This is a genomic window from Gordonia oryzae (assembly GCF_003797185.1).
Taxonomy (GTDB): Bacteria; Actinomycetota; Actinomycetes; order Mycobacteriales; family Mycobacteriaceae; genus Gordonia; species Gordonia oryzae.
In genome coordinates this window covers 172,296-287,638 of sequence record NZ_RKMH01000003.1, presented here as the reverse complement: position 1 = coordinate 287,638, position 115,343 = coordinate 172,296, and the positions used below count along the sequence as shown (strand labels likewise).

General features: G+C 67.1%; 105 protein-coding genes, 1 tRNA gene and 1 pseudogene (1 of these 107 only partly in view). 65 read left to right on the top strand and 42 right to left on the bottom strand.

What is annotated here, in order from left to right; translation table 11 throughout:
- Positions 1–250: 250 nt before the first annotated feature.
- The 3 genes from EF294_RS05525 to EF294_RS05515 form a co-directional block, all read right to left on the bottom strand.
- The gene (locus tag EF294_RS05525; RefSeq protein ID WP_123926463.1) at positions 251–487 is read right to left on the bottom strand and encodes a hypothetical protein; all 237 of its coding nucleotides are present in this window, start codon (positions 485–487) and stop codon (positions 251–253) included.
- 35 nt (positions 488–522) lie between these two features.
- Positions 523–2,046 (bottom strand): phospholipase C, encoded by a 1,524-nt coding sequence (locus EF294_RS05520; RefSeq protein WP_185090951.1) that lies wholly within the window; start codon positions 2,044–2,046, stop codon positions 523–525.
- A 603-nt stretch (positions 2,047–2,649) separates the two neighbouring features.
- Positions 2,650–2,931: a hypothetical protein gene (locus tag EF294_RS05515; protein ID WP_246007694.1), complete on the bottom strand. Its 282-nt coding sequence runs from the start codon at positions 2,929–2,931 to the stop codon at positions 2,650–2,652.
- 189 nt (positions 2,932–3,120) lie between these two features.
- Between EF294_RS05515 and EF294_RS05510 the strand changes: the two genes are divergently transcribed.
- Complete coding sequence (locus EF294_RS05510) at positions 3,121–4,392, top strand: chloride channel protein (RefSeq protein ID WP_123926458.1); 1,272 nt, start codon at positions 3,121–3,123, stop codon at positions 4,390–4,392.
- Positions 4,393–4,504: 112 nt separating this feature from the next.
- Here the strand turns inward: EF294_RS05510 and EF294_RS21930 are convergent.
- From EF294_RS21930 to EF294_RS05500, 3 genes and pseudogenes are all read right to left on the bottom strand, one after another.
- Positions 4,505–4,627 (bottom strand): annotated as a pseudogene (locus tag EF294_RS21930) (cyanase); the annotation flags it as partial.
- Positions 4,628–4,697: 70 nt separating this feature from the next.
- Positions 4,698–4,874 (bottom strand): hypothetical protein, encoded by a 177-nt coding sequence (locus EF294_RS21325; protein ID WP_185090950.1) that lies wholly within the window; start codon positions 4,872–4,874, stop codon positions 4,698–4,700.
- 383 nt (positions 4,875–5,257) lie between these two features.
- Positions 5,258–5,334 (bottom strand) — tRNA-Leu (locus EF294_RS05500).
- 164 nt (positions 5,335–5,498) lie between these two features.
- On the opposite strand from EF294_RS05500, the gene EF294_RS05495 reads away from it, so the two are divergent.
- The 3 genes from EF294_RS05495 to EF294_RS05485 all read left to right on the top strand — a co-directional run bounded on the left by EF294_RS05495 (position 5,499) and on the right by EF294_RS05485 (position 9,467).
- Positions 5,499–7,853 carry an MMPL family transporter gene (locus tag EF294_RS05495; protein ID WP_123926452.1) on the top strand — a complete coding sequence of 785 codons (2,355 nt, stop codon included), beginning with the start codon at positions 5,499–5,501 and terminating at the stop codon, positions 7,851–7,853.
- Positions 7,807–8,487 carry a TetR/AcrR family transcriptional regulator gene (locus EF294_RS05490; RefSeq protein WP_123926449.1) on the top strand — a complete coding sequence of 227 codons (681 nt, stop codon included), beginning with the start codon at positions 7,807–7,809 and terminating at the stop codon, positions 8,485–8,487. The genes EF294_RS05495 and EF294_RS05490 overlap by 47 nt, the downstream gene beginning before the upstream one ends.
- A gap of 122 nt (positions 8,488–8,609) precedes the next feature.
- Positions 8,610–9,467: a Bax inhibitor-1/YccA family protein gene (locus EF294_RS05485; RefSeq protein WP_123926446.1), complete on the top strand. Its 858-nt coding sequence runs from the start codon at positions 8,610–8,612 to the stop codon at positions 9,465–9,467.
- A gap of 67 nt (positions 9,468–9,534) precedes the next feature.
- On the opposite strand, the gene EF294_RS05480 is transcribed toward EF294_RS05485, so the two are convergent.
- Together EF294_RS05480 and EF294_RS05475 are read right to left on the bottom strand one after the other, a co-directional pair.
- Positions 9,535–10,758, bottom strand: coding sequence for an acetyl-CoA C-acetyltransferase (locus EF294_RS05480; protein ID WP_123926442.1), 1,224 nt, complete (start codon positions 10,756–10,758; stop codon positions 9,535–9,537).
- Between the two features lie 58 nt (positions 10,759–10,816).
- A complete protein-coding gene (locus EF294_RS05475; RefSeq protein ID WP_123926438.1) occupies positions 10,817–11,419 on the bottom strand; it encodes a TetR/AcrR family transcriptional regulator in 603 nt (200 codons plus the stop codon).
- 84 nt (positions 11,420–11,503) lie between these two features.
- On the opposite strand from EF294_RS05475, the gene EF294_RS05470 reads away from it, so the two are divergent.
- Positions 11,504–12,916, top strand: coding sequence for an MDR family MFS transporter (locus tag EF294_RS05470; RefSeq protein WP_123926435.1), 1,413 nt, complete (start codon positions 11,504–11,506; stop codon positions 12,914–12,916).
- An 11-nt stretch (positions 12,917–12,927) separates the two neighbouring features.
- Here EF294_RS05470 and EF294_RS05465 read toward each other — a convergent pair whose 3' ends face one another.
- Positions 12,928–13,866 carry an SGNH/GDSL hydrolase family protein gene (locus EF294_RS05465; RefSeq protein ID WP_123926432.1) on the bottom strand — a complete coding sequence of 313 codons (939 nt, stop codon included), beginning with the start codon at positions 13,864–13,866 and terminating at the stop codon, positions 12,928–12,930.
- A 139-nt stretch (positions 13,867–14,005) separates the two neighbouring features.
- Between EF294_RS05465 and EF294_RS05460 the strand changes: the two genes are divergently transcribed.
- From EF294_RS05460 to ilvA, 3 genes are read left to right on the top strand one after another with little or no spacing between them, the layout of a single operon-like run.
- Positions 14,006–15,406: a cystathionine beta-synthase gene (locus EF294_RS05460; protein WP_123926429.1), complete on the top strand. Its 1,401-nt coding sequence runs from the start codon at positions 14,006–14,008 to the stop codon at positions 15,404–15,406.
- Positions 15,407–15,445: 39 nt separating this feature from the next.
- Complete coding sequence (locus tag EF294_RS05455; RefSeq protein ID WP_123926425.1) at positions 15,446–16,600, top strand: cystathionine gamma-synthase; 1,155 nt, start codon at positions 15,446–15,448, stop codon at positions 16,598–16,600.
- A gap of 8 nt (positions 16,601–16,608) precedes the next feature.
- Positions 16,609–17,808, top strand: coding sequence for a threonine ammonia-lyase (ilvA, locus tag EF294_RS05450; protein ID WP_123926422.1), 1,200 nt, complete (start codon positions 16,609–16,611; stop codon positions 17,806–17,808).
- A 39-nt stretch (positions 17,809–17,847) separates the two neighbouring features.
- Here the strand turns inward: ilvA and EF294_RS05445 are convergent, their stop codons facing one another.
- On the bottom strand, positions 17,848–18,366 hold the full coding sequence (locus tag EF294_RS05445) for an SRPBCC family protein (protein WP_123926419.1): 519 nt from the start codon (positions 18,364–18,366) through the stop codon (positions 17,848–17,850).
- A gap of 79 nt (positions 18,367–18,445) precedes the next feature.
- Here EF294_RS05445 and EF294_RS05440 point away from each other — a divergent pair, with 79 nt between their 5' ends.
- Complete coding sequence (locus tag EF294_RS05440) at positions 18,446–21,745, top strand: AfsR/SARP family transcriptional regulator (protein ID WP_123926416.1); 3,300 nt, start codon at positions 18,446–18,448, stop codon at positions 21,743–21,745.
- Here the strand turns inward: EF294_RS05440 and EF294_RS05435 are convergent.
- The 6 genes from EF294_RS05435 to EF294_RS05405 form a co-directional block, all read right to left on the bottom strand.
- Positions 21,727–22,563, bottom strand: a complete 837-nt coding sequence (locus EF294_RS05435; RefSeq protein WP_123926413.1) for an ABC transporter permease — start codon at positions 22,561–22,563, stop codon at positions 21,727–21,729. The two genes, EF294_RS05440 and EF294_RS05435, sit on opposite strands and share 19 nt — an antisense overlap.
- Positions 22,560–23,597 carry an ATP-binding cassette domain-containing protein gene (locus EF294_RS05430; protein WP_123926410.1) on the bottom strand — a complete coding sequence of 346 codons (1,038 nt, stop codon included), beginning with the start codon at positions 23,595–23,597 and terminating at the stop codon, positions 22,560–22,562. The genes EF294_RS05435 and EF294_RS05430 overlap by 4 nt, the downstream gene beginning before the upstream one ends.
- Before the next feature lie 89 nt (positions 23,598–23,686).
- Positions 23,687–23,989 (bottom strand): hypothetical protein, encoded by a 303-nt coding sequence (locus tag EF294_RS05425; RefSeq protein ID WP_123926729.1) that lies wholly within the window; start codon positions 23,987–23,989, stop codon positions 23,687–23,689.
- A gap of 757 nt (positions 23,990–24,746) precedes the next feature.
- The gene (greA, locus tag EF294_RS05415) at positions 24,747–25,241 is read right to left on the bottom strand and encodes a transcription elongation factor GreA (protein WP_006372305.1); all 495 of its coding nucleotides are present in this window, start codon (positions 25,239–25,241) and stop codon (positions 24,747–24,749) included.
- A gap of 138 nt (positions 25,242–25,379) precedes the next feature.
- The gene (locus EF294_RS05410) at positions 25,380–26,132 is read right to left on the bottom strand and encodes a queuosine precursor transporter (RefSeq protein WP_123926407.1); all 753 of its coding nucleotides are present in this window, start codon (positions 26,130–26,132) and stop codon (positions 25,380–25,382) included.
- A complete protein-coding gene (locus EF294_RS05405) occupies positions 26,129–26,617 on the bottom strand; it encodes a DUF4307 domain-containing protein (protein WP_123926404.1) in 489 nt (162 codons plus the stop codon). Before EF294_RS05405 ends, EF294_RS05410 begins: the two co-directional genes overlap by 4 nt.
- 162 nt (positions 26,618–26,779) lie before the next feature.
- On the opposite strand from EF294_RS05405, the gene mca reads away from it, so the two are divergent.
- The 3 genes from mca to EF294_RS05390 are packed head-to-tail and all read left to right on the top strand — an operon-like array spanning position 26,780 to position 30,052.
- Entirely contained in the window at positions 26,780–27,646 is an 867-nt protein-coding gene (gene mca / locus EF294_RS05400) for a mycothiol conjugate amidase Mca (RefSeq protein WP_123926726.1), read from the top strand.
- On the top strand, positions 27,643–27,966 hold the full coding sequence (locus tag EF294_RS05395; protein ID WP_123926401.1) for a hypothetical protein: 324 nt from the start codon (positions 27,643–27,645) through the stop codon (positions 27,964–27,966). Before mca ends, EF294_RS05395 begins: the two co-directional genes overlap by 4 nt.
- Before the next feature lie 49 nt (positions 27,967–28,015).
- Positions 28,016–30,052 (top strand): thioredoxin domain-containing protein, encoded by a 2,037-nt coding sequence (locus EF294_RS05390; RefSeq protein ID WP_123926398.1) that lies wholly within the window; start codon positions 28,016–28,018, stop codon positions 30,050–30,052.
- A 204-nt stretch (positions 30,053–30,256) separates the two neighbouring features.
- Here EF294_RS05390 and EF294_RS05385 read toward each other — a convergent pair whose 3' ends face one another.
- Positions 30,257–30,880, bottom strand: a complete 624-nt coding sequence (locus EF294_RS05385) for a histidine phosphatase family protein (protein ID WP_123926395.1) — start codon at positions 30,878–30,880, stop codon at positions 30,257–30,259.
- A 944-nt stretch (positions 30,881–31,824) separates the two neighbouring features.
- Here EF294_RS05385 and EF294_RS05375 point away from each other — a divergent pair.
- From EF294_RS05375 to EF294_RS05365, 3 genes are all read left to right on the top strand, one after another.
- A complete protein-coding gene (locus EF294_RS05375) occupies positions 31,825–32,859 on the top strand; it encodes an alpha/beta hydrolase (RefSeq protein WP_123926392.1) in 1,035 nt (344 codons plus the stop codon).
- The gene (locus EF294_RS05370; protein ID WP_123926389.1) at positions 32,852–33,364 is read left to right on the top strand and encodes a hypothetical protein; all 513 of its coding nucleotides are present in this window, start codon (positions 32,852–32,854) and stop codon (positions 33,362–33,364) included. The genes EF294_RS05375 and EF294_RS05370 overlap by 8 nt, the downstream gene beginning before the upstream one ends.
- Positions 33,365–33,650: 286 nt before the next feature.
- Complete coding sequence (locus EF294_RS05365) at positions 33,651–34,748, top strand: 3-deoxy-7-phosphoheptulonate synthase (RefSeq protein WP_123926387.1); 1,098 nt, start codon at positions 33,651–33,653, stop codon at positions 34,746–34,748.
- A 591-nt stretch (positions 34,749–35,339) separates the two neighbouring features.
- Here the strand turns inward: EF294_RS05365 and trhA are convergent.
- Positions 35,340–36,002, bottom strand: a complete 663-nt coding sequence (gene trhA / locus EF294_RS05360; RefSeq protein WP_246007693.1) for a PAQR family membrane homeostasis protein TrhA — start codon at positions 36,000–36,002, stop codon at positions 35,340–35,342.
- Between the two features lie 122 nt (positions 36,003–36,124).
- On the opposite strand from trhA, the gene EF294_RS05355 reads away from it, so the two are divergent.
- Positions 36,125–36,931, top strand: a complete 807-nt coding sequence (locus EF294_RS05355; RefSeq protein ID WP_123926381.1) for an isoprenyl transferase — start codon at positions 36,125–36,127, stop codon at positions 36,929–36,931.
- An 18-nt stretch (positions 36,932–36,949) separates the two neighbouring features.
- On the opposite strand, the gene pdxR is transcribed toward EF294_RS05355, so the two are convergent.
- The gene (gene pdxR, locus EF294_RS05350; protein ID WP_123926378.1) at positions 36,950–38,425 is read right to left on the bottom strand and encodes a MocR-like pyridoxine biosynthesis transcription factor PdxR; all 1,476 of its coding nucleotides are present in this window, start codon (positions 38,423–38,425) and stop codon (positions 36,950–36,952) included.
- Positions 38,426–38,509: 84 nt separating this feature from the next.
- Here pdxR and EF294_RS05345 point away from each other — a divergent pair, with 84 nt between their 5' ends.
- Together EF294_RS05345 and EF294_RS05340 are read left to right on the top strand one after the other, a co-directional pair.
- Positions 38,510–39,274, top strand: coding sequence for an SDR family oxidoreductase (locus tag EF294_RS05345; protein WP_123926375.1), 765 nt, complete (start codon positions 38,510–38,512; stop codon positions 39,272–39,274).
- Positions 39,271–39,750 carry a carboxymuconolactone decarboxylase family protein gene (locus EF294_RS05340; RefSeq protein ID WP_123926372.1) on the top strand — a complete coding sequence of 160 codons (480 nt, stop codon included), beginning with the start codon at positions 39,271–39,273 and terminating at the stop codon, positions 39,748–39,750. Before EF294_RS05345 ends, EF294_RS05340 begins: the two co-directional genes overlap by 4 nt.
- A gap of 44 nt (positions 39,751–39,794) precedes the next feature.
- Here the strand turns inward: EF294_RS05340 and EF294_RS05335 are convergent, their stop codons facing one another.
- Both EF294_RS05335 and coaA read right to left on the bottom strand, forming a co-directional pair.
- Positions 39,795–40,154, bottom strand: coding sequence for a MarR family winged helix-turn-helix transcriptional regulator (locus tag EF294_RS05335; protein WP_246007692.1), 360 nt, complete (start codon positions 40,152–40,154; stop codon positions 39,795–39,797).
- 265 nt (positions 40,155–40,419) lie between these two features.
- Positions 40,420–41,361 carry a type I pantothenate kinase gene (gene coaA / locus EF294_RS05325; protein ID WP_123926369.1) on the bottom strand — a complete coding sequence of 314 codons (942 nt, stop codon included), beginning with the start codon at positions 41,359–41,361 and terminating at the stop codon, positions 40,420–40,422.
- A gap of 156 nt (positions 41,362–41,517) precedes the next feature.
- On the opposite strand from coaA, the gene EF294_RS05320 reads away from it, so the two are divergent.
- The 11 genes from EF294_RS05320 (at position 41,518) to EF294_RS05275 (ending at position 52,813) form a co-directional block, all read left to right on the top strand.
- Entirely contained in the window at positions 41,518–42,768 is a 1,251-nt protein-coding gene (locus EF294_RS05320; protein WP_123926366.1) for a DUF885 domain-containing protein, read from the top strand.
- 75 nt (positions 42,769–42,843) lie between these two features.
- Positions 42,844–44,175, top strand: a complete 1,332-nt coding sequence (gene glyA, locus EF294_RS05315; RefSeq protein WP_281275967.1) for a serine hydroxymethyltransferase — start codon at positions 42,844–42,846, stop codon at positions 44,173–44,175.
- An 81-nt stretch (positions 44,176–44,256) separates the two neighbouring features.
- The gene (locus EF294_RS05310; protein ID WP_123926363.1) at positions 44,257–45,129 is read left to right on the top strand and encodes an acyl-ACP desaturase; all 873 of its coding nucleotides are present in this window, start codon (positions 44,257–44,259) and stop codon (positions 45,127–45,129) included.
- Between the two features lie 1,071 nt (positions 45,130–46,200).
- A complete protein-coding gene (gene phoH2, locus EF294_RS05305; RefSeq protein ID WP_123926360.1) occupies positions 46,201–47,508 on the top strand; it encodes an RNA 5'-3' helicase PhoH2 in 1,308 nt (435 codons plus the stop codon).
- Positions 47,509–47,779: 271 nt separating this feature from the next.
- Entirely contained in the window at positions 47,780–47,938 is a 159-nt protein-coding gene (locus EF294_RS21920; protein WP_246007691.1) for a hypothetical protein, read from the top strand.
- Between the two features lie 71 nt (positions 47,939–48,009).
- Positions 48,010–48,522, top strand: a complete 513-nt coding sequence (locus EF294_RS21915; protein ID WP_246007690.1) for an ABC transporter permease subunit — start codon at positions 48,010–48,012, stop codon at positions 48,520–48,522.
- Complete coding sequence (locus tag EF294_RS21910) at positions 48,519–48,740, top strand: hypothetical protein (RefSeq protein ID WP_246007689.1); 222 nt, start codon at positions 48,519–48,521, stop codon at positions 48,738–48,740. Before EF294_RS21915 ends, EF294_RS21910 begins: the two co-directional genes overlap by 4 nt.
- Before the next feature lie 65 nt (positions 48,741–48,805).
- Positions 48,806–49,627 carry an SDR family oxidoreductase gene (locus tag EF294_RS05290; protein WP_123926720.1) on the top strand — a complete coding sequence of 274 codons (822 nt, stop codon included), beginning with the start codon at positions 48,806–48,808 and terminating at the stop codon, positions 49,625–49,627.
- Between the two features lie 57 nt (positions 49,628–49,684).
- Entirely contained in the window at positions 49,685–50,953 is a 1,269-nt protein-coding gene (locus EF294_RS05285) for an acyl-CoA dehydrogenase family protein (RefSeq protein ID WP_123926357.1), read from the top strand.
- 59 nt (positions 50,954–51,012) lie between these two features.
- Positions 51,013–52,071 carry a phosphotransferase family protein gene (locus EF294_RS05280; RefSeq protein WP_123926354.1) on the top strand — a complete coding sequence of 353 codons (1,059 nt, stop codon included), beginning with the start codon at positions 51,013–51,015 and terminating at the stop codon, positions 52,069–52,071.
- Between the two features lie 28 nt (positions 52,072–52,099).
- Positions 52,100–52,813, top strand: a complete 714-nt coding sequence (locus EF294_RS05275; RefSeq protein ID WP_123926351.1) for a TetR/AcrR family transcriptional regulator — start codon at positions 52,100–52,102, stop codon at positions 52,811–52,813.
- Between the two features lie 456 nt (positions 52,814–53,269).
- Here EF294_RS05275 and EF294_RS05265 read toward each other — a convergent pair whose 3' ends face one another.
- A complete protein-coding gene (locus EF294_RS05265; protein ID WP_123926348.1) occupies positions 53,270–54,787 on the bottom strand; it encodes a class I adenylate-forming enzyme family protein in 1,518 nt (505 codons plus the stop codon).
- 10 nt (positions 54,788–54,797) lie between these two features.
- Complete coding sequence (locus EF294_RS05260) at positions 54,798–55,757, bottom strand: phosphotriesterase family protein (RefSeq protein ID WP_123926346.1); 960 nt, start codon at positions 55,755–55,757, stop codon at positions 54,798–54,800.
- A gap of 193 nt (positions 55,758–55,950) precedes the next feature.
- On the opposite strand from EF294_RS05260, the gene EF294_RS05255 reads away from it, so the two are divergent.
- On the top strand, positions 55,951–56,946 hold the full coding sequence (locus EF294_RS05255; RefSeq protein WP_123926717.1) for a L,D-transpeptidase family protein: 996 nt from the start codon (positions 55,951–55,953) through the stop codon (positions 56,944–56,946).
- A gap of 119 nt (positions 56,947–57,065) precedes the next feature.
- Here EF294_RS05255 and EF294_RS05250 read toward each other — a convergent pair whose 3' ends face one another.
- On the bottom strand, positions 57,066–58,466 hold the full coding sequence (locus EF294_RS05250) for a class II fumarate hydratase (RefSeq protein ID WP_123926344.1): 1,401 nt from the start codon (positions 58,464–58,466) through the stop codon (positions 57,066–57,068).
- Between the two features lie 222 nt (positions 58,467–58,688).
- On the opposite strand from EF294_RS05250, the gene EF294_RS05245 reads away from it, so the two are divergent.
- On the top strand, positions 58,689–59,642 hold the full coding sequence (locus EF294_RS05245) for a type IV toxin-antitoxin system AbiEi family antitoxin domain-containing protein (protein ID WP_123926342.1): 954 nt from the start codon (positions 58,689–58,691) through the stop codon (positions 59,640–59,642).
- A gap of 42 nt (positions 59,643–59,684) precedes the next feature.
- Here the strand turns inward: EF294_RS05245 and EF294_RS05240 are convergent, their stop codons facing one another.
- Together EF294_RS05240 and EF294_RS05235 are read right to left on the bottom strand one after the other, a co-directional pair.
- On the bottom strand, positions 59,685–61,385 hold the full coding sequence (locus EF294_RS05240) for a fumarate hydratase (protein ID WP_123926340.1): 1,701 nt from the start codon (positions 61,383–61,385) through the stop codon (positions 59,685–59,687).
- A gap of 22 nt (positions 61,386–61,407) precedes the next feature.
- Complete coding sequence (locus EF294_RS05235) at positions 61,408–62,271, bottom strand: LysR family transcriptional regulator (protein ID WP_123926337.1); 864 nt, start codon at positions 62,269–62,271, stop codon at positions 61,408–61,410.
- Between the two features lie 71 nt (positions 62,272–62,342).
- Between EF294_RS05235 and EF294_RS05230 the strand changes: the two genes are divergently transcribed.
- A complete protein-coding gene (locus tag EF294_RS05230) occupies positions 62,343–62,711 on the top strand; it encodes a nuclear transport factor 2 family protein (protein WP_123926334.1) in 369 nt (122 codons plus the stop codon).
- A 46-nt stretch (positions 62,712–62,757) separates the two neighbouring features.
- Here EF294_RS05230 and EF294_RS21905 read toward each other — a convergent pair whose 3' ends face one another.
- Both EF294_RS21905 and glpX read right to left on the bottom strand, forming a co-directional pair.
- A complete protein-coding gene (locus EF294_RS21905) occupies positions 62,758–63,195 on the bottom strand; it encodes a hypothetical protein (RefSeq protein ID WP_246007688.1) in 438 nt (145 codons plus the stop codon).
- Between the two features lie 30 nt (positions 63,196–63,225).
- The gene (glpX, locus tag EF294_RS05220; protein WP_123926332.1) at positions 63,226–64,221 is read right to left on the bottom strand and encodes a class II fructose-bisphosphatase; all 996 of its coding nucleotides are present in this window, start codon (positions 64,219–64,221) and stop codon (positions 63,226–63,228) included.
- Between the two features lie 167 nt (positions 64,222–64,388).
- On the opposite strand from glpX, the gene EF294_RS05215 reads away from it, so the two are divergent.
- Positions 64,389–64,961 (top strand): DUF4245 domain-containing protein, encoded by a 573-nt coding sequence (locus EF294_RS05215; protein ID WP_123926329.1) that lies wholly within the window; start codon positions 64,389–64,391, stop codon positions 64,959–64,961.
- A 51-nt stretch (positions 64,962–65,012) separates the two neighbouring features.
- Here EF294_RS05215 and EF294_RS05210 read toward each other — a convergent pair whose 3' ends face one another.
- Genes EF294_RS05210 through EF294_RS05200 form a run of 3 tightly spaced genes read right to left on the bottom strand, consistent with a single transcriptional unit; the run spans position 65,013 to position 67,308 of the window.
- Positions 65,013–65,312, bottom strand: coding sequence for an exodeoxyribonuclease VII small subunit (locus EF294_RS05210; RefSeq protein WP_123926326.1), 300 nt, complete (start codon positions 65,310–65,312; stop codon positions 65,013–65,015).
- Positions 65,309–66,604: an exodeoxyribonuclease VII large subunit gene (gene xseA, locus EF294_RS05205; protein WP_123926323.1), complete on the bottom strand. Its 1,296-nt coding sequence runs from the start codon at positions 66,602–66,604 to the stop codon at positions 65,309–65,311. Before xseA ends, EF294_RS05210 begins: the two co-directional genes overlap by 4 nt.
- Entirely contained in the window at positions 66,601–67,308 is a 708-nt protein-coding gene (locus EF294_RS05200; RefSeq protein WP_123926321.1) for a lipid droplet-associated protein, read from the bottom strand. The genes xseA and EF294_RS05200 overlap by 4 nt, the downstream gene beginning before the upstream one ends.
- A 52-nt stretch (positions 67,309–67,360) precedes the next feature.
- On the opposite strand from EF294_RS05200, the gene EF294_RS05195 reads away from it, so the two are divergent.
- A complete protein-coding gene (locus tag EF294_RS05195) occupies positions 67,361–68,314 on the top strand; it encodes a 4-hydroxy-3-methylbut-2-enyl diphosphate reductase (protein WP_123926318.1) in 954 nt (317 codons plus the stop codon).
- A gap of 33 nt (positions 68,315–68,347) precedes the next feature.
- Here EF294_RS05195 and mycP read toward each other — a convergent pair whose 3' ends face one another.
- Complete coding sequence (gene mycP, locus EF294_RS05190; protein WP_246007687.1) at positions 68,348–69,757, bottom strand: type VII secretion-associated serine protease mycosin; 1,410 nt, start codon at positions 69,755–69,757, stop codon at positions 68,348–68,350.
- A 26-nt stretch (positions 69,758–69,783) separates the two neighbouring features.
- Complete coding sequence (gene eccD, locus EF294_RS05185) at positions 69,784–71,316, bottom strand: type VII secretion integral membrane protein EccD (protein WP_246007686.1); 1,533 nt, start codon at positions 71,314–71,316, stop codon at positions 69,784–69,786.
- Between the two features lie 162 nt (positions 71,317–71,478).
- Here eccD and eccCa point away from each other — a divergent pair, with 162 nt between their 5' ends.
- The 18 genes from eccCa to tsaD all read left to right on the top strand — a co-directional run bounded on the left by eccCa (position 71,479) and on the right by tsaD (position 92,236).
- Positions 71,479–75,657 carry a type VII secretion protein EccCa gene (gene eccCa, locus EF294_RS05180; RefSeq protein WP_123926312.1) on the top strand — a complete coding sequence of 1,393 codons (4,179 nt, stop codon included), beginning with the start codon at positions 71,479–71,481 and terminating at the stop codon, positions 75,655–75,657.
- The gene (locus EF294_RS05175; RefSeq protein WP_123926309.1) at positions 75,654–76,988 is read left to right on the top strand and encodes a type VII secretion-associated protein; all 1,335 of its coding nucleotides are present in this window, start codon (positions 75,654–75,656) and stop codon (positions 76,986–76,988) included. Before eccCa ends, EF294_RS05175 begins: the two co-directional genes overlap by 4 nt.
- Before the next feature lie 224 nt (positions 76,989–77,212).
- Positions 77,213–77,656, top strand: coding sequence for a 50S ribosomal protein L13 (gene rplM / locus EF294_RS05170; protein ID WP_123926307.1), 444 nt, complete (start codon positions 77,213–77,215; stop codon positions 77,654–77,656).
- A complete protein-coding gene (gene rpsI, locus EF294_RS05165; protein ID WP_123926304.1) occupies positions 77,653–78,240 on the top strand; it encodes a 30S ribosomal protein S9 in 588 nt (195 codons plus the stop codon). The genes rplM and rpsI overlap by 4 nt, the downstream gene beginning before the upstream one ends.
- Before the next feature lies 1 nt (position 78,241).
- Positions 78,242–79,570 (top strand): phosphoglucosamine mutase, encoded by a 1,329-nt coding sequence (glmM, locus tag EF294_RS05160; protein ID WP_123926301.1) that lies wholly within the window; start codon positions 78,242–78,244, stop codon positions 79,568–79,570.
- 13 nt (positions 79,571–79,583) lie between these two features.
- Entirely contained in the window at positions 79,584–80,279 is a 696-nt protein-coding gene (locus EF294_RS05155; protein WP_123926298.1) for an HAD family hydrolase, read from the top strand.
- Between the two features lie 168 nt (positions 80,280–80,447).
- On the top strand, positions 80,448–80,822 hold the full coding sequence (locus EF294_RS05150) for a hypothetical protein (RefSeq protein WP_123926295.1): 375 nt from the start codon (positions 80,448–80,450) through the stop codon (positions 80,820–80,822).
- Complete coding sequence (locus EF294_RS05145) at positions 80,815–81,876, top strand: hypothetical protein (RefSeq protein ID WP_123926292.1); 1,062 nt, start codon at positions 80,815–80,817, stop codon at positions 81,874–81,876. Before EF294_RS05150 ends, EF294_RS05145 begins: the two co-directional genes overlap by 8 nt.
- Positions 81,873–82,133 carry a hypothetical protein gene (locus tag EF294_RS05140; protein ID WP_123926289.1) on the top strand — a complete coding sequence of 87 codons (261 nt, stop codon included), beginning with the start codon at positions 81,873–81,875 and terminating at the stop codon, positions 82,131–82,133. The genes EF294_RS05145 and EF294_RS05140 overlap by 4 nt, the downstream gene beginning before the upstream one ends.
- 10 nt (positions 82,134–82,143) lie before the next feature.
- Positions 82,144–83,085 (top strand): dienelactone hydrolase family protein, encoded by a 942-nt coding sequence (locus EF294_RS05135; RefSeq protein ID WP_123926286.1) that lies wholly within the window; start codon positions 82,144–82,146, stop codon positions 83,083–83,085.
- A gap of 6 nt (positions 83,086–83,091) precedes the next feature.
- Complete coding sequence (gene glmS, locus EF294_RS05130; RefSeq protein ID WP_123926283.1) at positions 83,092–84,954, top strand: glutamine--fructose-6-phosphate transaminase (isomerizing); 1,863 nt, start codon at positions 83,092–83,094, stop codon at positions 84,952–84,954.
- Between the two features lie 15 nt (positions 84,955–84,969).
- Positions 84,970–86,421: an NAD(P)H-hydrate dehydratase gene (locus EF294_RS05125; protein WP_123926280.1), complete on the top strand. Its 1,452-nt coding sequence runs from the start codon at positions 84,970–84,972 to the stop codon at positions 86,419–86,421.
- Positions 86,422–87,141: 720 nt separating this feature from the next.
- A complete protein-coding gene (gene alr / locus EF294_RS05115; RefSeq protein ID WP_123926277.1) occupies positions 87,142–88,314 on the top strand; it encodes an alanine racemase in 1,173 nt (390 codons plus the stop codon).
- On the top strand, positions 88,308–89,435 hold the full coding sequence (locus tag EF294_RS05110; protein ID WP_123926274.1) for an alpha/beta fold hydrolase: 1,128 nt from the start codon (positions 88,308–88,310) through the stop codon (positions 89,433–89,435). Before alr ends, EF294_RS05110 begins: the two co-directional genes overlap by 7 nt.
- On the top strand, positions 89,432–89,878 hold the full coding sequence (gene tsaE, locus EF294_RS05105) for a tRNA (adenosine(37)-N6)-threonylcarbamoyltransferase complex ATPase subunit type 1 TsaE (RefSeq protein WP_123926271.1): 447 nt from the start codon (positions 89,432–89,434) through the stop codon (positions 89,876–89,878). Before EF294_RS05110 ends, tsaE begins: the two co-directional genes overlap by 4 nt.
- Before the next feature lie 29 nt (positions 89,879–89,907).
- Positions 89,908–90,666, top strand: a complete 759-nt coding sequence (tsaB, locus tag EF294_RS05100; protein ID WP_123926708.1) for a tRNA (adenosine(37)-N6)-threonylcarbamoyltransferase complex dimerization subunit type 1 TsaB — start codon at positions 89,908–89,910, stop codon at positions 90,664–90,666.
- Positions 90,663–91,196 carry a ribosomal protein S18-alanine N-acetyltransferase gene (gene rimI / locus EF294_RS05095; RefSeq protein ID WP_123926268.1) on the top strand — a complete coding sequence of 178 codons (534 nt, stop codon included), beginning with the start codon at positions 90,663–90,665 and terminating at the stop codon, positions 91,194–91,196. The genes tsaB and rimI overlap by 4 nt, the downstream gene beginning before the upstream one ends.
- Entirely contained in the window at positions 91,193–92,236 is a 1,044-nt protein-coding gene (gene tsaD / locus EF294_RS05090; RefSeq protein WP_123926265.1) for a tRNA (adenosine(37)-N6)-threonylcarbamoyltransferase complex transferase subunit TsaD, read from the top strand. Before rimI ends, tsaD begins: the two co-directional genes overlap by 4 nt.
- Before the next feature lie 15 nt (positions 92,237–92,251).
- On the opposite strand, the gene EF294_RS05085 is transcribed toward tsaD, so the two are convergent.
- Positions 92,252–92,713, bottom strand: a complete 462-nt coding sequence (locus EF294_RS05085) for a MarR family winged helix-turn-helix transcriptional regulator (RefSeq protein WP_123926262.1) — start codon at positions 92,711–92,713, stop codon at positions 92,252–92,254.
- Positions 92,714–92,811: 98 nt separating this feature from the next.
- On the opposite strand from EF294_RS05085, the gene EF294_RS05080 reads away from it, so the two are divergent.
- From EF294_RS05080 to groL, 3 genes are all read left to right on the top strand, one after another.
- A complete protein-coding gene (locus EF294_RS05080; RefSeq protein WP_123926259.1) occupies positions 92,812–94,416 on the top strand; it encodes an MFS transporter in 1,605 nt (534 codons plus the stop codon).
- Positions 94,417–94,590: 174 nt separating this feature from the next.
- Positions 94,591–94,890, top strand: a complete 300-nt coding sequence (gene groES, locus EF294_RS05075; RefSeq protein ID WP_006334733.1) for a co-chaperone GroES — start codon at positions 94,591–94,593, stop codon at positions 94,888–94,890.
- 299 nt (positions 94,891–95,189) lie between these two features.
- On the top strand, positions 95,190–96,806 hold the full coding sequence (groL, locus tag EF294_RS05070; RefSeq protein ID WP_123926256.1) for a chaperonin GroEL: 1,617 nt from the start codon (positions 95,190–95,192) through the stop codon (positions 96,804–96,806).
- A 133-nt stretch (positions 96,807–96,939) separates the two neighbouring features.
- Here groL and EF294_RS05065 read toward each other — a convergent pair whose 3' ends face one another.
- Positions 96,940–97,236: a WhiB family transcriptional regulator gene (locus EF294_RS05065; RefSeq protein WP_006367568.1), complete on the bottom strand. Its 297-nt coding sequence runs from the start codon at positions 97,234–97,236 to the stop codon at positions 96,940–96,942.
- Positions 97,237–97,686: 450 nt separating this feature from the next.
- Here EF294_RS05065 and EF294_RS05060 point away from each other — a divergent pair, with 450 nt between their 5' ends.
- From EF294_RS05060 to EF294_RS05050, 3 genes are all read left to right on the top strand, one after another.
- A complete protein-coding gene (locus EF294_RS05060; RefSeq protein WP_246007685.1) occupies positions 97,687–98,559 on the top strand; it encodes a hypothetical protein in 873 nt (290 codons plus the stop codon).
- A gap of 132 nt (positions 98,560–98,691) precedes the next feature.
- Entirely contained in the window at positions 98,692–99,282 is a 591-nt protein-coding gene (locus tag EF294_RS05055) for a sigma-70 family RNA polymerase sigma factor (RefSeq protein WP_123926253.1), read from the top strand.
- Entirely contained in the window at positions 99,254–100,150 is an 897-nt protein-coding gene (locus tag EF294_RS05050) for an anti-sigma-D factor RsdA (protein WP_425459397.1), read from the top strand. Before EF294_RS05055 ends, EF294_RS05050 begins: the two co-directional genes overlap by 29 nt.
- Positions 100,151–100,207: 57 nt before the next feature.
- Here the strand turns inward: EF294_RS05050 and EF294_RS05045 are convergent, their stop codons facing one another.
- Positions 100,208–100,597: a DUF5319 domain-containing protein gene (locus EF294_RS05045; RefSeq protein ID WP_123926250.1), complete on the bottom strand. Its 390-nt coding sequence runs from the start codon at positions 100,595–100,597 to the stop codon at positions 100,208–100,210.
- Between the two features lie 146 nt (positions 100,598–100,743).
- Here EF294_RS05045 and guaB point away from each other — a divergent pair, with 146 nt between their 5' ends.
- From guaB to EF294_RS05030, 3 genes are all read left to right on the top strand, one after another.
- Positions 100,744–102,255 carry an IMP dehydrogenase gene (guaB, locus tag EF294_RS05040; RefSeq protein WP_123926247.1) on the top strand — a complete coding sequence of 504 codons (1,512 nt, stop codon included), beginning with the start codon at positions 100,744–100,746 and terminating at the stop codon, positions 102,253–102,255.
- 116 nt (positions 102,256–102,371) lie between these two features.
- A complete protein-coding gene (locus tag EF294_RS05035) occupies positions 102,372–103,514 on the top strand; it encodes a GuaB3 family IMP dehydrogenase-related protein (protein ID WP_123926244.1) in 1,143 nt (380 codons plus the stop codon).
- Positions 103,515–103,570: 56 nt separating this feature from the next.
- Positions 103,571–105,331 (top strand): GMC family oxidoreductase, encoded by a 1,761-nt coding sequence (locus EF294_RS05030; RefSeq protein ID WP_123926241.1) that lies wholly within the window; start codon positions 103,571–103,573, stop codon positions 105,329–105,331.
- Between the two features lie 83 nt (positions 105,332–105,414).
- Here the strand turns inward: EF294_RS05030 and EF294_RS05025 are convergent, their stop codons facing one another.
- Genes EF294_RS05025 through EF294_RS05015 form a run of 3 tightly spaced genes read right to left on the bottom strand, consistent with a single transcriptional unit; the run spans position 105,415 to position 107,352 of the window.
- Complete coding sequence (locus tag EF294_RS05025) at positions 105,415–106,017, bottom strand: energy-coupling factor transporter transmembrane component T family protein (protein ID WP_123926238.1); 603 nt, start codon at positions 106,015–106,017, stop codon at positions 105,415–105,417.
- Positions 106,014–106,688: an energy-coupling factor ABC transporter ATP-binding protein gene (locus EF294_RS05020; RefSeq protein ID WP_123926234.1), complete on the bottom strand. Its 675-nt coding sequence runs from the start codon at positions 106,686–106,688 to the stop codon at positions 106,014–106,016. The genes EF294_RS05025 and EF294_RS05020 overlap by 4 nt, the downstream gene beginning before the upstream one ends.
- A 19-nt stretch (positions 106,689–106,707) precedes the next feature.
- Complete coding sequence (locus tag EF294_RS05015; RefSeq protein ID WP_123926231.1) at positions 106,708–107,352, bottom strand: biotin transporter BioY; 645 nt, start codon at positions 107,350–107,352, stop codon at positions 106,708–106,710.
- A gap of 98 nt (positions 107,353–107,450) precedes the next feature.
- Between EF294_RS05015 and guaA the strand changes: the two genes are divergently transcribed.
- The gene (gene guaA / locus EF294_RS05010; RefSeq protein WP_123926228.1) at positions 107,451–109,037 is read left to right on the top strand and encodes a glutamine-hydrolyzing GMP synthase; all 1,587 of its coding nucleotides are present in this window, start codon (positions 107,451–107,453) and stop codon (positions 109,035–109,037) included.
- Positions 109,038–109,113: 76 nt separating this feature from the next.
- Here guaA and EF294_RS05005 read toward each other — a convergent pair whose 3' ends face one another.
- Complete coding sequence (locus EF294_RS05005; RefSeq protein ID WP_425459396.1) at positions 109,114–109,407, bottom strand: hypothetical protein; 294 nt, start codon at positions 109,405–109,407, stop codon at positions 109,114–109,116.
- Positions 109,404–110,753: a PspC domain-containing protein gene (locus tag EF294_RS05000; RefSeq protein ID WP_123926225.1), complete on the bottom strand. Its 1,350-nt coding sequence runs from the start codon at positions 110,751–110,753 to the stop codon at positions 109,404–109,406. Before EF294_RS05000 ends, EF294_RS05005 begins: the two co-directional genes overlap by 4 nt.
- A 163-nt stretch (positions 110,754–110,916) precedes the next feature.
- Here EF294_RS05000 and EF294_RS04995 point away from each other — a divergent pair, with 163 nt between their 5' ends.
- Together EF294_RS04995 and EF294_RS04990 are read left to right on the top strand one after the other, a co-directional pair.
- Complete coding sequence (locus tag EF294_RS04995) at positions 110,917–112,323, top strand: ATP-binding protein (protein WP_123926222.1); 1,407 nt, start codon at positions 110,917–110,919, stop codon at positions 112,321–112,323.
- Entirely contained in the window at positions 112,320–113,000 is a 681-nt protein-coding gene (locus EF294_RS04990) for a response regulator (RefSeq protein ID WP_123926219.1), read from the top strand. Before EF294_RS04995 ends, EF294_RS04990 begins: the two co-directional genes overlap by 4 nt.
- Before the next feature lie 51 nt (positions 113,001–113,051).
- On the opposite strand, the gene EF294_RS04985 is transcribed toward EF294_RS04990, so the two are convergent.
- Complete coding sequence (locus EF294_RS04985; RefSeq protein WP_123926216.1) at positions 113,052–114,323, bottom strand: serine/threonine-protein kinase; 1,272 nt, start codon at positions 114,321–114,323, stop codon at positions 113,052–113,054.
- 125 nt (positions 114,324–114,448) lie between these two features.
- Between EF294_RS04985 and EF294_RS04980 the strand changes: the two genes are divergently transcribed.
- Positions 114,449–115,343: the 5' portion of an Rv2578c family radical SAM protein gene (locus tag EF294_RS04980; protein ID WP_123926213.1), read on the top strand. Its footprint extends 143 nt past the window's final position; only the first 895 of its 1,038 coding nucleotides appear in the window; its start codon is at positions 114,449–114,451; the stop codon falls past the right edge of the window.

The window sequence follows — 115,343 nt, the reverse complement described above, 5'->3', positions numbered from 1 at the left end:
GCGCAGGGATCACCCACATCGCGAGATGGATGGCGAACGCGCGGGTCCGCGCATTCGTTCGCCGTATGAAGTGGAGTGATCGAGGCGGTTCTCTCCGACCGGAAGGCCAGTGGGCCCCGGTGGGACCGCCGAAAACAGTCGTTCTACGACGTCTGACTCCGCGCTGGGCGGGTCATTCGTTGAGCAACGCTACACGGTTGCGGCGAGAATGGGCGAATCGTGGCGCGAGTCACCTCCGGTCGCCCGCATCTCAGGCGACGCTGCTCGCGACGGCGATGATCACCCCGGCGACGGTGAGGACACCGACGACGATCGCACACGCGATGGCCACGCGGTGACGGCCCTGACGTGCGGCGCTGATGCCGAGGCCGACGGCGATGAGGATCGCCGCGGCATACACCGAGATGCCGATGGTGAGTCCGGCGACGGCGCCATTACTCATGGCGAGCACCTGCGGAAAGCGGCCCTGATCACGCGCACCGATCATGATCCGAGTACATCACGGTCATCCCGCGGCGCAGGTCACCCGGTCGGTGCCCGCCGAGTTCCCGGTTGTTGGCGCGGCATCGAATTCGGCGGGACCGGGTAGGGCTGGCCACGCCCAGCGGTACCCGCCGCGACGTTGGGACCGCATTGCAGCAGTGCGTTTTGCGCGTCGGGATTGGGATCGCCGAAGTGCGGCCGCGCGGAATTCGGCCGACTACCGAAGTCGAAGGCCGAGGTCATGTCGCCGACGGCCGCACGGCGCCACGCCGTCAGGTTGGGCACGTCGACGCCGAACCGCTTCTCGATCAGCCGCAGCTGCGAGGTGTGGTCGAAGGTCTCCGAGGCCACGAGTCCGCCACGGCTGTAGGGCGAGATCACGAAGCAGGGCACGCGATAGCCAAGTCCGATGGGGCCGCGGATGCCCTTGGCGGCCGGAAACCGGTTGAGGTCGCCGACGCTCACGTATTCGCCGGGGGTGCCCGCAGGCGCGGTCGGCGGGGTGACGTGATCGAAGAAGCCGCCGTTCTCGTCGTAACTGATGATCAGGGCGGTCTTCTCCCACACCGCGGGATTGGAGGTGAGGATGTCGAGGAGTTGCACGATGCCGACGGCGCCGAGGGCGGCGGGCAATGCCGGATGCTCGCATTCCATCACCGGTGGGATCACCCAGGAGACCTTCGGCAGGCGGTTGGCCTTGACGTCGGCGGCGAAGTCGTTGGGATAGGTGGGGGCGATACCGCGCTTGGCGAGTTCGGAATTCGGGTCCTGTGCCTGCTTGAAGCAGCCCATCATGCCGTCGAGGATCACCGACGAGACCGGGCCGAGGTCCTTGTTGTTGTAGATCTTCCAGCTCACCCCGGCCTCTTGGAGGTTTTCCGGCATCGTGCGCCACGAATAGACGAACTTGGGGATGAGAGTGGGGGTTTCGAGAAGCGGACCACCGTGGCGGCCCTCCGGATCCAGGGTTGCACTCATCCAGTACAGGCGATTGGGGTCGGTGGGTCCGAGCACCGAACAGTGGTAGCCGTCGCACAGGGTGAAGGCCTCGGCGAGCGAGCGGTGGACCGGGATGTCCTCACGTTCGTAGTAGCCCATCAGCGCTGGGGCGTTGTCGGGGCCGACGGATTTGACCGACATCGGAAGCCAGCGGTCGTTGCGGCCGCCGTTCCATGCGTGGTGCATGCCGGCCCACGAGTGATCGGGGTCGTTGATGCACTCGCCGTCGAGGTTGGGCCCCGCGGTGGTGTCCAGCCGGAAGGGCATGGTGTAGCCGCTGGGTGTGGGACCCGTGCCCGGCGCCCATCCGTACTGCTTCCACGCCGTGGATGCATCACCGAAACCTTTTACGCCGGAATAGGATCCGAAGTAGTGATCGAATGACCGGTTCTCTTGCATGAAGAGCACGATGTGCTCGATGTCATCGAGTGATCCGGTCCCCCCGGGATCGGCCGAAGCGTAGGCCTTGTCGATGATCGGCGCGGCCCACGAGGTGAGCAATGCGCCGCCGCCGGTTGCGGCGACCCGCCTCAGGAATTCACGTCGACCCAATCCTGTAAACATCGATGAACTCACATCTCCTCGTCGCGAACTCCCCGCGGGGCAGGTTGTGTCCCGCTGTGACTCGCGGACATTCTCCGACCTGCGCGAGCGGTCGGTACATCGTCTGTGATGCCGGCGAATCCCTTCAGTACCCTATCCCCGTAGACGTGCTCGTGGACGTGTGTCGCCGTTATTGCCGGAGTTGTCGAGTTGCGGATCCCGAAGCGCCAAAGGTGGTTAAAGGATGTCCACGAGAGCGACCTACGATGCCGTGGTGATCGGCGGCAGAGCGGCTCGGAGAAATTCGGCCGATGACGCGATCCGCGCAACCGACCGCACCGCCGCCGCGATCATCGTCGACGCATTCGTCGGTGGGGAGTGCTCGTCCCGGGTATGTAAGCCGAGGGAGGCATTGCTCGGGGCGAGATGCCGCCTTGGACGGGCGGTCGGTCTTCCCTATGTTGGTCGGTCCGTGGCGTCGATGAGCCCAGCCCGCGCGCAGCTCGCCTGGCGCGACGCTTCATCTCACGCTCGCGACGACGACTCCCAGGTACAGGCGCACGGTGACCAAGGTCGGCTTCACGATCACCCGCACCCACGAGGTGAGGAACAGCTCCTGGGGCGTCACGGAGTTGGCGGTTTCACGCCGTACCAGGTGCGGGTCAGGCCGAGTACGAGCGCTGCGTCGCTGAGCCAGAATCCCCAACCGATGCCGAACACCGCGTTCTGTGCGGGCGACAATCCCACGGCGGCGACGAGTGCCACCGATCCGACGATGAAGGCCGCGATGCCGATGGTCGCCGGATTGCCCACGGGCACAGTTGGTGCGGTATCGGCGGTGGTGATCACATCGGGTGGGCACGTGCGACGGCGGTCATGGGGGTGTCCTTCGTGCAGAGAGGGCATCCATCGGCGATCCCGATCGTCGGCGTCAACGCGCGTTGTGTCCGGGGCCACCATGATTGATCGACAATCCTATTCCGCGACTGACCGTGAGGTCAGCGGGTCAGTACACCCGTTGGGGAGTACACCGCCGGCCCTTGGCGCGTGGATCGCTGACCGCTATCCCGGCTCGCCGGGTGACGCTGCCGCAGCATGGACAGCCTGATGCGTAGGTTCGGCTGGTTTGTGCTCGGCGTGATCGCTGCGGGTCTGATGGCCGGCGTCGCCGGTGGCGCCACCGCGGTGGTACTCAAGGCAATTCAGCATGTGACGTTCGGTTACTGGTCGGGCACACTTCTCGACGGGATCAGTGCAACGACCGCCTGGCGCCGCGTGGCCGGGCCCGTGGTCGGAGGGGCGCTTGCCGGTGCCGGTTGGTGGTGGCTGCGAGGTCGTCAGCAACTGATCCCGTTGACCGCCACAATCGAGCGAGGGGAGCCGGTGGCGACGGGTCCCCGCGCCGCCGACTCGTCGCTGCAGATCCTGCTGGTCGGGACCGGGGCATCGCTGGGGCGAGAGGGCGCTGCCCGCGAGTTCGCGGCCGTCGCCGCAGACCTCGTACTCCGTCGGATTCCCCTGGCGGAATCCGACATCCGGGTGTTGCTGGCGTCGGCGGCCGGTGCCGGGCTCGGTGCGGTGTACAACGTGCCGTTGGCCGGCGCATTGTTCACCGTCCAACTCCTGCTGCGTTCGTGGCGCCCTCGCGAGGTGCTCACCGCGACGTTGACGTCGGTATTGGCCGTCGTCGCGGCGTCGCCGGTTGTCGGCGACCGACCGACATTCGTCTGGCCTGGCGCCGATCTCACCGCGGAGGTCGCGGTGGTGGCACCGGCCGCCGTGGCAGCGAGCATGGTCCTGGGTGTGGCGTTCGCGCGTCTGATGAGTCATGTTCAGCGACAACCGGTCTCGGGATGGTGGTTGATCCCTGCGCTGACCGGTGCCGGTGCGTTGACCGGTATCAGCGCGCTGTGGTTTCCCGAACTACCCGGCAACGGCAAGTCCATCATCGCCGAATCGCTTGGCGGCGGTGGACCTCTGCTCACGGTGCTGGCCGTGGCGTTGCTCAAACCCGTCCTCACCGCCATCCATCTGCGTGCCGGTGCGGTCGGCGGCTTGATCACCCCGGCGCTGGCCACCGGCGCCGCATTCGGTGCCGCCGTCGCGATCCTGGCCGATCATTGGACCGGCTGGGATATCAATCCCGCTGCGGTCGCTTTGCTCGCTGCCGCGGCGTTTCTGGGCTTCTCCCAACGAGCGCCGCTGTTCGCCGCTGTCTTCGCGTGGGAGCTGGCTCATCCGCCACCGACGTTTCTGTGTGCCCTGGCGCTGATCACGATGGTGGGGTACGCGGTGCAGGCGGGGGTTCCGGTGCTGCGGCGCCATGGCATCTGTGGTCATTTCGCGATTCGCCGGCGTAGCCACTGAGACGTAGCGGTGCTGTCGCCACCCCGGGGTGTACGAATTCTGGGGTGGCGGTGATCCGAAGACCGGCACCGGGGCGCGCATGGCCCCGAGTACGGCTACCAGCGATGACCGAGAACTTCTCGTCGAAGGTCACCACGACGCGGTCGCCGTCGAGATCGGGTCGGCGCGCACAGTCGACCGAATAGTTGATGGCGCTCATGGTTGCGTCGGCGGACTCGTCGTGGACCAGTTCCTTTCAGTGCCGGACCGTCCACGGCCGGCCCCCTCGTGAAAGCGGCAGGTGACACGAGTGCGGTAGCGGTTCATCAGACGCTCTCGCGTCCATTCACGACGAGGATAAATTCGATGCGCCGCTCCACTCTCATTGCTGCCACCGCCACGAGGGCCGCCACGGTCCAATTTTCCGAATGCGGACTGAATTCTGGTTCGTCATCGACGGACGACAGTGGTTTGGCGTCGTTGTCAGAGGCAGCGGGCGCCATGTTGACACTGGATACCGTTCAAGTCGCTGACGCCATAGGTGCAGCAGAAACCTCCCGGGCGAAGTCCGCTGCCATATCGCAGTGGATCGGTCAGTCGATGTTGTCGATCGAATGATCACTGGGCGAAAACTTGCTGCGGAATTCGCCATGTATTCCCTGGGTAGTGGCGGTCAGGCGCATTGATGCTCATGGTGGCCGATATTCCTCTTCCCGACGGGTGTGGCTTTCGCGGAAATTGCTGAAGTGCATTATGGCTGCCGTCTTGATGGCGGCGGAAGCTCGGATATCGGGTCGACTGCGTCATGGGTGGGCGGTGTCATTCGCGACGTCCTTGCTCGGGCTCACCGTCGGGGGAGCAGGCTCGCCCCGTGGTGCCCGCCCCGTGGTGCCCCCACCGGGACTCGAACCCGGAACACGCGGATTTTAAGTCCGCTGCCTCTGCCAATTGGGCTATAGGGGCGCGCCAATAGCATGACACGGACGCCTCGGATCGTCGGCGGCGGATCGCATCTCTGCGGCGGAAGTGACGAAGGATCGTCGTCAGACGATGGATGCGGCCTTGACCCGGTGACTTTCTGCCGATAACTTAACGGGGGTAACTCACCTTCCGCGGCTGGAGTGGCCATGCTGGACCGTTTGACTCGATTCGTGACCGGTCTTCCCAAAACCGTTCTTGCTGTGGCCTTCGTGCTGCTCGTCTGCTGCGGACTGTACGGCGCGTCCGCAGCGGATCATCTGCTCGCCGGCGGCTATGAGGACCCGAACTCCGAGTCGGCGAAGGCGGCCTCGGTCATCGACAAGACCTTCGATCGGGGTGGCCCGCAGTTCGTTCTCAAGCTCGACGGCGCGCCGGGAGTCGACATGGCGACCGACCCGACCGCCAAGACGACGGGTCAACTGATCATCTCGGAACTGGGCTCGAGCGGCCACGTGCAGCAACCGATCCTGTCGGTTTGGACCAATCCCGACCTCGCTCCGGCGCTGCTGAGCAAGGACAGGTCGTCGGCGCTGATCGTCACGACTCTCACCGGCGGTGAGATCGATGCACCGCGCTACGCCGGGGAACTCGCCCAGCGCTACAACGGCACGCGTGAGGGCATCACCATCCGGGCCGGTGGGCAGGCGATGGTGTTCCACGACGTCAACGCACAGACCACCCGCGACCTTGCCGTCGCCGAGGCCATCGCGATCCCCATCAGCTTCCTCGTGCTCATCGTCGTGTTCGGGGGAGTGGTGGCGGCGCTGCTGCCGATCCTCGTCGGCGTCGTCGCGATCGTTGCGACCTTCGCGATGCTGCGTGTCATCGGGTCGATGACCGACGTGTCGATCTTCGCGCTGAATCTCACCACCGCAATGGGTTTGGCGCTGGCGATCGACTACACCCTGCTGCTGGTGACCCGATATCGCGAAGAACTCGCCGCTGGCCGGGATACGCGGTCGGCGATCGCGATGATGATGCACACCGCAGGCCGGACGGTTACCTTCTCCGGCGTCACCGTCGCACTGTCGTTGTGCGCCTTGGCGATCTTCCCGATGTACTTCCTACGGTCGTTCGCCTACGCGGGACTCGGAGTGGTCGTCGTCGCCGTACTCGCCGCACTGCTGCTGACCCCGGCTTTGCTCATGCTGCTCGGTCCGCGTATCGACGCACTCGACGCCCGCCGACCACTGCGCCGGCTCCTTGGGCGGGGCGAGCCCGCACCGGTGCCGATCGAGCAGGGCCGGTGGTATCGATTCGTCAGTGCTGTTCTGCGGCACGCTGTTCCGGTGGGTGCCGGCGTGATCTTGGTGCTGTTGGTCCTGGGAGCCCCGTTCGCATCGATCACCTTCGGCTTCCCCGACGACCGGGTCCTGCCGAAGACGGCCACCGTGCACCAGGTGTCGGAGGAGATGCGCACCGATTTCGCCGAGAACCTCTCGGGCGCGCTGACCGTCGTCATCGACGGTGGTACCGACCGGACGCGCATGGAGTACGCCCAAACGCTCTCGCGTGTCGACGGGATCAGTTCGGTGTCGGGCGCTGCGGGCACCTTCGTCGACGGCAGGCAAGTGGCACCACCGCAGCCCGGTGACCTCCAGCGGGCCGCCGACGGCACCACCGCGCTGCTGTCGGTCAGCGGCAGCGCACGGCCCCTGACCGACGCCGGCGCCGACGAACTCGCAGCCCTGCGTGCAGCGCCCGTCCCGGAGGGTATGACGTCGCAGTTCGCCGGTCTACAAGCCAGAAACACCGACACCGTCGACTCCATCTACGCGCACCTGCCGTGGGTGCTCGGTGTGATCGCCCTTGCCACGTTCGTTCTGCTGTTCCTGTTCACCGGCAGTGTCGTCCTGCCGCTCAAGGCGCTGGTCCTCAACGTGTTGTCGCTGTCGGCGACGTTCGGGGCGATGGTGTGGTTCTTTCAGGAGGGCCACCTGGGCGGACTGGGAACCACCGCAACGGGGTTCCTGGTGGCCACCATGCCGGTGCTGATGTTCTGTATCGCCTTCGGGCTGTCGATGGACTACGAGGTGTTCCTGCTCGGTCGAATTCGTGAGGAGTGGCTGGCCTCGGACCGCACGCGGGCGGCCAATGATCACGCCGTGGCCGTCGGCCTGGCGCGTACCGGTCGCGTCGTCACCGCCGCCGCCCTATTGATGAGCATCGTGTTCGCGGGAATCGCTGCGTCGGAGGTGTCGTTCATGCGTATGTTCGGCGTAGGCCTGACTCTGGCGGTGCTGATGGATGCCACCGTCATTCGCATGTTGCTGGTACCGGCGTTCATGCGGATCGCCGGCCGCGCCAACTGGTGGGCACCGCGTCCGCTGCGGGCGCTGCACGATCGCATCGGACTCACCGAGGCGGGACCGCCCGATCCTCGGATCGCCGACGAACGCACAACGGCACAGGACCCCACCGACCACCAGCCCGCACAAGACCGTCAGGAGACACGTGACCATCCAGAGGCGGCGGACCAGATCCCCCCGCGGATCGGGTGAACTGCTCGCCGACGAGATCATCGACGCCGCCACCGACCTACTCCTCGACGAGGCAGATGCGTCGGCGGTGTCGATCCGTGCGGTCGCCACCCGCGTCGGGGTGACGCCGCCGTCTATCTATTTGCACTTCGCCGACAAGGACGCACTTCTCGACGCCGTGTGCGCCCACTACTTCGAGAAACTCGACGAGAAACTGGCCGACGCCGAGCACGGTGTGGCCGACCCGCTGGAGCGGGCGTTGAGCCTCGGGATGGCCTATATCCGGTTCGCGCTGTCGACCCCGGTGCTGTACCGGCAGGCGTTCTCCCGCGTCACCGCCGACACCCCGACACGGGTCGACGAGGTGCTCGCCACGTCGGCGGTCGTACGGTTCTCCCGCACCGTGAGCGAACTCGCCGAGGCGGGGATGTTCGAGGCCGAGGAGGTTGCCGACATCGTGCTCGAATGGTGGTCGGCCGCTCACGGCATAGCCTCGCTGATGATCTCCAAACCAGGCCTGAACTGGGGCGACGACCTTGAGCGTAGTGAGACGATGCTGCGGTCGATGTGTCTGGGCCGCGCCGTGATGGGTGTGACCGCAGCCCGAGAGCCCGGTGAGGTCCGCAGTCTGATGGCCGAGTTGAGTGCCCGCTGACCGATTTGTCGGACCCAGGGTTCTGACGCGAATGGTCAAGAGAAGGTAAAGTCGGAACTCTGACGGGTGATCGCCCGTTGTTCAGACGAGATACCGACTCACGTTCAGATAGGGAGCGCCAGGTGCGAGATAGCAGCAATCCGGTGATGCGCGGCGTGGTCCGCGACAATCAGACCGCCGGCGGCTATGCGGGCTTCGGCACCGGTGCGGCCGGTGCCGGTCAGGCAGCCATGTACAACCAGTACGGCCAGCAGGTGCCGCCGTACACCCAGCAGCCCACCACCACGACCCGGCAGCTCACCATCGATGACGTCGTCACCAAGACCGCCATCACCCTGGGCGTACTTACCATCTCGGCGATCGCGGCCTATTTCCTGGTCTCGGCGAACAAAGCGCTTGCGATGCCACTCTTCGGCATCGGTGCCATCGGCGGGCTCGTCCTGGTACTGATCGCCTCGTTCGGTCGCAAGCAGGACAATCCGGCGATCGTGCTGGGGTATGCGGTGTTCGAGGGCTTGTTCGTAGGATCGATCTCCTACGTCTTCGCCAACTGGATGGTCAGCGAGACCAGTGCCGGTGCACTGATCGGGCAGGCCGTGCTGGGCACCTTCGGTGTGTTCTTCGGCATGTTGCTGGTCTACAAGGTCGGAGCGATCCGCGTGACCCCCCGGTTCACCCGGATGCTGTTCGCCGGGCTCATCGGCGTCATCGTGCTGATGGTCGGCAACTTGATCATGAGCTTGTTCACCGGCGGTGCCGGGATTCTGCGTGACGGTGGTCCGATCGCGATCATCTTCTCGCTGATCTGCATCGCGCTGGCCGCGTTCAGCTTCCTCGTCGACTTCGATGCCGCCGACCGCCTTATCCGCGCCGGCGCCCCCGACCGCGCTGCCTGGGGTGTGGCCCTGGGCCTGACGGTCACCCTGGTCTGGCTCTACGTCGAGATCCTGCGACTGCTGAGCTACTTCCAGTCGGACTAGTTCTTCGGCATCAAAGAAGAACCCCGCTCCTTCGGCGAAGGAGCGGGGTTTCTTTGTTCTGATCAGCTCAGCTCAGGCGCTCGAGCACCATCGCCATGCCCTGACCGCCACCGACGCACATCGACTCGATGCCGAAGGTCTTGTCGTGGGTCTGCAGGTTGTTCAGCAGAGTGGTGGTGATGCGGGCACCGGTCATACCGAAGGGGTGGCCGAGGGCGATTGCGCCGCCGGACACGTTGAGCTTGTCGTGGTCGATGCCGAGGGCGTCGGCCGAGCCGAGCACCTGTACCGCGAAGGCCTCGTTGATCTCGACCAGGTCGATGTCGGACAGCGACATCCCCGACACCTTCAACACCTTGCGGATCGCCTCGATCGGGCCGAGTCCCATGATCTCCGGCGACAGACCGGTCGCAGCGGTGGCGACCACCCGTGCCAAAGGGGTCAGGCCGAGTGCCTTGGCCTTGGTGTCGCTCATGATCACCAGGGCGGCCGCGCCGTCGTTGAGCGGGCAGGCGTTGCCCGCGGTGATGGTGCCGTCGGGGCGGAACACCGGCTTGAGCTGGCTGACCTTCTCATAGGTGGTACCGGCGCGCGGGCCGTCGTCGGTGCTGACCACGGTGCCGTCGGGCAGGGTGACAGGATCGATCTCGCGCTCGAAGAAGCCGGCCTTGATGGCCTCTTCTGCGAGGTTATGGCTGCGCACTCCCCAACGATCCTGGTCTTCTCGGGAGATTCCGGTGTAGCTCGCGACGTTCTCGGCGGTTTGGCCCATCGCGATGTAGACGTCGGGCAGGATGCCGTCCTCGCGCGGATCGTGCCACGCCGAGGCCCCGCTCTGAGCGGACTTCTCGGTGCGGGCGATCGCGTCGTCGAAGATGGGGTTCTTGGAGTCCGGGGCGCCGTCGGCACCACCGGAGATCCCGAAGCTCGAGACGCTTTCGACGCCGCCGGAGATGAAGACGTCGCCTTCGCCGGAGCGGATGGCGTGCAACGCCATCCGGGTGGTCTGCAACGACGACGAGCAGTAGCGGTTCACCGTGACACCGGGGATGTGGTCGTAGCCGAGTTCGACGGCGAGCAGGCGGCCGATGTTGTAGCCGCCCTGTCCGGCGGGCTGGCCGATGCCCCAGTGGATGTCCTCGATGTCGGCCGGGTCGAGTTCGGGAACCTTCGCCAGAGCGGCGGCGATCATCTGGCGAGAGAGCTCGTCGGGACGGATGTCCTTCAGGGACCCCTTCCCGGCGCGGCCGATCGGGGAGCGGGCATGGGCAACAATCACGGCTTCAGGCATGTGGCCCAGATTACTGGACCGCGCGATGCGGCCGATCGGGTGCCATCGGGTGGGGCGGCTATCCGGGGTCTGGCGTGACCAACGGTAGGAAGACCTCGTCGACGATCTCCTCGAGCGTCTGGTCGGCCACCGGTGCCAGCGTCATCATCACCTCGTGCCGGTAGAGGTCGAACGGCACGGCAACCACTCGCGAGGTGAGCCGGGTCGGGTCGACCTCGCCACGGGCGACAGCTCGGTCGAGGATTGCCTCGACAGCCGAGTATCGTTCGCCGATCAGCACCGCGCGCAAGTCGCGTGGCGTGTCCCCGGTCTCGGCATAGAATTCGCCGAGCGCGGCGCTGAGCATGACGAGGAAGTTCGACCGGTTGTGGTTGGCGTCGCGCAGCGCTGCGAGCAGATCCCCGCGCAGCGTCCCGGTATCGGCGAGGGCGGGGGTAGCCAGCTCGCCGCGGCGTCGGATCACCGCACGCACCAGGTCGGCGCGGTCTGTCCATCGGCGATAGAGCACGGGTCGGCTCGTGCCCGCTCGCTCGGCCACCGCCTCGAACGTCAGGCCGCCGTAACCGCGGTCACACAACTGATCCCACGCGGCGTCGAGGATCGCCGCCTCGAGTTCCGCCCCACGGCGACGGGTCGGTTTCGCCCGCTCCTCAAGAGCCACTTGCGTATCTTATCGCGTCGGTCTACGGTCGGGATATAGATACACATCTGTATCTTAGAACTGCGTGAGGAACGAGGCCCGCTCATGTCCACCACTGTGCGGAACGGCGAAGCGACCAACGGCGAACAGGCGCCGACGCAGGAGGTACCGCGCGAGGTCCGGCGGGTGGCGACCGCGGTCATCGTCGGACTCATCGCGCCCATCCTGGACACCACGATCGTGACCATCGCGCTCGACGCCTTGAGTCGGGATCTGCACGCGACGGTGAGCACCGTGCAATGGGTGAGTACGGGGTATCTTCTCGCACTCGCGGTGGCTGTTCCGTTGGCGGGTTGGGCAGCAACCCGATTCGGCTCCCGCGCAGCATGGACCGCCGGGCTCGTGCTGTTCTTCGCCGGATCGGTGATGTGCGCGGCTTCGTGGAACATCGACTCGCTCATCGCCTTTCGGGTGATCCAGGGATTCGGTGCCGGGCTGATCATGCCGCTGATGACGTCGATACTGGTGGCGGCCTCCGGCGGGGTGGCGCTGGGCCGGCTGGTGGCGATGGTGAGTCTGCCGACTGCGCTCGGGCCGATCGTGGGGCCGGTGGTCGGCGGGATCATCCTGAACTGGCTCGATTGGCGCTGGCTGTTCCTGGTCAACGTGCCCTTATGCATCGCCGCACTGATCCTCGCGAGACGTATCCCCGCCGACCGTAGCTCCGCGGCACCGCTCGACATACTCGGATTGCTCCTACTTGCACCCGGTCTGGCGGCATTGCTGCTCGGTATCTCCAATGCGCACAACGGAATCGGGCAGATGGACGTGATCGTTCCGGTCGCCGCGGGCGTGGTGTTGACCGCCGCCTTCACCTGGCATGCGCTGCGTCGGAATGGAGTCGCCCTGGTCAACGTCGGTGAACTGCGTCGGCGTTCGGTGAGCGTCTCATCGCTTGGATTGTGCTTCTTCGGCATTGCCTCCTTTGGTGCGATGTTCTTGATGCCCTTGTACTTTCAGCAGATCCGGGGTGACTCGGTCCTGCAGGCCGCGCTCGTGCTCATCCCGCAGGGTGTCGGGGCACTGGCCACCCGAAGCGTGGCCGGACGGTTCACCGACACGATCGGCGCACGGTGGGTTGCGGTCACCGGCTTCGCGGTGGTGGCCGTGGCGACGGTTCCGTTCGCGCTCGCCGGTGATCACACCACCACGATCTGGTTGATGGTGGTCCTCCTCGTTCGCGGCTTCGGTCTCGGAACGCTGCTGTCGCCGCTGATGTCGGCCGGCTTCGTCGGATTGCCGGGTTCGGCACGTCACGACGTCAGCATGCTGAACCGGACCTTCCAACAGGTGGGCGGATCGTTCGGCACGGCCCTGCTCGCGGTGGTGTTGACCGCGGGGATGGGTGCGAGCACCGGATTCCACGACGCGTTCTGGTGGGCTGCGGGTCTCGCCGCCGTCGGCGCCGCGGTGTCGCTGCTGCTGCCCGACGGTCGCGCCGCGGCCCGACAGGGATAAAGGGGCGACGCTCAGCGCACCGTACGAGCGATCCGCAGGACCCTTTCGGCGAGTTTGCTGTTGTCCACCGACGGCGACACCTCGGGCGGCTCGGGCAGCGGCTCGGGACCCCACTCGCCGAGCGCCGCGAGCACCTCCGGAAGCAGGATGTCGGCGGCGAGCCCATATCCGTCGGCGGACGGGTGGTAACGGTCGAAGGAGAACATCCGGTCCGGGGCGTCGCGGAAGTCCTCCGCCAGCAGATCGGCCATCGGGACCGCCCGCCCGCCCCCCGAGACGACCGCTGCCTTCTGTCGCGCTGCCAGCCGCAGCCCCCATATCCGCAGCACCGAGCGCAGCGGTTGGGGAATCGCGGTGATCACACCGAAATCGGGGCAGGTGCCGACCACCACCTGGGCGTCGATCGCGCGCAATCTGCGCACCGCCGACCCGAGCCGGCCCGCCGAGGCGCGGACCCCGTTGCGGGCGGTGACGTCGTTGGCGCCCACCAGGATCACCGCGATGTCGGGACGGTCACCGGCGATGAGCATGGCATCGATCTGCGCGGCCAGGCCCTTCGACGTCGCGCCGACGATCGCCTTGTTGCTGTAGCGCACCACGCGCCCGGTCTCGACCGCCACCCGGCGGGCCACCCGTGCGCCCGGGGTCTGCGTGCCGGTGTCGGCGCCGAGACCGGCGGCGGTGGAATCCCCGAACACCGCGAGATGCAGCTCGATCTCGTCACGATTGTCACGGGTGACCCGATGCGGGCCGCTGCCATCGGGCCGATAGATCCCGTCACCGTCGGGAGCGTTGTCGGTGCGGTGTGGGATGACGGTGCGCGCTTTCTGCGCCTGCCACACCAGAAGGTTGTAGCCGCCCCACGTGATGCCTGCGGCGGCGGTCGTCGCGGCCGCGGTGGCCCCGAGATCGCGCAGCAGATGGTGGTCGGTGGGGCGCGGACCGGTCACGGGTGACAGCTTACCGATGCCTCCGTCGGCGACTGGTGACCTGCGGGTCTGCGGGTCGCCCTCGGCACGGCGATCTGCGATGATCCGGGAATCGACGTCGGATGGGAAGGCCGGAGGCGGTTCTGGGACCATGGAGGGCATGCGCATCGCCAATCACGTCGTCGACCTGGTGGGCAACACGCCCCTGGTCAAACTCAATTCGGTGGTCACGCCCGGCTCCGGGCTGGTGGCGGCCAAGGTCGAATACCTCAACCCCGGGGGTAGCAGCAAGGACCGCATCGCACTCCGCATGATCGAGGCCGCCGAGAAATCCGGTGCGCTCAAGCCCGGCGGCACCATCGTCGAGCCGACGTCGGGTAACACCGGGGTCGGTCTGGCGCTCGTCGCACAGCAACGCGGATACCACTGCGTGTTCGTCTGCCCCGACAAGGTCGGCGAGGACAAGCGCAACGTGCTCCGCGCCTACGGCGCCGAGGTCGTCGTCTGCCCCACAGCGGTCGCGCCCGAGCACCCCGACAGCTATTACAACGTCTCCGACCGGCTGGTCCGCGAGATCGACGGAGCGTGGAAGCCCAATCAGTACGCGAATCCCGCTGGGCCGCAGAGCCACTACGAGACAACCGGTCCAGAGATCTGGGCCGACACCGACGGCCGGGTCACCCACTTCGTGGCCGGCGTCGGCACCGGCGGCACCATCACCGGCACCGGGCGCTACCTCAAGGAGGTCTCCGGCGGTGCGGTGAAGGTCGTCGGTGTTGACCCCGAGGGGTCGGTGTACTCCGGCGGCACCGGACGGCCCTACCTGGTGGAGGGTGTCGGCGAGGACTTCTGGCCGGAGGCATATGACTCGAGCGTGCCCGACGAGATCATCGCGGTCTCCGACGCCGACTCCTTCGACATGACGCGACGACTCGCCCGTGAGGAGGGCCTGCTGGTCGGCGGATCGTGCGGGATGGCCGTGGTCGCGGCGCTGCGGGTCGCCGAGCGCGAGGGCCCCGATGCCGTCGTCGTCGTGCTGCTGCCCGACGGGGGCCGCGGCTACATGGCGAAGATCTTCAACGACGAGTGGATGAGCAGCTACGGCTTCCTGCGAACCCCTCTCGACGCCAAGGCCACCGAACCACTCGTCGGCGACGTGCTGCGCGGCAAGACCGGCGCACTGCCCGACCTGGTGCATACCCACCCGTCGGAGACCTTGCGCGACGCCATCGAGATCCTTCGTGAATACGGGGTGTCGCAGATGCCGGTCGTCGGCGCCGAACCGCCGGTGATGGCCGGCGAGGTCGCCGGAGCGGTCACCGAACGGGATTTGCTCAGCGCGGTGTTCGAAGGCCGCGCCAACCTCGCCGACCCGGTGTCGGCGCACATGGGAGAACCGTTCCCGCTCATCGGTTCCGGCGAGCCGGTATCGGCGGCCACCACAGCGCTCTCGGACACCGACGCGCTGATGGTGGTCGAGGACGGCAAGCCGATCGGCGTCATCACCCGCCATGATCTGTTGGCCTTCGTCAGCACCCATCCGACCATCACCGCCGGCTGACGCCGGCGTCCCCGACGTCCACCGACGAGGAGTTATCCCGTGAGTCCCCAGCAGCGTCCCCGCGGTTTCGCCACCGACGCCATCCACGCCGGCTACGAGCCCAACCCGCTCAACGGTGCGGTCAACGTCCCGATCTATGCCAGCTCGACCTTCGCCCAGGACGGTGTCGGGGGCATGCGCGATGGATTCGAATACGCCCGCACCGGCAACCCGACGCGCCGGGTGCTCGAGGCGAACATCGCCGCCATCGAACACGGCACCCACGGAAGGGGTTTCGCCTCCGGGATGGCCGCCACCGACGCGTTGCTCCGCGCGTGCCTGCGCCCGGGGGATCATCTGGTCATCCCGAATGACGCCTACGGCGGCACCTTCCGGCTCATCGACAAGGTCTTCACCCAGTGGGGCATCACCTATTCGGTCGCGCCGGTCACCGACGCCGATGCCCTCCGTGCGGCGATCACCCCGCAGACGAAGCTGGTGTGGGTGGAGACGCCCACCAATCCGCTGCTCAACGTCGGCGACATCGAACAGGCCGCCGCGATCGCCCACGATGCCGGCGCAAAGTTGGTGGTGGACAACACCTTTGCCACACCGTACCTGCAGCAGCCGCTGTCGCTGGGGGCTGACGTCGTGCTGCACTCGACGACGAAGTACCTCGGCGGGCACTCCGACGTGGTCGGCGGCGCCCTGGTCACCGATGATGCCGAACTCGACGACGCGATCGCCTTTCTGCAGAACGGGGCCGGTGCAGTACCCGGGCCCTTCGACGCCTACCTGACCATGCGCGGTATCAAGACCCTGGCAGTTCGGATGGAAAAGCACTGCGATAACGCCGAAGCCGTCGTCGAGTTCTTGTCGAATCACGACCGGATCGACCGTGTGCTCTACCCGGGGCTGCCGACGCACCCGGGTAACGAGGTGGCGAGCAAGCAGATGAAGCGATTCGGCGGGATGGTCTCGGTCCTCGTCGCCGGCGGCATCGAGGACGCCCAGAAGTTCTGCGCTCGCACCGAGGTGTTCACCCTCGCCGAATCCCTGGGCGGGATTGAGTCACTCATCGAGCATCCCGGCGCGATGACTCACGCGTCGACGGCGGGCTCACTGCTCGAGGTGCCCGCCAACCTGGTGCGGCTGTCGGTCGGCATCGAGGACGTCGACGACATCCTCGCCGACCTCGAGCAGGCTCTGCAGTAGCGATGCCGATGCTGATTACCGCGTCCGAGATCGCCGACGCCGTCGCCCAACTGCGTGGCGTCATGCGCCGTACTCCGCTGGTTGCGTCCCGAGTGCTCAGCGAGCGCGCCGACCGTGAGGTCTGGGTCAAGTGCGAGAACCTGCAACGCACCGGCTCGTTCAAACCGCGCGGCGCCTACTACCGCATCAGCCGGCTGAGCCCGGCCGAACGCGAGCGCGGTGTGGTTGCGGCCAGTGCGGGCAACCACGCGCAGGGCGTGGCGTGGTCGGCGAGCAGACTGGGGATCTCCTCGCGGGTATACATGCCGGTCGGTGCGGCCTTGCCGAAGATCGCTGCCACCCGCGCCTACGGCGCCGAGGTGGAGTTCGTCGGTACCACGATCGACGAATCCCTGGTCGCCGCGCGCGAGTTCGCCGAGCGAACCCAGGCAGTACTCATCCACCCGTTCGATCATCGCGACATCGTGATCGGCCAGGCGACCGTCGGTGTGGAGATCTGTGAGCAGATGCCCGACGTCGGCACGATCGTGGTGCCGCTCGGCGGTGGCGGGCTGCTCGCGGGGATCGCGGCCGCGGTCAAGACCGTTCGCCCCGACGTGCGGATCATCGGTGTGCAGGCCGCCGCGGCGGCTGCGTGGCCGCAGTCGTTGGCCGCCGGCTCGCCGACGGCCGCCGCGCGGATGGCGACGATGGCCGACGGTATCGCGGTGGCACTACCGGGGGAGGTTCCGTTCGCCCACGTGACCGAACTCGTCGACGACGTTGTCACCGTCGACGAGGATGCGTTGGCGACCGCGTTACTTCTGATGCTTGAGCGCGCCAAGATCCTCGTCGAACCCGCCGGGGCCGCCGGGGTGGCGGCGGTCATGGAAGGTGTATGTGGGCAGTTGTCGGGGCAGGTCTGCGTGGTGGCCTCCGGCGGCAACATCGATCCGCTCGTGCTCAGCCACGTCACCACGACCGGACTGAGCGCCGCCGGACGGTTCCTCACCGTCACCGCCACCGTGCCCGACCGCCCCGGCGGCCTGATCTCGTTATTGGAAATGCTGCGTGATCAGGGTGCCAGCGTCGTCGACGTGGTCCATTCACGTGTTGCCGAGGGACTCGCGCTCGGGCAGGTGCAGGTGACCGTCAGCGCGGAGACTCGGGGGCCCGATCACCAGGCGACGGTACGTGAGGCGCTGGCACAGGCCGGTTTCCTGCGTTGAGTCGCTGATCTGTCGACGTGCCGAGCCGCCCGGTCGGGGTCAGGCCTGCGGGGTCAGATGTGCGAAGTGGCGCAGGGTGTCCGATTCGATGCTCTTGAATACCGGTACCGAGGCCGGGTTGGAGAACGCGTTCAATGCCCGCGACGACGGGCCGAGTTCGAGGGCGAACGCCCACACCAGGCGGGACCCGACCGCCGCCGGGGTGATCTCGGTGTACTCGCCGAAGCGTCGCATCCCGGGGACATTGACCTTTGCTACGCGAAAAGCGTTGTGGTAGCTCGAGTTCTCGGCATACTCGGTCCAATCGAAGAACACCTCTGAGAGCGTGACGTAGCCCGGGGCGAGCGATGCCTGCCGGGTGGTGCCGACGCCGAACGGGGCCGCCGAGGTGAACTCGATCGACTTGATCGCCTTACACCAGTCCAGGGTGTTCGGCCGGGTCAGTTCAGCCCACGCGCGCTGCGGTGACACCGGGATGTTGATGTCGATGCGGTACGAGATCGGTGCCGAGTCGAAAAAGTCGAGGTCGAACGGTTGGAGGTCATAGGTGCGCGCCATGAGTCGAGGTTAGGGCATCGACTCCCCGTGTACCGCCACGATGCGTCTGTCCGGTCGGGGAGTCCACTACGCTGGCGGGGTGTCTCATGACGGCGAGGTGATCATCGGACTGCTCGGTCCGGTGTCGGTGATCGCTGCGCCGCACCCGGATTCGGACTCCGACGCACCGCAGGTCACGCCGGTGCCCGGTCTTCGTGCCAAGCGCCTGCTGACGTCGCTCGCCTTGGCCGATGGACGGACCCGATCGGCCGAACGACTCATCGACGACGTGTGGGGCGCGGACGCGCCCCGGTCGCCGAACTCGGCGTTGCACACCCAGATCTCCCGGTTGCGGCAGTTGCTCGGCGCCGCCCACCTGCAGGGCTCGGGCAGTGGATACCGGCTCGTCGAGTGCCGCACCGATCTCGACGTCGTCACCGAGATGATCGCTTCCGCCGACGACGCCGAGCGTGCGTCGATCTGGTGGCGCGGAACCCCCGGCGATGATCTCGGTACCGACGAACCGGGCGGGCTGATCGACGAGCTGACCGCCCGCGCCCAGCAGGTCGCCGATCGCTTCGACCGCTCCCGCTACACTGCGGCCATGGCCGCCGGCGACCATGTCACAGCCCGATCCATCGCCGAAAGACGTTGCCTCGCTGATCCTCTCGACGAGTCCGCGCACCTGGATCTGATGCAGTCATTGGCCGCTGCGGGTCGGGTCGCCGACGCCATCGCGGTCTACACCGGACTCCGCCGACGGCTCTCGGCCGAACTCGGGGTGGGCCCGGGTGCCCTGATCAGTGCGCTGCACACCCAATTGCTCAGCGGCACCGACACTTCGGTCGCGGAGCAGGCCGAGGCGCCCCGGAGTATTCGTCGCGGCCGAGGCATCGGATTGCTCGCCGACACCACCGCGCTGATCGGTCGGGACGCCGACGTCGATGCGATTGTGTCAGCCATCGGGACCGGTCGGGTGGTGACCATCCAGGGTCCGGGTGGGGTCGGCAAGACCCGCGTGGCCAACCGCGTCGGTCATCGGCTCGTCGAGACCGGCGCCTCCGTGTTCTATGTTCCCCTGGCGCCGATCCGGGCCGCCGACGACGTGGTCCCGGCGATCGCTGCGGCGCTCGGCGTCGGCGAGTCCGATCTGAGCGGTAACCGCCCGCGCATGAGCGTCGGTGATCTGCACGACCGGCTGCTCGACGCCGTTCGTGGTCGCGACGCGGTGCTCGTCCTCGACAACTGTGAACAGGTCATCGACCGGTGCGCCCAGATCGTCGCCGACCTACTTGCCGCCGACGGCCACATCCGGGTCCTTGTCACCAGCCGCTCACCACTCATGCTGCCCTCCGAGTGCATACACCTGCTACCGACTCTCGACGCGCGGGAGGCCGGACCGGCAGTGCAACTGTTCGTCACCCGTGCCCGCGCGGTACGCCCCGATGCGTTGTTGCCTCCGGACCGAGTCGCCGCGCTGTGCCGTCACCTCGACGGTTTGCCGCTGGCGATCGAGCTGGCCGCCGCCCGAATCCGCACGATGACCGTCGAGGAGATCGCCGATCGCCTCGTTGAACGGTTCGCACTGTTGCGCGGTGCCGATCGCAGCGCGCCCGATCGGCACCGCACTCTCTATGCCGTCATCGACTGGAGCTGGGAACTGCTCGACGAGGACGCACGAATCGCGTTGTGCCGGTTGTGCCGATTCCCCGGGGGATTCACCACCGACGCGGGCGCAACGGTGTTGGGTTACAGCGGATTCCGGCTCGACGATACGCTCGCCGCACTGGTCAATCAGTCCTTGCTCGAGGTCACCGAAAGCGGTGGACGCGTGCGCTACCGAATGTTGGAGACGGTGCGCGAATTCGGTGAGGGCAAGCTCGGTGTCACGTCGGAGGAGTCGGAAGAGGTCGACCACCGGATGTGGCGGTGGGCCCGCGAGTTCTGCGTCGACGCGGCCGCACGCTACGACGAGGGCATTGACGACGTGCTGCTCGGTGCGATGGCCGCCGACGCCGAGAACCTCGTCTGGGTGATGCGCAGTTGCCTCGACCGCCTGAGCGCCGGCGAGCCGTCGTTGCACTCCGACGCCCCGACCGACACCTTCCTGACCGTCATCCGGGTCTTCCCCGTGCTCTCCGGTCTGTGGATGGCGCGGGGGTTGCATGCCGAGGTGTTGAGCTGGGGGACAAGGATTCTCGCGGTGATCCCGACGCCACCGCGCATGGTCGCCGACGATGTGCGGCGAGACTGGGAGGCCTCGTTGCTCGCCGCGCTCGCCCACCAGGTGATGCGCCGTGATCTGCGTGCGCTGGCGAAGGGCCGCTATCACCTGCGCCTGCTCCACCGACCCGATCACGTCTATGACGAACCGACCGATCTGATCGCGGCATGCGCGCTCAGTCGTAGTGCGCTCGCGGCCATGCACCACATCGTCCGCGGCACCCGAGCCCCCGAGGAGCGGGTGGCCACCGCGGCGATGGCCGCGCGGATGAACATCCGCGAGAACATGGGTGATCTCGAGGGTGCGTTGCGCGATGGGGTGGCATTGCAGAAACGAGCCAAGGCCAACGGCGACACGTGGATGTCGGCGATGGTCGAGGTCGGTATCGGCAGCGTCCTGGGTCAACAGATGCTGTGGCGTGATGCGGTGCGTCACTATCGCCGGGGGATCGTCGAACTTGTACGCCTCGGTGCCTACGAGGACGAGATGCAGACCCGAACGTATCTGGTCGTGACACTGATTGCGCTCGGTGAAATGGATTCTGCGGCAATAGAGCTCGACGTCGTCTCGGACGGGTGGACGCCGGATCAGCCCGATCCGCAGGGCAGCCCCGAACTTGGTGCGGCGCTGATGCTGGCCCACGCCGAATACCGATTCGCAAGGGGAGAAACCGATCTCGCCGGCGATCTCTATCGTCGGGCCGGTGAGCAGTTGATGCGCGAGCACCCCCTCGGGATGCAGGATCCGGGAGCCCTCATGATGGTGAGCGTTGCGGTGATCGGATTGATGCGAGCGGGTCTCACGGAGCTGGCGCGCGGCTATCTGCCGATCCTGGGTGACGGTGTGGCGGCGACATTCTCCGCGCTCGGCTGGCACGATTCTCCCCAGGCCGGGGCGATGGCCCTGGCCGCGGGTTATGTCTTGAGCGCCGACCCGCAGACGCGCGGCCGCGGCGCCCAACTCATGGTGCTGTCGCAGCGACTACGGGCCCGTCGGGACTACCCGGGCTTCGTCTACACCGTTGAACACATGGAAGAACTGTCGGGTCTCACTGACGAGGAGTGGGAGGCGCACACCAGTCCGGTCGCCGACCTGCCCCGACGCCAGGCGGCCGCACGGTTGCAGGCCATCCTGGCGTCGATGCGTGCTGACGATGCTCAGGCGTTGCGCATATAGGCGCGCACCGCGAGCGGTGCGAACACCGCGGTGATGAGGGCCGCACCGATCAACGACCACACCACGTGAATCCCGATGTGTCCGTTGGCGGTCAGTTCCCGGACCGCGGTGACGAGATGGCTGATCGGATTGACGTTGACGAAACCCTGCAACCAGCCGGGCATGGTGCTGACCGGGACGAAGGCATTGGACATGAAGGTCAGCGGGAACAGGATCAGCATCGAGATACCCTGCACGGCTGAGGCTTTGCTCATCAAGCAGCCCATGAGTGCGAAGATCCAGGAGATCGCGAAGCTGCACACGATGACCAGCAGGGCGGCGCCGACGGCGCCGAGGGCGTCGGGGCGCCAGCCCATGATGATGCCCATGACGATCGTCAGTGTGGTGGCGATCAGGTAGCGGATCATGTCGGCGAGCAGCGCGCCGGCGAGCGGACTGATCCGCGCGATGGGTAGCGCCCGGAATCTGTCGAAGACGCCCTTGTCCATGTCCTCCCGCAATTGGGTGCCGGTGACGATGGAGGTGGTGATCACCGTCTGCACCATGATGCCCGGAATGATCACCGGCAGATACGAGTGGATGTTGCCGCTGATCGCGCCGCCGAAGATGTAGGTGAACATCAGTGTGAAGATGATCGGCTGAAGTGTCACATCGAACAGCTGCTCGGGGTTGTGCCGGATCTTGAGCACGCCGCGATAGGCCATAGTGAAGGATTGGCGCACTGTTTCAGCAAGGCTCACAGAGGTTTTCACCTTGTCGCGCACCTCCCGCGTGGTGATGGCCGACGTGGCGGACGTGCGATGGAGTGTGGTGGTCATGACTGGGTCTCCTCGGTGGAGTCGTCGGTGGAGGTGTCGGTGTCGGTCTCCGCGGGTTTGCCGGTGAGTGTCATGAACACCTCGTCGAGACTGGGCTTTTGGACGTTGATCTCATCGACGGTGATGTTCTGCTCACGCATGGCGATGAGGATGTCGGGGACGAGGTCGGGGCGGTGCAACGACGCCGAGACCCGGCCGGCCTCGGCCGACAGCGCTGCGGGCTCGCCGAGCATCTGCTCGACGATCTCCGCGACGCGCGGGGCGTCGGCACGGTCGGCGGGCCGTAGCTGCAGGGTGGCCGCGCCGATCGAGTTCTTGAGACCGTCGGCGGTGTCGTCGGCGATGACTCGACCGTGGTCGATAACGGCGATGCGGTCGGCGAGTTGGTCGGCCTCGTCGAGGTACTGCGTGGTCAGCAGCACCGTCGATCCACCGCGGACGAGATTACGGATGGTGTCCCACATCTGGGCGCGGGTACGGGGATCGAGGCCGGTGGTCGGCTCGTCGAGGAACAGCAGCGGCGGGGTGTCGATGAGACTGGCCGCGAGATCCAGGCGGCGACGCATGCCCCCGGAGAAGTTCTTCAGCGGCCGGTCGCCGGCGTCGGTGAGGGTGAACTCATCGAGGAGCTCCTCGGCGCGTGACTTCGCGGCCTTGCGGGAGAAACCGAGGAGCCGGGCGAAGACGACGAGGTTCTGGGTGGCGGTGAGGTCTTCGTCGACCGAGGCGTACTGCCCGGTGACACCGACGAGCGAGCGGACCGCGACCGCGTCGGAGACGACGTCGTATCCGAAGACCGTCGCCGACCCCGCATCGGGTTTCAGGAGGGTGGCCAGCATGCTGACCGTGGTGGTCTTGCCCGCGCCGTTGGGGCCGAGGACGCCGTAGACCGAACCGGTGGGGACGGCCAGGTCCACGCCATCGACAGCGCGGTTGTTTCCGAATGTCTTGACCAGGCCGTGGGCGTCGATGGCGAGGTCGGTGGTCCGAGCCGCGCCACCTGGAGCCGGGCTGGTGTGCAGTGCTGTGGTCATGGACACCACTGTGCCCGGTGTGGCTGTCGTCGCGCTTACGTCGGCTTACGCGTGGTGTCGGCGACTGACGGCGCGACGATCTCTGCAGGTCAGGCGGCCGAGGATACCGAGGTTGCCGGAAGGTCGGTGGCATAGCGGACGACCGCACCGACCGGGCCGAGGCGGCGTTCGACCGTGACGATGGCGCCCGCGAGTTGCTCGGGGTCGTCGACATCGGCGACGAGCGCGACGGTGTGGCCGTTGTTGCCGAGCATGTAGGGAACGACGTCGGAGTAGGCGCTGCTGACGACGGCGAGTGGTATCCCCGCGTCGAACAGCGTGTCGGCGTAAGCGTGGACCGCCTGATCGTCGGTGAGCACGATCATCGGCACCTCGGGTGCGGGCTTATGCATTCTCATGGGTCTCTCCGTTCGCACGTTGTAGTGAATGCGATATAACCACTGTGAACCCGCAGGTTGTCGGCGGTCTGCGACCAACCTGTGGATCGTCTGTGACCCATCGCACTGGTTGTGGACAACGCCGCGGCGAGGGCCGCGACCGTTGATCGAGATGCTGAGTCGAGTCGGAAAGGCGTCGCACAACCACCCCCGTCGGTCTCGTCGAATCCGACGGGGGTGGTGTCGTCGACGAAGCCCACGCCGATCACGGCGGCGGCGCGTCGAATCGCGTCGTTGAATGTTGCCCCACTGTCGTAGGGGTAGGCGACAACACCCGCGGCGACCGGGAGCGCAGGACAGCGCCCGTAGGTGGCCGGCCCGATCCGCAGATGGCTGATCACCGCAACGCGAGCACGTGGTGCCGTGGTTCGCGCCGACCTCATCGCCTTCACCAGCTTCGGAAAGGTCTGTGTCCGAATCTCATTCGCGATGATCTTGCCGTAGGTCAGCGCAGAAGCCGGTCGGCGCAGAAGTCGGTGCGGGGGCGGCGAGTGCAGGCCCGGCGCCCATCACCGCGGCCGTGACGACGGCGGGTGCGATGAGGCCCCCGACTCTGCGTGCGCGTGTGCATGCAGGTTCACGCCAAGAGTTGTCACACTTTCTCGTTCGTTGGGTGGCCAGATCGGCGTATCCGGAGACGACGGCATCCGGAGACGACGATCGCGGCCGTCCGGTGAGGACGGCCGCGATCGCAGATCTCGGGATGAACCGGTCAGCTGTGGTAGGGCTCGGCCTTGACCAGCGTCACCTTGACCGTCGCCCCGCTGGGGACGGTGTATTCGCGGGTTTCGCCGACCTTGGTGTCGATCAGCGCAGCGCCCAGTGGTGAGCTGGGGGAGTAGGTCTCCAACTTTCCGCCCTGAGCGCCTTCCTCGCGGGTGGCGATCAGGAAGGTTTCGGTGTCGTTCTCGTCGCCGTCGTAGTAGACGGTCACGACCGATCCGGGCAGCGCAACACCCGATTGGGTGGGTGCCTCGCCGACCTTGGCGTTGTTCAGGAGTTCCTGCAGCTGGCGGATACGCGCTTCCTGCTGGCCCTGCTCTTCGCGGGCAGCGTGGTAGCCGCCATTCTCCTTGAGGTCACCCTCTTCACGACGCTCGTTGATCTCCGCAGCAATGACCGGACGGTTGGCGATCAGGGAGTCCAGCTCGCCCTTGAGGCGGTCGTAGGACTCCTGGGTCAGCCAGGTCACCTGGGTGTCGGTCATCGGTCACTCCTTTGTGTTGTCCGCGCCCTGTCGCGAAATCTTCACGATGGGTATGTGGACTGCTCTAAATGCAGCAACACGACCCCTTGCGGAGCCGTGTATCCGTCGAGGGTACCAGCGGATGAGATCGAACGCACATCACGTCGGGGTTGCGCGTGCCTCCGCGAGAGCTGCCACATACGAGGGCTCGGCCCTTTTCAGCCACGCGCACACCAGATATGTGACGGGCATGATGATGATTTCAACCAACGTCTTCCACAGGAATCCGACGATCGTATAGTTCCAGAAGTCACCCCAGGTCGAGATGCCCAGCGCCGACGCGGCGACCGAACAGAACACGAGGGTGTCGGCGAATTCGCCAACGATGGTCGAGCCGAGCAGCCGCGCCCACAGTCGTCGTTCTCCGGCTCGTTCCTTCATCTTCACCAGGACAAAGGAATTGAGGAATTCGCCGGCGAGGTATCCGAGTAGTCCGGCCAACAAGAACTGCGGTACCACCCCGGCGACGGCTTTGAACGATTCCTGATTGGAATAGAACGGGGCGGCCGGAAGGTAAATGGTCAGCCAGAAGCATGCGGAGGCGATCAGCAGCACGACGAATCCGGCGAGAATCACCCGACGCATGGTCTTGAAGCCGTACACCTCGCTGATGACGTCGCCGAGCACATAGGCGAGGGGGAACAGATAGAAGGCGCCGTCGGTGACCAAGCCGTTGAGGTGGAACGGGCCCAGATCAAGATGCAACCACTGGTCGAACAGCAGCACACCTTTGGTGCCGGTGATGTTGCTGATGAGCATGACCCCGACGAACAGCGCGGTCAGCATCGGTAGATAGTGGCTCGCCACGGTCGCGAAGACCGCGCGGTTGGGCCGCGTGTCGGACCCGGTCATCGGTCCGCTCCTGCCGACGGCGGAGCGGTGAGATAGGCGGGCACGCTGGTCGAGCAGCCGAACACCTCACCGATCACCGGTGGTTCGGAGGTCTTGACCTCGACGCGGTGTCCTTCCTGCACCTGCCCGGGGCCGATCAGGACCTCGCGGCGTCCGGTCTCCGACCCGTCCTGGGAGCGGGCACGGATGACACAGGCGACCGGCTGTGACGGGTCGGCCCGGTTCACGGTGAACTGCACCGCCACGGTCGACGGGTTGAGGATGTCGTATCCGGTGGCCTGACCGGAGACATCGGGGTCGGCGAACTTGTGGTAGCCGATGACCGCGAGAACGACCCCGACGATTGCGACGAGCACCGAGAGTGCGATGAACCACAATCGACGGCTCGACGCCGATTGTGCGACGGGATATGTAGCCCGCGGGCCGCTCTGCGGACGATCCTGCAGGTCGGAGCCCGATGGCGTGCCCCCGTCTGAACTGTTCACGGGTCAATACCTACCATGAGAGAAGTACCGACCCGAAGGCGAGGAACCGTGCGCGAGACCCACACCGCCGAATCCCACCCGTCGACACCGTCGACCCCGTGGGGCGGCTCGTCGACGACGGCCGGGGTTGTCCCGACTTCGCCGCAAGGTGGATTCCGGCTGATGGCGGTGCACGCCCATCCCGACGACGAATCCAGCAAGGGCGCGGCGACATCGGCGAAATACGCCGCGGAGGGCAACGACGTTCTGATTGTCACGCTGACCGGCGGCGAGCGCGGTGACATCCTCAACCCGGCGATGGATCGCCCGGGCATCAAGGAGCGGATGAGTGAGGTCCGCAAGGATGAGATGGCCAAGGCCGCCGCGGCACTCGGTGTGCAGCAGAAGTGGCTCGGTTTCGTTGACTCCGGGTTACCCGAGGGCGATCCGCCGCCGCCGTTGCCGGAGGGGGCGTTCGCCACCCTGCCTCTTGAGGTGCCCACCGAAGCGCTCGTGAAGCTCGTCCGCGAGTTCCGGCCGCACGTCATGATCACCTACGACGAGCGTGGCGGATACCCCCATCCCGATCACATCATGTGCCACAAGGTGTCGGTCGCCGCGTTCGAGTCGGCAGGCGACCCCGAGGCCTATCCTGGAGCCGGTGAACCGTGGACCGTCTCGAAGCTCTACTACACCCACGGCTTCATCCGGGACCGGATGATCCTGTTCTCCGACGAGTTCGAACGCCACGGGCAGGAGAGCCCGTTCAAGGAATGGCTGAGCAAGTGGGATTCCAGCCGAGGCGACCTGATGGCGCGGGTGACCACCCAGGTTGAGTGCGGCGAGTACTTTTCCCAGCGTGACGACGCGTTGCGTGCGCACGCCACCCAGATCGACCCGAACGGGATGTTCTTCGCCGTCCCGCTCGAGTGGCAGCAGCGTCTGTGGCCGACCGAGGAGTTCGAGCTGGCGCAGACCCGAGTGACCACCTCGATTCCCGAAAGCGATCTGTTCGCCGGGGTCGAGGCGAACAGCGAGATAACCCGATGACGTCGGTGTCGATCGTCGCCGGGGGGGTGCACAGCGTGCTCCTGGCCGCCGACCAGCAGCCCCAGGGGCCGGAGTTCGGCAAGGCGTCTCCGCTGGGTCTGCTGATCATCATCCTGCTGCTGATCTGCACGGCCCTGCTCATCTGGTCGATGAACCGGCAACTGCGCAAACTGCCCAAGACGTTCGACACCGAGCACCCCGAAGCCGATCAGGCCTTTGACGAGGGCACCGATTCGGTGGGTCCCGGGACCCCGCAGTCGCTGGGCGGCGCCAACGTCATCGGTGACGCGGCTACGGCGAGGAAGCCGGCCGACACCTGACCCGGCAGGTGGATCGTCGGACACCCGAGCGTCGGATGCGAGGACACCGATGACCAGTGAGTCCAGCCAAGCGCGCAATGAGCTCGGCGCGGCGACCAGCCCATATCTCCGCCAGCACGCCGACAATCCGGTGTATTGGCGGGAGTGGGGTGACGGCCCGCTCGCCGAGGCTGCCCGTCGGGACGTCCCGGTCCTGCTCTCGATCGGGTATGCCGCCTGCCATTGGTGTCACGTGATGGCACACGAATCGTTCGAGGACGAGGCGACGGCTGCACAGATGAACGCCGAGTTCGTGTGTATCAAGGTCGACCGTGAAGAGCGGCCGGACATCGATGCGATCTACATGAACGCCACCGTCGCGATGACCGGGCAGGGTGGTTGGCCGATGACCTGCTTTCTCACGCCCGGCGGAGAGCCGTTCTACTGCGGCACCTACTTTCCGGACTCGCCGCGCAACGGCATGCCATCGTTTCGGCAACTCCTCACCGCCATCACAGTGGCGTGGACGCAGCGGCGCGATGAGGTCTGGGGTGTCGGGCGTAAGGTCCGAGATCATCTGCAGACCAACGCCGCGGCGTTACCAGCCGGGGCGCTCGAGGTCGACGACCGGCTCCTCGCGCACGCGGTGAACACGGTCCTCGGTGACGAGGACCGCGAGTCCGGCGGATTCGGCGGAGCGCCGAAGTTCCCGCCGGCGGCGTTGCTCGAAGCGTTGCTGCGGCACACCGAATACACCGGAACGACCGAGGCTCTCGAGGCGGCTCGCCGCACGTGTGATGCGATGGCGCGCGGCGGCATTCACGACCAGCTCGCCGGCGGTTTCGCCCGCTACGCGGTCGACAACGACTGGGTGGTCCCGCACTTCGAGAAGATGCTCTACGACAACGCGCAGCTGTTGCGGGTGTACGCGCATCTGGCCCGGATCACCGGCGATCGGCTGGCCACCCGCGTCACTGCAGAGATCGTGGAGTTCCTACGACGGGACCTGCTGGTGCCTGGTGGCTTCGCGTCCGCGCTCGACGCCGACGCCGCCGGCGTCGAAGGATCGACCTACGTGTGGACGCCGACACAACTGACCGAGGTGCTCGGTGATGCCGACGGCCAGTGGGCTGCAGAACTTTTCGGTGTGACCGAATCGGGGACCTTCGAGCACGGAACGTCAACCCTGCGGTTGCGGCTCGACCCCGATGGATTCGATACCCCAGCCGTCCGAGAGCGATTCGACGACGTGCGACGACGGTTGCTGGCCGTGCGCGCCGATCGGCCACAACCCGCCCGGGATGACAAGGTGGTCACCGGCTGGAACGCGATCGCCGTCACCGCCCTGGCGGAGGCGGGCGCGGGGCTCGGTCATCCGGAGTGGATCGACCTCGCGCGCGAGGTTGCCGCGACACTGTGCGCCGAGCACGTCCGAGATGGTCGACTGCGCCGGTCCTCCCTCGGTGGTGTGGTCGGCGATCCTGTTGCCGCACTTGATGATCACGCAGCGCTGGTCACCGCGCTGCTGACCCTTCATCAGGTGACCGGTGAGATCTCCCTTCGTGATCAGGCCCTGGAACTGTTGGACACCACGATCGAGATCTTCGCCGATGCCGACGAGCCGGGAAGCTGGTACGACGCCGCGGGCATCGACCTCATCGCACGACCCCGCGATCCGATCGACGGCGCCACTCCTGCAGGTGCCTCGCTGCTGGCCGAGGCGCTACTCGCCGCATCGGCACTGGCCGACACCACTTCCGCCATGCGCTACAGCGAGCTCCTCGACGCCACCCTCGGCCGCGGAGCAGTACTGTTGGCCAAACTTCCGCGCTCGGCCGGCCAATGGCTTGCGGTGACACAGGCGCGCATCGCCGGGCCATTACAGATCGCTGTGTCCCAGACAGCGTGCAGCACGGGTGCGCTCGCCGGCCTCGCGTGGACGGTTGCGCCCGGCGGATCGATCATCGTTGCCGGTCAACGAGATTCGATGCCGTTACTGGAAGCCCGCGGTCCCGTCGGGGATGTCGATGCCGCCTATGTGTGCAGGGGTATGGTGTGCGATCTCCCGGTCACCGACGAACAGGGGTTGCGGGCCGCGCTGCGGTGACCTGGCTGCACGATGCGAGTGGCATCTTCACACCGAAGATGACCACTCCGACGACGTGAGCACGAGGATGCCGTCATCGAAACCGGAAACCGCTGCCACGCCGCGGATGCGGGATCCAGGGCGGTTCGTTCCGACTCCGGCGGCCGAACGTTTCCGAGGGCTGTGGTCGCCATCGCCGGCTACCTCTGGGAACCGACGGGCTCGTCAGATTGATGTGGGATCGGCCCATTCACCCACGGGTCCAAGCAATTCGGACAGTCGGCGATCGCCGCCTGCCTCGGCGAGCAGGGCCGAACCCGCGGGCCGCAGGTCGATGTCGGCGCCTCGGCTGATGGGCCAGCGCAGGAATCGGCAGATGAACGACCGCGAGAAGTGCCCATGCGACACGACCACCACATCGCTCGAACCGAGCTGACTTTCGACGCGATCGACGGCGGCGTCGACTCGTCTGCTCATGTCTGAGACCGATTCGCCACCGGGTGCGCCGTGGGTCCAGATTGCCCACGTCGGATCGTGATCCGCCTGGATCTGCACCCGGGTCAATCCCTCGTAGTCGCCGTAGTCCCACTCCGCAAACAACTCGTTGGTCTCATCGACGGTGAGGCCGGCGAGTTCGGCGGTCCGCTGGGCGCGCCGTCGGGGGGAGGCGAACACGAACGGCTGGTGTAGACCGATGCGTTCGGTGATGCCCTTCAGTGCCGCGGCCTCCTGCGCACCTTTCGCGGTCAAGTCGATGTCGGTGCGACCGGTGTGCCGATCGGACAGCGACCATTCGGTCTGCCCATGGCGGACGAGTAGGACGCGGCGACGGGTGCGATCGGTGGACACGCGATTCAGCGTAGTCGTCACCTGCCGGTGTATGACGCGATCGCCGTCGGCCGGTCGAGAACTTTTCGACGGGTGCCCAAGCGTGGTGGACACCCGTCCGGTTCGTCGCATCCAACCGTGCGATCGACCTCGCGATGCTCGAGGGGTCGGGGGCCGGACTGGCATCTCGATCGTATCGACGGGCTCGACACCCACCATCTGTGGTATGCAGCCCGCGCCGAATGGGTCGACAAGCTCGATCCGCGAGAGGTGTCCGCCGAATCTGCTTCTCGGGCGGTGGAGGTCGTATGTAACCCGGCGGAGCAACGGTCCTCAGCGCGGCGACCGGAGCAGATGTGGCGGCTCGAGCGGTGATCAACCATGCAGTGCGAATTGTTCTTTCATCCAGTCGATCTCGTCGTGGGTGATCACCAGCGGCGGCGCGAACCGGATCGTCGAGAAGTGGGAGTTCTTGGCGGGCACACCTCACCGCGCGAGCCGTAGGCAGAACTCCTTACCGGTCCTCCGGGGTAACATCCGCCGGGGAGCCTCAAGGAGTCGTGGGAACCCATCGAGCAGGTCGTCAGCGCGGTCACCATCACCGGCCGGCCGACGCGATCCTGCCGAACGTGGCCCACGACGTGCATCACCCTGAGCAGGACCGAACGAATCCGGAGCCGGTGGCGTCGATCGCAGCGGATCGATCGTCGTGCCCAGGCATCTCATCGATCGCGATCATCCCTGACCGAGATGTCCGGAAGCAGCCGATGGTCATATCTGGGGCATACCCATAGTGACCCGTCGGCGGTGTAGGTTGACTCAGACGGCGACAAGTGTTGCGCCACTGGGAAGTTCGTCCGATTTGTCGCGATGGCTGGTACGTGAGATCGGTAACGGGGCCGGTGTACTCATCGATAGTCGTCATGAGTTGTGGCAGATGAACTGCTGTCGACGGGAGTGGGTAGATGGTGAGAGGTGTTCGTGTGGGCGCGAAGTGGCGTCGCCGATCGGTCCGGTCGGTGAGCGCCAGGGCGCTCGCCGTGGCGCTGGCCGCGGTGAGTGTCGGGGTGTTGTCGGTCATCGGTCAGGGCGTCGCGCAGGCGGCGCTTGCGGCACAGACCTGGTGGGTCAATTCGTGTGGCATGCCGACGCAAAGCCCTGGCGGACCGCCTCATTCGGTCAAAGTGCGCGCATGGACGCGCCCGCAGAACACCAAGACCGTCGTCTTGCTCGACGGTCTTCGAGCCACCAACGATCTCAGCGGGTGGGAACACAACACGCACATCCAGGATCTCGCCGACCGCGGCGTCAATGTCGTTGAGCCGGTGGGGGGTTACGAGAGCTTCTACACGAACTGGGACAGACCGGACAATTTCAGCCGACAAGGTTATACCTACGAGTGGGGATGTGTAATCAGTCGGAGCCTGGTCGCCGCGATGGACCTGCACGGGTTGCGTGGGCCATCGGGCCACTACGCGATCATGGGGCTCTCGATGAGCGGTAGCTCGGCGTTGATCACCGCCGCTGACGATCACCGCGACTTCGACGCGGCCGGATCGCTGTCGGGTCTGCTCAACACCACCGCACCCGGCGTGCGCGAAGCGATCCGGGTCGCGATGATCTTTCCCGCGATCGACGGGGGCACCCCGGCGATGAACGCCGACGCCATGTGGGGCCCGCCGTGGTCGACTCGCTGGCTCGACAACGATCCGCTGGTGCAGATCGGAAAAATGCGCGGACTGCGACTGTTCCTCTACACCGGCAGCGGTATCCCGGGCTACACCGCGACCGCGGGCGCAGTCCTGACCGATCCGGCGCTGATCATCGAAGGGGTGCCGCTGGAGGTGCTCTCCTCGGCGCTCACACACACCTTCGACGTGCAGGCGATGATCAACGGCGTGCCCGTCATGACCGACTTCCCGGTCTCGGGGATGCACGACTGGCCCTACTGGCAGGATGCGGTCAACAACGCCTTCGCGAGAGGGTTCTTTCATGCGTGACCCCGACGGCGCGAATCGTCGATACCAGTCGACTCCGTGGACCCTGGTCGGGGTGGGATGTTTCGGACTGGTGTTGTTCGTCGCCGGTTGCACCCAGTCCGACGGGGGCACCAGCGCTGACCCATCGTGGACGCCGGCTCCGGTGAGTTCGGCGACGGCGACGAGTCCGTTCTCAGCCGCGGTGGGGTCGCGCCCGACCGCTGTATCGACGCAGGCGCCGCCGCCGACTCCGGTGACCCTGCCCAGCGCGGGGACCGCCGAAACAGTGGCGCCCCCGCCGACGTCCGCGCGCACCGCCTTCCTGAACTCGCTGCGTGCCAAAGGGGTCGACATGGACGCCGACACCGCGGTGTCGCTCGGGTCCTCGGTCTGCCGGGTTCGCCAGACCGGCGGTGAGGACGCAGCGCGCACGTTCGCGGCTCCGGTGATGAAGCAGGCCATGGGTGCCGAGCCCTCCGACGCGCAGATCGCGGCGTTGGTCGATTCCTCGGACGGGCTTTGCTGACCGTGCGGGTATCCGATCGGATGCCTCGCAGGCGGTCGTTGGGTCCCGAAGGCGGCCCGTGGTAGCCTCGCTCTCGTGATCAGCACCGTGCGCGCCTATTGGCGTTTCTTTATCGAGGCTCCGGGTGAGCCTGCGATGAAGCGCTGATCGCGCCGCACGCCACATCCCGGAGCCCCGAGCAGTGACCCCAGGTCACTGCTCTTGTCATGTCAGGGCTTTCCGGCGACCACGACGCGGGCGGGCCCAGGCGACAACCAGGGCCCACAACCCCGCGAAAGGCATACCAATGACCACCCTCGGAGATCTCTCACGAAGTCCCGCCGACCGCTCTCTTTCGGCCGAATCGACCTCGGATCGCCGGATCCGCTCGTTCCGGTCGATCCCATCACCGGACACCATTCGCACCGAATTGCCGTTGACCGCCCGGCGGGCGCTTGCGGTCCAACGCGACCGCGACGAGATCGCGGCCATCCTCGCCGGCGCAGACGATCGGCTTCTCGTCGTCGTCGGCCCGTGCTCGGTGCACGACCCGATCGCCGCACTCGACTACGCGCGCCGGTTGGCGTTGCTGGCCCAGCAGTTCTCCGAACGACTCAAGATCGTGATGCGCGTGTACTTCGAGAAGCCCCGTACCATCGTCGGATGGAAGGGCCTGATCAACGACCCCGGTATGGATGAGACCTTCGATGTTGAGCGCGGTCTGCGGACGGCGCGGTCGTTGCTGCTCGACATCATCGACCTCGGGCTGCCGGTGGGATGTGAGTTCCTCGAACCGACCAGCCCGCAATACATCGCCGACGCGGTCGCTTGGGGAGCGATCGGAGCTCGCACCACTGAATCCCAGGTGCACCGCCAACTCGCCTCGGGACTGTCCATGCCGATCGGCTTCAAGAATGGCACCGACGGCAACGTGCAGGTGGCGATCGACGGCGTGAAAGCCGCTGCGGCATCACATGTCTTCTTCGGCGTCGACGACTTCGGGCACGGCGCGCTGGTGGAGTCGGCGGGCAACTCCGACTGTCACATCATCTTGCGCGGTGGCACCGCCGGACCCAACTACGACGACGAATCCGTCGCCGACGCCGTTGCGGCACTGCAATGTTCGGGTCTGACATCGCGGGTGATGATCGACGCCAGCCACGCCAACTCCGGGAAGGACCACCTCCGCCAGGCGGAGGTCGCCACACAAATCGCGGCATCAATCCGCGCGCGTCGGCAATCCGGCGACCCGGTGCAGGTGAGCGGCGTCATGCTCGAGAGCTTCCTCGAGGCCGGTGCGCAGTCTCCCGATGCCGATCCGCTCGTCTACGGTAAGTCGGTGACCGACAACTGCATGGATTGGGCGGTCAGTGCCGCGGTGCTCGCCGAATTGGCGCGTGGCTGAACCCATTTCGTTGTGGCACTGGTGATCTGCCGCTACGGTGCTGCTCACAGCAGAAGGTGTCGGGCATTGCTCGGGTGCCATCGAAGGATCGACCCTACGATCGAGCTGAGGTCCACGGCCGAGACCGCCGGAGTCCGGTCGTCCGGCGACGATCCGTGTCGCGTTGATGATGGCCAGCATCGCCGCTGCCGAGCCCGACTGCGTGTTCATCGGATGAAACCACGGATTCGGGGAAGGCTACGGGGAGTGACCCGCACGGGATCGGCACCATCGGTGCGATCCCGTACCAGCTGACCGAGCCGTGTCGGCAGGCCGGTGGTACCGGGGTGGGATCATGCGGCCCCTCGATGCGTCCTACGCCGACATGAGCAGTCTCGGTGAGACCTTCGGCGTGCGCCCTCATGCCGGTGACCCTGTGACGCAGTGAAAGTCGCAGGCGCTGAGGTCGGGCACGGTTCGGTACGCCGTACTCGTCGACGGCCTGCGTAATCCCACGACCACTGCGGCGCCGGCGGAACATCTACGGTCGGTGATCGCCCGGGGCTGACGGACTCGGGAAGTGGTTGGTGGTGACCCACACGGTGGGGCGTGTCAAGCCAGCACCAACCACACTGCGATGTAGTGCAGCAGCGCCGCGATCGCGGTGCACACGTGGAAGACCTCGTGGTGACCGAAGGTCGCCGGCCACGGGTTGGGGCGTCGTAGCGCGTAAAGGATTCCGCCGACGGTGTAGAAGACCCCACCGAGGGCGAGGAGCACCATGACGGTGACCCCCGCGCGGGTCGCCAGGCTCGGGGCGACCGCGACGATCACCCAACCGAGCAGCACGTAGAGCGACACACTGAGCCAACGTGGTGCCGCGGGCCAGACGATCGTGAGCGCCACCCCGGCGACGGCACCGGCCCACACGACTCCGAGCACCCACCAGCGCAGTGGGGACGGCAGGGCGAGCCCGCAGAACGGTGTGTACGTGCCGGCGATGAACAGGAAGATCATCGAATGGTCGGCGCGCTTCATACTGATCTGGGCGCGGTCGGTCTTCCAGTGCACGCGGTGATAAGTCGCCGACACGCCGAAGAGACCGACGATGGTGATCGCGTAGATCGCACACGCCGTCGATGCGGCGGCGCCGCGCAAGAGTGCGGCGCCGGTCACCACGGCAATACCGCAGGCCGCGGCCACGAAGGCCGCGTACTGATGGATCACGCCCCGCAACCTCGGCCGATCGTCCACGGGCGTTGTCAGCACGGTCATCACAGAAACCTACGGTACCGTAACTTACGCGGTCTGCGGGATGATGTGTCGATCACCTCCCGTCTGTCGGGAGACCAACGACCGCACACACCCGCGACCGGGCGCGGCTAATCTGGGTCGCGATGAAACTGCTTCCCGATGGCCTGCGCGGCCCGATGCTCACCGTGTACGAGCGACGACTGGTCCAGCTGATGGACACCACCCGCCTGCCGTGCCACGTCGCGATCATCTGCGACGGAAACCGGCGTTGGGCCCGCGAAGCCGGTTTCGAGGACGTCAGCCACGGCCATCGGGTCGGGGCCCGCCGGATCGCCGACATGCTCGGATGGTGTGCCGAGCTGGGGATCGAGACGGTCACCATCTACCTGCTGTCGACAGAGAACCTGCAGCGCGAATCCGAGGAACTCGACGCGCTGATGGAGATCGTGCCCGACATCGTCGACGAGATCTCCAGGCCCGCCGCCGCCGACCCCGAGGCACCGGCCGGCGACTGGCAGGTACGCATCGTCGGCACGCTCGATCAGCTGCCGGAGGCGGTGGCGCAAAGGCTGCGCAGTGCCGCCGAACGCACCCGGGGCCGCGACGGCATGAACGTGAACGTCGCTGTTGGCTACGGCGGCCGCCAGGAGATCGTCGACGCCGTGCGGGCGCTGCTCGCCGAGTGCAAAGCCGACGGCGGGACGCCCGAGCAGATGATCGACGCGGTCACGGTGGAGGCCATCGACCGCAATCTCTACACCAAGGGACAGCCCGATCCGGATCTGGTCATCCGTACCTCCGGAGAGCAGCGGCTCTCGGGATTTCTGCTGTGGCAGAGCGCATATTCGGAGATCTGGTTCACCGACGCGTACTGGCCGGAGTTCCGGCGGGTGGACTTCCTGCGCGCGCTACGCGACTACGCGGCCCGGAATCGACGATTCGGTAAGTAGCTCCGGGCCCTTCGTCGGTCAGCGGTACTCGGTGATCAGCGTGGCGAGTGCGTCGACGTCGCGGGCGAAGGTCGAGTTGGCCGGACTCGCGAATCCGACGACCAGCCCGCCCTGAGCGACGCCGTTCTCGTCGACGGGTGGATCGGCGTCGGGGTGGCGCATGGCGTCGAGGCCGCCGAAGGCGAAACCGCGTGCATGGCACTCCCGCAGGAGTCGGTGCTCGATGTCGACCGGCAGCGGGATCACCGCGTGCAGACCGGCCGCGATCCCGGATACCTCGATTCCATCGGCGGCGAGTCGGGCGATGAGGTGATCGCGCCGCGCGCGATAGAACTGACGGCTGCGCCGGATGTGGGTGTCGTATGTGCCGGCCGCGATCATGTCGGCGAGCACGAGCTGATCGACGATCGAGGCGTCCGGCTCGCGAACCCCCTTGGCCCACATGACCGACGACACCAGTCGCGGCGGGAGGACGAGCCAGCCGATCCGCACCGCGGGCGAGAGACTCTTGCTCACCGATCCGGTGTGGATCACCGAATCGGGCGCGAGACCCTGCAGCGCTCCCACCGGGTCACGGTCGTAGCGCAACTCGCCGTCGTAGTCGTCTTCGACGATCACCGCGTCGGTACGCGCGGCCCACTCGACGACCTCGGCGCGGCGATCCGGTGCCAGTGCCACGCCGAACGGATACTGATGACTCGGTGTCAGCACGACGGCGTCGACGCCGGCTTCGGCCAGACGCGACACGTCGGCACCCCGGGCATCGACGGGTAGCGGCGAGGTGGTGACACCGCGCCGGGCGATGACCGCCCGATGGAACGGCAGTCCGTGGCTTTCGACCGCCACTCTTCTCCCGAACACGGTGCGCGACAACAGGTCCAGCGATCCACTGACCGAGGTGGTCAACACGATGCAGTCCGGGCTGGTCCGGACGCCGCGGGCGCGGGCGAGGTAGGCGGCCAGTTCGGTGCGCAGCGCCACGCTGCCGTTGGGTGCCGACGGCGCAAAGACGGAATCGACGGCGCCGCTCAACGCACGTCGTGTCGAGGCGGCCCATGCCGACCGCGGAAACAGTGACGGATTCGGTTGCCCGAGGGCGAAATCGTGGTCCACAGTGGGCAGGGTGACCGTTGGTGGCGGCAGACTGGCCGGCTGTGGATGTATCCCGCAGGCCACTCGTGTGCCCGAGCCCTGGCGCGCGGTGAGGCGGCCTTCGGCAACGAGTTCGGCGTACACCGCGGCCACCGTGCCGCGGGCGAGTCCGAGATCGGCGGCCAGCGACCGGTACGGAGGCACCATGGTGCCCGGGGGTAGCCGGCCATCGGAGATGGCGTCGCGCAGGGTGTCGGCGAGAGCGCGGCGCCGCATCGCTCCGCGTCCTCGTGCCGTCGTCGACGGGTCCGGCTGGAGATCGAGGAACAGGTCGGCGCCCAAGCGTGCAGCCACACGCTCCCACGGGTCGCCTTCGGTCGAATTGACCTTCTTTTCGGCCATCGGATTGGACCTCTTTTCCGGTGCAATTATTCCCTACCGTAGGTGACACGACACTCAAGATGAGACAACCGGAGGAGGCAAGGGATGCGAACAGTCGTGTTCGGGGCGAGCGGTGAGATCGGACGCTGCCTGGGCGAAACGTTGCAGAACAGAGGGATCGAGGTGGTCGCTGCGCAGAGGTCGGCCGGTGTCGATGTGTACACCGGCACCGGCGTGGCCCGGGTGTGCGCCGGTGCCGACGTCGTCGTCGACTGCGTCAATGTCACGACCACTCGTGCCAAGGTCGCTGTCGACTTCTTCGGTACGGCCGCACGACGGATCGCCGAGGGTGCGGTCACCGCCGACGTGGGCCGGGTGGTCTGCCTGTCGATCATCAATGCCGCCGATCCGGCGGTCAACGCGAAGTTCGGCTACTACCAGGGCAAGGGTGAGCAGGAGCGGGTCTACCGCGAGTTGCTCGGGCCCGACGTGCTGAGGGTGGTGCACTCGGCGCAATGGTTCGAACTCGCCGAGCAACTGCTCCGGCGCACGAGTCTGGGGCCGGTGGCAGTGGTACCGCGCATGAGGTGTCGGCCCTTGGCGGCCACCGATGCCGCCGACGCCGTGGCCGACGCTGCGCTCGAACCCGCGCGCGGCGATGTCGAGGTGGCCGGGCCGGAGGTGATCGATCTCGCCGATCTGGCGAAAGATGTTGCTCGTCAGGACGGTTCCCCACGATGGGTGATTCCGGTGCGGATCGGGGGTAAGGCGCTTCGGGCGGATGGGTTGCTGCCGCGCGGTGAGTTCGTGCAGACCGAGACAACCGTTGAGGCCTGGCTCGCCCGGCGCGGTGAGCGGGTGTCACGATGAGCGCGGCGGCGCCCGATGGGGTGCGCTATTGGTTACCAACGGCCAACCCCGGTGTCTATAAGGCGCTCGTCGCCCTTCAGCGCGCCTCGGCAGATGGGCTCGATCGAGAGCTGGTGGAACTCATCAAGATCCGCGCTTCGCAACTCAACGGGTGCGCATACTGCCTACACATGCATCTGTCCGATGCGCTCGGTCTCGGCATGGAGCCGATTACCCTCGGGATGGTTGGGGTGTGGCGTGAATGTCTTTCGATGTTCGACGAGAAGTCCAGAGCGGCATTGGAGTTGACCGAATACGTCACACGGATCGGTGACGACGGGGTGCCCGAGGAGGTCTACGAGCGGGTGCGTTCGGTATTCGGCGACGAGGCATTCGGTCAGGTGCTCGCATCGATCGTCATGATCAATGTCTGGAATCGGATTGCCCTCACCGGGTGCTATCCCGCCGGTCTCGATGAGCGCACGCTGCGTTCCTGAGTTCTCGCCGACACGTCTCACCACAGAGTGGCGTCCGCGCCGAGTCACTGCAATGCGCCGATGACCGTCGCCATCGCGTCGTGCCCGATGTCGCGCTCGAGGTCGGCGGCGACGTCGGCGGCGCTCCGCGCGGCCAGCCGGGTCACCGCCCGACCGCGTCCGGTGAGTTGGACCAGCCGCGCACGCCGATCGGTCGGACGCGGTCCGCGTGTGACATAGCCCTGATTCTCCAGCGTTTCCACGATCGCGGCGGCCGATTGCTTGGTGACCCCGAGGTGCGCGGCGATCTCGTTGACTGTCGCCCCGGCGGAGGCGGTCCGCGCGAACACCAGACCGTGCACCGGACGTAGGCCCGAGTGTCCGTTGTGCGTGGCGAACGGTTCTGGAACCGGAGCAGTTCGCAACGGCGCATAGGGTGGACCGTGAGGAGATCTCTGCCGTGCTGACCGGGGAGCCGGAGTGCGAGCTCGATGGTCGGCGGCACACCTTGACGGCGGGGGGTGGTCGTCCATGTACCGGCTGGGTCGCGGGTGCGGCTGGACAACCCGGGATCGGCGGAGGCGACGGTGTGGGTAACCGCACCGGCCGGCCTGACCGCGGTCACCGACTCCGGGGAGATGATCACTCCGCCCTGGGCTCGCTAGGGGCGTGTCTCCCCACACCGCGGGTTCACAACTTGCGCAGACGAACCCGATTGATCGAGTGGTTGGTGTCCTTGCGCAGTACCAGGCTCGCTCGGGGGCGGGTCGGCAAGATGTTCTCGCGCAGGTTGGGCAGGTTGATCGAGGTCCAGATATCCCGCGCGGCGATCATTGCCTGATCGTCGGTCAACGACGCGTAGTGGTGGAAGTGCGAATTGGGGTCGGCGAACGATGTGGACCGCATCTGTAGAAACCGGGAGACATACCATTTCTCGATGTCGTCGGTCTTGGCATCGACGTAGATCGAGAAGTCGAATAGGTCCGACACCATCAGTGTGCGTCCGGTCTGTAAGACGTTGAGCCCCTCCAGGATCAGAATGTCGGGCTGGCGGATGTAGTGGCGGACATCGGGAACGATGTCGTAGGTGAGGTGTGAATAGACCGGCGCGGTGACCTCCCGGGCGCCCGATTTCACCTCGGTGACAAAGCGCAACAGTGCCCGACGGTCATATGACTCGGGAAAGCCCTTGCGGTGCATGATTGTCCGACGTTCTAACTCCGCGGTCGGTAGCAAGAAGCCGTCGGTGGTGACGAGATCGACCTTGGGGTGCGACTCCCAACGGGCGAGTAGGGCGGCGAGCACACGTGCGGTCGTCGACTTGCCGACCGCGACACTGCCCGCGATGCCGATCACGAACGGCACCTGCTTTTCTCCGCGGCGGTCGCCGAGGAAGGTCGAGGTCGCGGCGAACAGTCGTTGCCGCGCGGCCACCTGTAGATGGATGAGTCGTGACAACGGCAGATAGACCTCGGCGACCTCGGTCAGGTCGATCTGCTCGCCGAGGCCGACGAGCTTGTCGAGTTCGTCGGAGGTCAACACCATCGGCATCGATTCACGCAGTTCGCGCCACTGTTTGCGGTCGAGCTCCATGTACAGACTCGGATCACGATCACTGGAGTGGCGTGCCATCAGCGCAGCACCGGACCCGTGACGGTCGCTGCAGGGGTGCTCGACATGCCACCCACCCTATAAGCTCCGCCGAACCGGTCGCGTCGGTGCCCTATCAGTACGAACGCGACATGATGGCGTGGCCGATGCGCGAGGTGGTGGGTAGCGTGTCCGACTATGTCTTCTGTCCCGGCCAGCGACTCGCCGTCCGACCTTGTCACCGCGTACCTCCGTCTCGGGTTGGCCTTCGATCGTCTCGAGGAGGGGTTCGTCGATGCCTACATCGGCGACCCGAACCTGCGTGCCGCGGTGAGCAATGCATCGGCACCGCAACCCGCGGAGCTCGCCGACGTCGCACGGGGACTGCTCGCCGATCTACCCGGTGACCTCGATCCGGACCGCGCCGCCTTCATCGGCGCCCACCTGCGCGCGCTGGAGTGTTCGGCCCGCAAGTTCGCCGGTGACGACATCGGTTTCGTCGACGAGGTGCGCGCCTACTTCGACGTCGACATCGAGCTGGAGGATCCGGCGATCTACCGGGCCGCTCACGTTGAACTCGCTGCGGCGCTCGGTGTTCCGGGAAGTTCGGGAGAGGCGCTGGCGGCAGCTTATGCCCGCCATCGGCGTGCGGACGAGATTCCGCCGGAACGGGTCGATGAGTGCGTACGTACCTTCAGTGGCGCACTGCGTGAGCGGGTGCGGGCCACCTATCCGCTGCCCGACTCCGAGATTGTCGAATTCGAGGTGGTTACCGACAAGCCGTGGTCGGGATTCAACTACTACCTCGGCGACTATCGCTCCCGGGTGGCGATCAACGTCGATCTGACACAACACATGTCGAACTTGCCGCACCTGATCGCCCACGAAGCTTATCCGGGTCATCACACCGAACACTGTCGCAAACAGCAGCGACTCGTCGGCGGGGGACAGCAGGAGCAGACGATCTTTCTCGTGAACACCCCGCAATGCCTCATGGCCGAGGGTTTGGCCGACCACGCCCTGCACGCGATCGTCGGGCCCGAGTGGGGTGTATGGGCGCAGGAAATCTATGCCGATCTCGGCCTGCGGTTCGACGGGCAGCACGCACAACAGGTGGGTCGGGCGACCGCCGGGCTGCTCGGCGTACGCCAGGACGCCGCCCTGATGCTGCACGATCAGCACCGCGATGCCGACAGTGTCGCCGAATTCTTGCAGCGCTGGCTGCTCGCGCCGCCCGAACGGGCGCGGCAGATGCTGCGCTTTCTCACCTCGCCGTTGTGGCGCGCCTACATCTCCACCTACGTCGAGGGCTATCGCCTGCTGCAGAGGTGGCTCGACACCGACGCCCCCGGTGTCGGCGGCGCCGATCGCGCGGCCCGCTTCGGGCGGCTGCTCGACGAGCCGTTGATCCCGGCGTCGTTGCGGGCCGAACTCGGCGAGACCGCCTGACCTCGCCCCGGAGGTCCGCTGAGGATGGCCTGGGGTGATTCGATCAGCCGGCACCTGGCCCATAGACTTGCGGGCATGACCGAGAATGCCTCGTCCGCACAGTCCGTGAACTCGACGTCGGTGAACGCGATGTCGCTGGTCGACATCGACCCTGACGTCGCCGCCGCGATGAACGGTGAGCTGAGCCGGCAGCGCGACACCCTGGAGATGATCGCGTCGGAGAACTTCGTCCCGCGCGCGGTGCTGCAGGCACAGGGTAGCGTCCTGACCAACAAGTACGCCGAGGGATATCCGGGGCGCCGCTACTACGGCGGCTGTGAGTACGTCGACGTCGTCGAGGACATCGCGCGCGACCGGGCCAAGGCGCTCTTCGGCGCCGATTTCGCCAATGTGCAGCCGCATTCGGGCGCGCAGGCCAACGCCGCGGTGTTGATGGCGTTGATGAATCCGGGTGAGACGATGCTCGGTCTCGACCTCGCGCACGGCGGGCACCTGACCCACGGGATGCGACTGAACTTCTCCGGCAAGCTCTACGAGAACGCCTTTTACGGCGTGAGCAAAGAGGACTTCCGCATCGACATGGACGAGGTGCGCAAGATCGCCCTCGACACCCGCCCGAAGGTGATCGTCGCCGGGTGGTCGGCGTATCCGCGCACCCTCGACTTCGACGCATTCCGCTCGATCGCCGACGAAGTGGGCGCCTACCTGTGGACCGACATGGCGCATTTCGCCGGCCTGGTTGCCGCTGGGCTGCACCCCAACCCGGTACCCGCCTCCGACGTTGTGTCCTCGACGGTCCACAAGACCCTTGGCGGACCGCGGTCGGGCATCATCCTGGCCAAGCAGGAATGGGCCAAGAAGCTCAACTCGACGGTGTTTCCCGGCCAGCAGGGAGGACCGCTCATGCACGTCATCGCCGGTAAGGCGGTCGCACTGAAGATCGCCGGCACCGAAGAGTTCGCCGAGCGGCAGCGTCGCACACTGTCCGGCGCGAAGATTCTCGCCGACCGGCTCACCGGCGCCGACGTCGCCAAGGCAGGCGTCTCGGTGCTCACCGGCGGCACCGACGTGCACCTTGTGCTCGTCGATCTGCGCAACAGCCCGCTCGACGGCCAGCAGGCCGAGGATCTGCTGCACGAGGTCGGCATCACCGTGAACCGCAACGCGGTGCCGTTCGATCCGCGCCCGCCGATGGTGACTTCCGGACTGCGGATCGGAACGCCTGCGCTGGCCACCCGCGGGTTCGGTGAGGAGCAGTTCACCGAGGTCGCCGATATCATCGCGACCGCGCTGGCCGCCGGGACCGGCGCCGACACCTCGGCGTTGCGGGCACGCGTGTCGCGTCTCGCGCTGGACTTCCCCCTCTACGACGGGCTTGAGTCGTGGGGGCTGATGAGCCGTATCTGATCGGCCGTCCCGGCAGCGGCGCGCCACGCCGGCGATGTCCGGATTGCCCCCGATGGTTACGCATCCGTATCCTCTTACGCGATGAACGCACTCACCGAAGACGACCTGATCATTGCGCTCGAGAAGGCGCTTCCGGAGATCGCCGAGGATCACGCCGCGGCGGCCACGCCCTGGAACCCGCACGACTGGGTGCCGTGGGACGACGGCCGCAACTTCGCCTTCCTCGGCGGTGACGACTGGGATCCCTCGCAGGCAACGCTGTCCGACGAGGCGCGCGCCGGTACGCTCGCACTGCTGCTCACCAAGGACAACCTGCCGTCCTACCACCGTGTGCTCGCCAAACACTTCCCGGCGTTCTCCGACTGGCGTCAGCTCGTCGGGGTGTGGACCGCCGAGGACAACCGGCACGCCATCGTGTTGCGCGACTACCTGGTGGTGCGTCGCGCGATCGACCCGGTCGATGCCGAGGAGCGCCGTCGGGAGCATGTCACCACGGGTTACCGTCAGCGTCCCGAGCTCGTCCGGGATCTCGGCCCACTCGACGTCCTGGCACTGATGGCGGTGCACGAGTATCAGTGCGTGCACTACGTCAAGCGACTGGCGGCTGCGGTGACCGACGACGTCTACCAGACGATCCTCGCCAAGATCGCCGGTGATGACGAACTGCAGGCGAGGACTTTCACCAACTTCCTCGGTGCCGGACTCGTCGCCGATCAGGACGCCACCGTGATCGCCGTCGACAAGGCACTGGCCCGGCTGACCACCGAGCCCATCGGAGTCGACATCGACGACTTCGACGTGGAGCGCGCGCTGATCGCCGACTACGAGAGCGGCGAGACGCACACAGCGATCGCCGTCGCCATCGCCGACGGACTCAAGCTCGAGAGCTTGCAGGAACTCGGCGACGACGCGCAGGCCGCACGGCAGCGGATCCAGGCGCTCGCCGGCCGATAGGCCCTGGTCGTATTCCATTCCCGGCACCCCCGCGCGCGTGGGTGCCGGGAGATGTGCGCGTTGCCCTGCTGGGATGGCATGTCGAAGGCCGCGCTGAGTTTGTCCGCGGAATCGGTTGTCCACTCGTCGAGCGTTCCCCGTGACGCTCTCCCCCACGCCCGTCGATGTCTGGGTGACGGTGAACTCAACCGGGTCGATCGCAGCACGTCGGATCGGCTGGTCGGTCCGATCGGACACGACGGTCGGCCACCCGGCCGTCGCGGGTGATGACGAGATCGTCCACATGGACTCCGAACGCTTGTGACTTCCGAAGAGACGGGCCTGCCGACATCGTCGCGACGTCGGGAGTGAACCGTTGGATGGCGATCTCGAAGCGCTGCCGCGGCGCGGCGGTGAGCGCTGGAGTCGCTGAGGTATCAGGTCCTGTGTCGGCGGGGACAACGCGCCGGAGGTCGTCGATCGTCGGGGTAGTTCGACGCCGCCGTCGGCTGCGCTGGAGTCGGCGGCCGGAGGACACCAGTAGGTAGAAGTGAGGGTAATCGCATTCGGCCGTGCCGACGGACTGACGTGAGTGCGCAACTGTAGAGGGCCATACCAGTCCCGCGGGAGGTGTGCTGGTTGGCCGTCGATCACACACGGCACGTCCCGTACCCGCGCATCTGGTCCGCGAGGCGCGGGTCGGCTCACTCGGGGAGATCGTGAGCCTCGGTCATCGATGATCTCTGCGCTCGCGTAAAGACGCTGAGACCCGCATCAATACCGCAATCGAGCACGGCTTTTCTCCCGGTGGCGACGCCATCGTCACTTCGCTCACACGATACGTGCGTTTACGCGAAATTCACGCCGACACACCTTTTCCGGCGCGCCGTGACGCGCCACACCGCGTACGTTGGCCAGTGACGGGCCGCGGGGAAGCGGTTCGTCCGGGAGGTTCTCATTCGTGGTTTGCAAGCGCAGCGCGAGGGGGCCGGCCCCGGTCCCCGTCCACTTCGGCTACGGCGAAGTGGACCGAGACCCAGCCGGTCGACTTGAACTGGTTTGTGCGGGCGCCGCACAAATGTAGGAGCCCACGTGACCACACGCACCTACGTCCTCGACACCTCCGTCCTGCTCTCAGATCCCTGGGCGGTCACCCGTTTCGCCGAACACCATGTGGTTCTTCCGCTGGTGGTCATCGGCGAACTCGAGGGCAAACGTCACCACCACGAGCTCGGCTGGTTCGCACGTGAGGCCTTGCGGCTCCTCGACGATCTGCGGCTGGAGTTCGGTCGACTCGACGTGCCGTTGCCCATCGGAGACGTGGGCGGCACGTTGCAGGTGGAACTCAATCACACCGATCCGGCCGTATTGCCGGCCGGATTCCGCACGGAGACAAACGATTCACGGATTCTCGCGTGTGCACTCAACCTGCGGGCCGAGGGTAAGAACGTCACTCTGGTCTCCAAGGACACGCCGCTGCGGGTGAAGGCCGGTGCGGTGGGTCTGGCCGCCGACGAGTACCACGCCCAGGATGTCGTGATCTCCGGATGGTCGGGGATGACCGAACTCGACGTCGACCAGCCCGCCATCGACACCCTGTTCGCCGACGGCGTCGTGGACATCGACGCCGCACGAGAGCTGCCGTGCCACACCGGGGTTCGGCTGATCGGGCAAGGCTCGTCGAGTGCTCTCGGCCGGGTGAACGACGCCAAGCAAGTGCAGTTGGTGCGCGGCGATCGTGAGGCTTTCGGTCTGCACGGGCGCTCCGCGGAACAGCGTGTGGCGCTCGATCTGCTGCTCGACGACAGTGTCGGCATCGTGTCGCTGGGCGGCAAGGCCGGAACCGGCAAGTCCGCGTTGGCCTTGTGCGCAGGACTGGAGGCCGTCCTCGAACGGCGGACCCAGCGCAAGGTGGTCGTCTTCCGGCCGCTCTACGCGGTCGGCGGACAGCAGCTCGGATACCTACCCGGCGGCGCCGACGAGAAGATGGGCCCGTGGGCGCAGGCGGTGTTCGACACGCTGGAAGGCCTTGCCTCGCAAGAAGTCATCGAAGAGGTGCTGGCACGCGGCATGCTCGAGGTGTTGCCGCTCACCCACATTCGTGGCCGGTCATTGCATGACTCGTTCGTGATCGTCGACGAGGCGCAGTCACTGGAGCGCAACGTATTGCTGACCGTGCTCTCGCGCCTGGGGTCGGGGTCGCGGGTGGTGCTGACCCACGATGTCGCGCAGCGCGACAACCTGCGCGTCGGACGACACGACGGGGTGGCGGCAGTCATCGAAAAGCTCAAGGGACACCCCCTTTTCGCGCACATCACGTTGACCCGCAGCGAACGGTCGCCGATCGCCGCGCTCGTGACCGAAGTGCTCGAGGAATTCGCGCCAGGCGCGGCGTACTGATCGCCGGCGGAAGTAGAGACATCGAAATCTACTTCGTCGCAACGGGTGTCGAGGTTCGGGACCGACCCGGGTGTCGAGGTTCGGGACCGACCTGGCACCCGGTCGGCATCTGTGCGATGACCTTCGCCTGTGTCGGGTCATTGGCCAGTTCACGTCGATCGGCCGTGCGGTAAGCGACGTACATCGTCGCTACACCGTGCCAATGAAGCGGTTCTGGCTCCCGATTGCGGGTGCGGTGTCCGACCCACGGTAGATCGGTGAGATTCTTCTGGTGTTCACACCGTTGATGGGCGACTGCGTGACACCGTCGGTGCTCGGCGGTGCCACGGGCACGATGGCCATGCAGATGATCGCCGCGCGGTTCCAGACAGCCCAGAACTGGGTGCTCGGCGGTGCGATGCGTCGTCAAAGATGTTGCGGTGGTGCGTGATCGGCGGATCGTCTTGGTGACGCTGCCGACCGCCGGCCAGGCCGATCCCGGCGGCCCTGCCTCCTCTGGTGATGGCGCCGCTGCGCACCTGGCGGGAGGGGTACTGGATCTGCCGGACGACGTGGGCGGTCGCGGGCTATGCCTTCCTGTTCCTGCCGATCGTGGTGATCCACGCCTACCCGTTCAACACCGGGCGTGTGCTCGCGTCGTTGAAGGGAGTGGGGTTCAGCGCGCGACGCGCTCACCGGCGACCCGATTCTGCACAGTGTGCGCATTTCCCTGGAGTGGGCCTGCTGTCGGCGCTGCCGGCTGCGCTCCTGGGATCGTTGGCCGGCGTTGCGATCGCGACGTCGCAGTGCCCGCGCTGGTCGTCGGCGAGGCTGTCCGCCCTGCTGACGGTCGCCCTGGTGACACCCGACATCGCCGATGCGGTGGCCTTCGTGCCCTGGCACGTCACGCTCGGCATCGACTGGAATCTGTTGCCGGTCACCAACGGTCTGGTGCGGTTGGTCATCTCGAACGCAGTGGTGCCGATGGTTGTGGTGACGTTCATCGTGCGAGCCCGGGCATTGTCGCCGGGATGATGCTTGCCATCACGTTCGGTCTCGACGACGTCGTGGTCTCGACCTTCGTCCAGCAGCCGGGCCACCCGCCGTGGCCGGTTCACCTATTCTCCACCCTGCTGCGTATCGCCCTGCGGCCGGCGGTGGCCGCGATGTCGACGCTGATGCTGGTCCTGACGCTGGTGTTGTCGGCTCTCGTGCTGCGCAGGTCGGGGAGGATGGCACCTCGATGGGCATGATGATCGGCGGAGGCATCACCGCCCCGAACCTTGAAGGTGAAACCGGGTTCAAGTACGGTCGGGGCATGGAGATCCGGAATGCAGTTGCCGTGGTCACGGGTGCGGGCGGCGGCATCGGTGGTGCGATTGCCCGCGCGTTGAGCGCTGCCGGCGTCCGGGTGGTGCTGACCGACCTTGATTCCGACGCCGTCGCGCGTACCGCCGAGGCGATCACCGAGGCCGGCGGCCAGGCGATTGCGCTGGCCGGCGACGCCTCGGACAACGCGCACATCGACGACGTGCTTTCCACGGCCGGTGAGCAGTTCGGCCCCGTCGATCTGTATTTCGCCAACGCCGGGATCGGCGGTGCGGCTGGTCTGGATGCCACCGACGACGACTGGGACACCGTCATCGACGTGAACCTGATGGCGCACGTACGCGCCGCGCGTCGGCTCGTGCCCGAGTGGACCGAACGCGGCCGCGGATACTTCATCAGTACTGCGTCGGCGGCGGGTTTGCTCACCCAACTGGGCTCGGCGACCTACTCGGTGACCAAGCACGCGGCGGTCGGGTTCGCCGAGTGGCTCAGCGCCACCTACGGCGACGCAGGAATACGTGTCAGTTGCCTGTGTCCGATGGGCGTCGACACCAAGCTGCTACGTCCTGACCATGCACCGGATACCGACGGCGGGCGCCTGATGCAACGGGCGGTCGAGACCGCCGGCGCGGTGATCACCCCCGAGGAGGTCGCCGACCTCGTGTTGGCGGCGATAGCTGATGAGCGGTTCCTGGTCCTGCCGCATCCGGAGGTGCTCGAGATGTACCGACAGAAGGGTGCCGACTACAACAGGTGGTTGCGCGGGATGCGGCGGTATCAGGCCGCGCTGCTCGCACCGCAGGACGCCTGAAGCGCCGACGGCGGCGAATCCGTCGAGACCGCAATCGCTCTCATCGAGGAGGCAACCATGACACTGTTCGAGCCGTCTGCGCGCGCCGAGGAATACCGGCAGAAACTGCTGGCCTTCATGGACACCTACATCTATCCCAACGAGGCCGTCTACGACCAACAGATGCGGGAGTCGGCCAATCCCCACGCCACCCCGGACATTCTGATCGATCTCAAGGCCAAGGCCAAGGCCAAAGGACTGTGGAATCTGTTCCATCCCTACGCCGAATGGGGGCCGGGACTGTCGAATGTGGAGTACGCGCACCTCGCCGAGATCATGGGACGGGTCGGTTGGGCGCCGGAGGTGTTCAATTGCAATGCCCCCGACACCGGGAACATCGAGGTACTGACCCTCTTCGGCACCGACGAACACAAGCGGCGCTACCTCACGCCGCTGCTCGACGGTGAGATCGCCTCGGCATTCGCGATGACCGAGCCCGCGGTCGCCAGTTCCGACGCGACCACCATCGAGTTGCGGATGGTCCGCGACGGGGACGAGTATGTGCTCAACGGACGAAAGTGGTTCGCCTCCAACGCGGTGCGGCCCGACTGCAAGGTGCTCATCGTGATGGGCAAGACCGATCCCACGGCCCCGACCCACCGGCAGCAGTCGATGATGGTGGTGCCTACGGATGCCGAAGGCCTCACCATCCTGCGCAACCTGCCCGTCTTCGGTTACGTCGACCGGGAGAGCCACGGCGAGTTGGTGTTCGAGAACGTCCGGGTGCCTGCGACCGACGTCCTCAAAGGCGAGGGTGAGGGATTCGCGATCGCCCAGGCGCGGTTGGGGCCGGGCCGCATCCATCACTGCATGCGTACCATCGGAATGGCCGAGCGGGCGCTGGAACTCATGTGTCGCCGAGCGGCCGCGCGCTCGACCTTCGGACAGCCACTCGCCGATCGCGCCAACATTCAGGACTGGATCGCAGAGGCGCGCATCGATATCGAGATGGTGCGGCTGCTGACCCTCAAGGCTGCCTACATGATGGATACCGTCGGCAACAAGGCCGCGGCGACCGAGATTGCCGCTATCAAGGTGGCGGCGCCCAACATGGCGCTCAAGATCATCGACCGCGCCATCCAGGTCCACGGAGGTGCCGGTGTGACCGACGACTTCCCACTGGCCATGGCCTACGCGCACCTGCGCACGCTACGTCTGGCCGACGGTCCCGACGAGGTACACAAGCGCGCGATCGCTCGCCGCGAGTTGCGCCGCTACCGGGAAGCCGCCACGGTACCGGAGACGGTGGCCGGGGTGTCCGACGACGCGCTCTCGGCCCGATACTGATCGGAGCCGGAAAGTCGTTGTGGTGTAAGAGGGTCCGGTGATCGAGTGGGGAGTGGGCGATGAGTGAGACCGGTGTGGCGGGGGCCCTGGCGGAGATCGTCGAGGTCGATCCCGTCGCCCTGCTTGCCTGGCTGCGCGAAGCGGGTATCAAGTGGACCGGCACGGTGCGGTGCACACGCGTCGGTCTCGGTCAGTCGAATCTGACCTATCTCCTCACCGACGACGCCGACGGCCGCTGGGTGGTGCGTCGCCCGCCGGTCGGTAGTCTGCTGGCATCGGCGCATGACGTGGTGCGCGAGGCGCGCATCCTCACTGCGTTGGCCCCGACCGACGTTGCCGTTCCGGCAGTCCTCGGTGTGTGCCTCAACGAGTCGGTCAGTCCTGTTCCGCTGGTGGTGATGGAGTTCGTGGACGGTGTGGTCCTGGACCGGCTCCCGGCGGCGCGAGCGCTCTCGCCCGCGATACGGCGGGCGGTGGGTGAGTCGATGATCGACACCCTCGCTCGTATCCACGACGTGGACATCGAGCAGGTCGGCCTGGCTGACTTGGCGAGCCACAAGCCCTACGCGGCACGCCAACTCAAGAGGTGGAGCGGGCAGTGGGAGAAGTCGAAGACCCGCGAGATCCCGGCGCTGGACGAGTTGACCCGCCGACTGTCGGCAAGTGCCCCCGAACAACGGGAGACCCGACTGGTGCATGGGGACTTCCACATCCGCAACGTCATGATCGATCCGGACGAGGGAAGGGCACGGGCGGCTCTGGACTGGGAGTTGTCGACCCTGGGTGATCCGCTCGCCGACATCGGTAGCACCTTGGCGTACTGGCCAGCGGCCGGTGAACCGCCACTCAGTGCGGCACCGGTGGAGCTGCTCGAGGGGTTCCCGACCCGCGACGAGCTGGCCGAGATGTACCTCGACCGTACCGGCCGCGATGCGAGAGCCCTGCAGTTTTGGCACGCACTCGGACTGTGGAAGGTCGCGATCATCGCCGAGGGCGTGCTCCGTCGTGCACGGGACAATCCGGCGAACCGAGCTGCCGCCGGTGTCCCCACCAACGAGGTGATCGACAGTCTGGTCGCGCGGGCCGTCGCCGTCGCCGACGCGGCCGGACTCGGATGACAACGCCGACGGGTGAGAAGATGTCGGCATGACTGCACGTGATTCGCGCGCGGTGGGGACACGGCCGGCGGGGGAGCAGCCACTGCCTCCGCTGGCGGTGACCGATGGCGACAAGGCCCCGCCAGTGACCGCGCGCGGCGAGCGCACCCGCGCCACCCTGATCGCCGCCGCGCGACGGATCTTCGAGCGCGACGGCTTCTCCGACGCGCGACTCACCGACATCACGGCCGAGGCGAAATGTTCGACGGGCACCTTTTACACCTATTTCGACAGCAAGGAAGAGGTCCTCGATGCCGTCCTCGCGCTCGCCCACGAGGACATGTTGCATCCCGGGCTCCCACACGTCGAGACCGATCCGCATGAAGATCCGTATGCGGTGCTCGAGGCCGCCAATCGGGCGTACTTCGAGGCGTACAAGCGCAACGCCGGATTGCGGCTCGTTCTTGAGCAGGTGACGGCCAACATCCCGGAGTTCCGCGAGAAGCGTCGTCGGCGTGGGCTCGTGTTCGCCACCCGAAATGCCAGGCACATCAAGGATCTCCAGGACCGCGGGCTCGCTGATCCAGAACTCGACCCGCTGGCGGCGGCGAGCGCGCTCTCGGGAATGGTCTCGCGGATGGCCTACCAGGCCTTCGCGCTCGGCGCTGACGCCGATCTGGACCAGATGGTGTTCACTGCAACCCGGTTGTGGGCCAACGCCATCGGCTTACGGAGTGGTGATCGCCGACCGCCTCTGCGGTGATCGCCCTCTGGCCGGTGGGACGCACATCAGCGCGGTCGGTTGCCGGGCCGGCAGGGCCAGATCGAGGTAGTCGGGTCTTACTTGGGTGTCGAATCCCGTGGCCGCGGTGTGTTCGGATTGGCGTAGACGGTTCGTCTGGCACTGCCGACGCCCGTGGAATTGCCTAGCGGAGCAGTGTGTCCGGCGCCGGTGTTGGATCGGGAAGTCGTCGTAACGGATATCGAAATCCGGGTTTGCCCGTTTCCTCTCGTCGATGATGCGGGCGGTGCCCCCGTATCCCTGAGTACATGCCGCTGGGGTGTTCGTCGATCACGGTGCGCGGGTCGTCGAGCGGTATCGATTGCGCCAGTCGCACGGTGGAGGCCGCCACCTCGTCGAGAGGCGGTGTCGCCGAGGACCTCGCGATCGTGGACCGTCGTGTAGGGCCGACGACATGGCGCAGTGGTGGATCCTTGGTCAGTTCGGAACCGAGGCAAACGGTGCGCGGTCGATGGCCCGCTTGAGGATCTTGCCGGTTGCCCCTTTGGGGAGTTCGTCGACGACGTGCACGATGCGCGGTACCTTGTAAGCCGACAGACGTTCTTTTGCCCACTCGCGCAACGCATCCTGCTCGATTGTGGTACCCGGACGCGCCGCGATGACCGCGGCGATCTCCTCGCCGTAATGGTCGTCGGGTACGCCGATGACAGCGACCTCGACGATGTCGGGGTGGGTGTAGAGGACCTCCTCGACCTCACGGGGATACACGTTGTAGCCGCCGCGGATGATGAGGTCCTTGGCGCGATCGACGATCCGGATGTCGCCGTCGGCGTCCATCGAGCCCAGATCGCCGGTGCGCAGCCATCCGTCGACGAGTTCGGCCGCGGTGGCGTCGGGCCGATTCCAGTAGCCGGTCATCACTGTCGGGCCGGTGATGACGATCTCGCCGACCTCGCCGGCGGGCAGGACGGTGCCGTCCGGGTCGCGGATCTCGATCCGGAATCCCGGCAGCGCTGTCCCGACGGTCCCCACCTTGGGCGGGCCGTCGAGATTGCGGAAGGTGGCGGTGCCCGCGGTCTCGGTGAGGCCGTAGCCCTCCAGGATGGAGCAGCCGAACCGCTCCTCGAAGACGCGGATCACCTCACCGGGAAGAGAGGCGCCGCCCGAGCAGGCCAGTCGCAGGTCGGCGAAATCGCCTGGGGTGTAACCCCCGGTGATCTGCAGCATGGCGTTCCACATGGTGGGCACCCCGCAGGCAATCGTGATGTGCTCGTCGCGCAGGCGATCCATGAACTCGGTCGGCGTGAAGGGGCTCATCAGCGACAACGTCCCCGCCCAGGTGAGTGCGCCGTGCATCACGACCACTTGGCCGAAACAGTGGAACAGCGGTAATGCGGTGGCCCATCGCTCGGTGTCGTGCAGGCGCAATGCTTCGCGAAACGCCTGTGGTGCGGCGTTGACGTTCGCGATGCTCAGCTGCGCGCCCTTGGGTTTGCCGGTGGTGCCGGAGGTGTAGAGGATCACCGCGGTCTCGTGCTCGGCGCGCTCGACATACGTGGTCACACCCTCGATCTCGGTGGGATCTTCCTCGAAGGGCCGGATCTCGGTGAAGGGCAACCCACGCTGCTCGGCGACCGCGCAGGCATTGGTCGCACAGTCCCGCCAGGCGACGATCAGCATCGTGCCCGAATCCTCGACGACGTACTGGATCTCAGGAACCGTCGACATCACGTTCATGGTGATGACGGTGGCGCCGAGGGTGTGCAGACCGTAGTAGACGATCGGGAATTCGGGGATGGTCGGTGCGATGAGCAGAACGCGATCCCCGGGGCCCACCCCGGCGGCAGCGAACCGTGCCGCGGCGCGGGCGATTCGGGCCCGAAGGTCGGCGTAGGTCAGCGTACGCGGCCCGCTGCGCACCGCGATGCGATCGGGGTGCTGCTCAGAGTTTTTCCACAGGGCAGCAACAGGATTGGCTGCGGCAGGAGTGTTCATGAGGTAGCTCTCACTCGAAGTAGCGGCGGGGGACCTCGACGAGCATCGTGGTGATCTGCTCGTCGGAGACTCCGCGTTCACGCAGGGTCGGTAGGACGTCCTCGCTGATATGGCGGTAATTCCACTTGGGCACGGTCTGCTTCTTGGCCTCGGGATCGAACCAGTCGATGAAGCACGCGGCGTCGTGCGCGAGCCCGATGCGGTCGGCGTATCCGCGCTTGCACAGTTCGACAATGGTGTTGATGCGATCGTCGAAGGGCAACAAGACATCCAGCCCGAACCGATCCATGCCCAGGATGGACCCGGCATCGGCGATCTTCATCAGGTAGTCGAGGTCGGTGCTGTCTCCGGAATGTCCGATGACGACTTTGCTCAGATCAACGCCCTCCTCGGTGAGCACACGCTGGGCAACGAGCCCGGATTCGGTGTGCGGATTGGTGTGCACGGTGATGGGCGCGCCGGTGGCGACACTGGCCTGCCCGACCGCGCGCATCACCCGCTCGACTCCCGGGGTGAGTCCCTGTTCCTCGATGGCGCACTTCAAGAACGCCGCTCGCACGCCGGTGCCGGCGATGCCCTCGGTGAGATCGCGCACGAAATAGGTGACGAGCGGTTCGTCGACGTCGAAGAGCAGGCCCGGGCCGGTGTAGTGGAATTGGAAGGGGATTTCGTTGTAGGTGTAGAGCCCGGTCGCGACGACGATGTTCAGGTCGATCTGCTCGGCGATCTTCTGAATGCGGGGGATGTATCGACCGAGACCGAGGACTGTCGGGTCGAGGATCGTGTCGATGCCCAGGGACTTGAGTTCGTTGAGGTCGCGGACGGCCTCGGCGATCTGGCGCTCTTCGTCCCAGTCGCCCTGATAGTTGATCCGATACTCCTCGCCGACAACGAAGACGTGTTCGTGGATGAGGGTGTGACCGAGTTGGTCCGAGGAGATCGGACCGGTGACGGTGGTGACGGTGGACATGCGCTTCCCTTCGATGCGAGTGAGATCCGTAGTGCACTGTGGTCTACATCACTGAAAGGACCCTAATTGAGGGTGAGTTCAGATTCAAGGTGGGCGCGGTGATCGGATCCATGCCGCACCGTGATCATCGCGAGACTCATCTCCTCTTGCCTTTTGCCACACTGGTGTGGTGCTGAAGTTACTGATGAGGCGAATGAGGTTTCTGGGACTGATGGTGATTGCGGTGTTGGCGGCTTTCGCCGGTGGTGCCGGCATCGCTACTGCCGCCCCATCGACCACGCCGACGACCCCGGCCACTCCCGGTGCGACGCTGCCCGGTGGCATCAGCATTCCGCAGACCGGTATCCCCGAACTCGACAAGGTCCTCGACACACTCTCCGGGACCGGCTCGTCCGGCGGCGGGACGCAGACGAGTCAGACGAGTCAACTGATCGTCGTGACCGCACCCAAGGCCAGCGACCAGAAGGCGACGCTCACCGCGTTCGAGCGCGACTCCACCAGTGGTAGCTGGAGGCCGGTGTTCGGGCCGACCCAGGCATTCCTGGGCGAAGTGGGAATGGGTGAGCCCGCCGACAACGTCTACCGCACCCCGCAGGGCACCTTCGCCCTCGACCAGGCCTTCGGGCGGCTGGCCAATCCCGGTACCAAGATGCCGTACTTCCAGGTGACACGCCAGGATTGGTGGGATTCGGACATGAAGTCGCCGACCTACAACACACACGTGCACCAGACACAGAGCCCCGGTGGGGACAGCGAGAACCTCTACGACGCCGGACCCGCGTACGACTACGCGGTGAACATCGCGTCCAATCCGCAGCGCATTCCCGGCAAGGCGTCGGCGATCTTCCTTCACGCCAGCACCGGCGAACCGACGATGGGATGCGTGGCGATCGACAAGGATGTGCTACGCAACATCTTGACCTGGCTCGATCCCGCCAAGAGCCCGAAGATCACCATCGGCGTCAATCAGGTTGCGCCCACGGGTAATGCGCCGGCGCTGACGACACCGCAGTCCACGGCGCCGCAGTCCACGGGACCGCAATCAACGCCCCAGTCGGGAACCCCCCAGTCGGGAACCACGATGTCCACGCCGGGTGCCACGAGTGGACTCCTCGACGACAATGGCCTGACCCAGTTGCTCAACCAACTGGTCGGCATCCTGCCGTCCATGCTGGGAGTCGGTGGCTGACAACCATATCCGTGAGGTGACGAGGCGACGCCGTCGATCCGTGTGGGATCGGCGGCGTAGCCGTGTCGGTGGTCGGGGTGCAGCGTCCGGGATCTTCGTGGCGGGTCGGGATTCGCCGATCAGCGTTCGCGGTCGAGATTCGCCATCTTCAGCACGTCGAGCCGCTTGTCGAGCTCGGCCTCGCTGAGCTTGTCGCCGATGAGGCCGCGATCGATGACGCTCTGCCGAATCGTCGTGCCCTCCTTGAGGGCTTGTTTGGCGACCGCGGCCGCCTCCTCGTATCCGATCGCCGAGTTGAGCGGGGTGACGATCGACGGAGAACTCTCGGCAAGCGTCTTGAGACGCTCCTCGTGGGCGACGAGGCCGGAGATGCAGCGGTCGGCGAACAGCCGGGACACGTTGGCCAGCAACTTGAGCGACTCCAGCACGTTGCGCGCCATCATCGGGATGTACACATTCAGCTCGAAGGCGCCGTTGCCGCCACCCCAGGTGACCGCGGCGTCGTTGCCGACGACCTGCGCGGCGACCTGGGTGACCGCTTCGGGCAGAACGGGATTGACCTTGCCGGGCATGATCGAGCTGCCGGGCTGCAGGTCGGGCAGTTGGATCTCGCCGAGGCCGGTGAGCGGGCCCGACCCCATCCAACGAACGTCATTGGCGATCTTGGTCAGCGACACCGCGACCGTCTTCAGCTGCCCCGACAGTTCGACCAGCCCGTCCCGGGCGGCCTGGGCCTCGAAGTTGTCCTTGGCGAGCGAGAGGGCGTCGACGTCGGTGAGCTTGCGCAGTTCGGCGACGACCTTGGTGCCGAAGCCGGCCGGCGCGTTGAGACCGGTGCCGACGGCGGTTCCGCCGATCGGCAGTTCGCCGACCCGGGGAAGTGTTGAGGTGATGCGCTCGATACCGGCCTCGACCTGGCGGGCATAGCCACCGAACTCCTGGCCCAGGGTCACCGGTACGGCATCCATCAGGTGGGTGCGACCGCTCTTGACGACCTCACGCCACTCGTTCGACTTCTCCAACAATGCCAACCGGAGATGGTCGAGCGCCGGGATCAGATCGCTGACCGCGGCCTCGGTGGCCGCGACGTGGGTGGCGGTCGGGAAGGTGTCGTTGGACGACTGCGACATGTTGACGTGGTCGTTGGGATGGACCTCGACGCCGGTCGCCTTGGCGATCGAGGCGATGACCTCGTTGGCGTTCATGTTGGAGCTGGTGCCCGAGCCGGTCTGGAACACGTCGATGGGGAACTGGTCGTCATGCTTACCGTCGGCGATCTCCTTGGCCGCGGCGATGATGGCGTCGGCCTTCGCCGCATCGAGGAGCCCGAGATCCTTGTTGACCTGCGCGCACGCCGCCTTGAGCAGTCCCATCGCCCGGATCTGGGTGCGTTCGAGCGGGCGGTGGCTGATCGGGAAGTTCTCGACGGCGCGCTGGGTCTGGGCCCGCCACAGCGCGTCGACGGGGACTTTGACCTCGCCCATGGTGTCGTACTCGATGCGGTACTGCTGCTCGGTCATGGTGCTGCGTCCTCCGATGGTCGACGGCGAGTTAGGACTACCTCAATTCACGCTACTCGTCACCGTCGGAGCCCGGCGCGCAGGCCCGTCGACAGCTCTGTGCCGTAGATCGGTGTCACTGGGCGACACGAAAGTACGGCACAAGTGGTGGTCTCGACCGAGTTGTCCACAGATCCTCCTCGCGGGCGACCGACGGCGCCGTCGGCGGTCACACTGTGCGCCATGACCGTTGCTCCGCCCGACACGGCTCGTCTCGACTACCTGCTCGCGTCGCAGGACGGTGTCGTCACCCGCGGGCAGGTGATCGACTGTGGATTCTCCGCAGCTTTCGTCCGCCGCATGGTGCGACGCCGGGAATGGGCGACGGTGTTCCCCGGCGTCTATGTCGATCACACCGGGCCACTGACTGCACGACAGCGCCAGTGGAGTGCGTTACTCGACGCGTTTCCGGCGGCCCTGAGCCACTCATCGGCGATACTCGACGGCGACGTGGCGCCGACCCAGCCGGTGCACATCGTCGTCGACCGACAACGCCGGGTGACCAGACGCCGGGGTGTGGTCGTCCACTACGGGTCTCGGCTGGACGACAGGGTGCTCTGGCATGCGCGTCCACCGCGCGTGCGTATCGAGGAGGCCGTGCTCGATGTCGTCGATGCGTCGTCGTCGGCGGCGCGCGTCATCGCCTGCCTGGCAGATGCGGTGCAGGCTCGCCGAACCACCGCAGACCGCCTGCTCGCGGCGCTGCGCCGCCGGCCACGGATCGCGCACCGACGGTTCGTCGAGGGCGTTCTCCGTGATATTCGGGACGGCACGTGTTCGGTTCTCGAGCACGGATACCTGACGAAAGTCGAACGGGCCCATGGTCTTCCTGCGCCGATCCGGCAGGCGCCGACCACCGTGGGGCGTCGGGGCCTGCGCGATGTGGAGTACGTCGACTTCGGTCTCGTCGTCGAACTCGACGGCCGACTCGGTCACGACGGTCCGGTGGCACGCGACCGCGACCTCGAACGTGACCTCGACGCCGCGGTTCACGGCGATCGGCTGACGCTTCGTCTGGGATGGGGACAGGTGTACGAACGTCCGTGTGCCACAGCGACGAAGATCGCCTGCGCACTGCACGCCCGCGGATGGCGGGGAACCGTCGCCGGATGCCCGGCATGTCCGTCATCGCCGTAGATCGGTGTCACATGGTGGCATCGATCTACGGCGTAAGCCCGCTCAGCGCTCCTTCGACCGGATGCGCACCCCGCCCAGCGGGACGGTCACCGCGCCGCCCGGATCGGTGAAGAAGTCGTTGCCCTTGTCGTCGACGACGATGAACGCCGGGAAGTTCTCCACCTCGATCTTCCAGACGGCTTCCATGCCGAGCTCGGGGTATTCGATGACCTCCTGGCTCCTGATGCAATCGAGCGCCAGCCGTGCGGCCGGGCCGCCGATCGAGCCGAGGTAGAAACCACCGTGTGCCGCACAGGCATTGGTGACCTGCTTGGAGCGGTTGCCTTTGGCCAGCATCACCATCGAGCCGCCCGCCGCCTGGAATTTCTCGACGTAGGAGTCCATGCGGCCGGCCGTGGTCGGTCCGAACGAGCCCGAGGCCATACCCTCCGGGGTCTTCGCCGGTCCGGCGTAGTAGACAGGGTGATCGCGGAGGTACTGCGGCATGGGTTCGCCCGCGTCGAGGCGCTCGGCGATCTTGGCATGCGCGATGTCTCGGGCGACGACGAGCGGGCCGGTGAGCGAAAGCCGGGTCTTGACAGGGTAGTTGGACAGCTCCGCGAGGATCTCACTCATCGGGCGGTTCAGATCGATGTCGACGACCGCGCCCCCCTCGATGTCCTCGGCGACGCCGGCGTCCGGCATGTACTGCGCGGGATCGGTTTCGAGCTGCTCGAGGAACACGCCGTCGGCGGTGATCTTGCCCAATGCCTGGCGGTCAGCCGAACACGACACCGCGATCGCGACCGGACAGGAGGCGCCGTGGCGCGGCAGCCGGACGACGCGGACGTCGTGGCAGAAGTACTTGCCGCCGAATTGTGCTCCGATGCCGAAGGATTGGGTGAGCTTGAACACCTCCTCCTCCAATTCCACGTCCCGGAAGCCGTGGGCGGCCATCGATCCCTCGGTGGGCAGGGTGTCGAGGTAGTGCGCCGAGGCGTATTTCGCCGTTTTCAGGGCGAACTCGGCGGAGGTTCCGCCGATGACCACCGCGAGGTGATATGGCGGGCAGGCTGCGGTGCCGAGGGAGCGGATCTTCTCGTCCAGGAACTCCAGCAGCCGCTTGGGATTGAGGATGGCCTTGGTCTCCTGGAACAGGAACGACTTGTTGGCGCTACCGCCACCCTTGGCCATGAACAGGAACTTGTATTCGGGGCCCTTCGGTCCCTGCTCGGTGGAGTAGATCTCCACCTGCGCAGGCAGATTGGTGCCCGTGTTCTTCTCGTCGTAAGTGGTCAGGGGAGCCAGCTGCGAATACCGCAGATTGAGCTTGGTGTAGGCGTCGTAGACGCCGCGCGAGATCCACTCACCGTCGGTGACCCCGGTGAGCACCCCCTCGGACTTCTTGCCCATGACGATCGCGGTACCGGTGTCCTGGCACATGGGTAGCACGCCGCCCGCGGAGATGTTGACGTTCTTGAGCAGGTCGAGCGCGACGAAGCGGTCGTTGCCCGAGGCCTCCGGATCGTCGATGATCTTGCGCAACTGCGCGAGGTGCGCGGGCCGCAGATAGTGGCTGATGTCGTGCATCGCCTCGGCGGTCAGTCGCTGCAAGGCCTCGGGGGCGACCTTGAGGAAGGTCTGACCATCGGCGGTGAAGGTCGAGACCCCCTCGGTGGTGATCAGTCGATACGGGGTGTCATCGGCGCCGGAGGGCAGCAAATCGGCATAGCGGAACTCCGGAGCAAGGGCTGGTTTGCTCACGCGGAAATCCTAGCGCGGCACCTCAGAGCCCGAGCAGGGAGCGGAACGCCTGCGCGGCCGCCGACGGTTCGCGACGCGAGACGACCCCGAGACTCGAGCGGGCTGCCGTGTCGGCCAGGGGTACCGCGACGACGCCGTCGAAGCCGGCGGCGGTGTTCTCGCTGAGCGCACCGACGCCGATGCCGCGACGGGCCAGCAGGCTCACCTGGGCGGGCGTCGTCACCTCCCACCGTGGGGTCGCGGTCATCCCGATGCGAGCAGCTGCGGCATCGAGAGCGCCGCGTGCCCCGGTACCGACCGGCAGGGAGATCAGGTCGGCGGTCAACAGTCGCGCGGTGTCCAGGGTCGTCGACGACGCCCACGGATGATCGGGGGCGAGGACCGCGCACAACGCATCCTCGACGATGACGCGGGTGAGCAGGTCGGCCGGCGCCGCGCCCGCCCATCCGGCAACGGCGACGTCGAGCCCGCCGTCACGCACCGCGCGTATCAGATCGTCGGAGAGACCCTCGATCAGCCGGACGTCGATCCCCGGGTGACTGTCGTGCATCACCGCAAGGGCGTCGACGAGCGGATCCCAGGTCAGTCCGGTGACGGCCCCGACACGCAGTGATCCGGTCATCACACCGCGGATCGCGTTGGCCGTGTCGGTGACGGCGTCGAGGCCGCTCAGTGCCTGGCGGATCGCCGGCAGCAGGCTGCGCCCCTCCTCGGTGAGCGATACCCGCCGAGAGGTGCGATCGAAAAGCGTCACGCCCAGTTCGCGTTCGAGCTTCGCGATCTGGGTGGACACCCCGGACTGGCTGACACGCACGGTCTGCGCGCCGGCGGTGAAGGTGCCGGCGTCGACGACCGCGATCACGTACCGCAGCTGATGCAGTTCCATTGCTGGAAATGATAGGTGCTATCCGAAAGATCTGTTGGACGGATGGAACCCTCGGACTCCACCCTGGAGTCATGACAGAGATGATCTCCACCACCGAGACCACCCGCACCGTCGCCGAGACCTACTTCGATGCTTGGCGCACAAGAGATTTCGATCGGTTGCGGTCTGTGCTCGCCCCCGACGTGAGCTTCGTCGGCGTCATGGGTGTCGCCGACGGCGCCGACGCTTGCCTCGCAGGACTTCGGGGCATGGCCGAATCGATCATGGACGACCTGGTCCTGCACGCCCGAGTGGCCGACGGTGATGACGTCATCACCTGGTTCGACCTGGTGACCAAGGACGGCGCCACGTTGCCGACTGCCAACTGGAGCCACGTCGAAGACGGACTGATGACCCGCATCCGGGTCACCTTCGATCCGCGCCCACTCGGAAACGGTTGAGCCTCAGGGGTAGTGGCGCACCGGACCGAACTCGGCCCGGTGCGCTTCAGAAGCGGTGCTCGATGTCGGCGTAGTCGCCGATCTCAGCAGCGAGAAGCTCGGCGATGCGGTGTCCCTCGGCTCGCCAGCGTGCTTCGATGACCGCGTCCGGGTCGCGGTCGAGCGCCGAGAGTGCCTGTTCCCAGACGTCGTGCCAGGCCCGGACTCGCTGCGTCAACTCCGCCGACAGCCCGTAGTCGTTCGGCGTCGTCGCGTAGCCGACGTTCCAGGTCTCGGTGGAGTTCTCCCACAGCGGCCAGTCACGACCGTAGTCGGGAAACAGTCGCACCGTCCGTCTCGCCGGCGGTTTGCCGCCCCACGTGCCCTGCAGCGGTGGGGGCGGGTTGTGCCGAATGGCGTCCTGTTCCTCCGGGGTCACCGCCGTCCAGGCCAGCAGGGCCGGCTCACCGTCAGCGGACGCCGGCTCGGTGGCATATAGAACCACGCGTGTCGTCCGTGTACGACTCGCGAGGGCTCAGATGCTCAGGCGTGCGTACTCGCGGAGCTTGGCGGTCTTGTGGACGGCCTCGATCCGGCGAATGGTGCCTGACTTGGAACGCATGACCAGCGAACGTGTGGTGGCGCCGCCGGGTCGATAGGTGACGCCGCGCAGCATGTCGCCGTTGGTGACGCCGGTCGCGCAGAAGAACGAGTTCTCACCACTGACCAGGTCGTTGGTGCCGAGCACACGGTCGAGATCATGTCCGGCGTCGAGTGCCTTCCTGCGCTCTTCCTCGTTGCGCGGCCAAAGCTTGCCCTGGATCTCGCCGCCCATGCACTTCATCGCGACAGCGGTGATGATGCCCTCGGGGGTACCGCCGATACCCATCAGCATGTCGACGGTGCTGTAGTCGCCCGCAGCCGCGATCGACCCCGCGACGTCGCCGTCGGAGATGAGTCGGATCTTGGCGCCGGCCTGTCGGATCTCGCCGATCAGATCGGCGTGGCGGGGCCGGTCGAGGACGACGACGGTCAGGTCGGCGACGTCGATGCCCTTGGCCTTGGCGACCGAGTGGATGTTCCACTCCACCGATTCGTCGATGTTGATGGCGCCCTTGGCCTCCGGCCCCACGGCGATCTTGTCCATGTAGAACACCGCTGAGGGGTCGTACATGGTGCCGCGCTCGGACACCGCGATCACCGCGATCGAGTTGGGGCGGCCCTCGGCCATCAGGGTGGTGCCGTCGATGGGATCGACCGCGACGTCGCAGTCGGGTCCGCTGCCGTCGCCGACCTCTTCGCCGTTGAACAGCATCGGGGCCTCGTCCTTCTCGCCCTCACCGATCACCACGACGCCGCGCATCGACACCGTCGAGAGCAACTCGCGCATCGCATCGACGGCGGCGCCGTCGCCGCCCTTCTTGTCGCCACGTCCCACCCAGCGACCGGCGGCCAACGCGGCTGCCTCGGTAACTCGCACCAACTCCATCGCGAGGTTGCGGTCAGGGGCCTGGGGGGTGGCTTCGGTCATGTCTTGGACTCCTCGGCGTGCGGCGGTGCGACTACCCTCCATCCTCGCATGTCAGCTCGATGCCCTGGTCACCGCCCGGCGTGATCGATCCGGGCGGCTGCGTGCGGTCGGTCAACCGCGGATGGGCGATTTGCCGAACGGACTATGTCGGCTGGAATACTGAGCCCATGGCCCAGAAACCGCGCCATCTCGTCAACGGTAAGGACATGATCTGGTCGATCATTCCGCTGCTGGCGATCTGCGCGCTCGTCGCGATCGCCTCGGGGAACTGCTCGGTGGGGCTCACCGGAAGTGCCTCCGACGACCGGCGCAGCCCGTTCGACGTACAGGGCGCATTGCTCTCGGACTCGCAGACGCTGCCCTTCCCGATTCGCCAGCCACCGGATCCCGCCGGCTGGAAACCGAGTTCGGGTAGCCGCGAGAACGTGTCCGGCCACGTGGTCAGCAACGTCGGCTGGATCACCAACAGCGGTAGCTACGTGCAGCTCACCCAGACCGACGCGTCCGAGGACGAACTCGTCGACCATCTCGCCGGCGGTTCGACCGTGGCGTCGGGTACCGGGACCCGCGAGATAGGCGGGCAGCATTGGGTCACCTACAGCACCCACGACGGCAACAAATTCTGGATCACCGACCTGGGATCGGTCCGAATCGCGGTCATGTCCACCGGCTCCGACAGCGGGATGGCCACGATGGCCGAATCGGTGATCGGGCAGCAGCCGCTGCCGGGTAGGGGTTGACGCGGCAGATCTCCGCTGACTCAAGACCACAAGCGAGGTGATCGCTTGTGCTTAGTTGTCCTCCTCCGACGCGTCCTCACCGTCGAGTTCCGCACCGTCGTTGAGTACGGCCTCGATGCGTTCGCGTGCGCCGGTGAGGTGGGCCTCGCAGCGATCGGCGAGTGCCTCGCCGCGTTCCCACAGCACGAGCGAGGCGTCGAGGTCGAGGCCTCCACGCTCCAGGGTCGCGACCACGTCGGTGAGTTCGTCGCGGGCTTGTTCGTATCCGAGTTCATCGACTGGGGGGCGTCCGCCGTCGGAGGCGTCGGTCCTCTGCGAAGCCGAATTCTTGGCTGCCCGTTGGGGGCTCACTGTTCCTCCTGCGCATGGTCGTCGCTGTGGTCGTGCTGGTGAAGAGGGGAGTACGCGGCCGGTTCGATCGAGGTGACGTCGGCGTGAATCGAGCCGTCGCCCACCCGGATTCGTAGCCGCGCCGACGCCGGTAGACCGTCCACGGAGTCGAGCACGTGCGGCGGGTCGGTGTCGACGCGCTGCACGACGGCGTACCCGCGGGCCAGCGTCTGAGCCGGTCCCAGCGTCGCGAGCCGGGCCGCGAGATGTTCGGTACGGCGGTCCTCGGTGTCGAGGCGGCCGACGAGGGTGCGACGCAGATCCGCTCGAAGCCGGTCGACGCGTTCGTTGTGTCGGTCGAGCACCGTGAACGGATCGGCGAGCACCGGGCGGGCACGAAGGCCGGCGATCACCCGGTCCTCGCGATGCACCCAGTTGCGTAGGGCATGCGCGCTGCGACGGCGCAGGGCGGCGATCCCGGCGAGTTCGGCCTCCACGTCGGGGACCACGCGTTTGGCCGCGTCGGTGGGGGTGGCGGCGCGGATGTCGGCGACGTAGTCCAAGAGTGGATTGTCGGGTTCGTGGCCGATCGCGCTGATCACCGGTGTCGAGCACGCGGCGACCGCCCGCAACAGCGCCTCGTCGGAGAACGGCAACAGGTCCTCGACGCTGCCACCGCCGCGGGCGATGATGATGACGTCGATGTCGGCGTGCGCATCGAGCTCGCGAAGGTGGCCGATGATCCGCGGCACCGCCGTCGGGCCCTGCACCGGTGCATCACGGACATCGAAGCGCACCGCGGACCACCGCGCCGAGGCCACCGACACCACGTCGCGTTGCGCGGCACTGGCGCGGCCGGAGATGAGGCCGATGGTGCGCGGCAGGAACGGGATCGGACGTTTGAGACGTGCGTCGAAGAGTCCCTCGGCGGCCAGCAACTGCCGCAGCCGCTCGATGCGCAACAGCAGCTGACCCACGCCGATGGGTCGAATATCGCTGACGCGCAACGAGATCGTGCCGCGGCCGGTGTAGTAGCTGGGGCGACCGAGCATCACGACGTGGGCCCCGTCGGTGATCGGCACCTCGGAGCGGGCGAGCAGGTCGGGGCTGCACGTGACCGAAATGGAGATGTCGGCGGCGGGATCGCGCAGCGTCAGAAACGATGTGCGCGTTCCGGGGCGGCGGCTGATCTGGGTGACCTGGCCCTCCACCCAGATCTGGCCGAGCCGGTGAATCCAGTCGGCGATCTTGGTGTTGACGGTGCGCACCGGCCACGGGTTGTCGGCCGAATTCGCCGAACCGCCACCGCTCACGTCGATGGCGAGCGCTTGTTCTCGGCCGCGGTGATCCGATTGTCGATCATGGTGATGAACGGAGCGCGGTTGCGGTTGGCCTTCTCATAGGCGAGCAACTCGGAGAGTTCGTCGACACCGACCGACCTCAGCTTGGCGCGCAGCTGGGCCAGGGTGAGGTTGTCGTACTCGGTGTACTCGACGACCTCGGGCACCGGACCGGTGGGCGCCGGGGTGTCACTGCCGGGGCCGGTGGTCGAGGAGGTGATGACTTCTTCGGGGGCCGACGAGTACAGCGCGAATCGCCCGGCGTCGGCGCGCGGGGCCGGCGGCTCTGCGGAGGATGTCACGGCGCGTTTGGGCTCGGACGGCGCGGGCTCGGTGTCGTCGTCCGAGGCGGTGTCGTGCTCGTCATCGGTGGTGTCGGTGAGGATGGCGCGCCCGGACTCGATCGGCACGACGGTATCGGCGACCTCGGTGTCATCCTCATCGAAACGCGCCCACGCGGGCTCTTCGCTGGGGCGATCGAAGATCATTTCCAGTGCGGTGTCGCCTTTGATGGCCAACTCGGCGATGCCCTGCTGGGCGCGCATCGCCAACTGCAGCGTCTCGCTGACCGCGGTCACCGGCAGGGTGAACAGCAGAGTCGGCAACTTGCGCGTCTCTTCGACGGCCGTGACGACGAGACCTGCGGCGATACGGGCCGGATAAGGAGCACGAACCATGTGTTCACTCTGCCATCTCGCGGCGAGTGGTCCAACACGTACCCTTGGGGACATGACTGAATCCAAGCGCATCCTGCTCGCCGAACCGCGGGGATATTGCGCCGGCGTGGATCGCGCCGTGGAGACCGTCGAGCGGGCACTCGACAAGCACGGTGCGCCCGTCTACGTCCGCAAGGAGATCGTGCACAACCGACACGTCGTCGATACCCTCGCCGAGCGTGGCGCGATCTTCGTCGGCGAGACCGACGAGGTACCCGAAGGCGCCATCGTCGTGTTCTCCGCCCACGGTGTCTCCCCGGAGGTGCATCGCACCGCCGCGCAACGCAACCTCAAGACCATCGACGCCACGTGCCCGCTGGTCACCAAGGTGCATCAAGAGGCCAAGCGCTTCGCTCGCGACGACTACGACATCCTGCTCATCGGTCATGAGGGGCACGAGGAGGTCGAGGGCACCGCGGGGGAGGCGCCGGAGCACATCCAGCTCGTGGATGGTCCCGACGCCGTCGACACCGTGCGTGTGCGTGACGAATCGAAGGTCATCTGGCTCTCCCAGACCACGCTGTCGGTGGACGAGACGATGGAGACCGTGCGCCGCCTGCGTGAGCGATTCCCCGAGCTCAACGACCCGCCGAGCGACGACATCTGTTACGCGACCCAGAATCGTCAGGTCGCCGTCAAGGCGATGGCCCCGCAGTGTGACCTGGTGATCGTCGTCGGCTCGAAGAACTCGTCGAACTCGGTGCGGCTCGTTGAGGTGGCACTGCAGAACGGTGCGTCGGCCTCCTACCTGGTTGACTATGCGCGCGAGATCGACCCGGCGTGGCTCGACGGCGTCGAGACCGTCGGCATCACCTCGGGTGCGTCGGTGCCGGAGGTCCTGGTCCGTGGGGTCATCGACTTCCTCTCCGAGTACGGCTTCGATTCGGTCGAAAAGGTCACCACCGCAGAGGAAACGTTGACCTTCGCCCTGCCGCGTGAACTGCGGCCGGCGCGGACGGCCAAGTAACCCAACACCGGATCCGTCGTACCCGGATTCCGGTCAGTACTGGTCAGGGTTGAGTCGACGGACCCGACGATGAGGTCGCGAGAGCGCCAGGACCGTAACCACCACGGCCACCGCGAGCCCCACGCCCACCAGGGCGACGTTGCGCTGGGTGTGATCCGGTGTCGGCGCGACCTCGGGAGCCGCGATCGGGGTAGGCATCTCGGGATCGGCGAGCGGTCCATCGGGCAGTTCGGCGGTCAATGCCGCGAGCGTATCGATGACCCCGTGACCGATCCTCTGATCGTGGCCCGGTCCCGGCGCGTGCGCGGTGCGGACGATACGGTCCATCACCTCACCCGCCGACAACTCCGGGTACCGTGCGCGGACCAAGGCCACCGTCCCGGCGACGAACGGCGTGGAGAAGCTGGTACCGAGCAACGGCTGCGGACCCGAGTTGCTCCGCTGCGCATTGACCAGCGACGAACTACCGGGAGCGCTGTCGAGACTGATGATTCCGGTACCCGGTGCCGCCACATCGACCCACGGCCCGTGCAGGCTGAACGAACTCGGAGCTCCGGTACCGGCATCGACCGAGCCCACCGCAAGAACATACGGCGAGAACCACGCGGGACTGGCCACGGTCTGGACCGAACCCCATCCGTCGGGATCGCCGGAGCGCGGTGGCGGATTCTGGTCGGCGCACGCCGACCCCTGCGACAGGTTGCCCGCCGCGACCACCACGACCACGTTGCGGTCGAAGGCATAGCGGACCGCGGCGCCCAGCGAACGGTCGGCGGGCCGGGTACCCGCCGCCGAACACGCCACCTCGGAGATGTTGATGACCGTGGCACCGAGGTCGACGGCACGGACCACCGCGTTGGCGAGGGTGGTCACCGACCCGTATCCGCCGCCGACCGCCGGGTCCGCGTCGGCGCGTCGCCGGTCTTTGGCGTCGAAGGCGCTGCTGGACTGACGAATCGAGATGATCGAGGCATCCGGAGCCACCCCGGAGAACGCGTCGTGGGGCGACGGGGCGGCCGCGATGAGCCCGGCCACCAGCGTGCCGTGCGCATCACAGTCGGCGAGTCCGTCGCCAGCGGAGACGTAGTCGCCGCCGCCGCGCAATCGTGGCAGCCGGGGATGCGGAGTGACACCGGTGTCGATCACGGCGACTCGTTGGCCCGCGCCGCGGGAAAAGCGCCAGGCCCCTTCCAGATTCATCATCTGTTGGGCAGCAGAGGGCTGGCTCGCGGCGGTGACGGCGACGGGGCGCGCGCAGAGCGTGCGTTGTTCGGTGGGTTCCGGCGGCGCCACCGGCGCCGACCGGTTCAACGCGCCCGGGTCGACCTGAGGAGGATTCAGCGCGAAGGCGGGCCCACCACCGGAGACGGTGACAAGGGTGACGACGGCCAGTGCCACGGCGAGGCCGGTCGGAAAACGACGACGAGCGATAGAACCGGACACCGGTCGCCCAGCTCCGCGACCGATCACTAGATGTCCCGAACCGTCTGGTAGAGATCGAGAATCCAGACCAGTAGCGGCACGATCACCACGATCAGGGCGTACTCGCCGAGCTCGGCGAGGCGGCGCATCACCGGCGAGAACTCGTGTCCGGGTGCGAGCACTCCGAGGACCAGTGCGACAACGAGAGCTGTTGCCGCGACCACGAATCCGACGAACGGCCACCACCCGTCGACCGCGGCCAACGAACCGACGAGCGCAGCGAGGGTCAGCACGCCACCGGCGATCAGGACACACGCCTGCACGAGGTCGCTGTGCGAGCGCCCGCGCAGACACACCACGGCGGCCAGGATGACCGCCAATGACATCGACTTGGCGTCGACGCCGTTCCACGGGGTCGCGGTGATGACCGCGGCGGGGCCGATCACCGCGGTGGCACCGGCCACGATGCCCGTGAGATAGGCGTTCGCCAGATATGAACGACGTTCGAGTGCATCGGCTTTCGGCAGTGCCATCGCTCCGATCGCGCCGATGCCCTCGATGGTCGGGACGGGTTGGGCGTCGTCCGGATCGAGGGGGACACCGGCCGTCGGCACCGGCGGCAGCGGTAGTTTCGCCAACACGATCGTCAGCCGGGGTGCCATAGCGACGACGAGTAACGCCGCGGCTGCGCCGACGGCGGCGACATTGCGCGTCGAGACGTCGATGAGCAGAGCGGCCAGTGAGATCGCACCACCGATCACGGAGGTGGTCAGCAGGGCGGCGTGTACCACCGCGCCGACCGCGCTCAGGCGATAGGACACCACGCAGAAGAGCGCCACCACCGCGAACCCCAGCGAAAGGTGCGCGCAGCCGTAGCGTCCGGGAACGGTGAGCATGCCGGCCACGAACGCTGTCGGAGCGGCCGCGGCGGCCAGGACCGTCGCCGTGGTGTCGTCGCGATATCGATGGGCGACGATGGCCGATGCGGTGACCAACGCCAGCGTCGTCGTCGCCGCAGGGATCGCCGGCCACCAGGCATCGGCATGCCAGCGCATCCCGGCCAGGGCGACCGCACCGACGATCCCCGCCAGGATCGTCGCAGCGAATCCGATCACCCGGGCTCCCTGCGCCGACCAGTTGGCGAAGCGCGACTCGTTCAGGCGCGCAACGGCATCGACGACGTCGTCGAACAGTGCCGGCGAGTCGTCGGTGCGCACCGAGGTGACCATCAGCAGGTCGCCGTCACGCACCCCGGAGTCGGCGAGCGAACGGTTCACCGGCAGCGGTGGCTGCCCGATGTGCGACAGGGTCCATCGTGATCGCCGATCGAGCACGTTGTCGCCGCTCGGATCCGGCTCGGTGTCGTCGGGGTCGCGCCGGCGCGGGCTGCGCGACTCGATCTGGGTGACGAGATCGCCGAGGAGCGCAGCCACCGGGATCGCAGCCGGAAGTGCGACGTCGAGCTGGGTGTTGCCGCCGAGTACCGACACCCGTACCAACGGGGGTTCGATCGACGGCGCCGACGTCCGCGGCCCACCGTTCTCGGCGGGTGCCGCTGGTCGTGTATCCACAGATGACATCTCGACGTTCCTCCCCCTTGATTCGCAGTTACCATAACCAGACGTTCGGCTTTGGGTGAGATGTCCTATTCGTTCCGGTGGATAACAGGGCGTCCAGGACGTCCCGGTGAGTCGACGGGGGACAACGCGCGAGGGGCGAGGTAGAGGGGACGAGGGGGACAGGTGAGCACAACCGACGGTTTTGTGCGGCGGCCACGGATCACTCCACCACGCGCGCCCGGTGGTGAACTGAACATCCAGCCGCCCCCAGATGTGCCGCGGGTGGTGCCGGGCGGGATCTTGCTGAAGTTGCTGCCGGTGATCATGGTGGTCGCGGTCATCGGCATGTTGGCGATGATGTTTGCGACCGGGGGTCGCAACATCCTGACCAATCCGCTGTTCATGATGTTCCCCCTGATGATGCTGATGTCGATGTTCGGCATGTTCGCTGCGGGAGGTCGTGGGGGCGGCAAGAAGGCCGCCGAACTCAACGAGGAACGCAAGGACTACTTCCGCTATCTCGCCGGCCTGCGCACGCAGGTCGGCGACACCAGTGGTGCGCAGCGTGCGGCGTTGACCTGGAGTCATCCCGATCCGCGCAGCATTCCCGATCTGATCGGGACGCGCCGGATGTGGGAGCGGCGCCCGGCTGACATCGATTTCGCACATGTGCGGGTAGGTCTGGGTACGCAGAGGTTGGCCACCCGCCTGGTGCCGCCGGAGACCGGGCCGCTGGAGGATCTCGAGCCGGTGTCGATGGTCGCACTGCGACGATTCGTCCGGACGCACTCGGTGGTGCACCGACTGCCGACTGCGGTGTCGCTGCGGGGCTTTCCGGCCATCAACATCGAGGGTGTGCGTCAAGAGACCCGAGAACTGCTGCGCGCCATGGTCGTCGAGTTGTGCGCCTTCCACGGACCGGATCATCTGCGGGTGGCCGTGGTGACCGCCGACCCGGTCGCTGAGGCCTGGGACTGGGCAAAGTGGCTGCCACACGTCGGACATCCCTCGCTGGCCGATGCCGTCGGACCGATGCGGATGATCTTCCCGGCATTGGCGGATCTGGAGACCGCGCTGGCCGCCGAACTTGCCGACCGCGGCCGGTTCTCCCGGTCGGCGCCGCCGACTCCCGGTCGGGTGCACCTGGTGGTGGTCATCGACGACGGCAGGGTGACCGGAGCCGAGCGGCTCGTCAACGACGCCGGGATGGAGGGCGTCACCGTACTCGATCTGACCGCACCACCCGACGGGCTCGCCGCCAGACGCGGACTGCAGCTGGTGGTCACCGACGGCACGGTCTCGGCGAGAAGTGCCTATGGCACCGAGGATTTCGCGACGATGGACGCGTTGGGTATCGCCGAATGCGAGGCCGTGGCCCGACGGCTGGCTCGCTATCGGTTGGCGACGGCGGCCTCCCTGGCCAGTCTCGATTCCGAGGCCACCGCCCTCGACCCCGGATTACCGGCGCTGCTGGGCATCGACGACGTGTCCCGCTTCGACACGGCGGTGCACTGGCGAGGGCGCACCGGGCGTGAGCGCCTGCGCGTTCCAATCGGCTACACGCCATCGGGTGGGACGGTCGAACTCGACATCAAGGAGAGTGCGCACGGCGGTACCGGTCCGCACGGGTTGTGCATCGGCGCAACGGGTTCGGGAAAGTCGGAGTTCCTGCGTACACTCGTGGTGGCGATGCTGGCGACACACTCGCCCGCCGAACTCAATCTGGTCCTCGTCGACTTCAAGGGCGGCGCCACCTTCCTCGGGCTCGAACGTAGCCCCCACGTGGCGGCTCTGATCACCAACCTCGAGCAGGAACTGGCGATGGTCGACCGGATGAAGGATGCGCTGTCGGGGGAATTGAATCGTCGTCAAGAGGTATTGCGCGCGGCGGGGAACTTCGCCAACGTCACCGAATACGAACAGGCGCGCGCCGCCGGTGCTCCGTTGCAACCTCTGCCGGCATTGTTCATCGTCGTCGATGAGTTCTCCGAATTGCTGGCCCAGAAACCGGATTTCGCCGAACTATTCGTCGCGATCGGACGGCTGGGGCGGTCGCTGCACATTCATCTGCTGCTCGCTTCCCAACGACTCGAGGAAGGCAAGTTGCGGGGGCTCGACAGTCATCTGTCGTACCGGATAGGGCTGAAAACTTTCTCGGCGAACGAGTCCCGATCCGTGCTCGGAGTGCCCGACGCCTACCACCTGCCCAGTGTGCCCGGTTCGGGATACCTCAAATGCGATGCGGGCGAGCCGATCAGATTCAACACCTGCTACGTCTCGGGCCCGTATCACCCGCCCGCCGACGTGCGAGACACCGTGACCGGAGTCGGTGACGCGCTGGGGTTCCGGGGTGCGATGAAGATGTTCACCGCCCTGCCCGTCCCGTTCGACGCCGCCGACGACGTCTCGGGCCTGGACACGACGGGGACGAATCGGGTGCCGCCGGCCGGTGCCGGTGGCTCTGTGCTCGACCAGGCGGCGGCACTGCTGTCGGCGGTCCCGCCCGATGCGTCCGCCGCACTTGCCTCCACCGCCAACTCCGACACCTCACCAGAGCCGGCGGGCGTGACCGCCGGACCCATGAGCGTTCCGTCCCTGCTGCAGACCCTCGTCGGACGGATCGCCGCAGCCGGGCCCAGCGCCCACGAGGTCTGGCTGCCGCCGCTCGACGAGTCGCCGACCGTGGACGGGTTGATCGGCGACCGCGACTTCTCGACACCGTCGGCTCCCGGCGATCTGCGGGTACCGGTCGGCATCATCGATCGCCCCTTCGATCAGCGGCGTGACCAGCACGTCCTGGACCTGTCCGGCGCGGCAGGCAACGTCGCGGTCGTCGGCGGCCCCCAGACCGGCAAGTCGACCGCGGTCCGCACGCTGATCGTCGCCGCGGCCGCCACCCACACCCCCGAACAGGTGCAGTTCTACTGTCTGGACTTCGGCGGCGGTTCCCTCGCCGGTATCGCGGGCCTGCCCCACGTGGGGTCGGTGGCGACCCGCGGCGATATGGACGCGGTGCGCCGCACGGTCGCCGAGGTGACCGCGGTGGTGCGGGCGCGGGAGTTGCGATTCGCCCGTCTCGGTATCGAGTCGATGTCCGATTACCGTGCGCGGCGCCGGGACTGGATGCGCACCGGGCGCACCGGGCCCGACGATCCGCTCGCCGACGACCCGCACGGCGATGTGTTCCTGGTTCTCGACGGGGTCGGCGTGTTGCGCGGGGAGATGGAGTTCCTGGAAGAGCAGATCGGGATCATCGTCTCCCAGGGGCTTTCCTTCGGCGTCCATCTGATCGTGACGGCCACCCGCTGGGCCGAGGTCCGCCCGGCGATGCGGGACCTGATCGGCAGTCGACTCGAACTACGCCTCGGTGACGCCATGGACTCCGAACTCGGACGCAAAGCGGCCTCGCAGGTGCCGCACAACCGACCGGGGCGTGGGCTCAGCCCCGACGGTATGCACCTGCTGGTGGCATTGCCGCGCGTCGACGGCGACCCCTCGCCGGCGACCCTGCCGATGGGTGGACAACTCGCCCTCGACGCGATCTCGCTGGCCTACCCCGACCGGCGCGCACTACCGGTGCGCAAGCTCGGTACCGAGATTTCCGCGGCACGCGTCGCCGAACTCGTCGCCGACGCCGAGATCGTCCTCGGCCCCCATCAGGTGGCGATCGGAGTGGGGGAGCGCGAACTAGCCCCGGTCATCCTGGATTTCGGTGTGCAGCCCCACTTCATGGCCTTCGCCGACGTCGAGCACGGCAAGAGCACACTCCTGACAACGATCGTCTCCGGTTTGGTCGGCGGGGCCACGCCGGATGAGGTGAAGATCGTCCTGGTCGATTACCGTCGCACGATGCTCGGCATCATCGCCGGTGATCACCTCGCCGGATACGCCAGTTCGGGTGAGAACGCGACGAAGATGATGCACCAGCTCGCCGCGTACTTCAGCAAACGACTGCCACCCGACGACCTGACCGTCGATGCGCTCAAGGCACGCAGCTGGTGGTCGGGACCTGAGGTGTACATCGTCGTCGACGACTACGACATGGTCGCCACCTCGTCGGGGAACCCGTTGCTGCCCTTGATCGATCTGGCATCACACGCCCGAGACATCGGTATGCACATCGTGTTGGCGCGTCGCTCCGGCGGACTCGGGCGGGCGCTGTTCGACCCGGTGATCGGGCGACTCAAGGATCTCTCGTCGGACATGCTGCTGATGAGCGGTGACCGCGACGAGGGATACATCACCGGACGAACTCGCATGCAGCGGTTGGTGCCCGGCCGCGGTGAACTCATCTCCCGCACCCGCACGCAGGAGATGATCCAGGTCGCCACGACCGACCCGACCCGTCCGGACAATCCATGACGGACACGGCGGCCACCGACCGGGGCCTTCCGCGCGCCGCGACGACGACCTCGACGAGACCGCTCGTGATCGATCTCGCCTACGGGCACACCAGGGTCGGTGCCGTCGACGGCCCGGACCTCACCGACCTCCTCGAGGACATCGACGCCGACGTCATCGTCGCGGGCGGGGTCCGGATCGGCACCGAGCAACGCTGGCGTGAGGTGTTCATGCAGATGATCGGTGGATACCGCGGGCCGGTGCTCGTCGGTCACCCCAGTACCTGGGGTGCGGTACGCCGAGGGGTGCTCGCCGGGGCCGCCGGCTCGCTGCGCCCGGACATCACGCTGGTGCCGCGGGCGATCCTCGTCGCCCGCAGTCATGCCGATGTGACGGTCAGCAGGTGCGCCGTCGTCGAGACGACTCACCGGCCCACGCACCACCGCGCACCGGCGCCGCCGCGCTGGGACGTACAGCGTCTGCGACGAGGGGCCGTCGGCTGGGAGGCCGAGGAGTCCGCGGTGCTCTGCCCGGCCGGCTCGACGGACGCTGTTGCCGCAGCGGTCGAAGAGGCGATCGATGACGGCGTCGAGGCGGTCTACGTCGACGGTGACGATCCGGCGGAGGTGGACCAGGCCGTCGACCTGATCCTCGACCACGCTGTCGCAGGTCGGGTTGTGTCGGTCGATCACCGACTGATCGCCCGCTGGGGTTCTCGCGTCGCTCACATCGAGCCGCTGGATTTCGGCGACCTCGATGCGCAGGTGGCCGCATCGTCTGGGCGCCGGGGTGTGGAGCTGACGCGATGGCGTGTGCTCGGCGGAGTCCTGGCGGTTGTGGTGCTCATCGTCGGCGTCGTCGCCGCGGTCGCGTTGATCCGACCCGATCGGTCACCTGCGCCCGCCGACCACCTCGTCACCCAGGGACGGACGAGTCTGCTGATCCCGACCGACTGGCAGCAGACCGAGCAGAGCGCGCCGAGTGGTGCGACGTCCTCCTCGGTGCAGTTGCGCGTCGTGTTCGTTGCCCCCGACGACGGCAGCCGCATCCTGCTGATCCAGAGCACCGTGCGGGCGGGATCGACGCCATCGTCGGTGGCGTTGAGCCTGCGCAATCGGATCGCCCAGCGCGGCGACGACGTGGTCAGCGAGTTTTCCGCATCGACCCGCTTCGCCGGGCGGGATGTGATCAGTTACCGCGAGGCCCCGGCATCGGGTGCTCCGATTCGCTGGTATGTGCTGGTGGAGCAGAACCTGCAGGTGAGTGTCGGATGCCAGGCGGGCACCGGTGGCGACTCCGTCGACGAGCCCTGTGCCCAGGCGGTGGCCTCGGCGCGTATCGCCCCGGGCTGACCTGTCGGTGCCGACTGGTCTCCCGGCGTCGCGTGTGAGGCTGAGCGTTTTGACCCTGACCTGGGCTCTCGCGTAGCCTGGATCGCTGGTGCGTGGCATCTTCTCGTCGTGCTCATCGGGCGCGGTGCGGGAAGGTAGTCGAGGCCCGGGTCCCCACTGGTCGCCGGAACATACTCTGCCGCCGTACCTGACCAGCATCCATGACAAGAGTTGAAGGACCAACTGTGCCTACCTACACCCCGAAGGCCGGTGACATCACCCACGCGTGGCATGTCATCGACGCCACCGACGTGGTGCTCGGCCGGCTGGCCGTGCAGAGCGCGAACCTGCTCCGCGGCAAGCACAAGCCGACCTACGCCCCGCATGTCGACGGTGGCGATTTCGTCATCATCATCAACGCCGAGAAGGTCGTGCTGACCAGCAACAAAGCCGAGCGCAAGTTGAACTACCGGCACTCCGGGCATCCCGGTGGCCTCAAGGTCCAGACGACCGCCGAGCTGCTCGAGAGCCACCCCGAGCGTGTGCTCGAGAAGGCGATCACCGGCATGCTGCCGCACACCAAGCTCGGCCGCGCCATGGCCTCGAAGCTGAAGGTCTACGCCGGACCGAATCATCCCCACGCGGCCCAGCGCCCCGTCCCCTTCGAGATCAAGCAGGTGGCCCAGTGAGCAACGAGAACATTTCCGACGAGGCCGCCGTGGACAACGCTGCTGAGGTCCAGGCTGCCGTCGGTGACGACGCCGCAGCTACCGGGGGTTCCGTCGAAGCCGCGGTTGAGGCCGTCGAGTCGGTCGAGCAGGCTGCCGACGACTACGACGCCGATGCAGTCGCCGAGCACGACTTCGATCGTGCTCCGATCGTCATCGACCGTCCGATCCAGACTGTCGGTCGCCGCAAGGAGGCCGTGGTCCGCGTTCGCCTGGTGCCCGGCTCCGGTCAGTTCCACCTCAACGGCCGCACCATCGAGGAGTATTTCCCGAACAAGGTGCACCAACAGCTGATCAAGGCTCCACTGGTCACCGTCGAGCGCACCGAGTCATTCGACATCTACGCCAAGCTCGTCGGTGGCGGCCCCTCGGGCCAGGCCGGCGCGCTGCGTCTGGCGATCGCCCGTGCCCTCATCGAGGTCACCCCGGAGGATCGTCCGGCCCTGAAGAAGGCCGGCTTCCTCACGCGCGACCCGCGTGCGGTCGAGCGCAAGAAGTACGGCCTGAAGAAGGCCCGCAAGGCGTCGCAGTACTCCAAGCGCTGACTTGGCACGCCTGTTCGGAACCGACGGCGTCCGAGGCCTGGCCAACGCCGAGCTCACCACCGAGCTCGCGTTGCGCCTGGCCTCGGCCGCCGCGTTCGTTCTCGGTACCGCCTCCCGACCCCGTGCGGTGGTCGGCCGGGATCCGCGTGCCTCGGGCGAAATGCTGGAGGCCGCGGTCTGCGCCGGGCTCGCTGCCTCGGGTGTCGATGCCATCCGCGTGGGTGTCCTGCCCACCCCGGCCATCGCCTTTCTCACCGCCGACTACGGCGCAGCATTCGGCGTGATGATCTCGGCGTCGCACAATGCGATGCCCGACAACGGGATCAAGTTCTTCGGCGCCGGTGGCCACAAGCTCGACGACGAGATCGAGGATCGTATCGCCGCGGCGATGGACACCGAGTTGCCCCGCCCCACCGGTGCCGGTGTCGGCCGGCTCTCCGATGCGCCCGATGCGTCACAGCGTTATGCCCGGCATCTGGCCGAGGCGGTCGACGCGCGACTCGACTCGCTGACCGTGGTGGTCGACTGCGCCAACGGCGCGGCATCACTCATCGGCCCACAGGTTTACGCTGCTGCGGGGGCCACGGTCGTCCCCATTCACGCCGACCCCGACGGCATCAACATCAACGAGGACTGCGGCTCGACCCACATGGGGAAGTTGCAGGCCGCGGTACTCGAACACGGCGCCGACCTCGGGTTGGCCCATGACGGTGACGCCGATCGCTGTCTCGCGGTCGATTCCACCGGACAGATCGTCGATGGTGACCACATCATGGCGATTCTCGCTGCCGCGCTACACCGCCACGGATGCCTGCACGAGGGCGTGCTCGTCGCCACGGTGATGAGCAACCTCGGCCTACACATCGCGATGCGGGAAGCGGGAATCACGTTGCGTACCACCGCCGTCGGTGATCGCTACGTCCTCGAGGAACTCCGCCGCGGTGGGTTCTCGCTCGGCGGCGAACAATCCGGGCACATCGTCGTCCCGGCATCGGGCACCACCGGCGACGGCATCCTCACCGGTCTGCTGCTGATGGCGGAGATGGTCGAGAGCTCCTCGCGGCTGGCCGATCTCGCGGCCGTCATGACGGTGTTGCCGCAGGAACTGATCAACGTGCGCGTCACCGACAAGCACGCGGTCGCCACTGCGGCGGCGGTCACCGAGGCGGTCTCGGCCGCTGCGGCCGAGCTTGGTGATCGAGGTCGAATCCTGTTGCGCCCGTCCGGAACCGAGCAGTTGGTTCGCGTGATGGTGGAGGCGCCGACCCCGGATCTGGCACACACGATCGCCGCGCGCGTCGCCGACGTCGTCGAGACCGCCGGCGCGTGACGCACACACGGTCATGAGCGGTGTCCCGAAGGCGGTCCTGTTCGATTTCTCGGGCACGCTCTTCCGCTTCGAGGCACGTGACGAGTGGTTCGCCGGCCTCCACGATCAGCAGGGCCGGCCGCTGCACGTCGACGCGCAAGCCGAGTTGGTGCGCCGCATGACCCAGCCGGTCGGATTGCCCGCCGACATCCTCGACGATGACCGGATCGCCTGGGAGCGGCGAGATCTCGACCCCGTCCAACATCGGCGCGCCTATCTGGCGATGCTGCGCACCTCGGGGCTGACCGTGCCCGGCCATGCGGAATCGCTGTACGAGCGGGTACTCGACCCGCACTCGTGGGTACCCTTTCCCGACACCGCTACGGTCTTGACCGCGCTGTCGGCCCGGCGGATTCCCGTGGGCGTCGTCAGCAACATCGCCTTCGACCTCCGAAAAGTGTTGTCGCTGCACGACCTCGCCGATACCGTCGGCGCGTACGCACTGTCCTACGAGGTCGGTGCGATCAAACCCAATCCCCGGATCTTCCATGCCGCGCTCGATGTGCTCGGCGTCGCGGGCTACGACTGCCTGATGGTCGGCGACAGCGAGGAGGCCGACGGCGGGGCGCGGCGGATCGGTGCCGCCTTCGAACTCGTGCACGACCTCCCACCGCAGCAGCGGCCCACCGCGCTCGGTGACGCCGTCCGCGCGCACGGTATCGACCTCTGACGGTGCGACCGGTCCGGAGGCGAAAAGCCGCGCGTGTCGGCGCCCGATACGTGAGACTTGGGTGAGATGGGTGAAATCGGCGTGAGGGGAACCATGGGGACGTCGCGTGCGTCCAACCTCACGGTGGAGATCTCGATACGAGTGTGATCGGCAGGGGAGGGAGTCGGTGTGGAGCACGAGAGTGTCTCGGCCGAGGAGGCGACCGGGGTGACGTCGCGGGCCGGGGTGTCGGTCGACATCGACGAGGTGATCGCCGTCGCCGACTTCTATCGCAAGACCTCGCAGGTACTCGCGGTGGCCGCCGGCGACCTCGACGAGCATCGGTTCGGGACCTGGGCCGCCGACGATGAGGACCATGCCGAGCTCGCCGGTCGCTTCACCGAGATCAGCCGGGTGCTGACCGAACGGCTGCGTGATCAGTCGGAGTCGGCCACGGCGCTCTCGGCGCTCCTGACGCGCGGACTCGCCGCGATCGATGCCGCCGACGACGAGGCGGCGCGAGGTGTGTCCGCCGCGGCTGCGGGAGCTGATTCGGATGGCTGATCCGTCGGAAACACTTGTGGCACTTCGTGATCGGGCGATCGCGGGTGTCGAGGACCTGATCTCGGTGCTCGGTGCCGGTCGCGTCGTCGGGTTGGCCGTTCCCCCCGACGACGAACTCCGGGCAGTGCTGGCGCGGACCGGACGGCTCGACATCCCCGGATTGGCCGCCGACGCACGCCGGCTGGCTGCCGTGCACCGGGTGGTCGCCGACCAGATGCACCGGCTGCCCGAGCAGCAGGTACGTCTCGACCATGGCTGGTCGTCGGGTGCCGGAGCCGTTGCCGTCGATCTGGTGATCGAACACCAACGCCGCGCCGAGGCCGATCTGACGGTGGTGCGCTCGGTGGCAGAGGCGACGAGTGCCGCGGCAGCGGGCATCGATCAGATCTTGCGTACCTGGTATCGCACGGTGGCTCGGCTGTCGTCGCCGCTGGTCGCAGGCGTGCCGTTGTCCGAGCTCCCCGTGGCGGTGCTGACCGGTCGCGTCCCGCCCGCCGTGGTCGCCGCCGACATCGCCTCCCGGATCGCGCTGCTGACCACGACCGCACAAGCCACCCAGAGCGGTGTGCGGGCGATTCTGTCGATCCTTGCCCGATCCGCCGACGAGTGGGACCTGACGCAGCGCACCGAGGCACCGGCGCGGGTGCGAGTACCGGACGGCGACGGCGGTCCACCCGCCGAGAGGCGCGATGTCCCCGTCGAGGACAAGGCGCCGACGCCCGACGCCGCGCGACCCGTGCCCGCCGGACACTCCGCGCACGTCTCGGTGACCGATGGATCGCCCGCCCTCGAACCGAAGTCGAGTCCGGCCCCGGACGGCCCCGACGTACCGTTCACGCTCACCGCCGAGGAGGCCGATACAGGTCGGACCGGGCCGAGTACCCAGCCGGCGCCGTCACCGGACTCGGCCCCGTCGCCGCAAACCGACCCGTCATCGCAAGCCGCCTCGTCACCCCCAGCTGCCCCGTCACCCCCAGCTGCCCCGACACCTGCCCCGAATCCGGGGGGCCGGCGGGCCCCGGCGTCCGATCTGGCCCTGGCAGGTGATCAGTGAACGCGGCCGAGCAGATCGAACACCTCACCCGATCGACCATCGGGCGCCTGACCGCCGCCTCCCGCGAGTTCAGCGAGACCCAGCAGGCGCTGGTGGCCCGACTCGACGACCACCAACTCGCGCACCGCACCGAGGTGTCGCAACTGCGCACCGACCTGCAGACCGCTGCAGATGCCGCCGACAACGCCACGCCACGGATCATGCTGCCCGCCGACATCGCCGAGGCCAGTCCCCACGGCGCGGGCGCAACCGAATAGGCTGTTTCCCGTGTCCGGCAAGAAGCGATCCAGCAAGCCGTCCAAGCCACCTGCCAAGCAGTTCACGGCGCTGACGAGGCGCGGTCCGCACCGCGTGCTCGCGGGCAATCTGGGCATCGTCGGAATCGAGGGGCGAGTGTTCACGCCCGCCGAGGGCACCCGGTTACCGGCCATCGCGTTCGGCCACACCTGGCTGTCGGGCGGCAACCGATACCGGGATCTGGCCTACCATCTGGCCTCGTGGGGCTTCGTCGTCGCACTCCCGCAGGGGCAGCGCGGACTCATGCCCTCGGATGTGGGACTCGCCGCCGAGATGCGTTCGGCACTCGGTGTGGTCTGCAATGCGCCCCTCGGCGACGGCGGGATCACCGTCGACCCAGCGAAGGTCGGGTTCGCCGGACACGGCTTCGGCGCCGCGGCCGCGGTGCTCGCCGCCTCCGACGAGCTGTTGCTGGGTCAGGGACCGGTGCCGACGTCGGGTGTGGTGGCGATCTTCCCGGCCCCGACGACCGCAGTCCTGCCGGCCGCCGCGCCACGTGTCACTGCGCCCGGGCTGATCCTGGCGGCCGGAACCGAACTCGACACCTTCGACGCCAATGCCCGTCCGCTGGCGCGCGCATACGGCGGTGATGTGGTGTTGCGCACTCTGCCCGCCGCAACCAGCCGCGGGCTTCTCGAACGCCGCACCTGGAAGACGATCCTCGGTGCAAACGGGGCCGACAAGACCACACATCGGCAGGTCCGCGCACTGATGACGGGATTCCTCCTGCACACGGTTGCCGGCGACACCGACTATGCCGGGTTCGGTGACCCGCAGGCCGTCATCGGCAAGAGTGTGGTCATCGACCACACCGACGAGCCCGAACACGAGTTGGATCACATCTCTCGTCTGCTCGGCGCCAAGCCCCGCGAACAGCGTGGCCGGATCGCCCGCAGAATCCCGGTACCCTGACCTTCTATGTGTGGAATCGTCGGATATGTGGGAGGGCGTGACGCCCTTGACATCGTGGTCGAAGCGCTGCGGCGGATGGAGTATCGCGGCTACGACTCGGCGGGTGTGGCCATTCTCGATGGCCACGGGCACACCTCGATCGAAAAGAAGGCCGGGCGTCTGGAGAACCTGGACAAGGTAATCGCCGGCGTCGGGCGGGAGAAGCTGACGGGCACCACCGGGATGGGCCACACCAGGTGGGCCACTCATGGTCAGCCGACCGACCGCAACGCCCACCCGCACGCGAGCACCGACGGCAAGCTGGCCGTGGTGCACAACGGCATCATCGAGAACTACGCGCCGCTGCGTGACGAGCTCGAGGCCGACGGTATCGAGTTTGCCTCCGACACCGACACCGAGACCGCGGTCCATCTCGTCGAACGCGAGTATGTGCATGGCCCCGACGCAGGTGACTTCGTGGCGAGTGCCTACCGCGCATTGTGTCGTCTCGAAGGTGCGTTCACGCTGGTGTTCACCCATTCCGATCATCCGGGCACGATCGTGGCGGCACGCCGCTCGACCCCGCTCGTGGTGGGTGTGGGTATCGGGGAGATGTTCGTCGCGTCCGATGTGACGGCGTTCATCGAGCACACCCGCGAAGCGGTCGAGCTCGGCCAGGACGAGGTCGTGGTGATCACCGCCGACAGCTACGCCATCACCGACTTTGACCAGAATCCGCGGGCGGGTAAACCGTTCCACATCGACTGGGACCTCGCTGCCGCCGAGAAGGGCGGCTACGACTTCTTCATGCTCAAGGAGATCGCCGAGCAGCCCGCCGCGCTGGCCGATACCCTCCTCGGCCATCTCGAGGAGGGTCGCATAGTCCTCGACGAGCAACGCCTCACCGATCAGGACCTGCGCGACGTCGACAAGGTTTTCGTCGTGGCCTGCGGTACGGCCTATCACGCCGGAATGCTCGCCAAGTACGCGATCGAGCACTGGACGCGCCTGCCCGTCGAGGTCGAGCTGGCGAGCGAGTTCCGTTATCGGGACCCGGTTCTGGATCGCTCGACGCTGGTCGTGGCGATCTCGCAGTCCGGAGAGACCGCCGATACCCTCGAGGCCGTCCGGCACGCCAAGGACCAGAAGGCGCGGGTGTTGGCGATTTGCAACACCAACGGCGCGCAGATCCCGCGCGAATCCGACGCCGTGCTCTACACCCACGCCGGACCCGAGATCGGGGTGGCCTCCACCAAGTGTTTTCTCGCCCAGATCGCGGCGGCCTACATGGTCGGTCTGGCTCTGGCACAGGCTCGCGGGACGAAGTACGCCGACGAGGTCGCCCGCGAGTTCGCAGCGATGGAGCACATGATCGAGGCGGTCCGCGACGTCCTGGGCACGATGGAACCGGTGCGCGAGCTCGCTCACTCGCTGGCCCATCACAACACCGTGCTGTTCATCGGCCGTCACGTCGGGTTTCCGGTGGCGCTGGAAGGCGCGCTGAAACTCAAGGAGCTCGCGTACATGCACGCGGAGGGATTTGCAGCCGGCGAGCTGAAACACGGACCGATCGCGCTCATCGAGGACGGCGTGCCGGTGATCGTCGTGATGCCCTCACCGGACGGTCGTGCGGTGTTGCATTCGAAGATGGTTTCCAACATCCGGGAGATCCAGGCACGCGGGGCAGTCACCATCGTGATCGCCGAGGACGACGACGCATCGGCGAAATCCGTTGCTGATCACTTCATCCCGATCCCCAAGACGCCGACGCTGTTGCAGCCGCTGGTGTCGACGGTGCCGTTGCAGGTGTTTGCCGCCAGTGTCGCGCAGGCCCGTGGCTACGACGTCGACAAGCCTCGCAACCTGGCCAAGTCGGTCACGGTCGAGTAGGTCCGGGACGCGCCGATGGCGGTCAGTCACTTCACCGCCGAGGAGGTCCGGGCCGCCGAGCGCGCCACCGGGCACCTGCTGACCGACGGCACCTTGATGCGCCGCGCCGCGCATGGAGTCGCGCAGGTGGTTATCAGTGAATTCGCCCGTACGGGTGGATGTTACGGACGCCGGGCGGGCCTGGTGGTGGGTGCCGGAGATAACGGTGGCGACGCCTTGTTCGCCGGGGCGGAGCTTGCCCGCCGTGGTGTCGACGTGACCGCCGTGCTCCTTGCCCCCGGCAGGGCGCATCCGGCCGGGTTGGCCGCGCTACGGCGTCGCGGTGGGCGTATCGTTGCGGCACTGCCCACCGATCTTGACGTCGTCATCGACGGTGTGGTGGGCATCGGTGGGCGGGGACCGTTGCGCGACAACGCTGCCGAGGTGTTCGCGGCGCTCGGCCCGGGCGTGACCGTCGTCGCGGTCGACCTGCCCTCCGGCGTGGACGCCGACACCGGCGAGGTCCATCACCCCGCGGTGCGCGCTGATGTCACGGTCACCTTCGGCGTGCTGCGCAACGCGCACCTGCTCGCCGGACCGCAGTGCGGGCGCATCCATGTGGTGGACATCGGGCTGTCGCGAACGATTGGCCGGCAGGGCGGACCCTTACTGTTCTCGTTGTCGGACAACGAAATTGCTGAGGCGTGGCCGATTCCGGGCGTCCACGACGACAAATACACCCAGGGTGTCGTCGGCGTGATCGCCGGCTCGCGCCGCTATCCCGGCGCGGCCATCCTCGCCTCGGGCGCCGCCGTCGCCGCCACGTCGGGCATGACCCGCTACGTCGGTGCCGCGTTCGCCGAGGTCGTCGGGCATTTCCCGGAAGTGGTTGCGGTGCCGGATCTCTCCGATGCGGGCCGGGTACAGGCCTGGGTGATCGGGCCCGGCGTGGGCACCGACGCCGCCGCACTCGAGGCACTGCGCACCGTGCTGGAAACCGAGCTGCCCGTGCTCGTCGACGCCGACGCGCTCACCCTCGTCGCCGACCACAACGATCTCGTCGTCGGCCGTGATGCGCCGACACTGCTCACCCCGCACGCCGGCGAATTCGCCCGTCTCACCGGCGAACCGGTCGGCCCGGACCGGCTAACCGTGGTCTCGTCGCTGGCCCGGCGGTGGGGGGTGACCGTACTCCTCAAGGGACGTATCACTCTCGTCGCCGACTCCGACGGCGTTGTCCACGGCAACGACGCCGGATCGTCGTGGGCGGCCACCGCCGGCGCGGGAGACGTGCTCTCGGGGATCGCCGGAGCACTGCTCGCGGCCGGGCTCCCGCCGATCTGGGCCGGTGCCGCCGCCGCCCGGGTCCACGCCCACGCCGCCGCGCTGGCGGCGCGTGGTGCCCCCATCGGCGCGTCGGCACTCCTCGGCGCACTCCGACCGGCGATCCGAGAGTTGCTCGCCGGCTCTCGACCGAAAGGCTTGTGACCGAGAGGGCGCCGATCGTCGGTCGTGCGGTTCGCAGCAGTGTTGGCAGCCGCCCACCCCGGTATCGGCACGGGCAGAGTGACCACACCATTCGCGATCGCCGCGCCGACGAATTCGGTCGGTGGTCATCGGCCCGGTCGGGTCGAGGCGGGCCGTTCCATCCGGTGTCGCCGGGGGCCGCGAGATGAAGGTTGTGGCCACCAGCACCATTGCTGTCCGCGCGCCGAGGGTCGGCTGCACCCCGTGGACGGCCACCATGACCAGGACCGGCTGACACCACCGGCCACCGAGACCGGGGATCTCGGCGTGGAGGCCGCCACCCACGTCGCCGATCATGAACAGGACGTGTCACCGACGAGGTAGCCGACCCCGCCGCGTCACAGGCGATTCCTGCGCCGCGCGGCACCCTCTCGCGGGCGGTTGGCCCGGACTGTGACGGGCCGGATTCCCGACCGCTGACGTGGCCGGTGCCACGGCTGTGTGCACGGCGTCGAATCGGCAGACGTGCAAGCGCACGGAATTGCGAACGACGGGATTTTCCCCAGTCAAGTGCCCAGAGGGGCCGATGGCATGAGCGAATCTCCGCGGATGCCGACAGATCGCCGACTGTGGACACGGGGCTGCGCTGCGATCCACGGTGCGCCATGTGCGCGCCCGGTGGGGGCTACGCCGGCACACCGGACCTCGGCGGCCGACACAAATCTGGGACAATGGGCGGCGATGATCAACTCACCGCCGCCCGGCTCCGGGCATCACGGCTCGGCCCTGGCCGCCGTCGTCGACCTCGATGCCATCGCCCACAACGTGGGTGTGGTGCGCGAGGCAGCACGTGCGGGCGTGATCGCTGTGGTCAAGGCCGACGGATATGGGCACGGTGCGGTACGGGTGGCACGTGCGGCACTGGACGCCGGCGCGGCCGAACTGGGCGTGGCGGTGATCGGCGAGGGACTCGCGCTTCGTGCCGCGGGGATCACCGAACACATCACGTGCTGGCTGCACACCAACAGCGCGGACTTCTCCGCCGCCATCGACACCGACCTCGACCTCGCACTCTCGTCCCGTCGTCAACTAGCGGCCGTCCTGGAGGCGGCCCGAGATCGGGGCACCGCGGCCACGGTCACCGTCAAACTCGACACGGGTCTTGGGCGCAGCGGGGTAGCGCCGGAGGAATGGGCGGATTTCGCCGACGATCTCGCGAAGGCCGTCGCCGAGGACGCCGTCCGGGTACGAGCGCTGATGTGCCACCTCGCCCGAGGCGACGAACCCGAGCACCCGTTGAACTCGCTGCAGGCCGAGCGCCTCGACGAGGCGCGCGCCGACCTGGTTCGTCTCGGCGCGCCGCCGGAGGTGATGCACATCGCGAACTCTCCAGCGGCACTGACTCGTCCGGACCTCGCGCGTGATCTGGTGCGGCCCGGAATCGCCCTCTACGGTGGGTTGCCGATACTGGGACGTGAATTCGGATTGATCCCGGCGATGAGCTTGCGCGCCGAGGTGGCGTTGGTGAAGAGAATCCCTGCTGGACAGGGGGTTTCCTATAGTCACGTCTGGACCACCGAGCGCGACACCACGATCGCGGTGATCCCGGCCGGATACGCCGATGGAGTGCCACGACTCGCGTCGGGACGGTTGCGGGTCCGAATCGGCGATCGTGTCTTCGGTCAGGTGGGCCGGGTGTGCATGGATCAGTTCGTGATCGACCTCGGCCCCGACGGTGGCGGTGTGCGCGAGGGTGATACCGCCGAGTTGTTCGGCACCGGCGTCGGCGGCGGACCCACCGCGGCGGAGTGGGCCGAGACGATCGGCACCATCGACTATGAGATCCTCACGCGGATCGGCGGGCGAGCGCGCCGCGAGTACGTCTGTTCCCGGCGGCAGGAGGCGACGTGGTGAACTCCACCGAGCGTGTCGGCCTGGCAGCCGGACTCGCCGGGGTGGCGACCCTCGGCGGGCTGGCCGCCGCGGGAGCGGCACGCAGCGCCACTCGGCGTCGGATTCGACGGGGCCAGGACCCCTATCACGGCGTCGATTTCACCACGATGTACCAGGATCGGGCATCGACGGTGACCGCGGCCGACGGCGTGGAACTGGCGGTACGCACCGTCGACCTCGGCGGCCTCGAGCCGGACGAGACCCCGGAATTGACAGTGATCTTCGTGCACGGGTTCAGCCTGCGGTTGGCGAGCTGGCACTTCCAGCGCCATGCCCTGGCGCAGCTGTGGGCTGATCGCCGAATTCGCATGGTGTTCTACGACAATCGCGGTCATGGTCGCAGTGGCGAGGCCCCCGCGGACACGTGCACGATGCAGCAACTCGCCGACGACGCCGTCGTCATCCTGGATAGAACCGCTGCCAAGGGTCGGGTGGTGCTGGTCGGGCATTCGATGGGCGGGATGACATTGATGGCGCTGGCGCGCCGGTATCCGCAGCTCTTCGCCGCCGACGGCCGGATCGCGGGAGTGGCGCTCGTGGCGACCGCGGCCAGCGGTCTGACCGAGGCCGGACTCGGTCGGGGACTGCGTAATCCACTGCTCGACGGGTTCGCGGTCGCCGCCCGCAACACTCCGCGGGTCATCGAGGCCGGCCGCGACCTGACCCGGCTACTTCTCGAGCCGGTGCTCGTCGCTGCCAGCTTCGGCCCGGATTTCCACAGCCCGGCTGCCGGACGGGCGGTGGAGAAGATGATTCAGAACACGCCCATCGTGACCGTGGTCAACTTCCTCAACGCGCTGGAGCGTCATGACGAGTGGATGGGTGTTCCGGTTATCGCCCAGGTGCCCTCGGTGGTCGTATGCGGCGACGAAGACCGGATGACGCCATTGCGCAATTCTCTGCAGCTCTACGGCGAACTCGGCACCGACTCGCGGATGGAGGTGGTCGACGGCGCCGGGCACATGGTGCAGATGGAGGCACCCGACCGCGTCACCGACGCGATCGCCGACCTCGTCGAGCGCGCGCGTCCGGCCCCCCCGGCTCCGCGCCGTCGCTGGTGGCAGCGGAGGCCGCGCGCATGAGTGGACCGCAGACCCGCGATCTCCCCGAAGTCACCGACACCGAAATGTTCGGAGAAGAACTCGCGCAAGAACTTTCGTCTGGTGACCTGGTGATCCTGGACGGGCCACTGGGTGCGGGCAAAACCGCACTCGCGCGCGGCATTGGGCGAGGGCTGCACGTCGCCGGTCCGGTCTCCTCACCGACGTTCATCATCGCGCGCGAACACCGGCCGACTTCGGCGGGTCGGCCCGCGATGATTCACGTCGACGCCTATCGGCTCGGTGGGCTCGAGGAACTCGACGCACTCGACCTCGACACCGACCTCGCCGACGCCGTCGTGGTGGTCGAGTGGGGCGAGGGGGTGGCCGAACGTCTGGCCGAGCGACATCTGCTGATACGTCTGGTCCGCGACCCCGACACCGACGTACGCCACGCGAGTTGGGAATGGGTGAATCACCGATGAGCACACCGGAATCGACACCGTCAGCGCAGATGGCCACCGGCGCCCTGGCAGGTGAGAGCTCTCCACCCGGGCGCACCCGAACCGTGCTCGTGATCGACACCGCCACCGACACCGTCGTCACCGGGATCGGCCGCATCACGACGACGGACGGGGCTCCCGAGTGCCGTGTGTCCGCCACCCGCGTGGTGGCCGACGGGCGTCGCCACGCGGAGATCCTGACCTCGCTCATCGCCGAGGTACTCGAGGAATCAGGCGTCGGCCGCGATGGCATCGACGCGGTGGTCGTCGGAACCGGGCCCGGGCCGTTCACCGGCCTGCGGGTGGGCATGGCAACCGGCGCCGGATTCGGTGACGCCCTGGATATTCCGGTGTTCGGCGTCTGTTCGCTCGATGCCATCGCACACGATGTGGGTCGCGTGAGCGCGCCGGGCGCCACGGTGCTCGCGCTCACCGACGCGCGCCGCCGTGAGGTGTACTGGGCGCTCTATCGCGACGGCGGGCACACCCGCACGCGCGGACCTGAGGTGAGCGCTCCCGGCGTCGTCGCCGAAGTTCTCTCCGACTCGGGTGTCGACGCGGTCGGCGGGTCGGCTGCCCATCTACGCCAGAGTGGTTGGGGTGGTGATGATCCGGCGATCACCGTACCCTCGGTCGCCGGACTGCTCGGTGCGGCTGCGATCGCGGTGACCGGTGGGCAGAGTGTGCCGCCACTCCTTCCGCTCTATCTGCGCCGACCCGATGCGGTGGAACGAAAAGACCAGCAACACAAGAAGGTCGGCGCGTCGTGACCACCGTTGTGCCGATCATCGATGCTCTCGGCCACCGCGACATCCCTCGTTGCGCCGCCCTGGAGAAGGAGATGTTTGCCGGCGATTCACCCTGGCCGGCAACGGCTTTCCGGGCAGAGCTGAACGCGCCGTACAACCGCTACTTTGCGATCCGGGACGAGCCCGGTGGTGCGGTGGCCGGCTACGCGGGTATTTCCACCCTCGGATCCGAGGGCAGCTTCGACTGCGAGATCCACACGATCGCCGTCGCGCCGACCCACCGCGGACGCGGTTATGGCAGGGCATTGCTCGATGCGCTGCTCGAGGTCGCCGACTCCGTCGACGCACCGGTCTTCCTCGAGGTGCGCGTCGACAACGTCACCGCGATCGCGCTCTACGAGCGCAACGGCTTTGTGAGGTCGGGCGTGCGGCGCGGCTACTACCAGCCGTCGGGTGCCGACGCCTACACGATGATCCGTCCGTCGGCCTCCGGTCGGGCCGGCGTCGACGAGTCACTGGATTCGGCAGGCAAGGGTGGGCAGCACGCATGATCGTGATGGGTATCGAGAGCTCCTGCGACGAAACGGGAGTCGGGATTGTGCGCTGGGAGCCGGGCACCGACGAGCCGGGTCGGGCAGTCCTGCTTGCCGACGAGGTGGCCTCCAGCGTCGACGAGCATGCCCGATTCGGGGGAGTGGTCCCCGAGATCGCCTCCCGCGCACACCTCGAGGCAATCGTGCCCACCATGCGGCGGGCTCGCGCGGCGGCCGGGATCGATCGGCCCGATGCCATCGCGGTCACCATCGGCCCGGGTCTGGCCGGGGCCCTGCTGGTGGGGGTGGCGGCAGCGAAATCCTATGCGCTGGCCTGGGATGTCCCGCTGTATGCGATGAATCACCTCGGCGGACATGTCGCGGTCGACACCCTGGAGCACGGACCGATGCCCGAATGCGTGGCCCTGCTGGTCTCCGGCGGGCACACGCACCTGCTGCACGTCACCGACCTCGCCGAGCCGATCGTCGAACTCGGTACCACCCTCGACGATGCCGCCGGTGAGGCGTTCGACAAGGTCGCCCGCCTGCTCGACCTCGGTTTCCCGGGTGGACCGGCGCTGGACGAGGCTGCGGCGCGCGGGGACCGGGAAGCGATCGCCTTTCCTCGGGGAATGACCGGGCCCCGCGACGCGCGCTATGACTTCTCGTTCAGCGGGGTCAAGACGGCGGTGGCCCGCTATGTGGAGAAGTGTCGACGAGACGGCGTCGAGGTGTCGATCGCCGACGTCGCGGCATCTTTTCAGGAGGCGGTCGCCGACGTGTTGACGTTCAAGGCCGTACGTGCGTGCGGTGATCTCGGCGTCGACACTCTCGTGCTTGGTGGCGGGGCGACGGCCAACTCGCGTATCCGCTCTCTGGCGCAAGAGCGTTGTGCGGCAGCGGATATCACGCTCCGGGTACCCACGCCGCGTCGATGCACCGACAACGGGGTGATGATCGCGACGCTGGGGGCCCACGTCATCGCCGGCGGTGCACAGCCCTCACCCTTGACGGTGGCGACCGATCCGGGGATGAGTGTGCAAGTCCCGCAGTTGTGACAACGGGGTGCTGCTTCAGGTGGTGGTGAACGAGCCGCCGGATACTTCGGGGCACGTCACACACTGCTCGGCGAGGATTCGACGTTGTGTCGGCCGGGCATCGGTGTACCGTCGCGCTCCCTCGTCGGTGAGAGCAGCGACGACCGACCGTCGGTCCGTGGCGCACATCGTGCGCTCGACGAATCCGTCCTTGTCGAGTCGGGCGACCACTCGCGACAGTGCGCTCTGCGTCAGATGCACCTGCCCGGCCAGATCGCTCATTCGTAGGCTGTGATCGGCTGCGCCCCAGAGGAGTTCGAGGACCTCGAATTCACTGGAGGATAGGTGGTGCAACGACTGGAGTTCGCGGTCGAGGGTGCACTGGATGCGGTGGAAGCGGACCGAGAGATCGTGCCATGCGGCGGCGAGTTCGTCGGTGCGGTCGTCGTTGACGGGCACGGCTTCGTTCGTCGCGTCGCCTTCCGCCGCCGTGCTCATGGCGGCACTATATCACTGACGCTACATTTTATGCGAGCAAAAATAATGTGACAACAAATAATGCGGCCACATTAGATGCACCTGCATATAGTGTCGGCATGGCATTCACAGATCGCAAGGCGGGTTCCCCGGTCGTGCCGGGACGCAGGGAGGCGCCACGCGCGCCGCACGACGAGTCGCCGCTCGACCGGGCCAAGCATGTCGCGGCCGGCCATGTCACGAGTAGTGCGGGCTGGCCTGCGCGGACCTGGATTCTGCTCGTCGTGCTCGCGGGAGCGTTGTTCCTCGACGGGCTCGACGTGTCGATGGTCGGCGTCGCACTTCCCTCGATCGGCTCCGATCTTGGCATGGGGCAGGGCGAACTCCAATGGATCGTCAGTGGATATGTCCTGGGTTATGGCGGTCTGCTCCTGCTCGGCGGCCGGGTGAGCGACCTCCTCGGACGGCGCCGCGTCTTTCTCGTCGCGCTCGGCGTCTTCGCGGTCGCGTCGGTGGCCAGCGCCGTCGTCGATATCGACATGCTGATCGTGGCACTGCGATTCATCAAGGGCGTGGCGGCGGCGTTCACCGTGCCGGCCGGGTTGTCGATCATCACGACCACCTTCGCCGAGGGGCCGGCGCGCAACCGCGCGCTGAGCATCTACACCGTCTGCGGAGCCAGCGGCTTCTCGCTCGGTCTGGTCTTCGGTGGACTGCTCACCGAGTGGTCCTGGCGGGCCACCCTGATGTTCCCGGGACCGGTCGCGATCGGACTGTTCGTCGCGGGACTGCGGGTCGTCCCGCGCGGTGAGCGGGTCGCGTTCGGCTGGGCGCAGTTCGACGTCCTCGGCGCGGCGACGAGCACGAGTGCGCTGCTGCTGCTCGTGTTCGCGGTGGTCCGGGCTCCCGAGATCGGGTGGGCGTCGACGGCCACCATCGGTACCTTCGTTGCCGCGGCCGTGCTGGCCGTCGCGTTCCTGGTCATCGAGATCCGGCACCGACATCCGCTCGTGCGACTGGGCATCTTGCGGTCGTACCTGCTGGTACACGCCAACATCTCCGGTGCGCTGATGTTCGGCGGGTATGTCGCCTTCCAGTTCGTCGTCACCCTCTACCTGCAGGACTCGCTCGGCTGGACCCCGCTGGCCATGGCCCTGGGCTTCCTGCCGGCCGGGTTGATCGTCGCGGCCAGTGCGACCCGGATGGACCGGGTACTCGACCGCGTGCCCACCCCGTTGCTGATCGCGGTCGGATTCGCGGCCTTCCTCGGCGGATACCTCTGGTTCGCACGAGCCCGGCCCGGCATGGGCTACGTGGATTTCCTGTTGCCGACCATCGTGCTCCTCGGCATCGGTTTCGCTCTCACGTTCCCGTCGGTGACCTCTCAGGGGACCGCGGGCGTCGACGACGACGAGCAGGGGCTCGCGTCCGGGTTGGTCAACACCAGCGTGCAGATCGGCGGAGCGGTGATGCTCGCCGTGGTGACCGCCGTGCTCTCCAGCTCGGGGGAGCACAATCGACCCGGTGAGTTGCTCGGCGGGATGACTACGGCGATCTGGCTGGTCAGCACGCTGTCGGTGATCGGCTTTGTCGGCGCGGTGGCGGTGAGTTGGTTTGGTCGACGCGACGCAGTCGCGGGTGGAGGGCGGCCGGACGAGCCTGCAGCGCCGTCGGCCGCAGCGGTGCCGGAGGTGTCCGTTCCGCAGCCGTGTGCCCACTGCTGAGAATTTTGCACCCGCCGCCCTTGAGTGCTGGCACTCGCATGTATAGAGTGCCAATAGGCACTGTGTTGTGAACCTCGGCACCCGCGACGACGAGGTTTGTGGCAGAGCCCCCAATGCAGGTCAACTGCAACAAGTACATCCACTTCTCGAACGAGAAAGTTGAGGACTGACATCGTGGCGAGCGTGAACATCAAGCCGCTTGAGGACAAGATCCTGGTGCAGGCCGTCGAGGCCGAGACGACCACCGCGTCGGGTCTGGTCATCCCGGACACCGCCAAGGAGAAGCCGCAGGAAGGCACCGTCATCGCAGTCGGTGAGGGACGGGTGACCGAGCAGGGCAACCGTGTCCCGGTCGACGTCAAGGAAGGCGACACCGTCATCTACAGCAAGTACGGCGGCACCGAGATCAAGTACGCCGGCGAGGAGTACCTGATCTTGTCGGCGCGCGACGTGCTCGCGGTCATCGGCAAGTAAGAGCGCAACGCGTTAGAGCGACACGAGAATTCGTGAACCTCTCTCCGCCCCGGTGCCCTTTGGGCCACCGGGGCGGAGTTGCCTGACCGCATCGGTCACCGCAGAACCTCTCATTCCCGACCCCGCGTTTCATCCCGACCCCGCGTTCGTATCGCTGCCTGACCTGTCGTGTGTGCGCCGCCCCGCGATGCAGGAGAAGGCGGCGAGGAGCGCAGCGACAATGCCGCCGCCGACGAAGAGCGGGGACAAGAGGCGCACACCCGCGACTCGCGGAGCGATCGCAGAAAGTACAGAAACCCATGTCCAAGCAGATCGAATTCGATGAAAAGGCGCGCCGCGCGCTCGAACGCGGCATCAATCAACTCGCCGACACGGTGAAGGTCACGTTGGGGCCTCGTGGCCGCCACGTGGTGCTCGCCAAGGCTTTCGGCGGGCCGAGCGTCACCAACGACGGTGTCACGATCGCGCGTGACGTCGATCTCGAAGATCCCTTCGAGAATCTGGGCGCGCAGCTGGTCAAGTCGGTTGCCACCAAGACCAACGACGTGGCCGGGGACGGCACCACCACGGCGACGGTTCTGGCGCAGGCAATCGTCTCGGCGGGTCTGCGCAATGTCGCTGCCGGTGCGGGTCCGATCGCGCTCGGTGCAGGCATCGGCAAGGCGGCCGACGCGCTGAGCGCCGAATTGTTGCGGACGGCGACACCGGTCGAGGGGCAGAAGGCGGTCTCGCAGGTGGCCACCGTGTCCTCGCGCGACGCCGAGATCGGCGAGATGGTCGGTAAGGCGATGGAGACCGTCGGCGTCGACGGTGTCGTCACCGTGGAGGAGGGTTCGGGCCTGAGTACCGAACTCGACGTCACCGAGGGTGTCCAGTTCGACAAGGGTTATCTGTCGCCGTACTTCGTGACCGACGCCGATGCACAGGAAGCCGTCCTCGAGGACGCGCTGGTGTTGTTGTACCGCGACAAGATCAGCTCGCTGCCGGACTTCCTGCCGCTGCTGGAGAAGATCGTCAACGCGGGTAAGTCGGTGCTGATCGTCGCCGAGGACGTCGAGGGCGAGCCGCTGTCGACCCTCGTGGTCAACTCGATCCGCAAGACGATCAAGGCCGTCGCGGTGAAGGCCCCGTTCTTCGGTGACCGTCGCAAGGCGTTCCTCGAGGATCTCGCCGTGGTCACCGGCGGGACCGTCATTTCCTCCGACATCGGGCTGAGCCTGGCGACCGCCGAGCTGGATCTGCTGGGTTCGGCGCGGCGCGTGGTGGTCACCAAGGACACCACGACGATCGTCGAGGGTGCCGGGACCGCTGAGGCGATTGCCGATCGCGCCGCCCAGTTGCGTCGCGAGATCGAGAACAGTGATTCCGACTGGGATCGTGAGAAGCTCGCCGAGCGGCTCGCGAAGCTGTCCGGTGGCATCGCGGTCATCCGGGTCGGAGCGGCCACCGAAACCGCGCTCAAGGAGCGCAAGCACCGCGTCGAAGATGCGGTGGCCGCGGCCAAGGCTGCGGTCGAGGAAGGCATCATCGCCGGTGGCGGTTCGGCCATCGTGCAGGCCGCCAAGGTGCTCGACGCTCTCGCCGACTCGCTGCCCGGCGACGAAGCGCTCGGCGTGCGGGTTGTTCGCGAAGCGGTCAAGGCGCCGCTGTTCTGGATTGCCACCAACGCCGGTGTCGACGGAGCGGTCGTGGTGAACCGGGTCGCCGAGTCCGGTGCGGGGGAGGGCTACAACGCCGCCACTCTGACCTATGGCGATCTGATCGCCGAGGGCATCATCGACCCGGTCAAGGTCACCCGCTCGGCGGTCGTCAACGCGGCTTCGGTGGCCCGGATGGTTCTCACCACCGAGACCGCGGTCACCGACAAGCCTGAGCAGGCTGCCGAGGCCGGTCACGGTCACGGACACGCGCACTGACGGTCGGTCTTCTTTACGACGGTTCTTCACGACGATGCCGGGGTGGTCACCATCTGGGTGACCACCCCGGCATCGTCATGTCACTCCGATGGAGTTGGGGAGGCTGTCGCGCCTGGCCGTGGCTGGTGCGCTCTCAGCTCGCGATGCGGCGTCCGACCCCGCGCTTCATCAGCATGCTGCGTTCGGATTCCGACAGTCCGCCCCAGATACCGTACGGCTCGGCCACCGCGAGTGCGTGCTCGCGGCACTGGGCGATCACCGGACACTGATGGCACATCTCCTTGGCGCGCCGTTCACGCTGAGCCCGGGCCCGGCCGCGTTCGCCGTCGGGATGAAAGAACATCGACGATTCGACACCACGGCACAGGCCGTGCATCTGCCAATCCCAGACGTCGGCGTTCGGGCCGGGAAGGTGGTTCGGTGCAGGCATGGCAGCATCTCCTTCTGCAAGGGCGTGGACTCGCGTAGACCTTGTGGGCGTCGAGTCGCTACGTGATCCGACGGTGGGCGCCGGTCTGGAGTTCATGACGGTCGTTGTCGTTTCCGGCGGCGCAAGAGAACAGTAAGCGGGCCCGAGAAACAACGTCAATACCGTCAATCAGTGGGAAATGATCGAAAAGATTCCGCCATTGTTAACGCAGTGTTAGTGAGACTCTCGGTGCTAGCACAGCCGTGTCGACCGGTGTTGCGCGGGTGTCCTTGGCCTGCGTAGATGCGGTGTGAGCAGTACGTATTGACGTGTCTTGGAGGAAATGAGAGGACGTGGAGAAATGGTGTGCTGCGGCCGGCCAAGATATTCGATTAACCCGACGGAAACCGTCACGTCATCGACCGTTGATGCCGTCGAGATTTTTAACAATTGTGTCGCCGGGTTAAATTCATGCTAACTGGAACGCCGGACGGTGATGCAGGACACGTCGTCGCGCGTGATGAGCGCGTGCAGAGGTGGTGTACGGCAGTCGAGACCGGAGGGCTCGGGTACGGTGCGGCGGCGTTGACCGCGCTGGCGGAGTTGGTGGCCGACGCCCGGCGTGCCGGCGACGCCCCGATGGCGGCACTCGCCACTGGTACCGCGGCGTCTCTGTACCGACAGGCGGGTCGTCACCGCGACGCCCGTTCCCTGGATTCGCGCGCGCTGGCATACGTCGATGCCGCCGGCGCGTCGCCGTCGCACGGTACCTCGCGGTGGACTCGCGCCGCCCTGGTCGACACCCTCGTCAATCTCGCCGCCGACAATCTGGGGTTATCGCGGTTCGGGGTGTCGCATCGACTCCTCGAACGGGCCGATGTGGTCCTCGGACGGCCGCAGGACCTGGGCGAGGGTCCATGGTTGTCCGACGCGCGGTGCCGGCTCCGACTGCTCTGGGTGCGTGCGGAGTGGGCTCTGTACACCGGAGACGCGAAGCGCGCGGTCGAGGTTGCCGAGCGAGCGCAGGCACGGCTCACCGACCGCGTGGAACAGGGAAGCGCGCGACATCGGATCAAGACCGGGCTGGTTCTCGCGGCCGCGCGCGCCGGCGCCGGGCAGACCGAGCACGCACGAGAGGACGCCTCGAAGGTATGTGAACGGGCTGCCGAGGCGGGTCTGCTTCCACTGTGCTGGGCGGCGTCATTGCTGCTGCAAGGACTCGGCGACGCACCGTATTCGGGACCCGGCGGTCAGGTGCATTCGACCGGCGCCTCCGTCGACGATCTGCATCGACTGCTGGTCGAGCGCGGCATGCCGTTCGTGACGTCGGCGAACGATCGCTAAGGTGTTTGGGGTTCGCCGCGCCCGCATCGCAGTTCCCGAGCAGGGCGGCGCCGCTGTTCAGGCCGTCATGGCACCACATCGGACCAGGTGAGGTCCGCCGCACACTATGTAACACGGGAATCTCGACTGACGATGAAACTGACGAGTGATGAGCTGGACGCCGCCGTCCGCGCCGCGAGGCAGGGCGATCGCGTGGCTCTCACGTCAGTTCTCGAGAGTGTGCACGAACCCATCTTGCGCTACTGCCGAGGGCGAATCGGAGTCGGAGATCGCCACTTGTTCTCCGCGGATGACATTGCGCAGGAGGCGTTGATGGCGGTGATGACCGCGCTGCCCCGATATGAGGATCAGGGCAAACCGTTCATGGCCTTCGTCTATGGCATCGCATCCCACAAGGTCGCCGACGCGATGCGGGTTGCCGGTCGGGTCAAGGCCGATCCGGTGGAGGCGGTTCCCGATGTCACCACGGTCCTCGGCGGACCCGAGGAGGCGGCATTGGACTCCGATGCCAGCCGGCGGATGCGACAACTGCTCTCGGTGTTACCCGACAAGCAGCGCGAAATCCTCGTATTGCGTTTGGTGGTCGGGATGTCCGCTGAGGAGACCGCCGACGCGGTCGGCAGTACGCCGGGAGCGGTGCGCGTCGCCCAACATCGAGCGCTGGCAAAACTGAAAGACGAGCTGAGGAAGGCAGGTGGACGACGCAATGAACGACGAGCATGACCGGCGTCGAGCTATGTCGGGCCGGCAGCCGTCGCACGACGTTGCGGGCGCAGGTGTCGGACCATACGGCGGTTTCGGTGTACCCGATGAGGGCGACCGGCGAACGGACTTCGATCTGCGGCAGGTGCACTTCGACGACGCGTTTATCGACGCGCTCTCCCATGACGTGCCCACACCCACCCGTGATGACACCGAGTATCAGTTGGCCGCGCTGCTGTCGGGCTGGCGCCACGAGGTTCTCTCCGAGCCCGCACCGCAGATCCCCGACGTCGTCGAAGTCGAGCGCGCGATGGCTGTGCGCTCGGGTGCACGGCGTGGTGGCAGGGTGGTGCGCTCGCTGCGTGTCGTCGCCGGTGCGGCTGCGATTGCGGTGGTCGCCGCGGCCGGTCTGACCGTGGTGAGCGAGGGGGCCCAGCCGGGCGATTCACTGTGGGGTGTCAAGAAGGTCGTGTTCGCGCAGGCTGCGTCGGAGACACAGGCCGCCTATGACGTGCGTGCAGATCTCGAGCAGGCCGAGGCGGCGCTTGCCTCGGGTGATGTCGCCCAGGCGCAGCAGCTCATTGCGCGGGCGCAGACCAAGATGGGCCCGGTGCGCGACGTGCAAACCCGGGATCAGATGAATCAATGGATCACCCGCCTGCAATCCGACGAGTCGGCCGCGCCCACAGTGCCGACGTCGCCGCGCCCGGGCGTCACGGCTCCTGATGTCAGTGGCGTCGAAACCGGTACTCCGCAGCCCTCGGATCAGACCACGGCTCCCTTGGAGACATCGTCGACGCCGAGCACCGCACCCACGACCCGACCGACCACGACCACGACAGCCGGTTCACCACCCTCGACGACGGCGCCGACCACGCCGGCCGGCTGATCGACGCCGATGGGGATACCGGCGATGCCACCCGACCGTGACCCGTGACCGATCAGCTCAGCGTTTGTTGCTGAGGTGGTTGTATGCGTCGGCGTACCCGCGGCAGTAGTCCCACGTGACGTAGTCGTCGGGGCGGGGGTCGACGGCGGGCTCGTGCGGGCGCACGGTACCGTCGATGAGAAGCTGTAAAAGGTTGGCGCGCAACATATCCCAGTCGTGGTAATGATCCTCGTGGCAGTCTTCGCACACGACGACGAGGCCACGGACCCCGCGGTGGGCCAGGAGTGCCTCGTAGACGGCCAGATCGGCGAGATCCTCTTCGACCGCGACCCGCTCGTTCTGGTCGAGGGGGACGCCGGGCTCCATCGAATCCAGCGCCGACGCGGGATCGCTGGGGTCGTCGGCGAACGGGTCTGGAGGAAGTCCGGGTGGCAAGTGATCACGCACACCCCTACCGTAACCGATATTGCGTGACCTGCGCCGCATCGGTTCCACAGTCCGACCGGCGGGTCCGAGCGTGCCCTACAAGGGTCACCGGTGGGCTCCCATCGCCGCATTGGGTTGTGGCTCCGGTTGCCCGATACCATGGTCCAATGACCCACGTTCGCACCGGTGGAGACGATCCCGGCAAGGTCGCAATGCTCGGCCTCACCTTCGACGACGTCCTGTTGCTTCCCGCGGCATCGGAGGTGATCCCCAGCGAGGCCGATACGTCCTCGCGGGTGACCAAGAACATCTCGCTGCGGGTGCCGCTGGTGAGCTCGGCGATGGACACCGTCACCGAATCCCGGATGGCGATCGCGATGGCCCGGGCCGGTGGCATGGGCGTATTGCACCGCAATCTGTCGATCGCCGACCAGGCCGCCCAGGTCGAGACGGTCAAGCGCTCTGAGGCCGGCATGGTCACCGACCCGGTCACCTGTTCACCGCACAACACCCTCGCCGAGGTCGATGCGATGTGTGCGCGCTATCGCATCTCCGGGCTGCCTGTGGTCGACGAGAAGGGTGAGCTCGTCGGCATCATCACCAACCGCGATATGCGTTTCGAGGTGGATCAGGACCGGCCGGTCGCCGAGGTGATGACCAAGGCCCCGTTGATCACCGCCCAGGAGGGGGTCTCCGCCGAGGCCGCCCTGGGGCTGTTGCGGCGCAACAAGGTCGAGAAGCTGCCGATCGTCGACGGCAACGGCAAGCTGACCGGGTTGATCACCGTCAAGGACTTCGTCAAGACCGAACAACACCCGTTCGCCACCAAAGACTCCGACGGCCGGCTGCTCGTCGGCGCGGCCGTGGGTACCGGCGATGCGCAGTGGGATAGGGCCATGGCACTCGCCGACGCGGGTGTCGACGTGATCATCGTCGATACCGCCCACGCCCACAATCGGCTGGTCCTCGACATGGTGTCCAAGGTGAAGTCCGAGGTCGGCGACCGCGTCGACGTGGTCGGCGGCAACGTCGCCACCCGAGAGGCTGCGCAGGCCCTCGTCGATGCCGGTGCCGATGCGGTGAAAGTCGGTATCGGCCCGGGTTCGATCTGCACCACCCGCGTCGTCGCCGGGGTGGGTGCCCCGCAGATCACCGCGATCCTCGAGGCGGTGACGGTGTGTCAGGCGGCCGGTGTGCCGGTGATCGCCGACGGGGGACTTCAGTACTCCGGCGACATCGCCAAGGCGCTGGCCGCTGGCGCGTCGACAGCGATGCTCGGGTCGTTGCTCGCCGGTACCGCCGAGGCGCCGGGCGATCTGATCCTGGTCAACGGCAAGCAGTTCAAGAGCTACCGCGGCATGGGATCGCTCGGTGCCATGCAGGGACGCGGGCAGGGTAAGTCCTACTCCAAGGACCGCTATTTCCAGGACGACGTCCTCAAGGAGGAAAAGCTCGTCCCGGAGGGCATCGAGGGCCGGGTTCCGTTCCGCGGTCCGCTGAACCAGGTGATCCACCAGCTCGTGGGCGGCCTGCGTGCCGCGATGGGCTACACCGGTGCCACCACCATCCCGGAACTGCAGAAGGCGCGCTTCGTGCAGATCACCGCGGCCGGACTCAAGGAATCCCATCCGCACGACATCACCCTGACCGCCGAGGCGCCCAACTACTATTCTCGCTGAGTTCGCCTCGACGACTCCTCACCGCAAGTTCACCGGTCCGCATGTGAGGCGGGCCCAGAAGACCCTCGTGGCGCGCGTGGCAAGATGACCGTGCGCCGGACAGAAAGGCGCAACCGGTGCGTGACCTCGTGGACCTCGGCATGGGCCGGACGGCGCGGCAGACCTTCGAACTCGATGACATCAGCATCGTTCCGTCGCGTCGGACCCGGTCGTCCAAGGATGTTTCGACGGCTTGGCAGATCGACGCCTACCGTTTCGAGGCGCCGATCCTGAGTCACCCAACCGACGCCCTGGTGTCGCCTGCGGTGGCCATCGAACTCGGACGACTGGGCGCTCTCGGCGTCATCAACGGTGAAGGACTTTGGGCCCGTCATCGCGACGTCGAGGACACGATCGCCGAGTTGGTCGACGTGGCCGCCACCGATCCCGATCCGCAGGCCGCGGTGCGGCGCCTGCAGCAACTGCATGCGGCACCGCTGGATCCCGATCTGCTCGGTGCGGCCGTGGCCACCATCCGCGAGGCCGGGGTGACCACCGCGGTGCGTGTCAGCCCCCAGCACGCACCCGAGCTGACCCCGGCCCTGGTGGCCGGTGGTGTGGAGGTGCTGGTGGTGCACGGCACGATCATCTCCGCCGAGCATGTCGCGCAGGGCGCCGAGCATCCGCTCAACCTCAAGACGTTCATCGCCGAGCTCGATATCCCTGTCATCGCCGGCGGGGTGCACGATCATCGCACCGCACTGCACCTGATGCGCACCGGTGCTGCGGGCGTCATCGTCGGTTACGGTTCCACCGCAGGTGCGACCACCACCGGCGAGGTGCTGGGTATCGGGGTGCCGATGGCCACCGCGATCGCCGACGCCGCCGCCGCCCGCCGGGACTACCTCGATGAGACCGGCGGACGGTACGTGCACGTCATCGCCGACGGCGACATCCACAACTCCGGCGATCTCGCCAAGGCGATCGCCTGTGGAGCCGACGCGGCCGTGCTCGGCACTCCGCTGGCTGCTGCGGCGCAGGCCCCGGGGCAGGGCTGGTACTGGCCATCGGCGGCCGCGCATCCCGACACCCCACGTGGGGCGATGTTGCAGGTGGCCACGCCCGAGGGCCGGCCGACCCTCGAAGAGATACTCACCGGCCCGTCCGCTGACCCCTTTGGGGAGTTGAATCTTGTTGGTGCACTGCGTCGTTCGATGGCCAAAGCAGGGTACTCCGATCTCAAGGAGTTCCAGAAGGTCGGACTGACCATCCACCGCTGAGGATGGACACCCGACCCCCATCACTTAATGTGACAATCGGCGTTAGAATGATCCACATGGCAGCCCACCATGATTCACCCGACTTTGACGTACTCATCATCGGTTCCGGCTTCGGCGGCAGTGTCAGTGCGTTGCGCCTGGTCGAGAAGGGGTATCGCGTCGGCGTCGTCGAAGCGGGTCGCCGCTTCGACGATGAGGACTTCGCGAAGACGAGTTGGCGGCTCAACAAGTGGCTCTGGGCGCCCAAGCTCGGCCTGTACGGAATCCAGCGCATACACGCACTCAAGGACGTGATGATTCTCGCGGGTGCGGGCGTGGGCGGAGGGTCGCTCAATTACGCGAACACCTTGTACAAGCCGCCCACCCCGTTCTTCACCGATCCGCAGTGGAATCACATCACCGATTGGGAAGACGAACTGTCGCCGTACTACGACCAGGCGCGGCGGATGCTCGGGGTGGTCAGCAATCCAACGTTCACCGAATCGGACCGCATCATGCGTGAGGTCGCCGACGACATGGGTGTCGGCGACACCTTCACCTTGACCCCGGTCGGTGTGTTCTTCGGGGAGAAGGTCGGTCTGGCCGGCCGCCCCGGACAGACCGTCCCCGACCCGTACTTCGGCGGGGCGGGACCCGAGCGCACCGCGTGCACCGAATGCGGCGCCTGCATGACCGGGTGCCGGGTCGGCGCCAAGAACACTCTGATGAAGAACTACCTGGGGCTGGCCGAACGCCACGGGGCGACGATCATCGACCGCACCACCGTCGACGGACTGTCGCGACGCGCCGACGGTACCTGGGCGGTGAGCACGCATGGGTCGTCGTCGTGGGGCCCTCTGGGCCGACGCAGCCGCACCTACACCGCGTCGCAGGTGATCGTCGCGGCGGGCACCTTCAACACTCAACATCTGCTCCACCACGCCAAGCAGCGCACCCTGCCCGCGATCTCGGATGCCATGGGGCGATTGACCCGCACCAACTCCGAATCCATCCTCGGCGCCAATTCGGCGAAATACGATCCCCGGCACGACTATTCGCACGGTGTTGCGATCACCTCGTCGTTCCACCCGGAGCCGAACACGCACATCGAGCCCGTCCGGTACGGCAAGGGCTCCAACGCCATCGCCTATCTTCAGACACTGCTCACCGACGGCGGCGCCCCGGCCCGACGATTCGGACAGTTCCTGCGCGCGGTGGCCCGCAACCCATTCCTGCTCGCCCGGCTTCTGGTGGTGCGCAAGTGGAGTCAGCGCACCGTGATCGCGCTGGTGATGCAGAACAACAACAATTCGCTGACAACCTTCGTCCGCAAACGCGGACCCCTGCGCTACATCACCAGCAGGCAGGGGATCGGTGAGCCCAATCCGACCTGGATTCCCAAAGGCAACGAGGCCACTCGTCGGATCGCCGACAAACTCCCGGGCGGGATGGCCGGCGGCACGTGGGGCGACATCGTCAACATGCCGCTGACCGCCCACTATCTCGGTGGATGCGCGATCTCCGACGATCCGGCGAACGGTGTCATCGACCCCTATCACCGCGTCTGGAACTACCCCACGCTGCACATCACCGACGGCGCGTCGATCTCGGCCAATCTCGGTGTGAATCCGTCGTTGTCGATCTGCGCCCAGGCTGAGCGCGCAATGGCGTTCTGGCCCAACAAGGGTGACATCGACACCAGGCCGGAACAGGGCGCGGGATACACGCGTCTGCAACCGGTGGAACCTGTCGCGCCGGTGGTGCCCGCGGATGCGCCGGGGGCGTTGCGGTTGCCGATCACCCCGGTTGAGCAGCGCGTCTCGGCGCCGGGAGCGTAGCGAGCGGGCCGGGTGGGTTCGGCGCCGGGAGCGTAGCGAGCGGGCCGGGTGGGTTCGGCGCCGGGAGCGTAGCGAGCGGGCGGTCAGTCCAGGCCGCGTGCCGAGAGGCTTTCGGCAAATCCATCGGCGGTACGCAGGGCGCTGAGCACGATGGGCGCCACCAGGATTCGCGGTCCGGGGCGAAGGCCGCGAGCCCGTCGGGCCTCGTCGACCTGACCGGCGATCTCGACCATCAGGGGGATCGTGCGGATCGTGAGTGCCAGGGCGATCGCGATGAGGTCGGTACGAACCCCGAAGCGCCGCAAGGGCTGCAGTCCGCGCGTCACAGAGTCGAGCATGTCGGTGGTCCGGGTGGTCAGGGTGACCACCGCCGCCAGCAGCACCGACAGTGCCAGGATTGCGCACACGAGCACGGCGCGCCGGGCGTCGGTGACGATCGACTGGAAAGCGAAGATGAACACCAGGATCCACAGGGTGGGCCGGAACTGTCGCCAGGCGATGACCGGGCCGATCCCGGCCAGTGCGTAGAGCGCCGCCACGGCGAGTGCGGCAATGCCCAGCGCGGACAGTGAGCGTACGGCCAGCGAGATCGCCAGGATCGCCGCAGCGAGTCCGGTCAGCTTGATTCCCGGCGAGAGCCGGTGCAGCGGTGAGTGTCCCGGATGGTAGGTGCCCGGCGGATTCACGTCATCATCTTCCGGTAGTGACGCAGCGCCGGTGTGGGCTCGTCGTCGGCGACGATGCGTCCGTCGTCCATCACCAGTACGCGGTCGAAGTCGGCGACGAGATCGAGATCGTGACTGACGACGATGAGTTGCTCGGTCAGTCCGGCGAACACCGTGCGCAACATGCGGGCGTTGCGCAGATCCAGCAAGGTGGTCGGTTCGTCGGCGACGATCACCGCAGGTTGGGTGACGAACACCGATGCCAGGGCGAGGAGTTGTTTCTGGCCGCCGGAGAGCCGTCCGGCGGGGGAGTTGGCGTGGTCGGCCAATCCGAACCGGTCGAGCACCGTCCGGGTGCGTTCGGCGCGTTCGGTTCTGCTCAGATCGGTGCGGGTGAGGGAGAGTTCGATGTCCTCGGCGACGGTCGGCATGATGATCTGCCGGTCGGGGTCGGAGAAGATGAAGCCGACCTCACGTCGGACGCGCCGCTTGTGGTGTCGTGCGTCGATCCCGTTCACGGTCACGCTGCCGTGGTCGGGGATGACCAGCGCGTTGATCATTCGCACCAGGGTCGATTTGCCGCTTCCGTTGGCGCCGACGATCCCGATTCGGTGTTCCGGCAGGGTCAGTGACACCTCGCGCAACACTGTGCGGGCACCGAAGGCGTGGGTGATGTCGCAGAACTCGATCACGATGGCGGTCCGGTCGCGGTCAGTTCGACGGGGAGGCCTCGCGGGTCGGTCGCCGCAGCGGGCCGATCAGACCCGGCCATCCGCGGTGGACCTGCGCGGCGACCACAGCGGTGACGACGGCCTTGATCGTGTCGCCGAGGATGAACCAGCCGTTCGCGGCGATCGCCGCCCATAGCGTCATGTCGGCGCGGATCATCAGGCCGATGGTGCCGCAGATGTACACCACGAGGATGCCGCCGATGATGTTGATCACGATGCCGGGCAACACCCGATACCGCGGCACCGCCTGCGATCGGGTGCGCGTCCACATCATCAGCGCGGTCAGTACGCCGATGACGATCACTCCCGGACCGAAGCCGACGAAGAAGCCCGCGGTGGGGGAGCTCAACGCCGTCAAGCCGTTACGGCCACCGGAGAGGATCGGCAGACCGGCGATCGCGAGCACCATGAAGATGACTACCGACAGCGTGCCCTTCTTGGGGCCGAGGATCGCCCCGGCGAGCATCACGCCGAGCGTCTGGAAGGTGATCGGCACGCCGGCGGTGCCCACGGTGATAGTGCCGGGCAGGCCGAGTGCGGCGATCAGCGCGGCGAACACCGCCGCCTGGGTGATGTCGGCGATGGTCAGTGACCAGGCACTGGGACGGGTATCAGAAGTAGTCATTGCGAATGATGAGTATTCCACGACGATCGGGGCGTGCGATCCGCCAGGGCGCGCAGGGTGAACCGCTCGCTGTCCGGCGGTGCCACTAGACTCGCCCCGTGACCGATTCGCAGGGATTCATCGACGGCCCGCGCCCGGTGCTCGTCGTCGACTTCGGTGCCCAGTACGCGCAGTTGATCGCGCGCCGTGTCCGGGAGGCACGGATCTACTCCGAGGTGATCGCGCACGACGCGGGTATCGAGGCGTTCAAGGCCAAGGATCCGGTGGCGCTGATCCTCTCCGGTGGGCCCGCGTCGGTGTACGCCGAGGACGCACCGCGACTCGATCCGGCGATCCTTGACCTCGACATCCCGGTCTTCGGCATCTGTTACGGATTCCAGACCATGGCCGCCGCACTGGGCGGCCGGGTGGCCAACACCGGTGGGCGCGAATTCGGCCGCACCACACTGACTCTCACCGACGAGGGGCTCCTGCACCAGGGCCTGTCCAGCACTTCGCCGGTGTGGATGAGCCACAACGACGCCGTGCAGGAGGCGCCGGAGGGGTTCACCGTCACCGGCTCGACGCCCGGTGCGCCGGTTGCCGCTTTCGAGAATGTCGGGCGCCGGATGGCCGGGGTGCAATACCACCCGGAGGTGCTCCACACCCCGCACGGCCAGCAGATCCTCACACGCTTCCTCTACGAGATCGCCGGGCTTGCGGCCGACTGGACCGCCGCCAACATCGCCGACGCCCTCATCGACCAGGTCTCTGACCAGATCGGCGACGGTCTGGCCATCTGTGGTCTGTCCGGCGGGGTGGATTCCGCGGTCGCCGCGGCCCTGGTGCAGCGTGCGATCGGTGATCGGCTGACGTGTGTGTTCGTCGATCACGGGTTGTTGCGCGCGGGCGAGCGTGAGCAGGTGCAACACGACTTCGTCGGTGCCACCGGCGCGAAACTGGTCACCGTCGACGCCGCCGACACCTTCTTGCGTGAGCTATCCGGGGTCAGCGATCCGGAACGGAAACGCAAGATCATCGGCCGCGAGTTCATCCGCTCCTTCGAGGGCGCGGTGAGTGAGGTGCTGGGCGATCACGCCGAGGGCGGACAGCAGGTCGACTACCTGGTGCAGGGCACTCTGTATCCGGATGTCGTCGAGTCCGGCGGTGGGAGTGGTACGGCCAACATCAAGAGCCACCACAACGTCGGCGGGCTGCCCGAGGATCTCGAGTTCAGTCTCGTCGAGCCGCTACGCCTGCTGTTCAAGGACGAGGTGCGCGCCGTTGGTCGTGAGCTCGGTCTGCCCGAGGAGATCGTTGCGCGTCAGCCTTTCCCGGGCCCGGGTCTGGCGATCCGCATCGTCGGGGAGGTCACCGCGGAGCGGCTGGCCATGTTGCGCAAGGCCGATCTCATCGCGCGCGAGGAATTGAGCGCAGCGGGGCTCGACTCGCAGATCTGGCAGTGTCCGGTGGTGCTGCTCGCCGATGTGCGCAGCGTCGGCGTGCAGGGCGACGGCCGCACCTACGGTCATCCGATCGTCCTGCGTCCGGTTTCCAGTGAGGACGCAATGACCGCCGACTGGACCCGCGTGCCCTATGAGGTCCTCGAGATCATCTCCACCCGCATCACCAACGAGGTCCCCGACGTGAACCGTGTCGTCCTCGACCTCACCAGCAAGCCGCCGGGCACGATCGAGTGGGAGTAGGCGCGCCGTACCGCGTCGATGAGCGCCGTCGGGTGGTGAGTACCGCGCTGCGGTGAAACCCGTATCACGCCGACCTTCAGCGCGACCGGGCCGACCGCGCTCCGGTCGCGATGAGCAGGGTGCCGACGGCGACGGCGATCCCGACGAGGGCCCAACCGATGGTCGCCGGGTCGGGCAGCGTTGGCCCGTCGGCGAGTCCCCAGCCGGCCACCAGCAGGGTAGCGAGCCCGATCACCGCCACCACGGGGGCCCGACGCTGTGGTGTATGGACGGTGTCGCCGTGGTCGGTATCACTGGGGTCGCCATTGCCGAATGATGGTGTCGCGCTTTTCATATCGACTCCTGTCCAGGGGTTGCCGGAGGTGTTCATCGCTGCACCTTCACACTGCCGACATTGGTGTGGGCGTCGATGGTGAGCACGGGGCCGGAGGTGCCGTCGCTGCCGCCGTCGAGTCCCTCGGGGCAGGAATAGTCGCCGACGCCTGCTGTGCATTCGGCCCGGACGTTCATCCCGGCGGGCACCTCGACGACGATCTCGCCGACTCCGTCGCGCAGGTGTACGGTCTTCTCGGTCGTCAGGTCGACGGCTCGGAGATCGAGCGTCATGCTGCCCATGGTCAGTGTGTACTCGTCGCGGATGGCGCTCTCGCTCATCGGTTTCCAGTACCGTTTGCCGACACCGCCGCTGGGCATACCGAGCCGGTGGTCACCGGAGGCGACGCCGGCGAGCAACGTGGTCACGATCACCGCGGCACAGAGTCCGGTCGCGAGTGGTATCAACGCCCCTGGGTGCGAGTGTGTGGATTGCCGACGCAGCCCGTTGACCAGCACGCCCGCTCCGATCACGGCCAACGCCAGGGACAGCACGTGTGGCAGGGTGAACCAGTCGGCGCCGAGTCCGTGGGCGGCGATCCCGCCTGCGACCACCAGGACCGCAATGCCGACCACGATGAATGAGAGCGCAGATCGGCGGTGTGCGGCAGGCGGCCTCGGTGGCCCAGCCGGTGCGGTGGGTTCGGGGAGATCCCAGGCGAATCGGGCGGCCCCGAGCGGATCCCAGGACGGGGGTGTGGCCTCGATGACATCGGTCGGTGCGGCCGGAGTCGGGGCTGTGGTGCTCGTCGGTGATGCGGTGACCCTCCCCGTGGGCTTGGCCAGATCGACCGCACCCGGTGCGCCGGGTACCGACGCCGATGCCGTGGTTGCCGTGGTTGTCACACCGGTTCGTACCGCGCGCGGGGCCCAGCGGACGAATCGTTGCGGCGGTTCCGGCGCCGAGACGGTCGACACGCTGGTATCTGTCGGTTCGGGCGTGCGTAGGAACAGCAACCACCATCCGATGAGCATCAGGATTCCGCCGACGATTCCGCCCGAACCCCAAGGGCCACGCGAGAACACCGACGACACGACGATCACGACAACCACCCACAGGATCACCGTCGGATTGTTGTGCCACCCGTGGGAGGCGCCGCCGATGGCGTCTGTGCGTGCGTGGGGGGTGGACGGAAACGCGATCCATGCCGCGAGGTACAGGAGCACCCCGCTGCCGCCGAAGACGGCTGCCACCACGAACGCCACCTTCACCAGCGTCGGGTCGACACGGTAGCGCTCGCCGATGCCCGTGCACACACCGGCGATTCTGCGCGGAGAAGCCGGCCTGGTGGGCCGTGTGGTCCAGAGCCGTTCGAGCTGCGTCCGAAGCTGCGTGGTGTCCATGGCACTCATCGTGCTCGGTTGGGCGCGACCACACATCGGGGACCGACCCTGAGATCCGCCCGGGTCGACGCGTCGCCGACGTCGGCCGACGTCGCGGTCTTCGGGGTCGGTACCGGGGTGAACCCTGATGCCCGGTACCGACGATCATGGAAATATCGACGCCATGGCAACCGAGGTCGAGCGTGCGCAGCGGCTGATGCGCCGCAGCGGTGGTCGCGTGATCGGCGGCGTCGCCGGCGGCGTCGCCGATCACCTCGGCGTCGACGCATTCCGGGTCCGTGTCGTCTTCGTCGTACTGACCGCGATGGCCGGGGCGGGCGCGCTCGCCTACGCACTGTTGTGGTTCTTCTGCCCGCCGGGCGAGGACGTCGCTGCTCCCGGCCCGGCCGAGCGCAGGCAGGCGTGGGGACTCGCGCTCATTGGGCTGGTCGCGATGAGCGTGGTGGGTTTCGCCGCATCCGGTACGCCCGCCACCTATCTCGTGCCCCTGGTGTTCGTGGCAGTCGGAGCGAGCCTGGTCTGGCGTGAATTCGACACCTCCGCGCGTACTCCCCCGCACGGTCCGCTCCTGACCTGGACACGACTGGCCGGTGGCGCGGTACTGGTGATCGGGGGCTTGGTCGTCATCGTGTTTGCCGGCACCCGAAACTTCGGCGGACTGAGCACGACGCTCCTCGCGGTCGGAGCGACGTTGCTGGGCGTGCTGTTGCTAACGGTACCGCTCTGGATGCGAATGTGGCGCGCCCTCAATGAAGAACGGGCCGCGCGCATCCGCAATGCCGAACGCGAGGAGATCGCCGCACACCTGCACGACTCGGTGCTGCAGACTCTGGCCCTCATCCAGAAGCAGGCCGCCAAGCCCGAGGAGGTCGCACGACTGGCCCGCGGCCAGGAACGAGAATTGCGAGCGTGGCTCTTCGGTGACCCGGCGCAGCGCGGTGGGTCCCTGGTTGCCGCAGTGACCAGCGTGGCCGGCGAGATCGAAGACCATTACGGCATCGAGGTCGAGGTGGTGACGGTCGGCGATCTGCGGCCCGACGAGGAGACCGACAAGTCGATCGCGAAACGGTGGCCCGCGCTGATCGGGGTGACCCGGGAGGCACTGATCAACGCGGCCAAGCACTCCGGTGAACGCAAGATCGATGTCTACCTCGAGGTCGGCGACGACGAGGTCGAGGTGTACGTGCGCGATCGCGGCGTCGGTTTCGATCCCGACCGGGTCGACGGCGATCGTCAGGGCATCGCACGGTCGATCCGGGCCCGCGCCGAGCGCGTCGGCGGGCAGGTGTCGATCCGCTCGGCGCCCGAGCGTGGCACCAATGTGCGGGTCACCATGCCCCGTGGGGGCTCCGTCCCGCACGAGGACGAGAAGGCTGGGGCCGATCTCGAAAAGGATTCGGATACCTCCATTTCCGGTGAGGGTCCCTCGATTGTTGGCACTCCTGGCCGGCGCGGCGTGGGGCACCCGGGTTCCGACCGCACCGGCCCCGACCACTCCGGCACCGACCATCACGCCACCGACCATCACGCCACCGACGATCCGAGTACCGACCACGGAGAGGCATCATGACCATCGAAGCGCCGCAGAACGGGCACTACCGGGTGTTCCTCGTCGATGATCACGGCGTGTTCCGGTCGGGGGTACGGGCCGAACTCGCCGGCGAGGACGGTCTGACGGTCGCCGGCGAGGCGGGCACGGTCGCCGAGGCGATCGCCGGGATCACCCGTCTGCGACCGGATGTGGTGCTACTCGATGTGCACATGCCCGCCGGTGGTGGGGTCGCGGTGCTGCGTGGGGTGACCGACGCGCTGGGTGCCGATACCCCGGTGTTCCTGGCGTTGTCGGTGTCCGATGCGGCCGAGGACGTGATCGCCACGATCCGCGCCGGTGCCCGTGGTTACGTGACCAAGACGATCGACGGGAGCGAACTCGCCGACGCGGTCCGTCGGGTCGCTGAGGGCGACGCCGTGTTCAGCCCGCGTCTGGCCGGATTCGTGCTGGACTCCTTCACTGGCAAGTCGTCCACGCCGGAGCCGCAACTGGACCCCGAACTCGACTCGCTGACCCGACGGGAACTCGAGGTCCTGCGGCTGCTCGCACGTGGATACACCTACCGCGAGATCGCCGAAGAACTGTTCATCTCGATCAAGACCGTGGAGACGCACGCCTCCAACGTGCTCCGAAAGACTCAGCAGTCCAACCGGAATGCGCTCACCCGATGGGCGGCAACCCGTCACATCGGGTGAACCGTGCCTCGCCCGGATCCGGCCGAGATGCGTGATGGACGAGTGCTCTGATCAGACGATCGCGATCACCAGCACGATGATGGCGGCGAGGACGACGAAGAACAAGAACACCACCGCGGCAAGCACACCCGGCGAGGTCTGCCGGTGCGGCGCGGGTGGACCGAGCGGCGGCATCGCGCTGCTGTAGGACGGTGCCGTCGGATAGCGCGGCGAATACTGCCTCGGTGGCTGAGCACCGGGATGGGACATCGAGCCGGGTACTCGGGCCAGATCGTGGGGCGGGGGCGTCGCCACCCGTGTGGGATCGTAATGGTGTTGTGGTGCAGCGGGATTCGAGGCAATACTGCGGGGTGAAGTGCTCGACGCCGGTGGTGGTCCGGGTGGTGCCGTACGGGGCCGGGTGTTGCGCGCGAGGTTGGATCGGGAGACAAGGCCGGTCAGGACCTGCTCGGTAGAGCCGTGTTCACCCGCGGCGATCCGGGCGAGTTCGTCACGCGCCTGCGCCATCGAGACGCGGCGCCGAGGGCTCGGCTCGAGCATCCGCAACAGCACTGATTCGAGTGCTCCGGCCCGCTTCATCGGAGTGATCTGCGCACGCGCCACCCGATGCAACATCACCAGCGAGTTGTCATCGACGCCGTACGGCGGTTCGCCCTCGACCATCGTGTAGATGGTGGCACCGAGAGAGTACACATCCGACGGCTCGGCCGGCTCGTCGCCGCGTGCGACCTCGGGTGCGAAATAGGCTGGGGTGCCGGTGATCAGGCCGGTCTGGGTGAGGGTGACATCGTCCTTGGCGCGGGAGATGCCGAAGTCGGTGATCTTGACCAGCCCGGCGTGACGCCCGCCCTCGGCGATGAGGACGTTGCCGGGTTTGATGTCGCGGTGGATGATTCCCGATGCGTGCGCCTCGACCATCGCGTCGGCGACCTGTGCGCCGATCTTCGCGGCCTCAGTGACCTCGAGAGTGCCGGTGGCATGCAGGATTTGGGCGACGCTGCGTGAGGGCAGATACTCCATCACCAGCCAGGGCTCGCCGCCGTCGAGGGCGACGTCGTGCATGGCGATGGCGTTGCGGTGGCTCAGTCGGGCTGCGATCCGGCCCTCGCGCATCGCACGCTGCCGAACGGTTTCCGCGGAGTCCTCCGATAATCCCTCGGTGGAGAGGACCTGTTTGACGGCCACCTCGCGATCGAGGAGTTGGTCGCGGGCGAGCCAGACCGTGCCCATGCCACCGCCGCCGATGCGCGAGACGAGCCGATATCGTCCGGCCACCAAGAAATTGGGGCCGGGTGTCCGGTGGCTGTCGACGTCGGCGGGCATGACAGCGATGATAGCCGGGGCGCGCAGGCGTACCGCCCGGCGTGAGCTGGGCTGTCCGTCGAAAAGGGGAGTGGGTACCGGCCCGCCATCTTGACATGGTGTAGCACATGTGTTCGACTCCGGGTATGCGTTGGTCCGAGCAGGCTGTCGAAGCCGACGATGGTGCCCTGCCGGGTTTGGGTCGGGCGGGGCTGGTGCGATCGGTGCAGACCCCGGAGTTTGAAGGCATCACCTTTCATGAGGTCCTCGCCAAGAGCGCGCTCAACCGGGTGCCCGAGCAGTCCGGGTTGCCGTTCACCTACACGGTCAACACCTTTCGAGGGTGCACCCATGCCTGTCGGTACTGCTTCGCCCGGCCCACTCATGAATACCTCGAGCTCGACGCAGGCCGGGACTTCGACTCGCAGGTCGTGGTCAAACTCAACGTGGCCGCGCTGTTGCGCAAGGAATTGCGGCGTCGGTCCTGGCGTCGGGAACCGGTGGCGCTGGGCACCAACACCGACCCCTATCAGCGCGCCGAGGGCCGCTATCGGCTGATGCCCGGCGTGATCTCGGCGCTGACGGAATCGGCCACGCCCTTCTCGATCCTCACCAAGGGCACACTGCTACGGCGCGATCTGCCCTTGCTGCGTCAGGCCGCCGGGCAGGTGCCGGTGTCGCTGAGCATCTCGCTGGCCTTTCATGATGTCGAGCTGCAGAAGCAGATCGAACCGGGGACGCCGTCGCCCGCGGCGCGGCTGGCACTGATCCGCGACATCGCCGAGGCCGGGTTTGCCCCGCACGTCATGGTTGCCCCGGTGATCCCGTACCTGACCGACTCCAGCGCGCACCTCGACGCGCTGCTCGCCTCGCTCGCTGAGGTCGGGGCGTCGGGTGTCACCGTCATCCCGATGCATCTGCGCGGTGCCACCAAGCAGTGGTTTCTGACCTGGCTCGCCGAACATCACCCGGCGCTCATCCGCCGATATCGCACGCTCTACGGGCGGGGCGCCTACGTCACCCCGGAGTATTCGTCATGGC

Excerpts from the sequence above, each read along its gene's own strand:
- EF294_RS05370 (WP_123926389.1), top strand. The coding sequence starts at position 32,852 with ATGCGTGACCCCGACGGCGCGAATCGTCGATACCAGTCGACTCCGTGG.
- EF294_RS04985 (WP_123926216.1), bottom strand. The coding sequence starts at position 114,323 with ATGCCCGCCGACGTCGACAGCCACCGGACACCCGGCCCCAATTTCTTG.
- EF294_RS05000 (WP_123926225.1), bottom strand. The coding sequence starts at position 110,753 with ATGGACACCACGCAGCTTCGGACGCAGCTCGAACGGCTCTGGACCACA.
- EF294_RS05495 (WP_123926452.1), top strand. The coding sequence starts at position 5,499 with ATGCTGGACCGTTTGACTCGATTCGTGACCGGTCTTCCCAAAACCGTT.
- EF294_RS05085 (WP_123926262.1), bottom strand. The coding sequence starts at position 92,713 with ATGAGCACGGCGGCGGAAGGCGACGCGACGAACGAAGCCGTGCCCGTC.
- EF294_RS05510 (WP_123926458.1), top strand. The coding sequence starts at position 3,121 with ATGGACAGCCTGATGCGTAGGTTCGGCTGGTTTGTGCTCGGCGTGATC.
- EF294_RS05255 (WP_123926717.1), top strand. The coding sequence starts at position 55,951 with ATGAGGTTTCTGGGACTGATGGTGATTGCGGTGTTGGCGGCTTTCGCC.
- EF294_RS05430 (WP_123926410.1), bottom strand. The coding sequence starts at position 23,597 with ATGACCACAGCACTGCACACCAGCCCGGCTCCAGGTGGCGCGGCTCGG.
- EF294_RS05390 (WP_123926398.1), top strand. The coding sequence starts at position 28,016 with ATGACCAGTGAGTCCAGCCAAGCGCGCAATGAGCTCGGCGCGGCGACC.
- EF294_RS05275 (WP_123926351.1), top strand. The coding sequence starts at position 52,100 with ATGACTGCACGTGATTCGCGCGCGGTGGGGACACGGCCGGCGGGGGAG.
- greA (WP_006372305.1), bottom strand. The coding sequence starts at position 25,241 with ATGACCGACACCCAGGTGACCTGGCTGACCCAGGAGTCCTACGACCGC.
- ilvA (WP_123926422.1), top strand. The coding sequence starts at position 16,609 with ATGCTGATTACCGCGTCCGAGATCGCCGACGCCGTCGCCCAACTGCGT.
- EF294_RS05310 (WP_123926363.1), top strand. The coding sequence starts at position 44,257 with ATGAACGCACTCACCGAAGACGACCTGATCATTGCGCTCGAGAAGGCG.
- EF294_RS05055 (WP_123926253.1), top strand. The coding sequence starts at position 98,692 with ATGAAACTGACGAGTGATGAGCTGGACGCCGCCGTCCGCGCCGCGAGG.
- EF294_RS05230 (WP_123926334.1), top strand. The coding sequence starts at position 62,343 with ATGACAGAGATGATCTCCACCACCGAGACCACCCGCACCGTCGCCGAG.
- EF294_RS05145 (WP_123926292.1), top strand. The coding sequence starts at position 80,815 with ATGGCTGATCCGTCGGAAACACTTGTGGCACTTCGTGATCGGGCGATC.
- EF294_RS05395 (WP_123926401.1), top strand. The coding sequence starts at position 27,643 with ATGACGTCGGTGTCGATCGTCGCCGGGGGGGTGCACAGCGTGCTCCTG.
- EF294_RS04990 (WP_123926219.1), top strand. The coding sequence starts at position 112,320 with ATGACCATCGAAGCGCCGCAGAACGGGCACTACCGGGTGTTCCTCGTC.
- mca (WP_123926726.1), top strand. The coding sequence starts at position 26,780 with ATGGCGGTGCACGCCCATCCCGACGACGAATCCAGCAAGGGCGCGGCG.
- EF294_RS05260 (WP_123926346.1), bottom strand. The coding sequence starts at position 55,757 with ATGTCCACCGTCACCACCGTCACCGGTCCGATCTCCTCGGACCAACTC.
- EF294_RS04995 (WP_123926222.1), top strand. The coding sequence starts at position 110,917 with ATGGCAACCGAGGTCGAGCGTGCGCAGCGGCTGATGCGCCGCAGCGGT.
- EF294_RS05525 (WP_123926463.1), bottom strand. The coding sequence starts at position 487 with ATGATCGGTGCGCGTGATCAGGGCCGCTTTCCGCAGGTGCTCGCCATG.
- EF294_RS05365 (WP_123926387.1), top strand. The coding sequence starts at position 33,651 with ATGACCACCCTCGGAGATCTCTCACGAAGTCCCGCCGACCGCTCTCTT.
- EF294_RS05215 (WP_123926329.1), top strand. The coding sequence starts at position 64,389 with ATGGCCCAGAAACCGCGCCATCTCGTCAACGGTAAGGACATGATCTGG.
- EF294_RS05245 (WP_123926342.1), top strand. The coding sequence starts at position 58,689 with ATGACCGTTGCTCCGCCCGACACGGCTCGTCTCGACTACCTGCTCGCG.
- EF294_RS05480 (WP_123926442.1), bottom strand. The coding sequence starts at position 10,758 with ATGCCTGAAGCCGTGATTGTTGCCCATGCCCGCTCCCCGATCGGCCGC.
- EF294_RS21325 (WP_185090950.1), bottom strand. The coding sequence starts at position 4,874 with ATGGCGCCCGCTGCCTCTGACAACGACGCCAAACCACTGTCGTCCGTC.
- EF294_RS05375 (WP_123926392.1), top strand. The coding sequence starts at position 31,825 with ATGGTGAGAGGTGTTCGTGTGGGCGCGAAGTGGCGTCGCCGATCGGTC.
- pdxR (WP_123926378.1), bottom strand. The coding sequence starts at position 38,425 with ATGGCCGAAAAGAAGGTCAATTCGACCGAAGGCGACCCGTGGGAGCGT.
- glpX (WP_123926332.1), bottom strand. The coding sequence starts at position 64,221 with ATGACCGAAGCCACCCCCCAGGCCCCTGACCGCAACCTCGCGATGGAG.
- EF294_RS05125 (WP_123926280.1), top strand. The coding sequence starts at position 84,970 with ATGGCGGTCAGTCACTTCACCGCCGAGGAGGTCCGGGCCGCCGAGCGC.
- eccD (WP_246007686.1), bottom strand. The coding sequence starts at position 71,316 with ATGTCATCTGTGGATACACGACCAGCGGCACCCGCCGAGAACGGTGGG.
- EF294_RS05200 (WP_123926321.1), bottom strand. The coding sequence starts at position 67,308 with ATGGTTCGTGCTCCTTATCCGGCCCGTATCGCCGCAGGTCTCGTCGTC.
- glyA (WP_281275967.1), top strand. The coding sequence starts at position 42,844 with ATGACCGAGAATGCCTCGTCCGCACAGTCCGTGAACTCGACGTCGGTG.
- EF294_RS05235 (WP_123926337.1), bottom strand. The coding sequence starts at position 62,271 with ATGGAACTGCATCAGCTGCGGTACGTGATCGCGGTCGTCGACGCCGGC.
- glmS (WP_123926283.1), top strand. The coding sequence starts at position 83,092 with ATGTGTGGAATCGTCGGATATGTGGGAGGGCGTGACGCCCTTGACATC.
- EF294_RS05470 (WP_123926435.1), top strand. The coding sequence starts at position 11,504 with ATGTCCACCACTGTGCGGAACGGCGAAGCGACCAACGGCGAACAGGCG.
- EF294_RS05345 (WP_123926375.1), top strand. The coding sequence starts at position 38,510 with ATGCGAACAGTCGTGTTCGGGGCGAGCGGTGAGATCGGACGCTGCCTG.
- EF294_RS05280 (WP_123926354.1), top strand. The coding sequence starts at position 51,013 with ATGAGTGAGACCGGTGTGGCGGGGGCCCTGGCGGAGATCGTCGAGGTC.
- EF294_RS05515 (WP_246007694.1), bottom strand. The coding sequence starts at position 2,931 with ATGCCCTCTCTGCACGAAGGACACCCCCATGACCGCCGTCGCACGTGC.
- EF294_RS05195 (WP_123926318.1), top strand. The coding sequence starts at position 67,361 with ATGACTGAATCCAAGCGCATCCTGCTCGCCGAACCGCGGGGATATTGC.
- EF294_RS05445 (WP_123926419.1), bottom strand. The coding sequence starts at position 18,366 with ATGGCGCGCACCTATGACCTCCAACCGTTCGACCTCGACTTTTTCGAC.
- EF294_RS05265 (WP_123926348.1), bottom strand. The coding sequence starts at position 54,787 with ATGAACACTCCTGCCGCAGCCAATCCTGTTGCTGCCCTGTGGAAAAAC.
- EF294_RS21915 (WP_246007690.1), top strand. The coding sequence starts at position 48,010 with ATGGCGCCGCTGCGCACCTGGCGGGAGGGGTACTGGATCTGCCGGACG.
- EF294_RS05060 (WP_246007685.1), top strand. The coding sequence starts at position 97,687 with ATGCTAACTGGAACGCCGGACGGTGATGCAGGACACGTCGTCGCGCGT.
- EF294_RS05030 (WP_123926241.1), top strand. The coding sequence starts at position 103,571 with ATGGCAGCCCACCATGATTCACCCGACTTTGACGTACTCATCATCGGT.
- tsaB (WP_123926708.1), top strand. The coding sequence starts at position 89,908 with ATGGCCACCGGCGCCCTGGCAGGTGAGAGCTCTCCACCCGGGCGCACC.
- EF294_RS05175 (WP_123926309.1), top strand. The coding sequence starts at position 75,654 with ATGACGGACACGGCGGCCACCGACCGGGGCCTTCCGCGCGCCGCGACG.
- EF294_RS21910 (WP_246007689.1), top strand. The coding sequence starts at position 48,519 with ATGATGCTTGCCATCACGTTCGGTCTCGACGACGTCGTGGTCTCGACC.
- EF294_RS05435 (WP_123926413.1), bottom strand. The coding sequence starts at position 22,563 with ATGACCACCACACTCCATCGCACGTCCGCCACGTCGGCCATCACCACG.
- groL (WP_123926256.1), top strand. The coding sequence starts at position 95,190 with ATGTCCAAGCAGATCGAATTCGATGAAAAGGCGCGCCGCGCGCTCGAA.
- EF294_RS05340 (WP_123926372.1), top strand. The coding sequence starts at position 39,271 with ATGAGCGCGGCGGCGCCCGATGGGGTGCGCTATTGGTTACCAACGGCC.
- EF294_RS05015 (WP_123926231.1), bottom strand. The coding sequence starts at position 107,352 with ATGACTACTTCTGATACCCGTCCCAGTGCCTGGTCACTGACCATCGCC.
- EF294_RS05355 (WP_123926381.1), top strand. The coding sequence starts at position 36,125 with ATGAAACTGCTTCCCGATGGCCTGCGCGGCCCGATGCTCACCGTGTAC.
- EF294_RS05155 (WP_123926298.1), top strand. The coding sequence starts at position 79,584 with ATGAGCGGTGTCCCGAAGGCGGTCCTGTTCGATTTCTCGGGCACGCTC.
- EF294_RS05080 (WP_123926259.1), top strand. The coding sequence starts at position 92,812 with ATGGCATTCACAGATCGCAAGGCGGGTTCCCCGGTCGTGCCGGGACGC.
- EF294_RS05320 (WP_123926366.1), top strand. The coding sequence starts at position 41,518 with ATGTCTTCTGTCCCGGCCAGCGACTCGCCGTCCGACCTTGTCACCGCG.
- EF294_RS05425 (WP_123926729.1), bottom strand. The coding sequence starts at position 23,989 with ATGCATAAGCCCGCACCCGAGGTGCCGATGATCGTGCTCACCGACGAT.
- EF294_RS05250 (WP_123926344.1), bottom strand. The coding sequence starts at position 58,466 with ATGACCGAGCAGCAGTACCGCATCGAGTACGACACCATGGGCGAGGTC.
- EF294_RS05290 (WP_123926720.1), top strand. The coding sequence starts at position 48,806 with ATGGAGATCCGGAATGCAGTTGCCGTGGTCACGGGTGCGGGCGGCGGC.
- trhA (WP_246007693.1), bottom strand. The coding sequence starts at position 36,002 with ATGACCGTGCTGACAACGCCCGTGGACGATCGGCCGAGGTTGCGGGGC.
- EF294_RS05460 (WP_123926429.1), top strand. The coding sequence starts at position 14,006 with ATGCGCATCGCCAATCACGTCGTCGACCTGGTGGGCAACACGCCCCTG.
- tsaD (WP_123926265.1), top strand. The coding sequence starts at position 91,193 with ATGATCGTGATGGGTATCGAGAGCTCCTGCGACGAAACGGGAGTCGGG.
- EF294_RS05410 (WP_123926407.1), bottom strand. The coding sequence starts at position 26,132 with ATGACCGGGTCCGACACGCGGCCCAACCGCGCGGTCTTCGCGACCGTG.
- coaA (WP_123926369.1), bottom strand. The coding sequence starts at position 41,361 with ATGGCACGCCACTCCAGTGATCGTGATCCGAGTCTGTACATGGAGCTC.
- tsaE (WP_123926271.1), top strand. The coding sequence starts at position 89,432 with ATGAGTGGACCGCAGACCCGCGATCTCCCCGAAGTCACCGACACCGAA.
- EF294_RS05285 (WP_123926357.1), top strand. The coding sequence starts at position 49,685 with ATGACACTGTTCGAGCCGTCTGCGCGCGCCGAGGAATACCGGCAGAAA.
- alr (WP_123926277.1), top strand. The coding sequence starts at position 87,142 with ATGATCAACTCACCGCCGCCCGGCTCCGGGCATCACGGCTCGGCCCTG.
- EF294_RS05520 (WP_185090951.1), bottom strand. The coding sequence starts at position 2,046 with ATGTTTACAGGATTGGGTCGACGTGAATTCCTGAGGCGGGTCGCCGCA.
- guaB (WP_123926247.1), top strand. The coding sequence starts at position 100,744 with ATGACCCACGTTCGCACCGGTGGAGACGATCCCGGCAAGGTCGCAATG.
- EF294_RS05065 (WP_006367568.1), bottom strand. The coding sequence starts at position 97,236 with ATGCCTGCACCGAACCACCTTCCCGGCCCGAACGCCGACGTCTGGGAT.
- EF294_RS05005 (WP_425459396.1), bottom strand. The coding sequence starts at position 109,407 with ATGAACACCTCCGGCAACCCCTGGACAGGAGTCGATATGAAAAGCGCG.